110 protein-coding genes and 1 tRNA gene are annotated in these 112,161 nt (G+C 67.2%); 38 read left to right on the top strand and 73 right to left on the bottom strand.

Annotated features, from left to right (window positions below; translation table 11 throughout):
• The first annotated feature begins 42 nt into the window (after nt 1-42).
• A complete protein-coding gene (locus tag SAOR_RS02985; RefSeq protein ID WP_123591586.1) occupies nt 43-1,833 on the top strand; it encodes an ABCB family ABC transporter ATP-binding protein/permease in 1,791 nt (596 codons plus the stop codon).
• 431 nt (nt 1,834-2,264) lie between these two features.
• Here SAOR_RS02985 and SAOR_RS02980 read toward each other — a convergent pair whose 3' ends face one another.
• The 10 genes from SAOR_RS02980 to SAOR_RS02935 form a co-directional block, all read right to left on the bottom strand.
• On the bottom strand, nt 2,265-3,458 hold the full coding sequence (locus SAOR_RS02980; RefSeq protein ID WP_123630154.1) for an MFS transporter: 1,194 nt from the start codon (nt 3,456-3,458) through the stop codon (nt 2,265-2,267).
• A gap of 169 nt (nt 3,459-3,627) precedes the next feature.
• Complete coding sequence (locus SAOR_RS02975) at nt 3,628-4,509, bottom strand: glycine betaine ABC transporter substrate-binding protein (RefSeq protein WP_123630153.1); 882 nt, start codon at nt 4,507-4,509, stop codon at nt 3,628-3,630.
• Nucleotides 4,510-4,573: 64 nt separating this feature from the next.
• Nucleotides 4,574-5,416: an ABC transporter permease gene (locus SAOR_RS02970; RefSeq protein WP_425472091.1), complete on the bottom strand. Its 843-nt coding sequence runs from the start codon at nt 5,414-5,416 to the stop codon at nt 4,574-4,576.
• A gap of 101 nt (nt 5,417-5,517) precedes the next feature.
• Nucleotides 5,518-6,732 carry a glycine betaine/L-proline ABC transporter ATP-binding protein ProV gene (proV, locus tag SAOR_RS02965; protein ID WP_123630151.1) on the bottom strand — a complete coding sequence of 405 codons (1,215 nt, stop codon included), beginning with the start codon at nt 6,730-6,732 and terminating at the stop codon, nt 5,518-5,520.
• 109 nt (nt 6,733-6,841) lie between these two features.
• Nucleotides 6,842-7,438, bottom strand: a complete 597-nt coding sequence (locus tag SAOR_RS02960) for a GNAT family N-acetyltransferase (protein ID WP_123630150.1) — start codon at nt 7,436-7,438, stop codon at nt 6,842-6,844.
• Nucleotides 7,439-7,814: 376 nt separating this feature from the next.
• Nucleotides 7,815-7,890 (bottom strand) — tRNA-Phe (locus tag SAOR_RS02955).
• 80 nt (nt 7,891-7,970) lie between these two features.
• On the bottom strand, nt 7,971-8,243 hold the full coding sequence (locus tag SAOR_RS02950) for an oxidative damage protection protein (protein WP_123591592.1): 273 nt from the start codon (nt 8,241-8,243) through the stop codon (nt 7,971-7,973).
• Nucleotides 8,240-9,298, bottom strand: a complete 1,059-nt coding sequence (mutY, locus tag SAOR_RS02945; protein WP_123630149.1) for an A/G-specific adenine glycosylase — start codon at nt 9,296-9,298, stop codon at nt 8,240-8,242. Before mutY ends, SAOR_RS02950 begins: the two co-directional genes overlap by 4 nt.
• Nucleotides 9,291-9,776, bottom strand: coding sequence for an SRPBCC family protein (locus SAOR_RS02940; RefSeq protein WP_123630148.1), 486 nt, complete (start codon nt 9,774-9,776; stop codon nt 9,291-9,293). Before SAOR_RS02940 ends, mutY begins: the two co-directional genes overlap by 8 nt.
• 91 nt (nt 9,777-9,867) lie before the next feature.
• Complete coding sequence (locus SAOR_RS02935) at nt 9,868-12,099, bottom strand: AsmA family protein (protein WP_185015527.1); 2,232 nt, start codon at nt 12,097-12,099, stop codon at nt 9,868-9,870.
• 197 nt (nt 12,100-12,296) lie between these two features.
• On the opposite strand from SAOR_RS02935, the gene thiS reads away from it, so the two are divergent.
• From thiS to SAOR_RS02915, 4 genes are all read left to right on the top strand, one after another.
• Nucleotides 12,297-13,295, top strand: coding sequence for a sulfur carrier protein ThiS (gene thiS, locus SAOR_RS02930; RefSeq protein WP_123630146.1), 999 nt, complete (start codon nt 12,297-12,299; stop codon nt 13,293-13,295).
• 46 nt (nt 13,296-13,341) lie between these two features.
• Nucleotides 13,342-14,025, top strand: coding sequence for a tRNA (guanosine(46)-N7)-methyltransferase TrmB (trmB, locus tag SAOR_RS02925; protein WP_123630145.1), 684 nt, complete (start codon nt 13,342-13,344; stop codon nt 14,023-14,025).
• Nucleotides 14,026-14,388: 363 nt separating this feature from the next.
• Nucleotides 14,389-15,093, top strand: a complete 705-nt coding sequence (locus SAOR_RS02920) for a TRAP transporter small permease (protein ID WP_123630144.1) — start codon at nt 14,389-14,391, stop codon at nt 15,091-15,093.
• A 49-nt stretch (nt 15,094-15,142) separates the two neighbouring features.
• Nucleotides 15,143-16,426 (top strand): TRAP transporter large permease, encoded by a 1,284-nt coding sequence (locus SAOR_RS02915; protein WP_123630143.1) that lies wholly within the window; start codon nt 15,143-15,145, stop codon nt 16,424-16,426.
• A 714-nt stretch (nt 16,427-17,140) separates the two neighbouring features.
• On the opposite strand, the gene dctP is transcribed toward SAOR_RS02915, so the two are convergent.
• Nucleotides 17,141-18,163, bottom strand: a complete 1,023-nt coding sequence (dctP, locus tag SAOR_RS02910) for a TRAP transporter substrate-binding protein DctP (protein ID WP_123630142.1) — start codon at nt 18,161-18,163, stop codon at nt 17,141-17,143.
• Between the two features lie 270 nt (nt 18,164-18,433).
• On the opposite strand from dctP, the gene SAOR_RS02905 reads away from it, so the two are divergent.
• Both SAOR_RS02905 and SAOR_RS02900 read left to right on the top strand, forming a co-directional pair.
• A complete protein-coding gene (locus SAOR_RS02905) occupies nt 18,434-19,342 on the top strand; it encodes a phosphoribulokinase (protein ID WP_123592358.1) in 909 nt (302 codons plus the stop codon).
• A gap of 5 nt (nt 19,343-19,347) precedes the next feature.
• Nucleotides 19,348-20,388 (top strand): NADP(H)-dependent aldo-keto reductase, encoded by a 1,041-nt coding sequence (locus SAOR_RS02900; RefSeq protein ID WP_123630141.1) that lies wholly within the window; start codon nt 19,348-19,350, stop codon nt 20,386-20,388.
• A gap of 505 nt (nt 20,389-20,893) precedes the next feature.
• On the opposite strand, the gene SAOR_RS02895 is transcribed toward SAOR_RS02900, so the two are convergent.
• Nucleotides 20,894-22,363, bottom strand: a complete 1,470-nt coding sequence (locus tag SAOR_RS02895; RefSeq protein ID WP_123630140.1) for a hydroxymethylglutaryl-CoA synthase family protein — start codon at nt 22,361-22,363, stop codon at nt 20,894-20,896.
• Nucleotides 22,364-22,524: 161 nt separating this feature from the next.
• On the opposite strand from SAOR_RS02895, the gene mvaD reads away from it, so the two are divergent.
• From mvaD to idi, 4 genes are read left to right on the top strand one after another with little or no spacing between them, the layout of a single operon-like run.
• Nucleotides 22,525-23,511, top strand: a complete 987-nt coding sequence (gene mvaD / locus SAOR_RS02890) for a diphosphomevalonate decarboxylase (RefSeq protein ID WP_123630139.1) — start codon at nt 22,525-22,527, stop codon at nt 23,509-23,511.
• Complete coding sequence (locus SAOR_RS02885; RefSeq protein ID WP_123630138.1) at nt 23,504-24,547, top strand: mevalonate kinase family protein; 1,044 nt, start codon at nt 23,504-23,506, stop codon at nt 24,545-24,547. The genes mvaD and SAOR_RS02885 overlap by 8 nt, the downstream gene beginning before the upstream one ends.
• A 23-nt stretch (nt 24,548-24,570) precedes the next feature.
• Nucleotides 24,571-26,844, top strand: a complete 2,274-nt coding sequence (locus tag SAOR_RS02880) for a hydroxymethylglutaryl-CoA reductase, degradative (protein WP_123630137.1) — start codon at nt 24,571-24,573, stop codon at nt 26,842-26,844.
• A gap of 9 nt (nt 26,845-26,853) precedes the next feature.
• On the top strand, nt 26,854-27,444 hold the full coding sequence (idi, locus tag SAOR_RS02875) for an isopentenyl-diphosphate Delta-isomerase (RefSeq protein ID WP_123630136.1): 591 nt from the start codon (nt 26,854-26,856) through the stop codon (nt 27,442-27,444).
• Between the two features lie 425 nt (nt 27,445-27,869).
• Here the strand turns inward: idi and SAOR_RS02870 are convergent, their stop codons facing one another.
• The 3 genes from SAOR_RS02870 to SAOR_RS02860 form a co-directional block, all read right to left on the bottom strand.
• Nucleotides 27,870-28,496 (bottom strand): ABC transporter substrate-binding protein, encoded by a 627-nt coding sequence (locus tag SAOR_RS02870; protein ID WP_123630135.1) that lies wholly within the window; start codon nt 28,494-28,496, stop codon nt 27,870-27,872.
• A gap of 530 nt (nt 28,497-29,026) precedes the next feature.
• Nucleotides 29,027-30,172 carry a thiamine pyrophosphate-binding protein gene (locus SAOR_RS02865; protein ID WP_123630134.1) on the bottom strand — a complete coding sequence of 382 codons (1,146 nt, stop codon included), beginning with the start codon at nt 30,170-30,172 and terminating at the stop codon, nt 29,027-29,029.
• 276 nt (nt 30,173-30,448) lie between these two features.
• Nucleotides 30,449-31,210: a phosphorylase family protein gene (locus tag SAOR_RS02860; protein ID WP_123630133.1), complete on the bottom strand. Its 762-nt coding sequence runs from the start codon at nt 31,208-31,210 to the stop codon at nt 30,449-30,451.
• Nucleotides 31,211-31,674: 464 nt separating this feature from the next.
• Here SAOR_RS02860 and SAOR_RS02855 point away from each other — a divergent pair, with 464 nt between their 5' ends.
• Nucleotides 31,675-32,562, top strand: coding sequence for a polyprenyl synthetase family protein (locus SAOR_RS02855; protein WP_123630132.1), 888 nt, complete (start codon nt 31,675-31,677; stop codon nt 32,560-32,562).
• A gap of 538 nt (nt 32,563-33,100) precedes the next feature.
• Here SAOR_RS02855 and SAOR_RS02850 read toward each other — a convergent pair.
• The 3 genes from SAOR_RS02850 to SAOR_RS02840 are packed head-to-tail and all read right to left on the bottom strand — an operon-like array spanning nt 33,101 to nt 36,637.
• The gene (locus tag SAOR_RS02850) at nt 33,101-34,486 is read right to left on the bottom strand and encodes a DUF4139 domain-containing protein (protein ID WP_123630131.1); all 1,386 of its coding nucleotides are present in this window, start codon (nt 34,484-34,486) and stop codon (nt 33,101-33,103) included.
• Nucleotides 34,483-35,874, bottom strand: coding sequence for an AmpG family muropeptide MFS transporter (locus SAOR_RS02845; protein ID WP_123630130.1), 1,392 nt, complete (start codon nt 35,872-35,874; stop codon nt 34,483-34,485). Before SAOR_RS02845 ends, SAOR_RS02850 begins: the two co-directional genes overlap by 4 nt.
• Nucleotides 35,858-36,637: an exodeoxyribonuclease III gene (locus SAOR_RS02840; RefSeq protein WP_123630129.1), complete on the bottom strand. Its 780-nt coding sequence runs from the start codon at nt 36,635-36,637 to the stop codon at nt 35,858-35,860. The genes SAOR_RS02845 and SAOR_RS02840 overlap by 17 nt, the downstream gene beginning before the upstream one ends.
• A 116-nt stretch (nt 36,638-36,753) precedes the next feature.
• Between SAOR_RS02840 and pyrE the strand changes: the two genes are divergently transcribed.
• Nucleotides 36,754-37,404 (top strand): orotate phosphoribosyltransferase, encoded by a 651-nt coding sequence (pyrE, locus tag SAOR_RS02835; RefSeq protein ID WP_123630128.1) that lies wholly within the window; start codon nt 36,754-36,756, stop codon nt 37,402-37,404.
• Nucleotides 37,405-37,640: 236 nt separating this feature from the next.
• On the opposite strand, the gene SAOR_RS02830 is transcribed toward pyrE, so the two are convergent.
• From SAOR_RS02830 to coaBC, 14 genes are all read right to left on the bottom strand, one after another.
• The gene (locus tag SAOR_RS02830; RefSeq protein ID WP_123630127.1) at nt 37,641-38,369 is read right to left on the bottom strand and encodes a M48 family metallopeptidase; all 729 of its coding nucleotides are present in this window, start codon (nt 38,367-38,369) and stop codon (nt 37,641-37,643) included.
• Nucleotides 38,359-41,466, bottom strand: a complete 3,108-nt coding sequence (locus tag SAOR_RS02825) for a type I restriction endonuclease subunit R (RefSeq protein WP_123630126.1) — start codon at nt 41,464-41,466, stop codon at nt 38,359-38,361. Before SAOR_RS02825 ends, SAOR_RS02830 begins: the two co-directional genes overlap by 11 nt.
• A 279-nt stretch (nt 41,467-41,745) precedes the next feature.
• Nucleotides 41,746-42,372: a Fic/DOC family protein gene (locus SAOR_RS02820; protein WP_123630125.1), complete on the bottom strand. Its 627-nt coding sequence runs from the start codon at nt 42,370-42,372 to the stop codon at nt 41,746-41,748.
• Nucleotides 42,373-42,422: 50 nt separating this feature from the next.
• Nucleotides 42,423-43,307, bottom strand: a complete 885-nt coding sequence (locus SAOR_RS02815; RefSeq protein WP_123630124.1) for a Kiwa anti-phage protein KwaB-like domain-containing protein — start codon at nt 43,305-43,307, stop codon at nt 42,423-42,425.
• 1 nt (nt 43,308) lies between these two features.
• The gene (locus SAOR_RS02810; protein WP_123630123.1) at nt 43,309-43,836 is read right to left on the bottom strand and encodes a hypothetical protein; all 528 of its coding nucleotides are present in this window, start codon (nt 43,834-43,836) and stop codon (nt 43,309-43,311) included.
• Nucleotides 43,837-43,951: 115 nt separating this feature from the next.
• Nucleotides 43,952-45,277, bottom strand: a complete 1,326-nt coding sequence (locus SAOR_RS02805) for a restriction endonuclease subunit S (RefSeq protein ID WP_123630122.1) — start codon at nt 45,275-45,277, stop codon at nt 43,952-43,954.
• Nucleotides 45,270-47,717 (bottom strand): type I restriction-modification system subunit M, encoded by a 2,448-nt coding sequence (locus SAOR_RS02800; protein ID WP_123630121.1) that lies wholly within the window; start codon nt 47,715-47,717, stop codon nt 45,270-45,272. The genes SAOR_RS02805 and SAOR_RS02800 overlap by 8 nt, the downstream gene beginning before the upstream one ends.
• 231 nt (nt 47,718-47,948) lie before the next feature.
• The gene (locus SAOR_RS02795; protein ID WP_123630120.1) at nt 47,949-48,260 is read right to left on the bottom strand and encodes an addiction module antidote protein; all 312 of its coding nucleotides are present in this window, start codon (nt 48,258-48,260) and stop codon (nt 47,949-47,951) included.
• Nucleotides 48,250-48,567 (bottom strand): type II toxin-antitoxin system RelE/ParE family toxin, encoded by a 318-nt coding sequence (locus tag SAOR_RS02790; RefSeq protein ID WP_221179854.1) that lies wholly within the window; start codon nt 48,565-48,567, stop codon nt 48,250-48,252. Before SAOR_RS02790 ends, SAOR_RS02795 begins: the two co-directional genes overlap by 11 nt.
• Before the next feature lie 523 nt (nt 48,568-49,090).
• Nucleotides 49,091-52,624, bottom strand: a complete 3,534-nt coding sequence (locus SAOR_RS02785) for a DEAD/DEAH box helicase (RefSeq protein ID WP_123630118.1) — start codon at nt 52,622-52,624, stop codon at nt 49,091-49,093.
• Between the two features lie 62 nt (nt 52,625-52,686).
• On the bottom strand, nt 52,687-53,004 hold the full coding sequence (locus tag SAOR_RS02780) for a hypothetical protein (RefSeq protein ID WP_123630117.1): 318 nt from the start codon (nt 53,002-53,004) through the stop codon (nt 52,687-52,689).
• A 43-nt stretch (nt 53,005-53,047) separates the two neighbouring features.
• Complete coding sequence (argB, locus tag SAOR_RS02775; protein ID WP_123630172.1) at nt 53,048-53,956, bottom strand: acetylglutamate kinase; 909 nt, start codon at nt 53,954-53,956, stop codon at nt 53,048-53,050.
• Between the two features lie 26 nt (nt 53,957-53,982).
• Nucleotides 53,983-54,453, bottom strand: coding sequence for a dUTP diphosphatase (gene dut / locus SAOR_RS02770; RefSeq protein WP_425472090.1), 471 nt, complete (start codon nt 54,451-54,453; stop codon nt 53,983-53,985).
• Nucleotide 54,454: 1 nt separating this feature from the next.
• Nucleotides 54,455-55,681, bottom strand: coding sequence for a bifunctional phosphopantothenoylcysteine decarboxylase/phosphopantothenate--cysteine ligase CoaBC (coaBC, locus tag SAOR_RS02765; RefSeq protein WP_123630115.1), 1,227 nt, complete (start codon nt 55,679-55,681; stop codon nt 54,455-54,457).
• A gap of 80 nt (nt 55,682-55,761) precedes the next feature.
• On the opposite strand from coaBC, the gene radC reads away from it, so the two are divergent.
• From radC to SAOR_RS02735, 6 genes are all read left to right on the top strand, one after another.
• Nucleotides 55,762-56,436, top strand: coding sequence for a RadC family protein (gene radC, locus SAOR_RS02760; protein WP_123630114.1), 675 nt, complete (start codon nt 55,762-55,764; stop codon nt 56,434-56,436).
• A gap of 126 nt (nt 56,437-56,562) precedes the next feature.
• Nucleotides 56,563-57,225 (top strand): outer membrane beta-barrel protein, encoded by a 663-nt coding sequence (locus tag SAOR_RS02755; protein ID WP_123630113.1) that lies wholly within the window; start codon nt 56,563-56,565, stop codon nt 57,223-57,225.
• A 193-nt stretch (nt 57,226-57,418) separates the two neighbouring features.
• The gene (gene rpmB, locus SAOR_RS02750; protein ID WP_123591871.1) at nt 57,419-57,655 is read left to right on the top strand and encodes a 50S ribosomal protein L28; all 237 of its coding nucleotides are present in this window, start codon (nt 57,419-57,421) and stop codon (nt 57,653-57,655) included.
• Nucleotides 57,655-57,810 carry a 50S ribosomal protein L33 gene (gene rpmG, locus SAOR_RS02745; protein WP_006912359.1) on the top strand — a complete coding sequence of 52 codons (156 nt, stop codon included), beginning with the start codon at nt 57,655-57,657 and terminating at the stop codon, nt 57,808-57,810. Before rpmB ends, rpmG begins: the two co-directional genes overlap by 1 nt.
• A gap of 214 nt (nt 57,811-58,024) precedes the next feature.
• Nucleotides 58,025-58,690, top strand: a complete 666-nt coding sequence (locus tag SAOR_RS02740) for an outer membrane beta-barrel protein (protein ID WP_123630112.1) — start codon at nt 58,025-58,027, stop codon at nt 58,688-58,690.
• 674 nt (nt 58,691-59,364) lie between these two features.
• Nucleotides 59,365-59,583: a hypothetical protein gene (locus SAOR_RS02735; protein WP_123630111.1), complete on the top strand. Its 219-nt coding sequence runs from the start codon at nt 59,365-59,367 to the stop codon at nt 59,581-59,583.
• 21 nt (nt 59,584-59,604) lie between these two features.
• Here the strand turns inward: SAOR_RS02735 and SAOR_RS02730 are convergent, their stop codons facing one another.
• Complete coding sequence (locus SAOR_RS02730) at nt 59,605-61,620, bottom strand: hydantoinase/oxoprolinase family protein (RefSeq protein ID WP_123630110.1); 2,016 nt, start codon at nt 61,618-61,620, stop codon at nt 59,605-59,607.
• 71 nt (nt 61,621-61,691) lie between these two features.
• Between SAOR_RS02730 and SAOR_RS02725 the strand changes: the two genes are divergently transcribed.
• The 10 genes from SAOR_RS02725 to SAOR_RS02680 all read left to right on the top strand — a co-directional run bounded on the left by SAOR_RS02725 (nt 61,692) and on the right by SAOR_RS02680 (nt 70,580).
• Nucleotides 61,692-62,630, top strand: a complete 939-nt coding sequence (locus SAOR_RS02725) for an ABC transporter ATP-binding protein (RefSeq protein ID WP_123630109.1) — start codon at nt 61,692-61,694, stop codon at nt 62,628-62,630.
• Entirely contained in the window at nt 62,627-63,397 is a 771-nt protein-coding gene (locus SAOR_RS02720; RefSeq protein ID WP_123630108.1) for an ABC transporter permease, read from the top strand. The genes SAOR_RS02725 and SAOR_RS02720 overlap by 4 nt, the downstream gene beginning before the upstream one ends.
• Nucleotides 63,398-63,420: 23 nt before the next feature.
• On the top strand, nt 63,421-64,722 hold the full coding sequence (locus SAOR_RS02715; RefSeq protein ID WP_185015525.1) for a GldG family protein: 1,302 nt from the start codon (nt 63,421-63,423) through the stop codon (nt 64,720-64,722).
• Entirely contained in the window at nt 64,722-65,642 is a 921-nt protein-coding gene (locus SAOR_RS02710) for a DUF4340 domain-containing protein (RefSeq protein WP_148077367.1), read from the top strand. Before SAOR_RS02715 ends, SAOR_RS02710 begins: the two co-directional genes overlap by 1 nt.
• Nucleotides 65,643-65,654: 12 nt before the next feature.
• Nucleotides 65,655-66,470 (top strand): bifunctional DNA-formamidopyrimidine glycosylase/DNA-(apurinic or apyrimidinic site) lyase, encoded by an 816-nt coding sequence (mutM, locus tag SAOR_RS02705; protein WP_123592161.1) that lies wholly within the window; start codon nt 65,655-65,657, stop codon nt 66,468-66,470.
• A gap of 34 nt (nt 66,471-66,504) precedes the next feature.
• A complete protein-coding gene (locus SAOR_RS02700; protein WP_123630105.1) occupies nt 66,505-68,094 on the top strand; it encodes an FMN-binding glutamate synthase family protein in 1,590 nt (529 codons plus the stop codon).
• A 32-nt stretch (nt 68,095-68,126) separates the two neighbouring features.
• Nucleotides 68,127-68,549 carry a YkvA family protein gene (locus tag SAOR_RS02695; protein ID WP_123630104.1) on the top strand — a complete coding sequence of 141 codons (423 nt, stop codon included), beginning with the start codon at nt 68,127-68,129 and terminating at the stop codon, nt 68,547-68,549.
• A gap of 1 nt (nt 68,550) precedes the next feature.
• Nucleotides 68,551-69,372: an SDR family NAD(P)-dependent oxidoreductase gene (locus SAOR_RS02690; RefSeq protein WP_123630103.1), complete on the top strand. Its 822-nt coding sequence runs from the start codon at nt 68,551-68,553 to the stop codon at nt 69,370-69,372.
• A 69-nt stretch (nt 69,373-69,441) separates the two neighbouring features.
• Nucleotides 69,442-69,693 (top strand): GlsB/YeaQ/YmgE family stress response membrane protein, encoded by a 252-nt coding sequence (locus SAOR_RS02685; protein ID WP_123630102.1) that lies wholly within the window; start codon nt 69,442-69,444, stop codon nt 69,691-69,693.
• 233 nt (nt 69,694-69,926) lie between these two features.
• Complete coding sequence (locus tag SAOR_RS02680; RefSeq protein ID WP_123630101.1) at nt 69,927-70,580, top strand: cation/multidrug efflux pump; 654 nt, start codon at nt 69,927-69,929, stop codon at nt 70,578-70,580.
• Here SAOR_RS02680 and SAOR_RS02675 read toward each other — a convergent pair.
• The 3 genes from SAOR_RS02675 to SAOR_RS02665 all read right to left on the bottom strand — a co-directional run bounded on the left by SAOR_RS02675 (nt 70,543) and on the right by SAOR_RS02665 (nt 74,106).
• Nucleotides 70,543-70,995, bottom strand: coding sequence for a PaaI family thioesterase (locus SAOR_RS02675; RefSeq protein ID WP_123592166.1), 453 nt, complete (start codon nt 70,993-70,995; stop codon nt 70,543-70,545). The two genes, SAOR_RS02680 and SAOR_RS02675, sit on opposite strands and share 38 nt — an antisense overlap.
• A gap of 157 nt (nt 70,996-71,152) precedes the next feature.
• The gene (locus tag SAOR_RS02670; protein ID WP_123630100.1) at nt 71,153-71,884 is read right to left on the bottom strand and encodes a sulfite exporter TauE/SafE family protein; all 732 of its coding nucleotides are present in this window, start codon (nt 71,882-71,884) and stop codon (nt 71,153-71,155) included.
• Between the two features lie 65 nt (nt 71,885-71,949).
• Nucleotides 71,950-74,106: an FAD-dependent oxidoreductase gene (locus SAOR_RS02665; RefSeq protein WP_123630099.1), complete on the bottom strand. Its 2,157-nt coding sequence runs from the start codon at nt 74,104-74,106 to the stop codon at nt 71,950-71,952.
• A gap of 163 nt (nt 74,107-74,269) precedes the next feature.
• On the opposite strand from SAOR_RS02665, the gene SAOR_RS02660 reads away from it, so the two are divergent.
• Complete coding sequence (locus SAOR_RS02660; protein WP_123630098.1) at nt 74,270-75,340, top strand: 3-deoxy-7-phosphoheptulonate synthase; 1,071 nt, start codon at nt 74,270-74,272, stop codon at nt 75,338-75,340.
• Nucleotides 75,341-75,421: 81 nt separating this feature from the next.
• Here the strand turns inward: SAOR_RS02660 and SAOR_RS02655 are convergent, their stop codons facing one another.
• On the bottom strand, nt 75,422-77,434 hold the full coding sequence (locus SAOR_RS02655; RefSeq protein WP_123630097.1) for an SDR family oxidoreductase: 2,013 nt from the start codon (nt 77,432-77,434) through the stop codon (nt 75,422-75,424).
• A gap of 166 nt (nt 77,435-77,600) precedes the next feature.
• Here SAOR_RS02655 and SAOR_RS02650 point away from each other — a divergent pair, with 166 nt between their 5' ends.
• On the top strand, nt 77,601-77,942 hold the full coding sequence (locus tag SAOR_RS02650; RefSeq protein WP_123630096.1) for a histidine triad nucleotide-binding protein: 342 nt from the start codon (nt 77,601-77,603) through the stop codon (nt 77,940-77,942).
• A gap of 133 nt (nt 77,943-78,075) precedes the next feature.
• Nucleotides 78,076-78,939, top strand: coding sequence for a GTP cyclohydrolase FolE2 (gene folE2, locus SAOR_RS02645; RefSeq protein WP_123592172.1), 864 nt, complete (start codon nt 78,076-78,078; stop codon nt 78,937-78,939).
• Nucleotides 78,940-79,544: 605 nt separating this feature from the next.
• Here folE2 and SAOR_RS02640 read toward each other — a convergent pair.
• Nucleotides 79,545-80,276, bottom strand: coding sequence for a hypothetical protein (locus SAOR_RS02640; protein WP_123630095.1), 732 nt, complete (start codon nt 80,274-80,276; stop codon nt 79,545-79,547).
• 145 nt (nt 80,277-80,421) lie between these two features.
• On the opposite strand from SAOR_RS02640, the gene lexA reads away from it, so the two are divergent.
• Entirely contained in the window at nt 80,422-81,042 is a 621-nt protein-coding gene (lexA, locus tag SAOR_RS02635) for a transcriptional repressor LexA (RefSeq protein WP_221179852.1), read from the top strand.
• Nucleotides 81,043-81,492: 450 nt separating this feature from the next.
• On the opposite strand, the gene SAOR_RS02630 is transcribed toward lexA, so the two are convergent.
• The 4 genes from SAOR_RS02630 to SAOR_RS02615 form a co-directional block, all read right to left on the bottom strand.
• Nucleotides 81,493-82,497, bottom strand: a complete 1,005-nt coding sequence (locus SAOR_RS02630) for an OmpA family protein (protein ID WP_123630093.1) — start codon at nt 82,495-82,497, stop codon at nt 81,493-81,495.
• Nucleotides 82,494-82,919, bottom strand: a complete 426-nt coding sequence (locus SAOR_RS02625) for a DUF4398 domain-containing protein (protein WP_123592308.1) — start codon at nt 82,917-82,919, stop codon at nt 82,494-82,496. Before SAOR_RS02625 ends, SAOR_RS02630 begins: the two co-directional genes overlap by 4 nt.
• A 122-nt stretch (nt 82,920-83,041) precedes the next feature.
• Nucleotides 83,042-83,704, bottom strand: a complete 663-nt coding sequence (murU, locus tag SAOR_RS02620) for an N-acetylmuramate alpha-1-phosphate uridylyltransferase MurU (RefSeq protein ID WP_123630091.1) — start codon at nt 83,702-83,704, stop codon at nt 83,042-83,044.
• Complete coding sequence (locus SAOR_RS02615) at nt 83,701-84,693, bottom strand: aminoglycoside phosphotransferase family protein (RefSeq protein WP_123592310.1); 993 nt, start codon at nt 84,691-84,693, stop codon at nt 83,701-83,703. The genes murU and SAOR_RS02615 overlap by 4 nt, the downstream gene beginning before the upstream one ends.
• A 170-nt stretch (nt 84,694-84,863) precedes the next feature.
• On the opposite strand from SAOR_RS02615, the gene SAOR_RS02610 reads away from it, so the two are divergent.
• From SAOR_RS02610 to rsmA, 4 genes are read left to right on the top strand one after another with little or no spacing between them, the layout of a single operon-like run.
• Entirely contained in the window at nt 84,864-87,236 is a 2,373-nt protein-coding gene (locus SAOR_RS02610; RefSeq protein WP_123630090.1) for an LPS-assembly protein LptD, read from the top strand.
• The gene (locus SAOR_RS02605; protein ID WP_123630089.1) at nt 87,233-88,654 is read left to right on the top strand and encodes a peptidylprolyl isomerase; all 1,422 of its coding nucleotides are present in this window, start codon (nt 87,233-87,235) and stop codon (nt 88,652-88,654) included. Before SAOR_RS02610 ends, SAOR_RS02605 begins: the two co-directional genes overlap by 4 nt.
• Nucleotides 88,655-88,673: 19 nt before the next feature.
• A complete protein-coding gene (gene pdxA / locus SAOR_RS02600; RefSeq protein ID WP_123630088.1) occupies nt 88,674-89,675 on the top strand; it encodes a 4-hydroxythreonine-4-phosphate dehydrogenase PdxA in 1,002 nt (333 codons plus the stop codon).
• Nucleotides 89,665-90,441 carry a 16S rRNA (adenine(1518)-N(6)/adenine(1519)-N(6))-dimethyltransferase RsmA gene (gene rsmA, locus SAOR_RS02595; protein WP_123630087.1) on the top strand — a complete coding sequence of 259 codons (777 nt, stop codon included), beginning with the start codon at nt 89,665-89,667 and terminating at the stop codon, nt 90,439-90,441. The genes pdxA and rsmA overlap by 11 nt, the downstream gene beginning before the upstream one ends.
• A 762-nt stretch (nt 90,442-91,203) precedes the next feature.
• Here the strand turns inward: rsmA and SAOR_RS02590 are convergent.
• The 3 genes from SAOR_RS02590 to SAOR_RS02580 all read right to left on the bottom strand — a co-directional run bounded on the left by SAOR_RS02590 (nt 91,204) and on the right by SAOR_RS02580 (nt 96,391).
• Complete coding sequence (locus tag SAOR_RS02590; RefSeq protein ID WP_123630086.1) at nt 91,204-92,154, bottom strand: IS481 family transposase; 951 nt, start codon at nt 92,152-92,154, stop codon at nt 91,204-91,206.
• 97 nt (nt 92,155-92,251) lie between these two features.
• Nucleotides 92,252-93,973, bottom strand: coding sequence for an EAL domain-containing protein (locus SAOR_RS02585; RefSeq protein ID WP_123630085.1), 1,722 nt, complete (start codon nt 93,971-93,973; stop codon nt 92,252-92,254).
• A 1,365-nt stretch (nt 93,974-95,338) separates the two neighbouring features.
• Nucleotides 95,339-96,391 carry a GGDEF domain-containing protein gene (locus tag SAOR_RS02580; RefSeq protein WP_185015524.1) on the bottom strand — a complete coding sequence of 351 codons (1,053 nt, stop codon included), beginning with the start codon at nt 96,389-96,391 and terminating at the stop codon, nt 95,339-95,341.
• Between the two features lie 296 nt (nt 96,392-96,687).
• On the opposite strand from SAOR_RS02580, the gene SAOR_RS02575 reads away from it, so the two are divergent.
• Nucleotides 96,688-97,521, top strand: a complete 834-nt coding sequence (locus SAOR_RS02575; RefSeq protein WP_123630083.1) for a symmetrical bis(5'-nucleosyl)-tetraphosphatase — start codon at nt 96,688-96,690, stop codon at nt 97,519-97,521.
• A 686-nt stretch (nt 97,522-98,207) separates the two neighbouring features.
• On the opposite strand, the gene rplQ is transcribed toward SAOR_RS02575, so the two are convergent.
• The 28 genes from rplQ to rpsJ all read right to left on the bottom strand — a co-directional run bounded on the left by rplQ (nt 98,208) and on the right by rpsJ (nt 112,153).
• Nucleotides 98,208-98,600: a 50S ribosomal protein L17 gene (rplQ, locus tag SAOR_RS02570; protein ID WP_123591798.1), complete on the bottom strand. Its 393-nt coding sequence runs from the start codon at nt 98,598-98,600 to the stop codon at nt 98,208-98,210.
• A 32-nt stretch (nt 98,601-98,632) separates the two neighbouring features.
• Nucleotides 98,633-99,619 (bottom strand): DNA-directed RNA polymerase subunit alpha, encoded by a 987-nt coding sequence (locus SAOR_RS02565; protein WP_123630082.1) that lies wholly within the window; start codon nt 99,617-99,619, stop codon nt 98,633-98,635.
• Between the two features lie 36 nt (nt 99,620-99,655).
• Nucleotides 99,656-100,279, bottom strand: a complete 624-nt coding sequence (gene rpsD, locus SAOR_RS02560) for a 30S ribosomal protein S4 (protein ID WP_123630081.1) — start codon at nt 100,277-100,279, stop codon at nt 99,656-99,658.
• A gap of 30 nt (nt 100,280-100,309) precedes the next feature.
• A complete protein-coding gene (gene rpsK, locus SAOR_RS02555; protein ID WP_123591801.1) occupies nt 100,310-100,714 on the bottom strand; it encodes a 30S ribosomal protein S11 in 405 nt (134 codons plus the stop codon).
• 36 nt (nt 100,715-100,750) lie between these two features.
• Nucleotides 100,751-101,107: a 30S ribosomal protein S13 gene (rpsM, locus tag SAOR_RS02550; RefSeq protein WP_123591802.1), complete on the bottom strand. Its 357-nt coding sequence runs from the start codon at nt 101,105-101,107 to the stop codon at nt 100,751-100,753.
• A 119-nt stretch (nt 101,108-101,226) separates the two neighbouring features.
• A complete protein-coding gene (rpmJ, locus tag SAOR_RS02545) occupies nt 101,227-101,343 on the bottom strand; it encodes a 50S ribosomal protein L36 (protein WP_006913650.1) in 117 nt (38 codons plus the stop codon).
• Nucleotides 101,344-101,416: 73 nt separating this feature from the next.
• Entirely contained in the window at nt 101,417-102,769 is a 1,353-nt protein-coding gene (secY, locus tag SAOR_RS02540; protein WP_123591803.1) for a preprotein translocase subunit SecY, read from the bottom strand.
• A 3-nt stretch (nt 102,770-102,772) separates the two neighbouring features.
• Entirely contained in the window at nt 102,773-103,201 is a 429-nt protein-coding gene (rplO, locus tag SAOR_RS02535) for a 50S ribosomal protein L15 (RefSeq protein ID WP_123630080.1), read from the bottom strand.
• A 2-nt stretch (nt 103,202-103,203) separates the two neighbouring features.
• Nucleotides 103,204-103,389: a 50S ribosomal protein L30 gene (gene rpmD / locus SAOR_RS02530; protein WP_123591805.1), complete on the bottom strand. Its 186-nt coding sequence runs from the start codon at nt 103,387-103,389 to the stop codon at nt 103,204-103,206.
• A gap of 10 nt (nt 103,390-103,399) precedes the next feature.
• Nucleotides 103,400-103,909, bottom strand: a complete 510-nt coding sequence (gene rpsE, locus SAOR_RS02525) for a 30S ribosomal protein S5 (RefSeq protein ID WP_123591806.1) — start codon at nt 103,907-103,909, stop codon at nt 103,400-103,402.
• A 13-nt stretch (nt 103,910-103,922) separates the two neighbouring features.
• A complete protein-coding gene (rplR, locus tag SAOR_RS02520; protein ID WP_123591807.1) occupies nt 103,923-104,279 on the bottom strand; it encodes a 50S ribosomal protein L18 in 357 nt (118 codons plus the stop codon).
• A gap of 36 nt (nt 104,280-104,315) precedes the next feature.
• On the bottom strand, nt 104,316-104,846 hold the full coding sequence (gene rplF, locus SAOR_RS02515; RefSeq protein ID WP_123630079.1) for a 50S ribosomal protein L6: 531 nt from the start codon (nt 104,844-104,846) through the stop codon (nt 104,316-104,318).
• A gap of 28 nt (nt 104,847-104,874) precedes the next feature.
• Nucleotides 104,875-105,270, bottom strand: a complete 396-nt coding sequence (gene rpsH / locus SAOR_RS02510; RefSeq protein WP_123630078.1) for a 30S ribosomal protein S8 — start codon at nt 105,268-105,270, stop codon at nt 104,875-104,877.
• Between the two features lie 24 nt (nt 105,271-105,294).
• Nucleotides 105,295-105,600, bottom strand: a complete 306-nt coding sequence (gene rpsN, locus SAOR_RS02505) for a 30S ribosomal protein S14 (protein ID WP_123630077.1) — start codon at nt 105,598-105,600, stop codon at nt 105,295-105,297.
• A gap of 19 nt (nt 105,601-105,619) precedes the next feature.
• Nucleotides 105,620-106,180 (bottom strand): 50S ribosomal protein L5, encoded by a 561-nt coding sequence (gene rplE / locus SAOR_RS02500; RefSeq protein WP_342782270.1) that lies wholly within the window; start codon nt 106,178-106,180, stop codon nt 105,620-105,622.
• Nucleotides 106,181-106,189: 9 nt separating this feature from the next.
• Entirely contained in the window at nt 106,190-106,519 is a 330-nt protein-coding gene (rplX, locus tag SAOR_RS02495; protein ID WP_123591811.1) for a 50S ribosomal protein L24, read from the bottom strand.
• Nucleotides 106,516-106,881: a 50S ribosomal protein L14 gene (gene rplN / locus SAOR_RS02490; RefSeq protein ID WP_123591812.1), complete on the bottom strand. Its 366-nt coding sequence runs from the start codon at nt 106,879-106,881 to the stop codon at nt 106,516-106,518. The genes rplX and rplN overlap by 4 nt, the downstream gene beginning before the upstream one ends.
• 9 nt (nt 106,882-106,890) lie before the next feature.
• Nucleotides 106,891-107,199 (bottom strand): 30S ribosomal protein S17, encoded by a 309-nt coding sequence (rpsQ, locus tag SAOR_RS02485; protein WP_123630076.1) that lies wholly within the window; start codon nt 107,197-107,199, stop codon nt 106,891-106,893.
• Nucleotides 107,200-107,204: 5 nt separating this feature from the next.
• Nucleotides 107,205-107,399, bottom strand: a complete 195-nt coding sequence (rpmC, locus tag SAOR_RS02480; protein WP_123591814.1) for a 50S ribosomal protein L29 — start codon at nt 107,397-107,399, stop codon at nt 107,205-107,207.
• 8 nt (nt 107,400-107,407) lie between these two features.
• Nucleotides 107,408-107,821: a 50S ribosomal protein L16 gene (gene rplP, locus SAOR_RS02475; protein WP_123591815.1), complete on the bottom strand. Its 414-nt coding sequence runs from the start codon at nt 107,819-107,821 to the stop codon at nt 107,408-107,410.
• 6 nt (nt 107,822-107,827) lie between these two features.
• The gene (gene rpsC / locus SAOR_RS02470; RefSeq protein WP_123591816.1) at nt 107,828-108,508 is read right to left on the bottom strand and encodes a 30S ribosomal protein S3; all 681 of its coding nucleotides are present in this window, start codon (nt 108,506-108,508) and stop codon (nt 107,828-107,830) included.
• Nucleotides 108,509-108,532: 24 nt separating this feature from the next.
• The gene (gene rplV / locus SAOR_RS02465; RefSeq protein ID WP_123591817.1) at nt 108,533-108,865 is read right to left on the bottom strand and encodes a 50S ribosomal protein L22; all 333 of its coding nucleotides are present in this window, start codon (nt 108,863-108,865) and stop codon (nt 108,533-108,535) included.
• 16 nt (nt 108,866-108,881) lie between these two features.
• Complete coding sequence (gene rpsS, locus SAOR_RS02460) at nt 108,882-109,151, bottom strand: 30S ribosomal protein S19 (RefSeq protein ID WP_123591818.1); 270 nt, start codon at nt 109,149-109,151, stop codon at nt 108,882-108,884.
• Between the two features lie 27 nt (nt 109,152-109,178).
• On the bottom strand, nt 109,179-110,015 hold the full coding sequence (rplB, locus tag SAOR_RS02455; protein WP_123591819.1) for a 50S ribosomal protein L2: 837 nt from the start codon (nt 110,013-110,015) through the stop codon (nt 109,179-109,181).
• A gap of 27 nt (nt 110,016-110,042) precedes the next feature.
• On the bottom strand, nt 110,043-110,345 hold the full coding sequence (gene rplW, locus SAOR_RS02450) for a 50S ribosomal protein L23 (protein ID WP_123630075.1): 303 nt from the start codon (nt 110,343-110,345) through the stop codon (nt 110,043-110,045).
• A complete protein-coding gene (gene rplD / locus SAOR_RS02445) occupies nt 110,342-110,950 on the bottom strand; it encodes a 50S ribosomal protein L4 (protein ID WP_123591821.1) in 609 nt (202 codons plus the stop codon). The genes rplW and rplD overlap by 4 nt, the downstream gene beginning before the upstream one ends.
• A gap of 30 nt (nt 110,951-110,980) precedes the next feature.
• Nucleotides 110,981-111,688, bottom strand: coding sequence for a 50S ribosomal protein L3 (gene rplC / locus SAOR_RS02440; protein ID WP_123591822.1), 708 nt, complete (start codon nt 111,686-111,688; stop codon nt 110,981-110,983).
• Between the two features lie 150 nt (nt 111,689-111,838).
• Complete coding sequence (rpsJ, locus tag SAOR_RS02435; RefSeq protein WP_006913628.1) at nt 111,839-112,153, bottom strand: 30S ribosomal protein S10; 315 nt, start codon at nt 112,151-112,153, stop codon at nt 111,839-111,841.
• Between the last annotated feature and the right edge of the window lie 8 nt (nt 112,154-112,161).

Here is a 112,161-nt window from a genome sequence, read left to right as displayed (position 1 = left end):
GCGGCATCGCGCCGACATCCAAGCGTCGATGCCCGCACGCTCTTGAGCGCGCCGGACGCCGGCGAGTCCCCCCGTGACGAGTGGCGGCGGCTGAACGGCCTCTGGCCCCACCTCTGGGCACACCGGCGCCGGGTCGCGGTCGCACTCGCCCTGCTGATCGCGGCCAAGGGGGCGACGGTTCTGCTGCCGATCGTGCTCAAGCACATCGTCGACGGGCTGGACGCCGACAACCGCACCGCCCTGGTTCTGCCCGTAGGTCTGCTGCTGGCCTACGGCGGGCTGCGACTGGCATCGGTGCTGTTCGGCCAGCTGCGCGATCTCGTGTTCGGCCGCGTCAACGAGCGCACCATGCGCCGGATCGCGCTGCAGGTCTTCGAGCACCTGCACGCGCTCGATCTGGATTTTCATCTGTCGCGGCGCACCGGCGGCCTGTCCCGCGACATCGAACGCGGTCTCGGCGGCATCAGCTTTCTGCTGCGCTTCATGCTGTTCAACATCATCCCCACCCTGCTCGAGATCTCGATGGTGGCCGGCATACTGCTGTTCTACTACAGCTACTGGTTCGCCGTGATCGTGCTGGCGAGCGTGGCGCTCTACGTTGCGCTGACCGCGGCGCTGACGGAGTGGCGCACCCGCCACGTGCGCGAATCCAACCGCTTGAATTCCCGGGCCAACACCCGCGCCGTGGACAGCCTGCTGAATCACGAGACGGTCAAGTACTTCGGCAACGAGCGCTACGAGGCCGACCACTACGATCGCGAACTGGCGGCCTGGGAGTATGCACTGGCCCGCTCGCGCCAGTCGCTGGGCGTGCTCAACACCGCGCAGGCGCTCGTCATCGCGACCGCCGTGACCGCCATGATGCTGCTGGCCGGACAGCGGGTGGTGGCCGGAGCAATGACGGTCGGCGATCTGGTCATGGTCAACGCCTACATGCTCCAGCTGTTCATACCGCTGAACTTCCTCGGTTTCGTCTACCGCGAGCTGAAAAAATCGCTGGCCGACACCGCCCGCATGTTCCGGCTCCTCGACGCCCGCCCGGCGATTCATGACGCGCCCGACGCCCGGCCGCTGGCCGCGACACGCCCGCGCGTGGCCTTCGAGCACGTCGCCTTCGGCTACGACGGCGCACGCCGCATCCTCGACGACGTCAACCTGACCATCGAACCGGGACGGAAACTCGCCGTGGTGGGCGCCTCGGGGGCCGGCAAATCGACCCTGGCGCGGCTGCTGTTCCGTTTCTACGACGTCGACGCCGGCCGGATCACGGTCGACGGTATCGACATACGCGAACTCACGCTCGACAGCCTGCGCGACGCGATCGGCGTGGTCCCTCAGGACACGGTGCTGTTCAACGACACCATCGAATACAACATCGCCTACGGCGACCCCGAGGCCGACGCCGACGCGGTCGCCCGCGCCGCGAGCCTCGCGCATCTCGACGACCTGATCGGCCGGCTGCCCGACGGCCTGGCCACCCAGGTCGGCGAACGCGGCCTGAAGCTATCCGGCGGCGAGAAACAGCGCATCGCCATCGCCCGCGCCATGCTCAAGAACCCAGCGATCCTGGTGTTCGACGAGGCCACCGCCTCGCTCGACAGCCATGCCGAGGGCGCGATCACCGGGGCGCTGGCCGAGCTCGCCGCCGATCACACGACGCTCGTGATCGCGCACCGTCTGTCCACCGTCGTCGATGCCGACGAGATCCTGGTACTCGATGAGGGCCGGGTGATCGAGCGCGGCACGCACGCCGGCTTGCTCGCGGCCGACGGCGCCTACGCCGCCATGTGGCGGCTCCAGCAGCGCCGCGGCGCCGTGACCACGGCAAGCTAGGGCCTGTTATTAACCCGGCGCCAAGACAGCTGAATCATCGGTTGTTCTCAACGCGCTTGAAAATAGAGACCGGCGCATCTCCGCTCTCTATTTTCAAGCACTTCGCGGCCGATGGCCGCGGCGAGCACGCTAGCGCATGCTCGCTTTATCAACCCGGCATGAACGTATTTCCATGCCGGGTTGATAGCACTTCATGCGAGCCCACGCCAAGCGCTTCCTGAAAATTGATTAGGGGCGGCAAGACGAGGCGTGTCGTACGCGCCGCGCAGTCAGTGTGCGACAACGCTGGATTGCCGCACGACAGCGCTTGTCCCGAAGGGTTGGGCCTCCCATGAAAATCGACCAGGGGCGCGCCACGATCCGCGAGTCGCGCCTTGCAGAACACGATCTTAGGTCTCCAACGCGGTCTTCGCATGACGTGTTAACAAGCCCTATACCGCGGGCCCCGCCGCGCGGGCGCGCCGCGACAGGCTCACGAGCGCGGCCAGGGCCAGCAGCGCCACGCCGATCGAGAACGCCACGCCGGCGGCAGGCAGACCGAAGACATCCGCGGCCAGACCGACCCCCACCACCGGGATCGAGATCGCGACATAGGCGACGACGAAGAACGTCGAGGCCACCTCGCCGCGACGCTCCGCCGGGCTGGCCGCGGTGACCGCCCCCAGGCCGGCCCGGAACGCGACGCCCTGACCGACGCCGGCGATCAGCGCACCGGCAATCATGAGCGCCAGCGATGCCGCCAGGATGGCGGCCGCCACGAGCACGATGCCCGCCATCAACAGCCCGCAGCCCAGCGGCAGGCGCCGGCTCTCGGGCAGCCGCGACTGCCCGGCCTGGCCCACCGTGGACGCGACGAACAGCAGAAAGACAACGGCACCGGTCAGGGCCCGATTGTGGTGGCCGAGGACCTCGCCCATGAACGCCGGCGCCACCGCCGTGAACAGCCCCAGCACAGCGAAACCCGCAAAGCCGGCGATGGCCGCCGGCACGAACACCGGCCGCACCGACGCCGGCACCCGCAGCGGCTGCAGCCGAAGTCGCGGCCGGGCCGGACGCTGCACGCGCTCGGGCGCACACCAGACCGCGAACGCGGCCAGCGCGATGAGCACCAGATCCAGCACGAAGCACAGATGCGCCGGCCACGGCAGATACTCGGCAAGGGCACCGGCGACCAACGGTCCGAGGCCGAGCCCACCCATGTTTGCGGCGGTCGCCACCAGGGTCGCCGCCGCCGCCCAGGCCGGCGGCGCCAGTTCGACCACGGCGGCGGTCGCCGTGCCGGTGAAGATGCCCGCCGACACCCCGGACAGCACGCGCCCCAGAAGCAGCAGACCGAGATCGTCGCCGATCAGGAATATGCAGGCGCTCGCCGCGGAGAATCCGAGGCCCGCAAACAGCATCGGCCGGCGGCCGAGCTGGTCCGACCAGCTGCCACCGATCACCAGTGCCGCGATCACGCCGACCGCATAGGCGGCGAAGATGACGGTGATCGTCAGCTGGGAGAAGCCCAGCCGTTCCTGCCAGATCGGGTAGAGGGGCGTGGGCAGCGTGGTGCCCATCATGTTGATCGCGAACGCCGCCGCAACGGCGACGCACATCAGCAGGGTACGATTCGACTCCGACATGCAGATCCACGGTGAAGACCCGGCGCATGGCGACGGCGCACGCCGGCGGGGGACACGAAACCAGCGCAGCCTAACACCGTTTCATCATGCACATGAACCGCTGTCCCGCCCACGAAAAAGGCCCGGCATAAGCCGGGCCCGTTCGCTGCTTCGAGTCGCGAGGCGCGGATCAGCTGTCGGCGAACCACTCGTCGATCATGTCCTGATTGTCCTCGACGAACTTGTCGATGGCCTCCTCGTAGCTCGTCTCCTGGGCGTCGTACATCGCCGCCTGCAGGTCCTCGAGCGGAATGTCCATGTTCTCGAGGAACGACGCGACTTCCGGATAGTCGTCGGCGAAGCCCTTACGCACGATCGCGTCGATGTGCTCCTTGCCACCGAGGGTGCCTTCCGGATCGTCCAGGAAGCGCAGGTCCCAGCGGCCGAACATCCAGTGCGGCGTCCAGCCCGTGACCACGATCCACTCCTCGTTCTCGACGGCGCGCTCGAGTGCGGCGGTCATCGCCGCGCCGCTGGCCGAGACCAGGTTGTAGTCGTCGTTGAGGCCGTAGCCTTCCATCGTATCCTCGGAGGCCTGCATCAGGCCGGCACCCGGATCGATGCCCTGGATCTTGCCGCCGAGCTTGTCGATGACCTCTTCGTCCTTGAGGTCCTCGATCGAGGAGAGCTTGTCCTCGGGCACGTAATCCGGCACGACCCAACCCAGCTGGGCCCCCTCGTACAGCGGCCCCAGGTTCTCGACGTCGTCCTTGAAACGCTCCCAGTAGTCGGCGTGCGTCTTGGGCAGCCACGCCATGAGCATGCCGTCGAGGTCGCCGTTGGCCACGCCCTGGTACTGGACGCCGATGGCGGCCATCTTGAGCTCGATCGTGTAATCGGTGCGCTCCTCGATGACCTGCTTGGCGAGCTTGGTCACGAACTCGGCGTCGGACCACGCAGTCCAGCCGAATTCGATGGTGTCGTCGGCGGCCTGGGCGGTGCCCAGCGAACCGAAGGCCAGGCCGACCGCCATCGCGGCGGTGCCGGCCCAGTGCGTCATGCGATGTTTCATGGTGAGTCCCTCTTCGAATGTACCTCGGGATGTCACGGCCGGCCGCGCTCGCGGCCGGCGCGGACTAGGTCGCGTCGGCCTTGCCGTTCCGCGAGAAAAACGTCTTGAGCCGCGTCAGAAGACCGGCGCCGCGCTTGTTGCGCTGGCCGAAACTCTGGGTCAGGCGATCAAGGATGATCGCCAGGATGACCACACCGAGCCCGCCTTCGAAGCCGATGCCCAGACGCAGCTGCTGAATGCCGGCCAGCACAGGATCGCCCAGTCCGCCGGCCCCGATCATCGAGGCGATGACCACCATGGACAGCGCCAGCATGATGGTTTGGTTGATCCCGGCCATGATCGAGGGCAGCGCCAGCGGCAGCTCAACCTTGAACAGCAGCTGGGCACCGTTGCAACCGAACGCGCGGCCGGCCTCGACGTTCTCGACCGGAACCTGACGAATGCCCAGATTCATCAGCCGGACGCACGGCGGCATGGCGAAGACCACGGTCGCGATCGTGCCCGGCACGCGCCCGGTGCCGAAAAAGATCACGGCCGGAATGAGATAGACGAAAGCCGGCAGCGTCTGCATGAAGTCGAGCACGGGGCGCACGATCGCCTGCAGCATATCGCTCTTGGCCATTGCGATGCCGGTCGGCAGGCCGACGCCGAGTGCGGCGAGCGTGGCCGCGATCACCAGGCCGAGCGTGTCCATGGACTCCGGCCAGAGCCCCATGCTCATGACCACATAGAGCGCGACCAGCACGAACAGCGCGAACCGCCAGCCGACGCGCCAGAGCGCGAGTACGGCCAACAGCCCGAAAACGAGCGGTGCGGGCAGGAAATTGAAGAATATGGTCAGGTTATCGGCGACGAAGCTGATCGTCGCCGCGATGGCGTCGAACAGCAGACCGAAATGCTCGCGCATGAAGTCGACGAGCGCTGTGAAGCCCTCGCCGATCTTCAGGTCGATCACGAATCGTTCCTGCAGCGACTGCCAGAAGGACGCGGTATCCGCGGAGAATCCGATCATGCCGCGCTCGCCTCCGTGCGATTCAGGGTATGGAGCAGGGTTGCGCGCGAGATCGTGCCGCGATAACGGCCGTGTTCATCGACCACCGGCACCGGCCAGGGGCATTCGGCGACCTGCGTCATGATCTCGGTCAGCGGTCTGTCGGCGGCCACGGGCTCGACGCCGGGCACGAACGCCTCCTCAATGGCGCCCTCTTCGCGCCGCCCGAGCGCGTCGATGCGCTCGGTGAGCGACTCCACGCTCACCATGCCCTGGTAGCGGCGCTCACGATCATGGACGACCGCGACCGGGCGATCGTGTTCCTGCAGCCGCGACAGGGCGGCACGCAGGCTCACGCCGACGCGCTCGATGACCGTGATCTGGTCGCGTCGAGCGATGTCGGCTGCGGTGAAGACATGAGTGACGTCGACGCCGCGGAAGAACGACCGCACGTAGTCGTTGGCCGGCTCGCGCACGATTTCCTCGGGCGTGCCCACCTGCACCACTTCGCCGGCCTCCATGATCGCGATGCGATCGCCCACGCGCATGGCCTCGTCGAGATCATGGGTGATGAAGACCACCGTGCGCGACTGCTCGGCCTGCAGCCGCAGCAGCTCGTCCTGCATCTCGGTGCGGATGAGCGGATCGAGTGCGGAAAACGCCTCGTCCATGAGCAGGATGCCGGGGTCGACGGCCAGCGCCCGGGCGAGCCCGACGCGCTGTTTCATGCCGCCGGAGAGCTCGTCCGGGAAACTGTCGGCGTTGGCCTTGAGCCCGACCGCATCCAGCGCGTCGAGCGCCCGCTTCTCGCGCTCGCTGCTCGAGGTGCCGGCCACGTTGAGCCCGAAGGCGGTGTTCTCGAGCACGGTCTGATGCGGCATCAGCGCGAACGACTGGAAGACCATGCTGATTTCGCGGCGGCGCAGCTCGATCAGCTCACGACGGGTCATCCGCGTGATGTCGCGGCCGTCGATGCGGATCGCGCCAGCGGTGGGCTCGATCAGCCGGTTGAGCATGCGGACCAGCGTCGACTTGCCGGATCCGGACAGCCCCATGACGACGAAGATCTCGCCCTCCTGGACCTCGAAACTGGCATCGGAGACACCGACCGTCATGCCGGTCTCGGCAAAGATCGCGTCCTTGCCTTCACCGCGTTCGATGCGCTCCAACGCGCGCTTGGGATGCGCGCCGAAGACCTTGTATACGTGCTCGACCGAAAGTTTGGTGCTCAACCGGGCCCCCCGTGACGCCGGACGCGAAAACTGCCTCTACCCTAACGCAGGTTTCATGCCGATGTCGCATCCCGGTCCCGCGAGGGCCGCGCGATGCGCACCGATCCGCTCAATCGAGCGCGCGCACCCAGAACGTCAGCCGTTTCTCGGTCTCCGCCGCACAATCCACGTCCTGCCAGCGATACACCGCGGTGATGTCATCGCGCCGGGTGTAGCCACGCCGACGCCAGAAGGGATCCAGCGGCTGATAGTCGGTCGGCCGCAGCGGGTGATCGACCGGGCGCTGAACTGCGCAGAAACAGGCATGATCGAAGCCGCCGACGGTTCGGGCCCAGGCCTCGCGCTCGTCGAAGAAGCGATGCCCGAGTCCCCGTCCGCGATACCCCGACAGCAGCAGGGACTCGCCGAAATAGAACACTCGGGCCACGTCAAAGCCGGCATCGGCCAGCGGCTGCCGGAACGCCGGTTCCTCGTCGGCCAGCGGCAGCGCGGTCGTGGCCCCGACGAGGGCGGCGCCGTCATAGACCATGAACGCGAGCGAACGCGGCGCGTTCACATAGGTCGCCAGATAGTCCCGTTCGTAACCCACATCGCCGTCGTAGAGATAAGGGAAATCGCGGAACACGCGAATTCGAAGCGCGGCCAGATCATCGACATACGGCGCGATCTCGTCGCCCGACCGCCGCAGAAACTCCAATGCCGCCATGCGCCCTCCGTTCGTGCATCGACCGCGCCCATTAGAGCGTTCGCACGGCCCGCTCGGCAAGCGACCGTTCCGGGCGCCGACGGCCGGCCGCGCCGTCGCCCGCCACGAATTGCGAATCTGCACACCCGCCCCAGAGACAATGCGCCGCGATGGTGCAACACGCGCCGGCGCACGGCAGATGACGCCCCGGCGACGGCATGTTTCAGCCGGTCGGCTGCAGGCAAAGCCGAGGCGACCGACGGCAGTCCGACACCTGGCGCCAAGAGCGGCGACGGCCTGGGCAGGAGGTCTCGGAAGAATCGACACCGCCGATCGCAGCACGAGACCAACCGGCCTCCGGCGCTTGCGGAGCCGATCCGCTACGGGCGGGAAAGAATGGTGGCCGGAGGTGGAATCGAACCACCGACACTACGATTTTCAGTCGTATGCTCTACCAACTGAGCTATCCGGCCGGATCGAGACATCGATCGCGAGGAGCGCGTATTAAACCGGGCGCGGCCGGCGGCGTCAACCGCCGGCCCCGGCGCCAGGCCTACTGTTCCGGCGGCACGTAGTGCGTCTCTGCGGTCTGACCGCTGCCGAAGAAGTATTCCTCGGTCTGCTCGGTGAGGAATTCGCGCGCCTTGGGGTCGGCCAGATGCAGGCCGTATTCGTTGATCAGGCGTGTCTGCTCGGCCAGCCACTGCTGCCAGGCCTCCATCGAGACATTGTCGTAGATGCGCTGGCCGAGATCGCCCGGCAGCGGCGGCCGCGGCAGGCCTTCGGCTTCCTTGTCGAGTTTGACGCAGTGGACGGTGTGGCTCATAGATTCAGTGTCTGTTGGGGCGCATCGAGGAGACGCGCGACCGGAGCCGGCAGCCCCGGTCGCGCATCGCGCGCAAACCATTCGAATTCGCCTTCCATGATACGGGCCGTGCCCCGCAGCTGCACACGCCGCGCGTGGATGAGCAGTTCGAAATGCGTGAAGGCGTGTCGCATCGGCTCGAGCGCCCCGGCGTCGCGGACTTCGATACCGAAGCGCTCGCGGCAGAACGCGTGGAGATCCCGCTCGGCGGGCTTTTCCGGCAGGCTCCAGAGGCCGCCCCAGATGCCGGCCGGCGGGCGTTTCTCCAGCAGGACGCGGCCCGCCTCGTCGGCCACGACCAGCATCGTCGTCTCGCGCTGGGCCCGGGCGCTGCGTCGGCGCGGCGCCGGGATGCGATGCTGCAGGCTGCGTCGGTACGACAGACAGCGATCGGCCAGCGGGCAGGCCGCGCACTGGGGATTGCGCCGGGTGCACAGCGTCGCCCCCAGATCCATGATGGCCTGGGTGTAGTCGGTGATCCGCGTCTCCGGCGTATAGCGCTCGGCCAGGCGCCACAACGGCTTGTCGTAGGCGGCCGTGCCGGGTGTGGCCTCGATGGCGGCCAGACGCGCGATCACCCGCTTGGCGTTGCCGTCGAGGATGGGCGCCCAGACGCCGAACGCCTGGGCGACGATGGCCCCGGCAGTGGAGCGGCCGATGCCGGGCAGCGCCATGAGCGATTCGACGCTGCGCGGAAAACGACCGTCGTACTCGGCCACGAGACGACGCGCCGCCGCATGCAGATTGCGCGCCCGGGCGTAGTAACCGAGCCCGGCCCAGTGGGCCATGACGTCGTCGGCCTCCGCGGCCGCCAGCGCGTGGACGTCTGGAAACCGGGCCATGAAGGCGTTGAAGTAGTCGATGACGGTGGCGACCTGGGTCTGCTGCAGCATGATCTCGGCCACCCACACCCGATAGGCCGTGCGCGGATGCTGCCAGGGCAGATCGTGCCGCCCGTGCCGGTCGAACCAGGCCAGGAGTTCGTCGGCGATGTGCTCCGGCGCGTCGTCAGTCATCGCCGGCCCCGGCCTGGTAATCGGCGCCCAGCCGCTCGATGGCCTCGGCCGTCGTCCGCGCCTGGGCACGAAGTTCGCGTGAGATCAGATACGGCCCGATCACCGGCGGCACCCAGAAGGCGGGCTCGATCTCGGCCCGGAACGCCATCCACGTGCCCGCCTCGGCGGCCTCGAACCGCCAGGCGGCGTGTCCGGTCTCGAGATCGCCCGCATCGGGCACCACCTGCATGTCGATGCGCGTCGGCGCGCGCTCCCGATAGGTCATCACCTGCTCGATCGTCCGGCAGAAGAACGCCACGCACAAGCGCACGTCGGAACGCAGGCGATCGTCGCCGAGGCGCTCGCTGCGCTCGATGCTGGGGTTGAATTCAGGCAGGCGCTCGTAGTCGGTCGCGGCCCGGAACGCGATCCCCGGCGGGACATTCAGCATGATCACGGCATCGACCGCGTAGCGGCCGGCATCGCGCGTCACGTCCATGCGCTGCACGCTCGCGGCGACCGCGGACGGCGCCAGGCACCACAGCGCGATCGCCGCAGCCGCCCCGGCGACGCCGCGCGCGTATCCGCCGCTAGCGCGACTCGTCCTGCGAATCGTCGCCCTCCCGTTCGTCCCCGCCGCCGAACAGGCTTTCGATGCCGCGCTGCAGGCGGCCGCCGAGCTCCTCGTCGCCACCGGTGCGTTCCTCGATCTTTTCGCGCACCTTGTCGGCGAGTTTCGACTTCTCCTCGCTCAGCCGCTTTTCGGCCACGCCCTTGAGCGCACCGGCCACATCGAGACGATAATCCGGCGACAGCAGATTGCCGCTCAGCCGGATCGGCACGGTCACGCCCGCGAGCCGCTCGAGCGTGCCGTCGGCGTCTTCCGGGACCCGGGCGTTGACCGTGTAGTCCAGGGCGTTGTCGGCCAGATCGTAGCTGCCCGCACCGGTGGCGTTGAGGAGGCGGGTGGTCAGATTCAGGTCCTTGCCCGCCAGCACCCCGTCGGTGACGTTGAACTGGCCCGCGAAACGACTGAACGGCGTGCGCTTGTCGTCGCCGAGTGCCGTAGAAGCCTCGCCGGCATCGTCGCCGCCGAGGCGACTGCGCGCCGCGGCGATCAGATCGGCGAGGTTGAAGCCGTTGAAGGCGCCGTCGCGCAGATCGAAGCCGAGACTGCCGTCGAGCGCCCGCTTCATCGCGGCGACCTGGCGGCCGGACGTGGTCAGATCGAGGCTCATGTTCGCGAGCGCGTCGACCCGCTCGGTACCCGCGACGTCGGCGAGCAGCGGCGCGAATCGCAGCCCGTTGAGGTTGCCGGCCAGGCTGTAGCGCGGCGTCTCGCGCGAGGCGTCGACCGTGGCAGTCACGCGGACATTGCCCTCGTAGAGCTCGGCCGTGAGCGGCTCGATGGTGAGCACGCCGTCACGGGCGCGCACCGCCAGATCGGCGTTGGTGACGTGAATATTGGCCGCGGTCAGCGAATCGGCGGACAGTTTGCCGTCCAGGCGCAGATCCTCCAGCATCGACAGGTCAATCTCGGCGGCCTTCTGCTCCGCGCCGCCGCCGGTCTCGGCCGGCGCCTCGTTCTTGGCCTGCTCGGCGCTGCCGGGCGGCAGATAGTCGTCCACGTTGAGCTCGTCGAGACTCAGATCGAAGCCGATCGCCGGCTGCGCGAAGTCCTCGACCCGGGCCGAGCCCTTCACCGAGCTGTCGTCCAGCGTGGCGAGGATCTGCTTGAACTGCACGTGGTCATTGCCGGCATCGAACTGCGCGTCGAAACCGGCCGTTGACAGCGCCGCGTCGCGCTGCGTGGCCGGCGGCTCGATCTCGAGCTCGCGCATGACGGCGCGCGGGTTGAACTCCTTGACCGTGACTCGGCCCGAGTAGGCGGCTGCATCGGTGCCCAGATCGCTGCCGTCGGCGTTCGCGTTGACGTTCAGCCCCGCGGCCTGCAGGGCCATGTTCGACAGCTTGAAGCGTCCGGCGTCCAGGTCGAACTCGCCGGCGCCGGTGAGGCTGGCCTGCTGGCGGCCGGCCGGCACCGCCTCGCCGGAGGCGATCACGTTCAGACTCAGATCGGAAAACCGGTAGAACTGGTCCACGATGCTGGGCTCGACCTGGGCGACCAGGTTGACTTCGCCGGCAAGGGCGGCCTCCGGCGCCTCGAAATCGCCGCCGAATTCCAGCCGCACCGGCTCGCCGTCGGTCAGGCGGCCGGTCACGAGCTTGACGCCCGAGGCGCGGTAATCGGTCCCGGTCGTGGCGTCGCGCCAGGAGACCGCGGCATCGCGGATGTCGATGGCGCCGATCTGCAGCGACGATAGCGAGAAACCGCCGTCGTCCGGCGCGGGATCGTTCTTCGGCTCGCTTTCGGCCGGCGATTCGCCGTTGCCCGATTCGGCCTGATTCCGCGTCAGATGCTCGCTGATGCTGGCCCAGTTGGTGCGGCCGTCGGCGTTGCGCGCCAGCCGCAGATTCAGCCCCTGCAGGCCAACGGTGCCCACCTCGATCTCGCGCGACAGCAGGGGCAGCAGTTTGACGCTGATCTCGGCGGCTTCCATCGTCGCCATCGGCTCGTCGCCAAACCCGTCGGCGTTGGCCACGGAAACGCGCCCGAGCTCGACTCCCAGCCACGGAAACACCGACAGACCGATATCGCCGCTGATGTCGACCTCGCGGCCGATCTGATCCTCGATCGCGGCATTGATCTGCGGTTTGTAGTCGTTCGGGTCGACGAGCAGGGGCAACGCGATGGCCGCGGCCACGATCAGCAGGATCAGTACGCCGAGGACACCGAGCAGGATTTTGGCAACACGTTTCATGTGCGGGACATCGTGGACGGTGTGGAGGCGGGCTGCGGCCATGCCGCACCCGGACGAGAAGACAACCACGGCCGCTGCGGGTTCCATCGCGCGACCGGCCGGCGCGGGCGTTCTTGTACGCGCCTGGCCGACGCGCGTTATTCTAGCCCGCTTATCCCCACAGCCAAGTCGGTCCGCACTCGGCCCGACCCAACGCCATGCAGATCGAAGTCAACGGCGAATCGCAAGCGTGCGACAAGGGCACGACGATCGAACAGCTGCTCGATACGCTGGGCTACGGCGCGCGCCGCGTCGCGGTCGAGCGCAACGGCGACATCGTCCCGCGCCAGGAATACCCGCAGACCGTGGTCGACCCGGGCGACCGCCTCGAGATCGTGCACGCCATCGGCGGCGGCCAGGCGATGTCGGAGGCCGACAGCCTGACGATCGCCGGGCGCCGGTTCGAATCGCGGCTGCTGGTCGGCACCGGCAAGTACGCTGATCTCGATCAGGCCGAAGCCGCGATCACCGCCTCCGGCGCGGAGATCGTCACGCTGGCGATCCGGCGCACGCCCGCGCTGTCCGATCCGGAGGCCGCGGCAAAGCGCAATCTGCTGGACGTGATCCCGCCGGAGAAGTACACGCTGCTGCCCAATACCGCCGGCTGCTACAGCGCCGACGAGGCGGTGCGCACCTGCCGCATGGCGCGCGAGCTGCTCGACGGCCACAACCTCGTCAAACTCGAGGTGCTGGGCGACGAGAAGACGCTCTATCCGGACATGCCGGAGACACTGACCGCCGCGCGGCAGTTGGTCGAGGACGGCTTCGAGGTCATGGTATATACCAGCGACGACCCGATCGCGGCCCGCCGGCTGGAGGATATCGGCTGTGTGGCGATCATGCCGCTGGCCGGGCCGATCGGCTCGGGGCTGGGCATCCAGAACCGCTACAACGTCATCGAGATCGTGGAGAACGCCAACGTGCCGGTGCTCGTCGATGCCGGCGTGGGCACGGCCTCGGACGCGTCCATCGCCATGGAGATGGGCTGCGACGGCGTGCTCATGAACTCGGCCATCGCGCATGCGAACAAGCCGATCCTGATGGCCCAGGCCATGCGCCACGCCGTGATCGCCGGCCGCCAGGCCTTCCTGGCCGGGCGCATGCCGCGGCGCCGCTATGCCTCGGCCTCCTCGCCGATGTCCGACCTGCCCTTCTGAGCGCCCCGCGGCGCACGCGCCGCCACCGCGTCACGGGAACCAGCACGTGAACACGACGCCGCATCGCCGTATCCGCAGCTTCGTCCGTCGCGAGGGGCGCCTGACCCCCGGACAGCAGCGCAACCTCGACGCCCTGTGGCCACACTACGGGCTCGCGCTGCCGGCCGCACCGCTCGACTGGGACGCCGTGTTCGGCCGGTCGGCGACGCGCACACTGGAGATCGGCTTCGGTGCCGGCGAGGTGCTCGCCGCTCTGGCGATCGCACGCCCCGACGAAGACTTCATCGGCGTCGAGGTCTATCTGACCGGCGTCGGCCGGCTGCTCGGCGCGCTCGACGCCGCGGGCGCGACCAACGCCCGCGTGTTCGCGGCCGATGCCGTCGATGTCCTCGCCGCCGCCTTCGGCCCGGCCAGCCTGGATCACGTGCTGCTCTATTTCCCCGACCCTTGGCCCAAGAAGCGCCACCACAAGCGCCGCATCGTCCAGCCCGGATTCGCGGACGAGGTCGCGCGGGTGCTGCGTCCCGGCGGCCTCTGGCGCCTGGCGACCGACTGGCACGACTACGCCGAACACATGCGCGACGTTCTCGATGCGCACCCGTCGTTCTCGAACGCGGGCGACGCCGACGGCTACGTCAGCGCGCCACCGCGCACCGGCACGCGGTTCGAATCCCGCGGCCGCCGCAAGGGCCACGCCGTCTTCGACATGGCCTATCGTCGCCGGGAATAGGACCGACGACGAGCGCTCGTCGCGCACGTCCGGCACACAAGTCGTCATCGCCGATACCCGGCCGGCCGGTGCCGCCGCGGCAACGCGCCTGATCCTTCGCCACGCCCACCGCCATACCGGGTCGCGTCTGCGGCTCACGCGCCGACCGGCTGGCACCGCTCTTGCAGGACACGCCTCGGCTTCCGATTTCACGGCGTCGGGCACCACGGCATGCGGCGCGCAGCCGCGCCTAAAGGCGAGTGGCAAGGCCGATGCAATGGATGTACCGTCGGAAAGAGTCGGTCGAGGGACAACGGAACGGGGATGACGCGCGATCGGCGAACACGATCGGCGATCGCCGCCATCGCACGAGGCGAACGACACATGGCAGAAACGGACAATGCGGATTCGGCGACTTCAGGCGAGGCCGCGGACGGGCACGGCCCCGTCCTGTCGGTACTCAACGCCGTCGACAGAGCACTCGACTGGCTCGAACGCATCGTAGTCGCCGGCAGCGTGCTGGCGATGGCGCTGCTGATGAGCCTGCACGTGGTGAGCAACCTCCTGTCCACAGGACTGACCGAGATCGAGGCCTACCCCGGCCTGGGCTGGCTGACACACGTCAATGCGATGATTCCGAGCGGCATTCCCGGCACCTACGAGGTGACGGAAATGCTGATCGTGGTGATGACCTTCGTAGGCGTGGGCTATGCCGCCCGCTGTGCCCGCCATATCAGCATGTCGGCCATCTACGATCAGCTCAGCGGCGGACTCCGCAAGGCCCTGCTGGTCGTCATCAGCCTCGGCACGGCGGCGCTGATGTTCTATTTCGCGTTCAAGTCCAGCGAATACGTCATGACGCTGTATGACCGCGGTCGCACCAGCGCCGCGCTGGGCATACCGTACTGGACCGTCAATATGGCCCTGCCGATCGGCTTCAGCCTGGCCGGCATCCAATACGTACTGACGACGATACGCAATCTGGTCAGCGACGATATCTATCGTTCGTTCACCGAGAAGGAGACGTACTCGGACGTGCCGCTCGACGACAGCGGCCGTCCGGCTGCGGGCGACCAGTCGAACGGATGAAGCCACTCATGCCGGAAAACGAGACCATGGCGCACAACGGGAGACGGGGATGCTGATCGGATTGGGGCTGGTCATGCTGGTGCTGCTGCTGCTCGGGTTCCCGATGATGGTGCCGCTGGCCGTCGGCGCGCTCTACATGATGTTCACCGGCATGACCTTCTTCGGCCCCGACCAGGCGGTGAGCTGGATGATCAGCGGCGTGGGCAGCTGGGTGCTGGCTGCGGTGCCGATGTTCATATTCGCCGCCGACATCCTCACCAAGGGCCACACCGCCAACCGACTGCTGGATCTGGTGGACGCCTTCACGCGCCACATGCGCGGCGGCCTGCCGATAACCACCGCGGCCTCCTGCGCGCTGTTCGGCGCGGTCTCGGGCTCGACCCAGGCCACCGTGGTCGCCATGGGCGGGCCGATGCGGCCGCGCCTGCTCGCCAAGGGGTATCCCGACAGCTTCGCGCTGGCGCTGATCATCAACGCCTCCGACATCGCCCTGCTGATTCCGCCCAGCATCGGCTTCATCGTCTACGGCGTGGTCATGAAGACCTCGATCGGCGATCTGTTTCTCGCCGGCATACTGCCCGGCCTGCTGATCCTGCTGATGTTCGCGCTCTACTGTTATATCGGCGCGCGCATCAAGGGTATCGAACCGGAACAGCCCGCGAGCTGGAGCGAGCGGCTGACGGCCTTTCGCAAGACCATTCTGCCGTTGGGCTTTCCGGTTCTGGTGGTCGGCGGCATCTACGGCGGCTACTTCAGCGCGGTCGAGGCTTCCGCGGTCGCCGTGGCCTATGCGCTGCTCCTCGAGGTCGTGATCTACCGACAGGTCCGGGTCCGCGATCTCGGTCCGCTCGCGCTGTCGACGGGCATGATCACCGCGGTCGTGTTCATCCTGGTCGCGGTCGGCGCGGCGTTTTCACAGGCGCTTGGAACCGCGGGCGTACCCGACCAGATCCTCGGCCCGGCGATCGAGCACATCGGCGACAATCAGATCCTCGCCCTGCTTCTGATTGCGGCGGCATTCTTCGTCGGCTGCATGTTCGTCGACCCGATCGTGGTCATCCTCATTCTCGTGCCGATCTTCAAGCCGCTGGTCCAGTCCGCGGGTCTGGATCCGGTCCATGTCGGCGTGATCGTGACGCTGCAGGCAGCGATCGGCTCGGCGACACCGCCGTTCGGCTGTGACATCTTCACCGCCATCGCGGTGTTCCGACGCCCCTACATGGACGTCATTCGCGGCACCCCGCCGTTCATCGCCATTCTGCTGCTGGCGACGTTCATCCTGATCCTGTTCCCGCAGATCTCGCTGTTCCTGCCATCCCTCGGCGGGCAATAGCAGCAAGGGGGAAATCGCGGGCCAGCGGGGGGCCGAGAGCGCGCGGCTGATGCATCCGACGAGATGCAGTGGAAGGGGGGGGGGCATCGACGATGCATCGGCCGACTCGCTGCGACAGCCCTGGCGGGCGGTCCTGGTCATGGCCACCGCGACGGCCGCTCACGGAGCGTCCGGCTCCGGCGCCTTCGTAGGCCGACCGGCGCAGCGGCGGGCAAGGCACGACGACCCCTACCCCAGTCCGAGGACCGCACGGCCGGCCAAGACGAAGACCGGGCCACATTGCTAGGCCTGTTAACACTTCATGCGAGCCCGTACCAACCGCTGTTGTGCGGCAAGACGAGGCGTAGTACGCGCCGTGCACTCATTCTGCACCAGCGTGCGACAACGCTGGATTGCCGCACAACAGCGCTTGGCCCGAAGATTGGGGCCACCCGTGAAAGATCGACTATAGGCGTCCAGCGGCGTTGCGAGCCTCGGTCGTGGCACGCCCAGAGCCGGCGGCGCGCGCCTTGCCGGACACGATGTGCGGTCTCCAACGCGGCGTTCGCAGGAAATGTTGACAAGCCCTGGCCGGGACGCCCGCGCAGGGCCCCGGCTCCGGACACAAAAAAGCCCGGGGTGCGGCAAAACTCTCCGCCACGCCCCCGGGCCTGCGGCCGGGCGGATGGATCGCATCCGCCCGGCCGGTCGTCACCGTTCGAGTCGGAACGGCTCCTAGTCGGCGTCGCCCGACTTGCCGGTCTGCTCGAGCACGATATCGAGCGCCTTCTTGCCGCGTTCGCCGACATCGTCGATGAACGTCTGGCGGACCGGCTTGGCCAGCTCACGGAACTTGGCGCGCTCGTCCTCGCTGAGTTCGATGATCTGGATGTCGCCCTTCTCCTTGATGGTGTCCAGGCGCTCGTCGTTGAACTTGGTCTGGATGTCGTGACCGACCTGAACCAGTTCGTCGGTCGTGTCCTTGACCATCTGCTTCTGCTCGTCGGACAGACCCTTGTACCAGTCGAGGTTACCCATGAAATTCGCCACGAACTGCGACTGCTTGGCGAAGATCATGTAGTCCTGGACCTCGTAGAAGCCCATTTCCTCGTGCGCGAACACCGGCTGGATGTTGCCTTCGGCCTGACCCTGCTGCAGGGCGCTGTAGAGCTCGCCGTAGGCAATGGTGATCGGCGACGCGCCGTAGGCCTGATAGGTCGAACGCAGCAGACTGTTGTCCATGACCCGGATCTTGAGCCCTTCCATGTCCTCGGGGGTGCGGATCTCGCGGTTGGCGGTCCACACCTGATACCCCTCGGGCAGGGCCGAAAGCGGCACGAGATTGCGCTCGCGGAACGACTGCTGCCAGGCATCGCTCTGCATGAAGGCATCGGAATTGAGCATTTGGGCGGTCTCGAGCTGATCCGCCGGCATGACGAAGTTCAGACTCATCAGCTGGCTTTCCGGCACGGTGCCACCGAGAAAGCCGGAGCCGAAGCCGAGCTGCAGCGCGCCGCCCTGGACCGCGTCGTAGAGCGAGGAATAGCTCGAACCCCATTCGCCGTAGGGCAGCAGCTGCACGGTGATGTCACCGTCGCTCTGCTCCTCGATACGCTCCTTGAACGCCTTGGCGTATTCGTACTGGACGCTGCCCTCGATCTCCTCGAGGCCGACGCGCCAGGTCTCGGCGCTGGCGACGGTGGTCGCCGCGGCCAGCCCGAGCGCGAGGCCTGCGCCTAAAAAGGTACGGAAGTTCATATGGTCCCCCTGATGTGGAAGCCGATAAATGTGCCTTGTCACTACATGGCATCGGGCAGACCCTGTCAAGCTGGCCGCACACGCCAGCCGCTCGCGCGTGCCCCGTCCCACGGCGCGAGCCGGCATCTTCGGCTCCGGCCAAACAGCGCGCGTCGACGCCTGCCCGTCACGGCCCGGTGCGGCGGCCTTTAGACGCCATCTCGCGGCCGATCCGATCGGGCGGTCCGGGCGCCTTGCGCTGCGTGCACGATGCAGTCACAGTTGGCGGTCATGTCCATTCGACATCCCATCATCGCGGTCACCGGCTCCTCCGGGGCCGGTACGTCGACCGCGCGTGTCGCCTTCGAGCACATCTTTCATCGGCTCCGGATGAAGGCCGCCTTCGTCGACGGTGATGCCTTCCACGCCTACGAACGCGGCGAGATGGCCCGGGCCGTCGAGCGGGCGACGATCCGCGGCGAGAATTTCAGCCATTTCGGCCCCGGCGCGAACCGCTTCGACCGACTCGAGACGCTGTTCGCCGAGTACGCCGCCAGCGGCGGCGGCCAGAGCCGACGCTATCTGCACGACGAGATCGAGGCGGCCGAGTTCGACCGGGAGCCCGGCACCTTCACCGACTGGGCGCCCGTTCCCGAGGACAGCGACGTGCTGTTCTACGAGGGCCTGCATGGCGGCGTGGTCACCGACCAGCACGACGTGGCCCGGCATGTGGATTTCATGGTGGGTATGGTCCCGACCATCAATCTGGAATGGATCCAGAAAATCCGGCGCGACACCGACCAGCGCGGCTACGCGCCCGAGGACGTGGCCAAGGTCATCCTGCGTCGGATGCCGGACTATGTCCGCTACATCACGCCGCAGTTCTCGCGCACCGACATCAATTTCCAGCGGGTGCCGCTGGTCGACACCTCCAACCCCTTCATCGCACGCGACATCCCGAACGACGACGAGTCGATGGTGGTGATCCGCTTTCGCGATCCGAAGCGATGGGCGGTTGATTTTCCGTATCTGCTGACCATGATCCAGGATTCGTTCATGTCCCGGCCGAACACGCTGGTGGTGCCGGGCACGAAGATGCGCATGGCCGCCGAGATCATCATCGGCCCCATAGTGGAACACCTGCTCGAACGGCGGCGCGCCGCCACCGCCGATCATCTCGGGCAACGCGGAGACCCCTGAACCCAATGCAGTATCGCAAACTCGGACGCAGCGACATCGACGTCAGCCGCATCGCGCTCGGCACCATGACCTTCGGCGAACAGAACACCGAGGACGAGGCCCACGCGCAGATCGACTATGCGCTGGATCACGGCGTGAACTTCATCGACGCCGCCGAGATGTATCCGGTGCCGCCGAAGGCCGACACCCAGGGCCGGACCGAGGAGTACATCGGTTCGTGGCTGGCCGCGACCGGCAAGCGCGACAGCGTGGTGCTGGCCAGCAAGGTCACCGGTCGTTCGCAGATGGACTGGATCCGCGACGGCTTCGAGACCCGGCTGACCCCGAGCCAGATCCGTTCGGCGCTGGAAGCCAGCCTCGAGCGTCTGCACACGGACTATATCGATCTCTATCAGGTGCACTGGCCGGACCGCGCCACCAACACCTTCGGCCGGCTGGGCTACAGCCACCGGCCCGACGACGACGCGGTGCCGATCGAGGACACCCTGGGCGAGCTGGGCCGCCTGGTCGACGAGGGCAAGATCCGCTGCGTGGGCCTTTCGAACGAGACGCCCTGGGGCCTGATGCGCTATCTGCGCGCCGCCGAGAGCGAGAACCTGCCGCGGGTGGTTTCGATCCAGAACCCCTACTCGCTGCTCAACCGCAGCTTCGAGATCGGGCTGGCCGAATGCGCCGAGCGCGAGGACGCCGGCCTGCTGGCCTACTCGCCGCTGGCCTTCGGCATGCTCACCGGCAAGTATCTGGACGGCGCCGCCCCGGAAGGCGCCCGGCTGACGCGCTGGGAGCGCTTCTCGCGCTACACAAACGCCCGCGGCAAGCAGGCGACGGCCGACTATGTCGCCCTCGCACGGCGGCACGGCATCGATCCCGCGCAGATGGCGCTGGCGTACGTGAACAGCCGCAGTTTCCTGACCTCGAACATCATCGGGGCCACCACCATGGACCAGCTCGCGACCAACATCGCCAGTGCCGACATCGAACTGTCGGACGAACTGGTCGAGGCCATCGAGGCGATCCACGCCGCCAATCCCAACCCCTGCCCCTGAGAGCCTGCGCCCGAGCGGGTATTCACGGGATCGAGCGCCACCCGGTGCAGGACCCATCGCACGCGTTGATGGGTCAGGTGCATGCACCGTGTCCGACGACAGCGGGCGATCGCACCGATGGGCCGCGTGTCGGATGAGGCGCGTCGCGTTGATCCGAACTGCGCTCGACAGTGTGGTTACGCCGAAAACGAATTGTGCTTGTTGCGCAGATACCCTCTGAGGACCTGCTGCCGTTTTCACTCCGGCCCCTGACCAGGCGCCGTTCCGGCGCAAGACGAGGCGAAGCGAACGCCGGGGCCTCATCCCGGCTGACTGCACTTCAACGCCCGGTCACGATGGATCCGCACCGGGCCACGGGCTGCGCCGCGATTCACGCCCCGCGGCGTGGCACATTCCGGTTGGGGCCTGTCGCGGCCGGCGGCTAGCCGTCGGTCCAACGCGATCTCGTCCGGATATCAGCACAGCGCTCGGATGACACATCAACGGCCCACAGAGCCCACGGCGCTCAACCGCCGGCGACGTAGCGGTAGTACTCGATGCCGGTATCACGAAAGCCCGGCTCGTCGATCGTGCCGATATGGTCGACCACGAACTCGTCGCGGGCGGGCACCGGCTCGAAGTCCACCGGCGCGCCGTCGTGGAGGACCGCGTACTGATCGGCGTCCAGATCCATCGGCGCACCCAGCGCAGCGACGAAATTGATCCGGTCGGCGGCCTCGGCCCAGCCCTCGACCACATGCATCGGCAGCGCCTCGGCGGCGTCACCGCTGCCGTAGCCGAGCGCCAGCCAGTGCTGGCCGGCCAGATCGAGGTCGTCGGCGCGCGCCTGCACGAACCCGGCCGCCAGCCAGGCCGGCAGCGCGGCGGTATAGAGATTGCCCAGGTCGCGCATCATCTCGCTGCCGAGGGAAAGCTTGTCCTCGACCAGCCGCTGCCAGAGCGGCGTGCTCCGCAGATGCCGCAGCAGCGTGGTGGACAGCGGAAAGGCGTCCTCGCCGCTCTGGCCGGTCGCCACGCGATCGCGCATGTCCGGCGCCGCGCCGGCGATCTCGGCGAACAGCGCATCGGCATCCACGCCGGCGTCCGCGCAGTAGCCGGCGAGCTCGGCGCGGGCGCGGGCGTCGCCGTCGGCGAGCGCGAACAGATAGGCCATCGCCCAGCCCGAGGCCGGCATCTTGTGATACGGCCGGTGCATGAACACGGCGTCGACCGAATGGAAATAGTCCGGGTGGCGCGTCGACTGGCGCGCCAGCAGCGCGTTCATCGCATGGCGCGTGGCGTCGATGTAGCAGCTGGTGGAGTAGCGGCCGTTGAACACCGGCAGATCCTGCATCTGGCCGTCGGCGCGGCTCGGCTGATCGCGGAAACGGGCGAAGGGCTTGCGGAAATCGACCATGCGATAGTCCGAGGCGCTGCCGCTGCCGGCCAGATCGATCGCCAGCAGCCGCGGCTCGGACTCCAGCAGCATCGCCACCGCGCCCGCGCCCTGGGTGGGCTCGCCGGAGGAACCGCGCTCGTATTCGGCGATGTCCGAGCACACCACGATCGCCTTGCGGCCGGCCCCGTCGGTGGCTAGATAGCGCAGCGCCCCCTTGATGCCGTAGACGCCGCCCAGACAGGCGTGCTTGTACTCCGGCACCTCGCATTCGCGCGAGACCGCGGGCCGGCCGTGCGCGGCCAGCGCGTCCTCGAGCATGCCCTTGACGATCACCGCACCGGCGGAATTGTCGCTGCTGGATTCGGTGCCCAGGGCCAGATAGCCGATCTCCCGCGGGTCGATGTCGTAGGCCTGGATCAGGCGCCAGACGGCGTTCGCCGCCAGCGTGTAGACGCTCTGTTCCGGACCGCGCATGCGAAAGCTGCGGCCGACGACGTTGCGCACCTTGTCCCAGGGCTGGCCGTTCCAGTCACACCAGTCGGCGAGCTGCACGCGATACGGCGGCAGATAGAGTGCCAGTCCACTGATTCCAGGCATCGACATACTCACGGTTTCGGCCGGCACACAGCGGACACCGGCAGCGCAGTTCAGGCGGGCATGCTAGCAAATGCTGCACCCTGTAACGCGATCCGCCCCTGCCGTCATGGCGGGGTTTGTCGTATGCTGCACGGCCTGCGACCGAGCCCCCACACGCGTCGATGAGCCATCCGAACGCCGCCGGCGTCACCGCCCGCGCCCACAGCAACATCGCCCTGATCAAGTACTGGGGCAAGCGCGATGCGCGTCTCAACCTCCCGGCGGTGGGCTCGATCTCGATCACGCTGGACGCGCTCTACACCGATACCCGCGTGGCCTTCCTGCCCGGTCTGGAGGCGGATCGCGTCGATATCGGCGGGCGGCGCGCCGACACCACCCGCTTTTCGCGCTTTCTCGACCTCGTGCGCGCCGAGGCCGGCATCGACACCCGCGCGCGCATCGAGTCGTGGAACAACTTCCCCACCGGCGCGGGGCTGGCCTCCTCGGCCTCGGGCTTCGCCGCCCTCGCCGTCGCGGCGACCCGGGCGGCCGGACTGACGCTCGAGCCGCGGGCGCTGTCGGTGCTCGCCCGCCAGGGCTCCGGCTCGGCGGCGCGCTCGATCTTCGGCGGCTTCGTCGAGATGCGGCGCGGCGCGCGCGACGACGGCCTCGACGCCGCCGCCAGTCCGCTTCTCGACGCTGCGGACTGGCCGCTGACGGTGATCGTGGCGATCACCGAACACGGCGCCAAGGCGCTGGATTCGACCGCCGGCATGACCGGAAGCGCAGACACGTCTGATTTCTATCAGGCCTGGGTGGATCACGCCGAGCCCGACCTCGCGGCCATGCGCGAAGCGATCGCGGCGCGGGATTTCCAGGCCATGGGCGAACTGGCCGAACACAGCTGCCTGAAACTGCACGGCCTGATGCTGTCCACCCGTCCGGGCCAGATCTACTGGAACGCGGCCACCGTGGCGGCCATGCACGCCGTCCGCGCGCTGCGCGCCGACGGCGTGCCCGTCTACTTCACGATCGACGCCGGGCCGCAGGTCAAAGCACTCTGCCCGCCGGCGCACGCCGAGACGGTCGCCGCCGCGCTCGAGCGTGTGCCGGGCGTTCTGGAGACGCGTCGCAGCGCGCTCGGCCCCGACGCCCGCTGCCATGACTGACGCGCCGCTGACGGTCTCGGCGCCGGGCAAGCTGTTCCTGATTGGCGAGTACGCGGTCCTCGACGGCGCGCCGGCCCTGCTGACCGCCGTCGACCGGCGCGTACGGGTCACCCTCGCGCCGAGCGCGCGGTGGCGGATCAGCGCCCCCAACCTCGGCCTAGAGGGGATCACGCTCGCGGCCGATGCCTGCCTGCCGGCGGACATCGACGACCGCACCCGGACCCGGCTGGCCGTGTTCGACGCCGTGCGCGCCCACATCGCCGAGCACATCGGCCTGCCCGGCCCGCAGGCGGTCACCATCGACAGCCACGATTTCGCCCGCGACGGCCACAAGCTGGGCCTGGGCTCGAGCGCTGCGGTCGCGGCCGCGCTCACCCGCGCACTGGCCCACGCCGCGGGCGCAGCGCTCCCGACCGACGCGCTCGCGCGGCTGGCGATCGACGCGCACCGGCGCGCCCAGAACGGCGCCGGCAGCGGCGGCGACGTCGCCGCCGCCGTGTACGGCGGCCTGATCAGCTACACCCGCGACCGCCCGCCCACACCCCTGAGCTGGCCGGCCTCGCTCGTGCTGCGGATCGTGATCACCGGCACCGGCGCACGCACCGCCGATCTGGTTGCACGGGTGCGCGCCTACGCGCAGCACGACCCCGACGCCCACGCCGCGGCCATCGCGCGGCTGTCGGCGCTGGCCGACGAGGCGCAGCATGCGCTGGCCGAGGACGCGCGCTTCCTGCGTCTGGCCGAGGCCTATCATCAGGCACTGCGGGCACTCGACCACGGCGCGGACGCGGGCATCGTCGAACCGCACCACGAGACACTCCACACGCTCGCGGCGCGCTACAATGCCGTGTTCAAGACCTCCGGCGCGGGCGGTGGCGACGTCGGGCTGGTGTTCGTGCACCGCGGCGAGGACGACCGGCGTGTGTGCGAGGCATTCGCCGAGACCGGCGCGCAGATCGTGCCGATGGCCTTCGGTGCACCCGGGGTGCGCATCGAGAGCGCCACCGCAGACGCCCGCGCTAGACTACTGTATTGAGCAACGACCACGACAGCCGCGTCATGAGCCATTCCCGGATTCCGGCGTTCTACAAGTTCTCGGTGGCCAATCGGCTGCGGGTGCTGCTCGAGCGCGAGGTGATCAGCGAAACGGAATACGACATGCTCATGGACGGCACCCACCTGCTGGATGCCGACAAGGCCGATCGCCTGATCGAGAACGTCATCGGCGCCTTCGGCCTGCCGATGGGTCTGGGGCTGAACTTCCGGGTCAACGGCCGCGACTATCTCGTGCCCATGGTGGTCGAGGAACCCTCGATCATCGCCGCGGTCAGCTCCGCGGCCAAGCTGGTGCGCGCGGCGGGCGGTTTCGAGAGCGTCGCCGACCGGCCGCTGCTGATCGGCCAGATCCAGATCGTGAACGTGCCGCATGCCGCCCACGCCCGCCAGGCCCTGCTGCAGGCGCGCGAGGAGATCCTCAACCTCGCCAACAGCCTGCATCCGAACATGGTCGCCCGCGGCGGCGGCGCCTGCGACATCGAGGTGCTCACCCACGGCAGCACCGCGAACCACGGCGAGATGCTGGTGGTGCATCTGCTGGTCGACACCCGCGATGCCATGGGCGCGAACCTCGTCAACACGATGTGCGAGGGCGCGGCCCCGCTGGTCGAGAAGATCTCCGGCGGGCGGGTCTTCCTGCGCATCCTGTCGAACCTGACCGACCGCGCGCTGGTGCGCGCCCGGGCCACCATTCCCACACGCCAGCTCGCCGCGGGCGACTATTCCGGCGAGCAGGTGCGCGACGGCATCATCCTCGCCAACGAATTCGCCGAGGTCGACCCGTACCGCGCGACCACGCACAACAAGGGCATCATGAACGGCATCGACGCCGTGGCGATCGCGACCGGCAACGACTGGCGCGCGATCGAGGCCGCCGCCCATGCCTATGCCGCGCGCACCGGGCGCTACAGCTCGCTGACCCGCTGGTACGCCAACGTCGACGGCGACCTGGTCGGCGAGCTCGACGTGCCGCTCAAGATCGGCACCGTCGGCGGCCAGGTCGAGTCCAACCAGGCGGTGCGCATCGCGCATCGCGTGCTCGGCGTGTACTCGGCGGCCGAACTCGCCGAAGTCATGGGCGCGGTCGGGCTCGCCCAGAACCTGGCCGCGATCAAGGCGCTGTCGACGCACGGCATCCAGCGCGGCCACATGACCCTGCACGCCCGCAGCGTGGCGATGGCCGCGGGCGCGAGCGAGGCCCGCTTCGAGGACGTGGTCGACCGCCTGATCGCCGGCGGCGACATCAAGGTCTGGCGGGCGCGCGAGATCATCGCCGAACTCGAGGCCGGCGCCCCGGCCGCGACGCCCGCCACCGACGGCGGCGAGACCGTGGCGCACGGCGAATCCGCCGGCGACATCGGCTACGGCAAGATCATCCTGCTCGGCGAGCATTCGGTGGTCTACGGCCGGCATGCGATCGCGGCCCCCATCCCGCTGGACATCCGCGCCGAGGTCAAACCCCAGCGGGACCACATCGACCTGATGATCCCGCGCTGGGGCGTGGAGATGCGCCTGTCCGAACCGGAGCCGGCGATCAGCTCCCTGCACGCCTCGATCTCGCTGATCGCCGAACGCCTCGGCGTGGCCGACCGGGCGATGCGCATCGAGGTCTTCCCGCGGGTGCCGCGCGCGAACGGGCTGGGCGCCTCGGCCGCGCTCGCCGTGGCCGTGATCCGGGCGATGGCGCGCTGCTTCGCGGTCGAGATCAGCGAACGCGAGATCTCCAATCTCGCTTTCGACTGCGAGAAGATCGCCCACGGCACGCCCTCGGGCATCGACAACACACTGGCCACCTTCGGCCGCCCGATCCTGTTCCGCAAGGACAGCGCCCGGGCCCGGCCCGACATCCGCGATCTCGCCACGCCGCGGCCGGTGCCCATCGTCATCGGTCTGTCCGGCGTGGCCACGCTGACGATGCAGACGGTGGGCCACGTGCGCACGGCCTGGCAGAACAACCCGCAGCGCTACGAAAGCATTTTCTCGCAGATCGACGAACTCGCCCTGGCCGGGGTCGAGGCGTTGCGCAAGGGCGATCTCGCCGAACTCGGCGAGCTCATGAACATCGACCAGGGCCTGCTCAACGCCCTCCAGGTCTCGTCGCGCGAGATCGAGGATCTGGTCCAGATCGCGCGTCGTAACGGCGCGCTGGGCGCCAAGCTCACCGGCGGCGGCGGTGGCGGCGCCATGATCGCGGTCGCCGAGGCCGACCGCACCGAGTCCATCGCCTCGGCCATGCGCGCGGCCGGCTACAATACCTTCATCACCGAGATTCGCTAGGCTGCCGCCATGAGACCGGAAATCGACGCCAGCGCCGCGGCCCCGGTCGTCTCCTTCGACGACGAGCCGCTCATCGTGGTCGACTCCGACGACAATGTCCTCGGCCACATGCCCAAGGCCGAGGCCCACATCGGCGAAGGCGTGCTGCACCGCGCGTTCTCGATCTTCCTGTTCGACGGTAACGGCAACACGCTGCTGCAGCGGCGCGCGGACGGCAAGCAACTCTGGGGCGGCTACTGGTCCAACAGCTGCTGCAGCCATCCGCGCCGCGGCGAGAGCGTGGACATGGCGGCCGTGCGCCGCCTGCGCGAGGAGCTGGGCGTGGACGCCCGGCTGAGCTTTCTCTATCGCTTCGAGTATCACGCCCGCTTCGGCGAGGCCGGCTCCGAGCACGAGATGTGTTCGGTCTACGCCGCGCGCTCGGACGCGCCGGTCTCGGTCAATCCCAACGAGATCTCGGCCTGCCGTCCGGTCGCACCCGACACGCTCGACGCCGAACTGGCCGCGCACCCGGAACGCTACACCCCCTGGCTCAAGATGGAATGGCCGCGCATCCGGGCCGCGCACTGGGACACCGTCGAGGCGCTCGCCGCGCGCTGATCGCGGCTGCCACGCCCCGTTCACCGAGCGGGCGTCACCCGCGGCGAGCGACATGTCCGGCCCTGGGCCGGCCACGATGCACCGCATCGCCGGTCGATGCACCCGCGGCACGATCGCGCGACGCCCATTCCCGACCTGCGGCGGATGCCCGCTCCGCCGATGGTCTTTCAGCACGCTTCGACGTCGTCGCCGGGCCCGGGCGATCAATCCTCCGACCCGGCACACGCCGCGACACGCCCTCACGGCGTCGCCAGCACTGAATGGCGCCTCGCTATTGAACACAATCATCCGACGAGAGGGTGCTCCACCCCGTGCGGACGCTCACGGCCGCGCAGCCGTGATCTGTCGGCAGCCGGTCTCACATCGCCTTGCGACGCGCCGGGCGCCAGGCCAGCCGCACGATTCCCGCAGGCCCAGCGGCCCGCCTAGGCCTGCGGCAGTTCCGGGCCGGCCTCGAGGCGTCGCTCGAAACGATCGAGAAACGCCGCGGCGCCGTGTTCGCGCACGGCGGCGGCCCGGCGATCCGAATCGAGACCCAGCGTCTCGGCGAAGCGGCCGGTGATATCGACGATCCGCCAGTCCCCGCCCCGGTTGGCCAGCACATAGCGGATGGGCGTGCGTTCGCCGTCATCGCCGACGAGTGCGACCTCGACCTGGCGACGGCCGCGATCGACGTCGCGTGCGCCAGTGATCTCGAAGTGCCGGCCGCCGTCGCGGTCGAAACGCTGGGCGTAGGCGCGGATGAGATACCTGCCGAACTGGTCCACCCAGGTGGCCTGCTGCGCGGCATCGAGGGCAGGCCACTGCTTGCCCAGCGTGCGGCGGGCGAGGCGCTCGATATCGAAGTGGTCCTCGATGGTCGAGGCCAGCTCGCGGTAGCGGCCGGCAAAACCCAGTTCCTCGGCCTGCTTCATCACGATCAGGACACGACTGTTGACGCGCTCGACCGTCGCCCGCGCGGGTTCGGCCGCGGCCACCGTCCAGACGCCGATGCAGGCGCAGATCACCAGGGTCGCCACCACACAGATCACGGTCTGCTTGAGTCCTTGCATCGTTTCGCTCTCCGCCAGGAATGCCAGCTCGCTGAAGTCGGACCACGGCGGCGGCCCGACAGTTCGGCGGCCGCGCGATCGTTCATCGAATCGTCATCGGCCGCCGCGCTCGCCGGACCTCGCAAAACCGGATCGGCATCCGTCGAGGCGGGTCACGACACGAACGATCATCGCGTCCGGGCGGCGGCGCGTCGGATCAGCGCCGGGCAACGTCGCTAGAAGACCGGTTCGCGGCATCCGGAGGCCGGACAACCAACACGATCAGCGGCCTGAACAGCGCCGCCAATGGGCGAAGCACCGGCGTGGCCATCCGGGCCGATGCCCGCTACCCGCAGGCTGTCGCGACCGAGCTGACGGTCATACCCAGGACGCCCCGGATACGCGGTTCGCGCCCAGCCGGCCACCGACAGCCACGGCCGCGCGGGCCCGAGGGGGACCATCGCCGGATAGGGACTGTGCGACCCGACCGGTCGCACGGCTCACCCGGACCAGGGCGCGATCGCCGGCCCGGGCCGGGTTGTAAAACCGGCTCAGCCGAGCGCGCCGATATGACGCATGAAACGGGCGCGCAGGTCGCTCGGTGCCAGCGGCGGTCGCGGGAGCGCGCCGGTCTCGCCGTCGGCCACGATATGCAGGTGGGAGAACGCCGGCCCGCGCGAACTGCCCTCGAGCACGCGGTCGACGAGATTGATGTCGTGGCCCTCGTAGGTCGTGCGATAACCGGTGGCCGCGGCGATCGCGGCGAACGACAGACCGGCGGAGACCGTGGCCTGACCGCCGGCGGATTCGTAGCAACCGTTGTCCAGCAGCAGCTGGCAGAGATTGCTCGGTCCGTAGGCACCCAGCGTCGCCATCGCACCCATGTAGGTGAGCGCGCCGCCGTCCCCCTCGATCACGATCACGGTCAGATCGGGCCGCGCCAGCGCCAGCCCGAGACCCAGCATGGACGGCCGGGCCGCGGCATCGGGCAGATAGAAATGGTTGGGCCGATCCGCCAGGGCGTGCAGATCGCGGCCCGCATGATCGCTGCCGGTGATGATCACGTCGGTCGTCTCGTCGGTGCGCCCGACCAGCCGCCGCAGCGCGTCGCGCCGGGTCACCCGCGGCGTGCGCCGGGGCGCGGGCCGGAACGTGATGGCGCCGCGGCTCTGACTCGGCGCCTGCGCCTGGCCGGCCTCGGCCGGCGTGAAGGTTCGCCCGCCCGCGATCAGCGCGTAGGGCCGCCCGGTCTCGGCCATATGCGCCTCGGCGCGCGTGAGCACGGCTTCCAGATCCCCGGCGTCCTCCGGCAGACGCTCCCAGGCGATCTCCAGCCTGTCGAGCAGATCGGGCGTGATACGGCCCAGCAACGCCGGCTGCGGCTCGTCGCCGTCGGCGCCCTGCCACGACACCACCAGCAGCATCGGCAGGCCGAACGCCCAGGTCAGCGCGGCAAGCGGTGACACCGCATTGCCCAGGCCCGCATCCGACATCAGCGCCACGGCGCGGCGGCCGGCCAGCGCGTGGCCGGCCGCCGCCGCGACCGCGTCGCCCTCGTTGGCGACCGCGAGGTAATCGAGCCCCGGAGCGTCGATCACGGTATCGACCAACGGCGTGAAGGACGCGCACGGGCCGGCGGCGAAAAAGTCATAGCCGTGGGCGCCGATACGGTCGATGAAGTCGCTTGCCTGGATCATGTGACACCTGCTTTCTGGACAATCGGAAGGCGTATCGCAGCACTCGTGGGCGGCGTCCGCCCGCGCTCGACGGGCGATGCGTGCCGTGCCGGCCCCACCGGCGAGCTCAGGCCGGCGCCGGGCGGGCACGGCGCTCGCCCGGTCCTTTGGGAAGGTGCCGCGCCGGCCGCCGCTTTCGTTGCTGCTGCATCCTGCATGACGCGCCAACGATACCCGCGGCGAACGACAGCGCAAGCCGGGGCGGCTCCGTCACGGCGCCATTCCTGAGACGCGGCCTCACGTATCGCCGTCTGGTTCCGTGTCGAGCAGCAGGGGAGCGACCGCATCGAGCGTGCGCTGGGCGGTGCGAAAGGCCACGGCCAGCTGCTTGATCGCGCGCAGCTCGGCATGACGCCCCGCCGGCGGGCGGACCAGCCGCCGCAGCACCCGCAGCGGGCGCAGTGCGCCGTCGTCGTCGAGCGCCGCCCGCGCGACCGGCGGCACCGTCATCACGGCATCGTCGGCGACCGCACGCACGACGATGAACGGCAGCCCGAATTCGACGGCCACCGCCGCGATCGCCGCGCTTTCCCGGTCGGCCGCGATCGCCGTGGACAGCGCGTGCAGTGCCTGCTTGTTCGCCGCGTTGCCGAGCACGCCGCGGGTCTCGGCGAGCGCGCCGTGACGCAGCCGGGCGCCACCGCCGATCCGGTCGGTCAGGCGCGCATGCCATTCGGCATCGACGGCCAGCCGCGGGCCGGCCGCGGTCACGATCTCGCGCGGCAGCAGCAGGTCGCCGACGGCGAGGGCCGGCACGAGCGCGCTGGCACAGCCCCAGCTGACCAGCCCGTCCACCCCGTCGGCGACCAGCGCGCGCGCCGCGGTCTCGGCGCGCGCCGCCCCCAGCCCCGACAGCGCGAGCCGCGCGCCGCCGGTCAGGCTCGCCCGGCCCTGCGCCCGCAGCCGCGCCATCGCCCGGACCTCGCCCGGCAGCGCCGCGACGATGCCGGGCCGGCTCACCTGCGCGCGCGCCGGTACGCACAGACTGCCGGCGCTCATGGAAGGGATCCTCGGCCGCGAGCGCCACGCCCGAAACGCGCCCCACGGCGGCCGCAACAGGCCACCCCGGCGTCGAGCCCTGGGCGGCCGCTGCAGCGGCGGGCTCGCGGGCGCCGATCGGCTCGCCTGGACCGCGCACCCTCACATCGCCTTGCGCCGGCTCGCGCTGGCACGCCGCGCCCGAGCACCCGCCGGCACGGCCGCCCGTCAGCGCGCCAAAGGGCGGGCAACGATGACGGCCGTCGGATCGACACGGGCGTCCGGCTGTCGGTCGGCACGGCGATGCGGGGCATGGCGAACGCGGATCCTCTCTGACGGCTGAACGGTGCACCGGCGTCGCGGCGGGCCGAAACTACACCATCGCACCGGGCCGAGGTAAAGCCGGTTGACGCCACCGGACCATCGGTGGCTTGCTTACGCCGCCGCGCCGCATCTGCCGGCCTCCGCCACCGACACCGCCCGCCATGACCCGCAGTGCCCCATCCGATCAGACCGCGCGTATCGACGACGCGCTCGAGCGTCTTCTGCCGTCCTCCGACACCGCGCCGGAACGCCTGCACGCGGCGATGCGCTACAGCGTGCTCAGCGGCGGCAAACGCATCCGGCCGCGGCTGGTCTACGCGACGGGCGCGGTCCTGGGTCTCGATCCGGCCGCCCTGGACGCCCCCGCGGTCGCCGTCGAGTGCATCCATGCCTATTCCCTGATCCACGACGACCTGCCCGCGATGGATGACGACGCGCTGCGGCGCGGGCGCGCGACCACCCACATCGCCTACGACGAGGCGACCGCGATCCTCGCCGGCGACGCGCTGCAGGCGCTGGCCTTCGAAGTGCTGGCCACCGACCCGGGGCTCGACGCGCGGCCGGCTGTCCGTGCCGCCCTGCTGGCCACGCTCGCCCGGGCGGTCGGTTCGCGCGGCATGGTGGGCGGCCAGGTCCTGGACATGCTCAGCGAGGGCCGGGCCATCGACCGCGACGCGCTGGAACACGTGCATGCGCTCAAGACCGGGGCCCTGCTGCGCGCCTGCGTGCTGATGGCGGCCGACAGCCACCCCGATCTCGACCCCGCGCAACGGGCGGCGCTGGATCGCTTCGCCACTCGCATCGGGCTGGCCTTCCAGGTTCGCGACGACGTGCTCGACATCGACTCCAGCACGGCCGTGCTCGGCAAGACCCAGGGTGCGGACGCGGCCCACGACAAGGCGACCTACCCCGCCCTGCTCGGCCTGGAGGCCGCACGCGCCTACGCCGACCGACTGCACGCCGAGGCGATCGAAGCGCTCGCCGTATTCGGCGCGGCCGGCGCCCCCCTGCTTACGATCGCCGACGAGATCGTCAGGCGCGACCACTGAGCGCCGTCGAAACCTGCCGCACCGGAGTTAGCGACCTCGAAACGTCGCCCGGGCAAGCCCGTACGGCGCCCGCAATGCCGGCATCGGGCGGCTCCAGGCCACGGACGTTTCGACCCGCGACTCTGGAACAAGCGACCGCGCGGCGGTCCATAGTTCGCCTCCACGACGTCCGCAAGCTCTGAACGGGCCGCCCGCGCGCCGGGCGCCGTCATGCCGGTTCACGGCCCCGGCCCGCAGGAGTGCCAACCGTTGCGGCCAGCCGTCGCCCCGAGTGGAAGATGTCGACATTGCGGGCCCGTCGACCCCGGCCACGCCGGACGACGACCGACTGTCGTGAAGCCGCAGGCGTTATAGCGGCCCCCGCGAGCTGGCGCGTCCTCGTGCCCGACGCATCGCCGGCTGAGCGGTTCAGCCGGCGCGCGGCGATGGCGGCGCAGCGCCGTACACGGTCGTCGCGCCGGCTCTGTCCGGCCGCGTCGTGCGTCTCGGCCGCGCCTCGCCCCGGCCGTGCCCCGGCCCCGGCTCGCGGGCGCTGGGCCTACTCCGTCCAGGTGGCGGTGTAACGCAGCCGCTTGTCACCGCCGGCCGGCACGTCGAGCGCCCACTGCGCGCTGTTGGCCGGGCCGTCGTCGACACGCGTTTCGGAGGCGGACTCGATCTCGGCGGTGTCCGGCAGGCGTTCGACGACATCGACCGTCGCCGCCGCGTCGCCGGCATTGTGCAGCGTGATTTCGACGGTCCGGCTGCGCTGGCCGCCTTCGGCGCGCGAATCGTCCACGAGACGGCGCTCGGCGGTGATATCGAAGGCGGCGCCCAGCGTGAGGTTCACCGGCGCGCCCGTCGGCGTGTCGCCGATGGTGGCCTCGCCCATCAGGCCCGCCGCATGCTGGCCGTCGTAGACGCGCAGCGGACCCGCGGGCAGCGGCACTTCGGCCGTATTGTCGAAGCGCAGCCGCACCGCGGCGTGACTGCGCTCGGTCTCGCGCGTGACCGAATACAGGCTGTTCTCGAGGTGGTAGCGGCGACTGGCCTCGAAGGTATGCGGCGCCATGATCGCCACCGCGCGCGTCGCCCCGGCGGGCACGTCGATGCCGCCGTCGAGCGCATAGCGATAGGTGTCGCCGGTCGACTGCGGCCCGGAGGCGGCGTCAGCCTTGGCTTCGCTGCGGGCCATCATCACCGGCTGCGGCCCGCCGTTGCCCGCGCGGCTGACCTCGCCGGCGACCAGCCATGCCCGGTCGGCGCTCAGGCGCGCGCCGCCGCCGTTGTCGATCACCGCCATCGTGGTCAGCGAGAGTTCGCCGGTCTCGGCGTCGAAACGGCCGGTGTGGCTGGCCTGCCAGCGCGGGCCGTCGATCTGGTAGGTGGCGGTCAGGGCCCGCGTGCCGGCGGCCTCGGCCTCGACGTCGAGCTGCACACCGCCGGGGTCGGAACCGGTATCCGCGGGCCAGGCGATACGCCAGGGCGAGCCGTCCGTCAGCCGCTCGATACGGCCGTCGACCTGCACGAGCACCGCCTCGCCCTGAACGCCGACCAGTCGGCCCTCGCGGCTGTCGCCGGCCGCGTCGCCGGCGCCCCGTAAAAGCGTGACCGAACGGCCGACACGGGCGGCCAGACGCCCGCTGCCCTCGTCGTCGGGCCGGGCCGCGCTCAATCCGGTCAGCGAGACGCCCGGCGCCGACAGCCAGAAGGTCTCCGGCCGCAGGCGCCCCGACAGCGGCCAGTCCAGCGTCTGGGCGCCGGCGGCGAGCTCGACCTCCCGGCTGTTCTCGATCACGGCCGCACCGGTGTTGTAGAGGGCGGCGGCATCGACTGTCGCCTCCGCGGGCGCGGGATCGCCGGTCTGCGCGCCGGCGCTCCAGGACAGTGCGAGACCGAGGGCCGCGGCAGCCGTCAGAGCGGGCCGAATGCTGAGATGTGTCATGAGGATGTCTCCATGGGGTCGGGATCGCGCCGCGCGCGGTCGTGGCGGATGAGCCAGATCAGCAGCAGCACCGCCGGCAGGCCGGCGATGGCGGTGTAGCTGAAGAACGGTCCGTAGCCGAACTGGTCCACGACCCACCCGGAAAAGCCGCCGATGAACTTGCCCGGCAGCGTCATGAGCGACGAGAACAGCGCGTACTGCGTCGCCGTGTAGGCCGTGTTGGTGAGGCTGGACAGATAGGCGATGAACGCCGAGCCGGCCATGCCGCCGGACAGGTTGTCCGCCGAGACGGTCACCGCAAGCGCGGCCATGCCCGGATCGTCGAGTGTGGCCAGCCAGGCGAACACCAGGTTGGTGACCGCGGTGAGCACGGCGCCGGCCAGCAGCGGCCGGAGGATGCCGTAGCGCACCACCAGCACGCCGCCCAGGCCGGCGCCGCCGAGCGTCATGATCAGGCCGAAGATCTTGGAGACGCTGGCGATCTCGGCCTCGCTATAGCCGGTATCGAGATAGAACGGATTCGCCATCACCCCGAGGGTGATGTCGGCCACGCGGAACAGGCTCACCAGCAGCAGAATGGTGATCGCGAGCCGGCCGTAGCGGGCGAAGAAATCCACGAAGGGACAGACCACCGCGCCGACGACCCAGGTCTGGATGGCGCGCAGCCAGCCGGGTCGGTGCGAACGCGCCGCGAGCCAGTCCAGGGCCCACTGCTCGCGCACCGACGTATCGCGGGAGACCGAGGCCTCCGGCTCGCCGAGCAGCAGCACGGTCACCATGCCCACACCCACCAGCGCGGCCATGACGGTGTAGGCCGTCGGCCACGAACTGACCGCGGCGATGTAGAACGAGCCCGCGCCGGCCGTGAGCATCGCGAGCCGGTAGCCGGCCTGGTACGTGGCCGCCATCGCGCCCTGCATCTCGTCGGCGACCGCCTCGATACGCCAGGCGTCGACGGTGACGTCCTGGGTGGCCGAGGCGAAGGCCACCAGTAGGCCGAACCAGGCCAGCTGCTCCAGATCCGCACTCGGATCCGTGCTCGCCATCCCGAACAGCCCGGCCATGAGCCCGCACTGGGCCAGCAGCATCCAGCCGCGCCGTCGGCCGAGCAGCCAGCCGAGCACCGGCAGCGGCAGGCGATCGATCACCGGCGCCCAGAAGAACTTGATCGAGTAGGTGATGCCGATCCACGAAAAGAAGCCGATGGTCGTGCGCGACACGTCGGCCGTGGTCAGCCACGCCGACAGCGTCGAAAAGACCAGCAGAAAGGGCAGCCCCGACGAGAAGCCGAGAAAACCCATGCCGATGACGCGCGGCTGCAGATAGATCGCGAGCGCATCGCGCCAGGACCGGCGCGCCGGCGCCGCGTCTTCAGAGGGTGCGGTCATAATCGATGGTCAGCGGCGCATGATCGGACAACCGTTCGGCCCGATAGACCGATTCGGCCGTGGCCGTCGCGGCGAGGCCCGGCGTGGCCACGTGGTAGTCGATACGCCATCCCACGTTGTTGTCCCAGGCCCGGCCGCGCTGCGACCACCAGGTGAACTGATCCTCGTGCGGGTTGATCTCGCGAAAGACATCGACCAGCCCGACCTCGCCGAACAGGCGGTCCATCCACTCGCGCTCGTGCGGAAGGAAACCGGAGTTCTTCTTGTTGTTCTTCCAGTTCTTCAGGTCGATCTCCTTGTGCGCGATGTTCCAGTCGCCGCAGATCAGATACTCGCCGGGGGCGGCGGCCTGGGCGCGCAGGAAATCCAGGAAATAGACCAGATACCGCTCCTTCGAATCCTGACGGTGATCGCCCGAGGAGCCGGACGGCGCGTACAGGCTCGCGATGCGCAGGGCGCCGAAGCGGGCCTCGATGTAACGCCCCTCGGCGTCGAACTCGTCGTGGCCCATGCCGCGCACGATCTCGTCCGGCTCGCGCCGGGCGTAGATCGCCACCCCCGAATAGCCCTTGCGGTTGGTCGCCTCTTCGTAGAAGCAGTGATAGCCCTCCGGCCAGAACGCCGCCACGCCCTCGAGCTGCTGCTGCTGGGCCTTGAGCTCCTGGATGCAGACCACATCCGGAGCCTGCGCGGCCATCCACTCGAAAAACCCCTTGCGCTGGGCCGCGCGGATACCGTTGGCGTTGAAGGACATGACCCGCATGCACGCGCTTCCTGTCGTCGATGAACCCCAGGCGGCGCAATTCGCCGCCCGCCCGATCAGCGCTTATCATACGGAACCAGCGACGATTTTCGACAACGCCGGAGGACCGCGCCCCGATGCCCGCCGCCACCGACACGAGCCAGGACTTCCTGGCCCTGGCCGACGAATACAGCGCGCTGAAATTCGGCGAATTCACGCTCAAATCCGGCCGGGTCTCGCCGTATTTCTTCAACATGGGCGAGATCGCCTCGGGCGCCGGCATGAAGCGTCTGGCCGCCGGCTACGCCGCGGCACTCGCCGCCTCCGGCATCGCATACGACAGCCTGTTCGGTCCGGCCTACAAGGGCATCCCGCTGGTGGCCACGGTGGCCTGCGCCCTGGCCGATCATGGCCGCGACGTGCCCTTCACCTACAACCGCAAGGAAGCCAAGGACCACGGCGAAGGCGGTACGCTCGTCGGCGCGCCGCTGGGCAGACGCGTGGTGATCGTGGACGACGTGATCACCGCCGGCACGGCCGTGCGCGAGGCAATCGATCTGATCCGCGCCGCGGGTTCCGAGGTCGCCGGTGTGCTGATCGCCCTCGATCGCCGGGAGCGCGGCAGCGATGATCGCTCGCCGCTGGCCGCACTGGCCGAGGACGAAGGCATCCCCACCACGGCCGTCGCCACGCTGGATGACGTGATCATCTACGCCGAGCGGGCCGGGCTCGATATCGACACACGTCTCGCCGTCCAGGCCTATCGGGACGCCTACGGCGTACGCTGAGCCATGCCGCGGGCGGGCGCCGTCGGCGCCCGCCGCGACGCCACCTCGCCCGGTCCCGGCCTAGGCCGATGCGGGCGGCGGGGCCGCGGACGGCGCGCCCGAGTCGCCGATCAGCGTGCCCACGCCGGCATCGGTGAACAGCTCCAGCAGCACGGTCGTGAGCACAGTAGACCGCAAACAACTTATTTCATTAACAGCTGCAGTGCAGCTTTTGGACACACCGTCAGCAATTCCGCTCAATAGCCCCAATTCTCACGCGCCAATGGCGCCTTATTCAACTCATCCCGGCGCAGCCGCCAGTCCGGCATGAACTCATCCATCAGCCGGCGAAAGCGTTCGGTGTGGCGGCGTTCGAGCAAGTGCACCATCTCGTGTACGACGATGTATTCGAGACAAGGCGCGGGCTTACGGATCAATTCCAGATTCAGCCAGATTCGCCGTGCGGCGATATTGCAGGAACCCCAAAGGGTCTTCATGCGCTTGATGCGCCATTGCGCAACCGTGACGCCTACCACCGGCGCCCAGGACTCGATCAACGCCGGAACCTCTTCGCGTAATTTCCGCCGATACCAGCGATCCAGAATCCCGCGGCGGACCTCGGTATTCGTGCCGGGCGATACCCGCAGCTCGAGAATACGGTTTCCGACCAAACGAACCCGGGGCTGACCCACTCGCTCGATCACGTCGAGGAGATAGCGCCGACCGCGAAAATAGTGGCTTTCACCGGTCACCATCTCGCGCGCCGACTCACGTTCCTGTTCGGCAAACACGCGCTGCTGTCGGCGTATCCAGCTCAACCTGGACACAATGGCCAGTCGGACTGCCTCATCATCCAACCGTGTGGGGACCGCCACCCGCACACGACCATCCGGCGGATAGACCCCGACATGCAGATTCTTGATGGGCTTGCGGTCGATAGCCACCGCGATTCCGCTCACCTCGATGCAGCGATGCTCAGTACGCATGCTGTGCCTTCACCAGCTCCAGAACGGCATCCGCGTCATATCCGCCTTGTTCTCGAACCTGGCTCTGCAATATTGAACGGATGGCATTGCGTACTTCGCGCTCCTTGAACGGATTGCCGCGCCAGTCGGCTTTCTTCACCGAACGAATCTTCTCGTCGAGCCGCAAAGCCAGCGTACTGTCCTGCCCCAGATTGTCGTAAAGAGCCTGGCGCGCCGGGGTATCGATACCGGTGGGATAGGCACTCCGCTCCTCCGGCCTGGCTGCGCGGCGGGTTAACTCGACGATGCGGCGCAAGTATTCCTTATACTCCATTGCCTGTTTGCGGCGCTCTTCGATCAGAGCGTCCAGCAGATCGGACATCTTCTCGTAATACTTCGGGTTGACCGCCATTTCGTCGATGATCAGCCGTCGCACGTTATTTTCGATCGTCTCGGCCATCGCGTCCTGATCGCCCGCCATGGAGGACGGCAGGCTCTCCACCGCGTCCTCACCTCGCTCGAGCACCAGTTCCACCAGCGTCATGTCGTCGAACGCGGACAGCTTCTCTGTCTCGTCGGCACGTATATAAGAATCCAGCAGATGTCGCATGGCCGGCTCGTAGAGCTTCATGTCGACGTAATCGCCGCTGGCCAGCTTCACCTCTTCGCGTACGCGCTCGTAATGTTCGACTTCGCCCTTGATCCGGGCCGCCTCTTCGACGGTGTAACCGGCCTGCTGCATTTCGTTGGCCAGGTCGGCATAGGCGCGCAGAAAGGCGCCGACGTGTTTATACAGCGCCACACGCTTGGGTTCGTTGTCTTGCTGCAATTGGGGCGCGTCGCTCGGCCCCACGAAATAGCGACGATAGGCGGGGCTATCCCGGGGCGGCTCGACCGGCTCGCAGAGCGCCTTGACCGCCTCGCGAGTCTCCTCGAGGCGCTCCCGCGCCTTGGTCAGACGATTTTCCAGCAGCCCTTCTACATCTTCGGCATCGAAGGCATCAAAAGCGCCGCCCGTATAGTCCTGGATGGACTGCTCCAGCGATTTGAACAGGTCCTTGTAGTCGACGATGTAACCGACTTCCTTATCCTCGGTATGCAGACGATTGACGCGACAAATGGCTTGGAACAGCCCGTGATCGCGCATCTGTTTGTCGATATAGAGATAAGTCGCCGGCGGCGCATCGAAGCCGGTCAAGAGCTTGTCCACCACGATCAGCAGCTTCATCTGGCCCGGCTCGTCGATGAAGCGCTTCTTCACTTCCTTTTCGAAGGTTTCCACCTTATGCACGGCCGTGTCTTCCGGCTCGTCGAAGTGCTCGGCCAGCATGCGACGATAGATTTCATACTGGTGCAGTTTTTCCGTTTCGCTCTCGCCCGTGGCTTCGCCCTTGATATCCGCGGTGGACGGCACGTAAGAGGTCACGATGGCGCACTTGCCCTTCAGCTCGGTGGCCTGAAACATCTCGAACAGCCGGCAGGCCGAATAGATGCTGCCGGCGACCAACATGGCGTTGCCGTGGCCGCTCATCAGCCGATCGCGGGTGGCCATGTCCCAGAGGATGTCGGAGACGATCTTTTCCAACCGGTCCCGGGAGCTCAGTACTTTCTGCAACGTGCCCCAGCGCTTTTTGAGCTGGGCGCGGGCATAGTCGTTCAAGCCCCGGGTCTTCAGTTCGAACCACTGATCGATCTTCTCTTGCGAGATGATGTGCTGGTCGATATCCCGCGCTTCGTAGCGTAGATCCAGTACCACGCCGTCGTGCACCGCTTCGTCGTACTTGTAGGTGTGAATATACGGACCGAAGATCTCGATGCTCTTGCGCTTGTCCTGCTTGAGCAGCGGCGTGCCCGTGAAGCCGATCAGCATGGCCTCTGGCAGCAGGGCTTTCATTGCCTCGTGCAGCTTGCCGGACTGGGTGCGATGGCATTCATCCACGAACACGAAGAGGTTGCCCTTGGCCCGAAAGCCTTTCGGCAGGTGGCTCTCCATATCCTGGATGAAGGCATCGACATCGCCTTCTTCAGAAGCCCCGAACTTGTGCATCAACGAAGCAATCAGCCACTCTTCGTTGGTGTTGAGCACCTGGATCAGGTCCGCGCCGCTTCGGGTGCGGTAAATCTGCTCATCCACGCCTTTGAAGACTTTCTCGATCTGCTCGTCCAACTCGGTGCGATCCGTGATGACCAGCACGCGTGCATCGGTCACGTGTTCGCGGATCCACTTGGCGAGCCACACCATGGTCAGCGATTTACCGCTGCCCTGGGTATGCCAGATGACGCCGCCCTGGCGCCGACGCACATGATCCTGAGCCGCGCGCACGCCAAAGTATTGATTGTGCCGACACGTCTTCTTGGTTCCGGCGTCGAAGACCATGAAGTCGTGGACGATTTCCAGCAGCCGCTCCTTGCGGCAAAGCTGGAACAACCCCCGCTCCAATGGGTTCTCGATCTCGGCGGGCTCCTTCCATTCCAGCCAATATTTTTCCGGCGTGTCGATCACGCCATAGCGCAGCCCCTCGGTGGAATTGCCGGCCATGAGTAGCTGCACCGTGGCGAAGAACGGCCGAATGAACTCGCGCTTCTGATTATCCAGGCTCTGGCGAATACCCTCGGCAAGCGCAACGGTGGAGCGCTTGAGCTCCAGCACGCCCAAAGCAATACCGTTCACGTAGAACACCACGTCCGGCCGTTTGGTATTCGCCCCCGCGACCGTAACCTCCTCGGCCACTGCGAAATTGTTGTTTTCCGGATTGTTCCAGTCGATCAGCCAGACGGTGATCGTCTGTTCCTCCACGGAGGGCCGCACATGCACCCCGTAACGCAGCTTCTCGTAGACGGCCCGGTTGGCATCGTAGAGCGTCTTGCTTCCGGAGATCGCCGCCGCCTGATCCAGCTCGCGCAACGCGCGGTTGATGACACGCTCCTCGTGGCCCTGGCGTCCGAGCCAATAGCGTAGCTGCGCCTCCTCGACATTGCGGTTGCCGTCACGAGCCTTCCAGTTGCCCAAATAGTCGTAACCCAGCTCCTCCTCACAGAACCGCAGCACCTGTTGCTGAGTGACCATCTCACGTTGGCCCACACGGGCCGCGTCCGGATTAGAAGTTGCTCCGGTCATTAATCCCCCTCAGCCATTACATGAGTCTATGGCCACTATCGCCGAGACTATTTATTACGAGTACAATCTATAGAAACAATTGCCGCAATGGTTATTCCATGGCTGTCAAAACAACCCCGCGAACCACGCTCCGCAAGTTGCCCAACAAGCAAGCCATCCGTCGTGCGGTAGCCAGCTCAACCGCTATTGAGACCGGAAAAAGCATTCAGGCCACCGAGCGCAAGCTCCGGGCCCGGTCTGGTAAACACCGCCGCGTCTCTCTCGCCGAATAAGGCTACGTTAACGGACTTGGGCCGATAGAGCCTGCCGCACGTACGAGCGCATCGGCTCATAATTGCAAAGTACACCTTGCTGAATTGCGGCGAAGTAACCCTCTCGATTGGCTTTCCAACCGCTGTAATCCATAGGATTTCGGCCCGCTTGCACCGCCATCACATCGGCCAATAGACGCGAAAGTCGCCCGTTGCCCTCGCGGAACGGGTGAACTAGGATGAACTCCACGTGGGTAACGGCGATTGCCTCAACCAGCTCTTTATCGTCCAGCTCATTACAAGGGGTGTATCGGCTTAGGCATTCCCCTTCGAATTCGTCGAGTAGACGACTGATCTGCGTAGCAACCGCAAAGTGAAAATCGCCTTTGCTGAGATTGACGCTGCGTTCCTGGCCCGCCCAATCATAGACATTACCCAGCCATCGGCGATGCCAAGTTTTCAGATCAATTACGCACAATTTCCGATCCGGAAATTCGCTGCCTAGAACAGACTCGTAAAGGTCTTCCAGCAACTGCGACTCAAGATCTTCCATGTCATCCGGATGGATGATTCCAAGCTTGTTGGCCAGTACCTTACTATCCGAGCCGGGCTGGAACTGGCCCTCGATACCACTTGCCTGATAGCGGTCTCCCATTAGGTTTTCAGCCGATATGATCTAATCGCCGTAGCGGAAGATGATCGAATTCATCGATCAGCCTCCCGCTTCGAGTTCGTTTCGTACAGTCTTTCCGTGATGGCGCCACGAAATATTTCCTCGTTCAGAAACTGGAGCAAGTGCTTCGCCTCACGTTTATCGGACGGAAAAACAATCTTCTCGTCTTCAACTACCACCTCGACTTCGAAGCTAACCGAATGATTGTAAATTTGCTCCGCTGTATAATTATCGAGAATCTCGGAATCTCTCAACATCGCAAATCGCTTTCGAAACCACTGGTTAGAGTTTTCGGCCAGCGCATCTGTATCTTCGACTACAAGTAGATCGTGATCAAGGATCTCCCGAATCTCTTGCTCAGATGCCTCCTGATAAAATTCCGCAAGCGGAAGAAATGTATTGGTAACGCGAAAATTTTGGAAAACAAGAGCTTGATCTGCCTGCCTATAGATGCAGGCCAACTTCTTGTCCAATGTCAAACCGGGCGACTCGGCAGTGACATATGTATTGTTCTGAGAAAACAGAAAGCACCCGGGATGGATCACATGCGAGCGATTGAAGTTCTGGAACAGCAGTAACTCCTCGCCCTCATTGGTGCAGACGAAAGCCACGACGCCCTTGATTAAATCTAGCCGATCATCATTCCGCGTTAGAGAGTCTAGGCTATCCAAGGCCAGTCTGTTTTCGTTGGCAATACAATCCGGCAACTCGTAGTTGTCGATACAAAAACGCTCATGAGCCTCGGGCTGATAACCGGGGTTGAACTCAATCTCTTCTGCGTCCGCTATGAACGCGCGGTACTGTTCTGTCCACTGCTCGGCCAAGCGGTTTTGTAGATCTTGGTGCAGTGGAATACGCAGGAGTCGCGTCTGTTGCCGCTCAACAGCGATGGCCGCGAGCTGAAAGTCGTGGAGCATCCTAATCCCCCGTATGAAAATAGATATTGTGCGCCAACCTGACTGTCTCGATCTCGGTATTGGGTCGACGCAACTCGGCCCTACTTATCAACAGATGGGTTACACCGTCCTGATTTCGGACCGCATAGAAGTGATAACGCAACAGACCCATAACCGGGTTGAAATGGAACGCGCCCGCATGAGAAACGACTAGAAAAATAACGCCTAGTACATAGGCGCCCGTCAGCCATTGCCCGTTAAAGGTCATATTGTCGGCGGAAACAAATGGCAGCAGATAGGCTAGTAGGAACGCCAGCATTTCCCGGTCATTGCGCTCAAAAGCCTGAATACAGTAGCGCTGCTTCTGGATGTTCTCAGCCGCATAGCGGAGCATCGCCCAGCATAGAAATATCAACAGCAGGGCAACGACAAGCCATGCACCCCAATTTGTCCACGCCACACCCCTTGACCATTGGTTTACGGCTACCGCGCCCAGGACTGGCGACAAAGACGTGGATACCAGAAGGAACCTTGCGAGGGTGTTCAGCATGCTGGAGCGTCGCACTTATCCGCCAAGAAATGGAAGCGATGCGGCTTTACAATAAATTGGACCCTGGCGTCGATATCTATTCCCCCTTTTCCCACGCTAATAACGACGGCTTAATTTAAGCCGTTTCAGGCGCCACCAATCGTACCCGCCCGGTCAGCAACTGCTGCATCATGCCTTGCTTTACGCGGTGAGCTTTGTCGCGACGATTCTTTAGCGCCTCGATGTTGTCGTCCATATTAGATAAGACATTAGCAATAGCGGCTTGCTCTTCTCCACTTGGCAGCGAAACCTCAACTAGCTTCAGTGATTCGCTATTGAGCGTATAGCCTTTGACCGCTTGCTTGCCGTAAAGAGAAAAATCAGTTCTGTTCAATGCGTAATAGAGAAATTGCGCATCAACTCGCAGATTGGTAAAGCTGCATATTGCTTCGTTAGTGAACAAGTTGCAGCCAGAAAAACACAATCGTCCGATAGAAAGCTTAAAGCTCATCAGCAAGGTTCCCTTTGGGATCGGCGTCATACCTACGGCTGCGAGATCCGTGATCTTTTCTTTCGAATCACTTACGACCTTGCCTTGGAGGTCAGCAATGGATAGCCAAACATGACCACGCCCCCAAAATGCGCGGTTATTTCGACGTGGCGTTCTCCCCATCGCGATAGTTGAAATTTCACCCAACCGCTTCGTCTCCCAATTACCAGAAAACCCTGGCAGGCGGGTCTGGCCGGTGAGGAGTTGTTGCATGGCGGCCTGTTTGATGGCGCGCTTTTTGGCGATCAGGCGGTCAAGGGATTCGATTAGCGCGTCGGCATCCGACAGAGCGGTGGCGATGGCGCGTTGTTCGGCGATACGAGGGACAGGGACCAGCGTTCGATTGGCCCCCGAGATCGTATAGGTATCTACCGTGGTGCCTGTAGATGAATCGGCAACCTGATTGCGTATAAACTGCGTTTCGAATAACTGCTTTAGGTAGTCGGAGTCGAAGGATTGACGAGATTTTAGCCATATGATGCTCGCGTCCTTAAAATAAAATTTGCGATCATCTGGGACAACGTAAATCTTTCCTATAGTTCCAATGCCAGTAATCAGCGCATCACCGGGCTTAGGAACTCCGTACTTTTTTGCATAAGTGTAGTAAAGCTCCTCACTGATATAGAGCTCGTTGTCTACGCTTCCTTTACCTGCAAGCACTGCCACTTCACGGGTTCTATAGAACGGCACCCCATAGCGACGCCAGTCGCTTCGAAATACTCGCTTGCTAGACCCAATCTCATAAAATTCGCCCAAATGGCCGATTCCCCAATCCTCTGGAATCAGCCCCACTTCAGTCCGCTTATACCCCGGCGGTACTCCATCGAGCGTCAACTCCAAAGGCGCGACCCGGTAGGCCGACGCCACATCGCGCACAGCGTGCTGTTCAAGTGCCGCGTTGCGTTCAGACATCGGCGCGTATCCCCATCTTCTCCAGATGCCCTGCTACACGAGCGGTCAATTCTTCGACCTCCCGCTCGATGGCTGGCAACGGTTCGGCGTAGCGTTCTTCCAGCTCGCGCACACGACCCGCGAGCTGGTTGGTGATGCGTTCGACTTCCGATTCGACGGCGGCGCGGATATCGGCCAGCCATTTATCGTCCACTGCGAGCTTCTTGATCTCGTCTTCAGTTAATTCGCCGTAGCGGGCCAGCACGGCCTGGTCGAGTTCGGTCTGGGCGTCCTTGACGGTCTTCTTGGCGCTGGCTTCGGCGTCCATCAACTTCTTGCACCGCTTGAGCGCGGCGATTTCGTCGTCGGCTTCCGGTTCGCTCTTGAGGATCCTGAGGCGCTTGGGGATTTCGCTCTTGGTGACGTTGCCTTTGTCGTTCTTGACCTCGCTGAGCAGGTCTTCTTCGCCGTCCTGTGCCTCGATGAACTCTTCCAGCTCGCGGGTGGCCGTCTCGTGCTCGGCCTGTAGCGTTTCGAGCCGAGCCTGCTCGTCGGCGAAGTAGCGGGCGATGACCAGCTCGGGCGGGATCAGATCCAGCTTGTACTTCTTCGCCTTCTTGCCGCTGCCAATGGTCAGGTCCGGCTCCTCATTGATCTTGCGTTCCTTGTTTTCGATCACGCCGCGGGGCCGAGCTGCTTGCTGCCAGCCTTCGGCGGCAATGAGATAGACGTCGTCGGCCATGACCTCGGCCCAGTAATCCATCAATCGCTGGTAGATGGTATAGCGGTCCAGCAAAGGCACGTCGGCGAAACGCTGGAGCAGGTCTTCGGACAAAGCCTGGATTACGTCTCTCGGCTTGTTGCCCTGTTCCAGTGCGACCAAGGACGGACGATGGGCCGTCTGCCATGCCTCGATGACCCGGCTTACGGTGTCCGCAAAGGCTACGAACGCAGGATGTTCCAGCACGGTCGGTTTAACCTGCGCGGTTTCGACTCTGGCCTCCAGATAATCGGGCCGGCCGTTACCCCGGAACAGCGCATCGCGCAGGCCGGGCAATACCAACCAGTAAGCATCGAGCGCGTCCACGTCGCGCTTTGGGATGCCGCCGTTCAGATGGGCGTACAGATCATGCTGATCTTCCGGCTCGCTGGCGTCGATATAGCGCGGAATATTGAGATTGAACGCGTTGGCCTCGCTGGCGATCTCGGCCAATGGCACCCGGCGGGAGTAGCCAGGTATCTCACGTTGGTTGTTGAACACGTCCACGATCTTGTGGATATCGCGCGATCGCAGGCGATTCTTGTTGCCGTCCTTCATGTATCCGCGGCTGGCGTCGCACATGAAGATGCCGTCGCGAGAGCCGGCCTGTGCCTTGTCGATGACCAGAATACAGGCCGGGATACCAGTACCGTAGAACAGGTTCGGTGGCAGACCGATAACGCCCTTGATGAGCCCGCGCTGGACGAGATTGCGGCGGATATCGGCTTCCTTGTGGCCGCGAAACAGTACGCCGTGCGGGAGGATGATCGCACCCTTGCCGGTCGATTTGAGCGACTTGATCAGGTGCAGCAGGAAAGCATAGTCGCCATTCTTGGCCGGCGGGATGCCGTATTCGAAACGGTCGAACTCGTCGTTGGCCGCGTCCAGACCGTTGGTCCAGGATTTCGCGGAGAACGGCGGATTGGCGACGGCGAAGTCGAAGCTCTTGAGGCTGCCGTCCCGGTTCTTGAAATATGGCCGGGAGAGCGTGTTATCCCGCCAGAGCTCGGCCGTCGGATAGTCGTGCAGGATCATGTTCATCTTGGCCAGTGACCAGGTGGCGTTGTCGTTTTCTTGGCCGTAAATGCTGACGCCTTGCGGCGCCTCGTAGGCGGCGCGCAGAAGCAGGGATCCGGAGCCACAGGTCAGGTCATACAGGGTCTGATCCTGGCGTGTTTCCGGGCCGATCCCCACCACTTGGGCCATGATGCGCGAGACCTCGGCCGGGGTATAGAACTGCCCCTTGCTCTTGCCGGATTCGGTGGCGAAGTGGCGCATCAGGTATTCGTAGGCATCGCCCAGCAAGTCATCGCCATCGGCGCGATTGGCGCCCAGATCGAGCTGGTCGAAAATGCCGACCAGCTTGGATAGGCGGTCCTGCATGTCCTTGCCGGAGCCGAGCTTGGTCTCGTCGTTGAAATCGGCCTGGTCGATGACACCCTTTAGCTGGTTCGCTTCAGCGAGCCGGCCGATGATCTTGTTGATCTTGTCGCCGATCTCCTTGTCGCCTTTCAGCGCGACCATGTCGGCGAAGCTGCCGCCCTCCGGCACCTCGATCAACGAATCCTTCTTGTCGCTGACGTACTTCATGAACAGCAGCGTCAGCACATAGTCCTTGTACTGCGAGGCGTCCATGCCGCCGCGCAGCTCGTCGCAGGACTGCCAGAGCGAGCTGTAGAGCTGGGATTTCTTCAGTGCCATTGATTACCGTGCGTTCAGTTCTGATTTTGGTCTGTCGTCAACCGACAGGATTCCGTTTTGTGCATGCTTTTTCCGAGCACTACGACCGTGCGCGCAGACATCGACACGAACGATAGACGGGCACGTCATGGCACAAACCGAGTTGATGAGGCTAATAGGCGATCTCGGTTTCAACGGCCAGAGCCCCGTGACATGGTTTATCGAACAAGTCCTTCGAACGAGCACGTCTGCTTAAGTCGTAGTCCGCGTTTCAGGGGCCTCGCGCTCCTTTACGGCCAATCGCAGGCCCAGGGCATCGAATATCTTGATCAGCGTCGCCAGGTTCGGGTTGCCCTGGTCCGATAGGGCGCGATAGAGCGACTCACGCGACAAACCGGTCTCGCGCGCCAGATCGCTCATACCTCGCGACCGCGCGATATCGCCCAACGCCTGAGAAAGCAGGCGGCCGTCGTTGTATTCGAGGACCATGTCGAGATACATCGCCATGTCGGCTGACGTGTCGAGATGCCGGGACGGGTCGAATGGAACGGTCTCAGTAATCATCGGTTTCACCCAGATTTGCAGCGAACCGCCGCGCTTTCGCGATATCGGCCTGCTGTTTCGCTTTGCTGGCCTTGTCACCACCGCATAGCAGGATCACCAGTTCGCCATGGCGCTTGGTGTAGTACACCCGGTAAGCCTGACCTTCGCGAATCTTCAATTCGCTGATGCCGCCTTTGAGATCGCGGTGTTCACCCGGATTGCCATTGGCCAACCGGAGGATACGGATATCAATGCGCAGTTGGGCTCGTTTGTCTTTCAGGCCATCAAGCCAGTCGGCAAACTCGGCTGTCTGCTTGATATCCACCAATCAACTGTAGCTTTAAAGCTACGATATCACAACCAATCGGAACAGCGCGCTCAACAGGCACTATCCTGACCTAAATGATGTATACATCTCATCTGGAGGCGACATGCAATATTGCCCGGTGCGTTGTCGCTTCTGGAAGCAACCAGTCGGGCCAGGGTTTCGCGCTGATGCGCGAGTCACATTTCTTGCTTGCCCAAGGTAACCGAAAGAAAGGCACCCGACACAGCGCCGGTTACGCCGGTTCACTCCGACGCGCAGTGCCGACGGGATGCGGCCAGAACTCGGGCCGCTTTGGCGGCCCTCAAACAGGCTGGCCGCACCGGCGCAATGCGCCGGACACCCGTCGTCACTACGCATCTCCGTCACCGCGTAAACGGGACTTGAATACAAACGCAATGCACAACCCGCCCGGCTAGTCCGGCTAAGTGTCGTGCATAATCGGGCGCCTGAACACCCAAACATCTCATCATTAAGATTAAGCGTGATAAACCGGCAAAATCGCCCATTGCTCGGCAAACCGGAATCACAGACTCACCAGATCCCGCAATTCGGCATCGGACAGGTCGGTGATCCACTGTTCGCCGCTAGCCACGGTGAGATCGGCCAGTTCTTTTTTCGACTGGATCATGGCGTCGATCTTTTCTTCGAAGGTGTTTTCGGTGATCAGGCGGTGGACGGTGACGTTGCGGTTTTGTCCGATGCGATAGGCGCGATCGGTGGCCTGGGCCTCGACCGCCGGATTCCACCACAGGTCGTAGTGGATGACCTGGCTGGCGGCGGTGAGGTTCAGGCCGGTGCCGCCAGCCTTGAGCGAGACGATCAGGGCGCGCGGGCCGCCCTCGCCCTGGAAGGAATCCACCATATGGTCGCGCTGCTTGCGGGTGAGGCCGCCATGCAGGAACGGGGCATCGATGCCGAGCTCGTCGCGCAGGGCCGTGGCGAGCAGTTCGCCCATGGTGGTGTACTGGGTGAAGATCAGGGCTTTTTCATCCGCGGCATCGATCTCGCGCATGATGCCGGCGAAAGCGGCGAGCTTGCCGGACGCTTCGATATCCGCGGTGTCGCGGCCGGCGAACTGGGCCGGGCTGTTGCAGATCTGCTTCAAGGCATTGAGCAGTTTGAAGATGATGCCGCGCCGCTCGACGCCCTCGTCGGTGTCGGCCAGCTCCTCCATGATGGTGTCCACGCTGTTCTGGTACAGCGAGGCCTGTTCGGCAGTCAGCGTGCAATAGCGGTTGGCCTCGATCTTGTCCGGCAGGTCGGCGATGATCGAACGGTCGGTCTTGAGCCGGCGCAGGATGAAGGGCGCGGTGATGGCGCGGAATTTGTCCAGCGCGGCCTGGTCGCGGTCGCGCTCGATCGGCTGCGCGAAAGCTTCGGTGAAGCGCTTCTGGCTGCGCAGGTATTTCGGGTTGATGAAATCGAACACCGACCAGTATTCGCGCAGCCGATTTTCCACCGGCGTGCCGGACAGCGCGATCTTGATGTCGGCCTTGAGGCGCTTGACCGCCTTACTCTGGGCCGCCGCCGGATTCTTGATGTTCTGGGCTTCGTCGATGGCGACCAGCGTCCAGCGCGGTTTGGCCAGCGTCCTGGCATCCGAACGCGCCAGGCCGTAGCTGGTCAGCACCACGTCGTGCTCGCCCTGTTCCAGTTGCCGGCCCGGCCCGTGATAGACGTGGACGGCCAGATCCGGCGCGAAGCGCTCGATTTCGTGGCGCCAGTTGGTCAACAGAGGCGTGGGCACGACAATCAGCGCACCCTGATCCAGCCGCTGGGTGGCCTTCAGATGCGCCAGCAGCGCGATCACTTGCAACGTCTTGCCCAGGCCCATGTCGTCGGCCAGCAGCGAACCGAAGCCCAGCCGGGCGTTTTCGGCCAGCCATTCGAAACCGCGCTGTTGATAGGGCCGCAGCCGGGCGTTGAGTGTGGCTGGCACTGACGGCGGCGATTGCGGGGCAATGAGTTGGTCGAACAACGCCCGGGCGTCTTCGTCCGGCGCCACTTCGGCACCGTCGAGCTCGCCGGACAGGCCGGCCTGCAGCAACTCGGCGCGCGACAGTTCTTCCGGCGGCGTATCCAGTTTGTCGAGCAACTGGCGGGCCTCGCCCTCGTCGATCATCACGTACTGATCCATGATCCGCACCAGGCCGGAGGCATCGGCCATCAGCCGACGGAATTCATCGACCGAGACGCGTCGGTCACCGATCGCCACCTGCCAATCGAACGCCAGCAGTTGATCCAGATTGAGATAGCTCACCGCGGTTTCGCCGCTATCCGAGCTCGACAGTGACAGACTCGCCTGGGGCCGAGCCAGGTTGCGTAGCGCCTTGGGCAGAATCACGCCGATGCCCAGCATGCGCAACGCCGGCAAGACCTCGCGAAAGATGGGCGTGAAGGCATCCAGACTGTAAACCAGCGACTCGTCGGCGGCGCCCGGCTCGTCTCCGGCCGCGTACAGGGTCTCGACGTCCGGGAAATAATCCGCCAGCACCGCCAGATCGGCCAGCACATCGGCCTTGGCCGCACCGCCCGCCGTTTCGGCCAGCCAGTTCGCAATCGGCTGGAAGCCGTCGTCGCGCTCGACGGTCAGGGTCACGGCCAGCGCCGCCTCATCGACCTCGTCGACCATCAGATGCAGCCGGTGTGCGCGCTCGCCCAACGTCAGGCGGCGCAGCCAGTGGGCGATGAGCTGCGGCGTCCGGCGCGTTTCGAAGGACTCGAAGCGCACCGGCTGGCCACTGAAAAACACCCGCTTGATCGCATCGTCGGCGCGGGATTCGGCCGTGCTCTCGAAACCAGCGCGAACGAAGAAACCGAACAATGTGCTCAATGCGGCCGCGATCTGCGTCGGCGCATCGGCGTAGGCGTGAGCAACTCCCCGCACGCGCTTGGTTTCGAGTTGCACGAAATCCGGCGGGCAAAGCGCACACAAGCGCTCGAACAGATCGTCGACCGGGTCGGACAGCCGCGCGGGGTGCCACTGCATCATCGTCGCGCCCCGGCTGTCGCCCCAGACGACGGGCACGAATGCGCCCTGTTCGATTAATTTGAGCGCAAAACGCAGCAACATGCGCCATAGCGCCACGCGATGATTGAGCCGGCCCTCACGCTCGGCGGGCAGCGCGTGCAGGCCAGCCAGAAAGTTTTCGAAGGGGTCCGGCGCGCGTTTTCTGTGGGTGGCCTTGAAGAGCCGCCGGTTATCGCCGCGCATCTCGATCAAACCGCTGGCGTTGTCGATGATCGCGGTCAGGCCTGTGATTCGCTCGACCTCGAACCATGGCGTATCGGCTTCCCGATCGAAGGCACGGCCCGCCCGGCGCGCGCGTTTGTAATGGGTCGCCAGGATCTGGCGGAAATCCTTGGCATGGAATAACGGCTTGGCCGAGAGGATCGTGAAAATCCGCGACTCGAGCGCCGGGATTCGGGACAGATCGATCTCGGCGAAGGCGTCGGCCGATGGCGGCTCGAAATTATCCACGACCGGCGCTTGGGCCCAGTCGTCCGAAAATACCGGCAATGTCGTCAACGCTTCGGGGGCCAACCCGGTTTGCGTCTGCAGCGCCTTGGCCAGATCCAGACCGTGCAGGGCGAATACGACGAACGGGTCTTTGTCGATTTCACTGGCAATCAGATAGACCACCGCCGCAATATGTTTGCAGGGCAGCGCGTCGTCGGGGCAGGAACAGTGTGCCGTCAGATCCCGCCAGGACCGCGGGAACAGCCGAACGCCCCTGGCTTCGACGCGAGTGAGTACATGCGCCGGCAACTGGCGGTTGAGCAGACGCGAGAGCAGTACCGGGTCGGCTTGCACCGCCTCCAGAACCCCCTGTCGCTCAGTTTTGGAAAACGCCGGCAGCGCGATGCGAACCTGATACGGCGTGGGTCGTGTACCCAGTACGCGCGCGGTGGCCGCACCACCCGCGATATCGACCGCGCGTACCGAGCCATTGTTCGCGTAGCGCCGGCCGCGCGGCAGCCGGTTGGCTTCGTCGATGCCATCGAAAGCGGTCAGCCATTGCCGGCCCCACCAAGTGCGCCCGAAATCCGAAGCCATGGCCGGTCAGCCCACGCCCCGCGCCAACCGCATCCGCGCAGCCCATTGGCGCTGCCGGGTGGTCATGCCCGTCGTTCGAGGCGGATGGCCGAGTCGTCGCCGAGATGGATGAACAGCCGGCCTTCGGCCGTGTCAGTACCGGTCAGCATCAGCCAGCCGCGACCGTTGACGACATCGCCTTCATCCATCCCGTCCCAGGAAAAATCCACGCGCCGCTTGTCTTCGCCATAACGCGCATCGAGCGCTGCCGTCATGGCGCCGAATGCAAATTCGCCGCTATCGCCGTCGAACCGAAAATAGCCGGGCTGGACGAGATCTACGAAATCCTCGTCCCACTCCTGCATCCAGACGATGCGCCACCGGCCGTCAAATCCGGCCATAGGATTACCTCCGAGAACACCAAACCTACAATCTTGTGGGAGCCTAGACCGCCGGATCGTCGTCGCCGGGCACGGCATCGGCCTCGCGCCGGATCAGCGTGCCCACGCCGGCATCGGTGAACAGCTCCAGCAGGACGGCGTTCTCGACACGACCGTCCACGATATGGGCCGCCTTCACGCCCGAGGCCACCGCGTCCAGCGCACACTCGATCTTGGGCAGCATGCCGCCATGGATCACCTCGGACTCGATCAGTTCCCGTACCTGATCCGGCGACAGCCCGGTCAGCAGGTGGCCCTCGCCGTCGAGCACGCCGGGCGTGTTGGTCAGAAGCATGAGCTTTTCGGCTTCCAGCACCGACGCGATCTTGCCGGCGACCAGATCGGCGTTGATGTTGTAGCTGCGCCCGTCCGCGCCCACGCCGATCGGCGCGATCACCGGGATGAAGTCGTCCGCCTCGAGGCGACGCACGATATGCGGGTCGATATGCGAAACCTCGCCGACGAAACCGAGATCGGTATCGTCGTCGACGAGTGCGAGCTTGCGGGCGTGAATCAGCCCGCCGTCCTTGCCGGTCAACCCGACCGCGCGACCGCCGTGCTGGTTGATCAGGTTGACGATCTCCTTGTTGACCAGCCCGCCGAGGACCATTTCGACCACGTCCATGGTCTCCTCGTCGGTCACCCGCATGCCCTTGATGAACTGGGTCTGCTTGCCGACCCGCTCGAGCAGCTTGCCGATCTGCGGGCCGCCGCCGTGCACCACCACCGGGTTGAAGCCGACCAGCTTCATCAGCGCGATATCGCGCGCGAAGCCGGACTTGAGCTCGGGGTCGGTCATGGCGTTGCCGCCGTACTTGATCACCACCGTCTTGCCGGCGAAGCGGCGGATGTAGGGCAGCGCCTCGCCGAGCACGCGGGCGACGCGCGCGGCCTGTTCGGGATCGAGCGACATGCGTTTCTGTTCCTCGAGTGGGGTCATCAGCGGGTTCCGGTGGAGCCGAAGCCGCCGACGCCGCGTTCGCTGTCGTCGAATGCCTCGACCACCTCCAGCTCGGCGGCGACCACCGGCACCAGCACGAACTGGGCGATGCGCTCGCCCGGCTCGACGGTGAAAGCCTGCGTGCCGCGGTTCCAGGCCGAGACCATGAGCGGGCCCTGATAGTCGGAATCGATTAGCCCGACCAGGTTGCCGAGCACGATGCCGTGCTTATGCCCGAGCCCGGAGCGCGGCAGGATCATGCCGGCGAGATTCGGATCGGCGATATAAATGGACAGCCCGGTGGGCAGCAGTTCGCAGTCGCCCGGCGCGAGCGTGATCGGCGCGTCGACCATGGCGCGCAAGTCGATACCGGCGGAGCCGGCGGTCGCGCGCTGCGGCATGTCGAACTGGCTGCCGAGGCGCGAATCGAGCACCTTGACCTGAAGTTTGGGCATCGCGATGTCCTTAATTCTAGCGTTCGGATGTTGCGTCGATGGGCCGTACGCCCTCGGCGACCAGCGCGACGAGTTGCTCGGCCAAGGCGGCCTTGCTCGCCTGGGCCAGCGACCGCTCGCCTCCGTCCCAGACCACGAACAGCGCGTTGTCTTCGCGGCCGAAGGCGTGTTCGGGCCCGACCACGTTGCCGGCGATCATCGACAGACCCTTGCGCTCGCGCTTGGCACGGGTGCTGGCTTCCATGTCGGTGGTTTCGGCGGCAAAGCCGAGCGTGAACACCCGCGGATGGTCGCGCGCGACGTCAGCGATGATGTCACGCGTGCGCGTGAGCGCCAGCTGGCTGTCGCCGTCGGCTTTCTTGATCTTGTCGGCGGCGGTCGTGGCCGGGCGGTAGTCGGCCACCGCGGCCGCGCCGATGAAGATGTCGGCCTGCCCGATCACCTCCATGACCGCCGCGTGCATGTCGGCCGCCGACTGCACGTCGATCCGCTCGACCCCGGGCGGCGCTTCGAGCGTGGTCGGCCCGGAAACGAGCGTGACCCGTGCACCCGCGCCGGCACAGGCCGCGGCCAGCGCGTAGCCCATGCGCCCGGAGGAGTGATTGGTAATGAAACGCACCGGGTCGAGCGCTTCGCGCGTGGGCCCGGCGGTGATCACGACCTGGCGCCCGGCGAGCACGCCGTCGGCCGGCACGTCCTCGAAATAGGCCACGACCGCATCGCGGATCGCCTCCGGCTCGACCATGCGCCCGGCGCCGGTCTCGCGCTCGGCGAGTTCGCCCTCGGCCGGCCCGACGAAGCGCACGCCGCGCGCGCCCAGCGTCTCGACGTTGGCGCGCGTGGCGGGGTGGGCCCACATGACATGATTCATCGCCGGCGCGGCCAGCACGTCGGCATGGCTTGCCAGGCACAGCGTGGCCAGCAGGTCGTCCGCGCGGCCCGCCGCCAGGCGCGCGAGCGTGTCGGCGGTGGCCGGCGCGATCACGATCAGATCCGCCCAGCGCGCCAGCTCGATATGGCCCATGGCCAGCTCGGCGGCTTCGTCCCACAGGCTGTCGCGCACGGGGTGGCCCGACAGCGCGGCGAGCGTCATCGGCGTGATGAAGCGCCTGGCGGCGTCGGTCATCACGACCTGCACGTTCGCGCCCGCCTCTACCAGCCGTCGCGTGAGCACGGCGGCCTTGTAGGCGGCGATGCTGCCGGTCACGCCCAGTACGATGTTGCGGTTGGCCAGTGCCTCCATGACGTCATTGTAGCGTCTGCGCACGACAGCCCGCGCGCAGGCTGCCGATAACGACGACACCGCCCTTACCGAGTGTCGTCATGCGAATCTCCGACTGGCCCGCTTCCGAACGTCCGCGCGAGAAACTGCTGGAACGCGGCGCCGACGCCCTGTCCGACGCCGAGCTGCTGGCGATCTTCCTGCGCACCGGGGTCGCCGGCCAGAGCGCGGTCGATCTGGCCCGGCATCTGCTGGTCGACTACGGCAGCCTCTCCGCCCTGCTGGGCGCCGACCGCGAGACCTTCTGCGCCGCGCGCGGGCTCGGGCTGGCCAAGTTCGTGCAGCTCCAGGCCGTGCTCGAAATGGCCCGCCGGCATGCGGGCGAATCGTTTATCGCCAGCGATGCGTTAAGCGATCCGCAAGCCACGCGCCGCTATCTTGCGCTCAAACTCTCCGACGTCCCGCACGAAGTCTTCGCCTGCGTGTTTCTCGACAACCGCAACCGCGTGCTCGCCTTCGAGGAACTGTTCCGCGGCACCATCGACGGCGCCGCCGTCTACCCGCGCGAGGTGGTCAAGGCCGCCCTGCGCCACAACGCCGCCAGCGTGATCCTGGCGCACAACCATCCCTCCGGCGTCGCCGAACCCAGCCGCGCGGACCGCGACATCACCCGCCGGCTGGTCGACGCACTGGCGCTGGTCGACATCCGCGTGCTCGATCACATCGTCCTCGGCCGCCAGACGAACGTGTCGCTCGCCGAACGCGGACTGATGTAATATGCACCTTTATTATAAGAAATAATTAATACGTTATTAACGTTTTATTGACAAGTTTCACGCGGCTCACTATATTCATGGCCAGTCGGAACTCCCCCTATCCGATTGATAAGACTGGAGAACATCATGAAAAGAGTCGCGATTGTCCTTAGTGCCGGCCTGCTTCCGTTCGCCGCCTTCGCGGCGCCGAGCGGCGCCGGTCATGCCCCGGATTACAGCTATGTTCAGGGTGATTACATCCCGACCGGCAACCTGCACGGCACCGGCAACGACTACAACGGCTTCGGTCTGGAAGGCTCCGCCGCGATCACGCCGAACGTGTTCCTGAACGGTCGCTACGACCGGCTGGACGTCGACAACAGCGATACCGACGTCAACCGCGGCCGTCTCGGCGTCGGCGCGAACGGTTTCTACGACTACGGCGGCGCCGACGGCACCGGCATCGGCTACTACGGCACCGTCTCCTACGAGCGTCTGGAACTGCGCGACATTGGCGGCTCGGCGGACGCCACCGGCACCGGCTACGGCATCGACGCCGGCCTGCGCTGGATGGTCGACCCGGCGGTCGAGATCAATCCGAGCGTCGGCTGGGCCGACTACGGCAGCATCTCGGGCGACGGCGTCGACCTGGGCGATGCCGAGGGCTTTCGCTACGGCGTGCGCACCCTGGGTCACCTGAGCGACAGCGTCGCGGTCTCGGCCGAGTACCGCCGGACCAACTACGACTTGGGCGGCCCGGATCTGGACTTCGACAACGAGGTTCGCGTCGGCGCGCGCTACACCTTCTAGACCGTCCCGGCACAGGCGGTCGCGCGGGTGCGCGGCCGCGGTCCCGCACCCCGCTCCGGCGGGGTGTTTTCGTTGGCGTGCAGGAAACCGGCCGCGCCTCTGCGTACCGGCGACATCGACGGTTGTGTCGGCTGTCGTTTGATGGTTAAATACGCGGCTCGCTGACGCGGCAGCGCGCGACCCAGGAGTAGTAATGTCCCAGATTTGTCAGGTCACCGGCAAGAAGCCGGTCACCGGTTACAACGTATCGCACGCCCATAACAAGACGAAGCGCCGCTTCGTGCCCAACCTGCACCGGCACCGCTTCTGGGTGGAATCCGAGAAGCGCTTCGTGCGGCTTCGGGTGTCTGCCAAGGGCTTGCGGATCATCGATCGTCAAGGTATCGACAACGTGCTCGCCGACATGCGCAAGCGCGGGGAGAAAGTCTGATGCGCGAAAAGGTACGCATGGTCTCGACCGCGGATACCGGGTTCTTCTACACCACGTACAAGAACAAGCGGAACACGCCCGACAAGCTCGAGATGAAGAAATACGATCCTAAGGCGCGCAAGCACGTGGTCTTCAAGGAAGCGAAGATCAAGTAAAGCGACGCCAGCTCGGATTGCGAAAGCCGGCCCCGGGCCGGCTTTTTTGTGGGCGCGATCCGCGTGCGCCCCTGATCCGATCGCATCGCGCCCCGCTCGTGAGCATCCCGCGGAACCGCGGCTCTCCGTAGAAACACGTTTTGACCGGTGACCGAGCGGCCACTAGCCTGCGGCTCGCAAATCGCTTTCAAACCGATAACTTACGGGATTTCCAATGAACAAGACCGTGCTCGCCGTCAGCGCCGCCGTACTCCCCTTCGCCGCGACCGCCGCTCCCAACGATCAGCCCGGCGCCCCCGGCTATACCTATATCCAGGGCGACTACATCATCGACGGCGAGACCGGCGGCGTGGATGCCGACTACGACGGCTACGGCCTCGAGGGGTCGCTGACGATCACACGGCACGTCTTCATCAACGCCCGCTACGACTGGGTGGACACCGACAACCGCTCCCTGGACGGCAATCGCGGCAGCGTCGGCGTCGGCGTCAACGACTTCTTCGACTACGGCGGTGCCGACGGCACCGGCCTCGGCTACTACGGCCAGGTCTCCTACGAACGGCTCGCGCTGGAGGACGTCACCGGCACCGGTGAGGGCGACGCCAACGCGAACGGCTACGGCGCGGACGCCGGCCTGCGCTGGCGCGTGCACCCGCGCCTGGAGATCAACCCGCACATCGGCTGGGTCGACTACGGCGACGTCGACGACGACATCGATCTCGGCGACGCCGACGGGATGCGCTACGGCGTACGCGCCATCGGCCGGGTCAGCGACAACTTCGCCGTCACCGCCGCCTATGAGAGCAGCGACGTGGAGACAAGCCGCCGCGATATCGGCTTCGACGACGAGTTCCGCGTCGGCGCGCGCCTGAACTTCTAGGCCACCACGGAAAGACCGGCGGCAGGACGCCCCGCCACGGCGGAGCGTCCTGTTCCGACCCGCCTCAACCCTCATCCTTCAGCTTCCCGGGACCGGCTCGTGGCCGCTCTCGGTGGTGCCATCGATGCGCCGCCGCTCCGTGACGGACGACCGGCTGGACGCGAGCCACCGGGCACCCCACCCGACCAAGACCATCTCGACCGCCTCGCGCCAATCGCGACGCGCAGCAATGACACCCGGCAGGATTCGCCCTATTCCTAGCCAGACGGGCCTATACCCGTACCAGAAGTTCGACACCCGCGACGGGAATGCGGCCGGCCTCAACGTCGATGCCGCTTGGCACGTCGTCGATCAGGCCCATGTCCTCGGCCGCGGCGATTGCTCCGATCTCGACGATGGCACCGACTACACCGCCTGCACGCTCAGGCTCGGCCTGCGCGGATCACTCGGCGATACCCGATTCGATCACGCCGGCGCCGGCCGGATGGACCTGTATCTGGAACTGGGCTACGAGGATATCGAGCTGAGCGCCCGCGAGCGGATCGGCGACGAACTTGTGAAGGACCGGCTCGAGGGCGAAGGCTATGGCGCGAGCCTTGGCCTGAGCTGTATGGCCACCGCCAGTCTCGAGATCAATCCCTATGCGGGCTACGTGAACTACGGCGCCCCGGACGTTGCGCTGCGCGCCGGCAGCGACCGGCTCGCCGGCCTCGGCCGAAGAGGATCTCGACGGCCTCCGCTACGGTCTGCGCGGCATGCTCGATGTGAACCATTCGCTGGCCGCCACGGCGGCGTTCGAGCGCACCGAGCTCGACATCCACGATATCGACGCGAACACCGTGCGCGTCGGCCTGCGCTGGTATTTTCCGTCCCGCGGATTCGCCGCCCGCTAGCGGATAAGCGGGCCGGCGGCCTCAGGCTTCCAGCAGGAGATTGCCGACCGCATCCACCCGCACCGACCAGCCGGGGGCGATCCAGGTCGTGGTCACGGCCTCGCGCACGATCGCGGGGCCCTCGAAATGCTGGCCGGCGCCGAACCCGTCCCGGTCGTGAATCGGTACGGGCTCGGCGATGCCGTGCACCGGCGTCGTCGCGGCCGGCTCGGGCCGGCCCTGACCGGACGCGATCGCCGGCAGCTCGACGTCCGGCACCGGACCGGCCAGGTGCAGCCGCAGATTGACCAGCTCGACGGCGAGATCGAAACGGTGCCCGTAGCGGGCGGCGTGGGCCTCGTGAAAGGCCGCGACCAGTTCCGCCGGCGCGCGCCAGTCGAGATTCAGCGACGCACTCTGTCCGGCATAGCGCAGATCCGCGCTCACACGCTCCCGGATGGCGTCGGCCGTCACGCCCTCGTCCGCCAGCTCTGCGACCGCGGCCTCGCGCAGCGGCGCCAGCCGGCGTTCGACGTCGGCCGCGTCGATGTCCTGGAGCGTCTCCAGCACGCTGATCGAGCGCTCGCGCGAGCGCTGGGCGACCAGCATGCCGAGCGCCGAGAGCACGCCCGCGAACACCGGGATCAGCACCCGCCGCATGCCCATGCCCTCGGCCAGGGCACAGGCGTGCAGCGGGCCGGCGCCCCCGAAGCACAACAGGCTGTCGTCGGCCACGGATTCGCCGCGAGCCACCGAGATCACGCGCAGGGCGGCGGTCATGGCTTCGTCGGCCACGCGCAGAATGCCGGCCGCCGCGGCTTCCACGGACAGCCCCATCGGCTCGGCGATGCGCGCGACCGCGGCACGCGCGGCCGCCGTGTCCAGGCCCATGTCGCCGCCGAGACGCGTCGAGGCCGGCAGCCGGCCGAGCACCACGTGGGCGTCGGTCACCGTCGGCTCGGTACCGCCCCTGCCGTAGCAGGCCGGGCCGGGATCCGCGCCCGCCGACGCCGGGCCCACCTGCAGCAGACCGCCGCCGTCCAGCCAGGCGATGGAGCCCCCGCCGGCGCCGATGGTGTGCATGTCGACCATGGGCACGGCGACCGGATAATCGGCGATGCAGGTCTTGCTGGTCAGCGCCAGTTCGCGGCCGATCAGCGCCACGTCGCTGCTGGTGCCGCCCATGTCCAGCGTCAGCACGCGTTCGAGCCCGGCCGAGCGGGCCACGAACCGGGCCCCGAGCAGACCGCCGGCCGGCCCGGAGAGCAGCAGGTTCACGGCATTGTCGGCGGCCTGATCGATGGCCACGGTACCGGCGGCGCCGTGCATGATCGCAACCCGTTCGAGCGCGGCCTCAAGCCGTCGCAGGTAGCCGCCGACGGTCGGGCCCAGGGCGGCGTTGAGCCAGGTGGCGATGCCGCGCTCATACTCGCCGTATTCCGGCAGCACGCGGCTGCCGCGGGCGATCGTCAGCCCCGGGTCGGCGGCCCGCAGGGCGGCCTCGATGGCCTGTTCGGCGTCCGCGTCAAGAAAGGCGAACAACAGATTGATGGCGACGGCCTCGACCCCGGCTTCGCGTACCCGCTCGACCAGCACCCGCAGCATGGCCTCGTCGACCGCCGCCAGCGCGCTACCGTCGGCGGCGGTGCGGGCATCGACCTCGAAACACAGCTCGGGTGCGACCGGCACCGGCGCCGCCGCGGGCTCCAGTGCATAGAGTTCGCGCCGCGCCTGGCGGCCTATGGTCAGCACATCAGCGAAGCCGGCGTTGGCGACGTAGGCCGTACGCGCGAGATGATTCTCCAGCAACGCGTTGGTCGCCACGGTCGAACCGTGGACGATGCGCCAGTCGGACGCGGCGTCACCGGCGAAACGACGCACGCCGGCGATCACGGCCTCGTCGGGGGCGGCCGGGGTGGACGGCAGCTTGTAGACCGACAGCGCCCCGTCGACGCGGCAGATCACGTCGGTGAACGTGCCGCCGGTATCCACACCGAGCTCGCCGGCATGCGGGGCAATCGGTGGCTTTGCCGAACCTTCGTCGTGCTTTACGGTCATTGGCCTGTCAGCGGAAGATGCGGAACTTACGGCCTGGTCGCCAGGCGGCATCCCGCGTTGTCGAGAGGCTCATGGAAAGCGATTTCAAGCTCCGGGCGCAAGGGCTCACGCGCGATTACGCCGGCACGCGCGCCGTCGACGGCGTGGACATCGCCCTCGCGCCGGGCGAGATTCTGGGGCTGCTCGGGCCCAACGGGGCCGGCAAGACGACCACCCTGCGCATGCTCGCCGGCACTCTGGCCGTCACCGCGGGTACGGTGACGCTCGCCGGCCACGACCTCGCGGGCGAACCGCAGCGCGCCAAGCAGCATCTGGGCTATCTGCCGGAACGTCCGCCGGTCCACCCGGAGCTGACCGTGGACGAATATCTGGGTTTCTGCGCGCGGCTGCACGCCGTGCCGCGGCGCCAGCGGCGCGAGGCGATCGCCGCCGCCCGGGCCGACTGCGGCCTCGAGGATACCGGCCGCCGCCTGATCGGCCACCTGTCGAAGGGGTACCAGCAGCGCGTCGGCATCGCCCAGGCGATCGTGCACCGCCCGGATGTGGTCATCCTCGACGAACCCACCGCGGGCCTGGATCCGAACCAGCTGCGCGGCATCCGCGAGCTCATCGCGCGCCTGTCGCGCGCCCACAGCGTGATCATCTCCAGCCACATCCTCTCCGAGATTCAGGCCACGGCGGCGCGGGTCGTGATCATGCACCAGGGCCGGATCGTGATGGACGAGCCGCTGGGCGAGACGGCGGCACCGGTGGTCGAGATCGCGCTCCGTGAGGCGGTGACGGCCGACAGTCTCACGGGCCTCGACGGCGTGGCGCACGCGACGGCCCTCGATGACCATCGCTGGCAACTCACGCCCGCGCCCGGCTGCGACATCCGCGCGATGATCGCCGAGACCGCGGCCGGCCGCGGCTGGGGTCTGCTGGAACTGGGTGCGGCGCGCTACAGCCTCGAGGAGCGCTTCGCCGCGCTGACCAGCCGCGACGCGCCGCCGCGCGAGGCCGCCGCATGAGCGTCATGCTCGCCATCGCCCGCCATGAATGGTCGCGGCTGTTCGTCTCGCCGCTGGCCTGGATGCTGCTCGCGATCACCCAGCTGCTGACGGGGCTGCTGTTCGCACTGTCGCTCACCGATCTCAGCCTCAACCCGCAACGTATCGGCGAGTACGACGGCGTGTCCGAACTGGTCGGCGCGGGCCTGTTTCGTTTCGCCACCGTGGTGCTGCTGCTGGTCGTGCCGCTGCTGACGATGCGCGCCTTCGCCGAAGAGCGCAAAAGCGGCAGTCTGGAACTGATGCTCGCAGCACCCGTGTCGCCGCTCGCGCTGGTGCTCGGCAAATTCGCCGGGACCATGGGCTATCTGACCGTGATGTGGGCGCTGATCGGGCTCATGCCGCTGAGCCTGCTCACGGCCACGCCGCTGGATGTCGGCCTGCTCGCGGCCGGGCTCCTGGGGCTCTGGCTGGTGATGGCGGCCTTCACGGCGGTCGGTGTGTTCATATCCGCGCTGACGCGCGAACCCACGCTCGCGGCCATCGGCACGCTGGGCGCACTGCTGCTTTTGTGGCTGATCTACGCGCTGTCGACGATGGACTGGCAGCCGGTCGTGCTCGGCACCACGCTGCCGCTGGCGGACGCCGCCGAGGCGCTGTCGCTGATCGGGCACCATGACGCCCTGCTGCGCGGGATCTTCGCCAGCGCCGACCTCCTCTACTTCGTGATCTTCACGGCCTGCTTTCTGGCGCTGGCGGCCGTGCGCATCGACATGGAACGTCACTGATGCGGGCCTCGCACGCGCTGTCGATGCTTCTGATCGTCGTCGTGGCGGTGCTCGCGGGCCTGCTCAGCCAGCGCTTTTCGGCGAGCTGGGACTGGACCCACGGCAACCGCAACACGCTGACCGCGGCCAGCCAGCGCGTGGTCGATGCGCTCGACGAGGAGGCCATCAGCTTCACCGCCTACATCTATCCGGGCCCGCGGCGCGATCGGGTGCGCACGCGGCTGGCGCGCTACACCCGCGCCTCGGACAACGTCGAACTGACCTTCGCCGATCCGGCGCGCCATCCCGAGCAGGTGCGCGCGCTGGGCATCGGCGACGACGGCGCGGTGCAGATCAGCTATCGGGGCCGTCACGAGACGATCACCGCATTCGACGAGGCGAACGTGACCGCCGCCCTCCAGCGCCTGTCCGCCAGCGGCGATCAGTGGATCGTGTTTCTCGGCGGACACGGCGAACGGGCGCCGGACGACGAGACCAACGGCGGCTACAGTGAGCTGGCCGCGGCCCTCGACGGCCAGGGCATGACCACGCGAACGCTCCGACTCGCCGACGCCGCGGCGATACCCGACAACACCGCCGTGCTCGTCATCGCCAGCCCGCAGCAGTCGCTGCTGCCCGGCGAGGTGGACATGATCCGCGACTACGTCGCCGGCGGCGGCGCCGTGCTCTGGGCCGACGACCCGGGCGAGCGCTACGGTCTGTCGCCGCTGGCCACGGAGTTGGGCGTGCGCTGGGCCGAGGGCACGCTGATCTACCCCGACTATCGCAAGCTCGGCACCGGCCATCCGGCCATCGCCCTGGTGGCCAACTACCCCGACACGCCGATCACCGAGCGGCTGAACCGGCTCAGCGTGTTTCCCTTCGCCGGCGCCCTCGCCCCGCGCGAGGACAGCGGCTGGCGACAGGCCGCCTTTCTACGATCGAGCACGCGCAGCTGGCTGGAGACCGGCCCCATCGAGGGCGACAGCCTCACCTTCGAGCCCGATGCCGGCGATCGCCGCGGCCCGCAGACGCTGGGGCTGGCACTGATGCGCGAGCGCGCGGGCCGCGATACGCCGCAGCGCGCCGCGGTGGTCGCCGACAGCGACTTCATGGCCAACGGCCATATCGACACGCTGGGCAACCGGACGCTCGCGCTGTCGCTGTTCCAGTGGCTCGCCGGCCGCGACGCCCAGATCGCCGTCGACGTCGCCCGCGCGCCGGACGCCTCGCTGCAGATGACGCCCGCGCACATCCGGTGGCTCTGGTGGCTGTTCGTGGTCGTTGCCCCCCTGGCCCTGGTGGCGCTCGGCACGATCCGCTGGTGGCTGCGCCGACGCCGGTGATGCGCGCCCGCCTCCTGTTCAATCTGGCGCTGATCGCCGGCGTGATCGCGCTCGCCGGCCTCTGGTGGGCCACGCGTCCGGTGCCGGCACCCGCGCCCGACACCGTGAGCGCGATTCCGGCCGACGCCATCCGGCGCCTGGAGGTGCATGCGGGCGATGACGTCATCGTGCTCGAGCGCGGCGACGCCGGCCGCTGGCGCCTCGTCGAGCCGGTCGCCGCGCGGGCCGATCCGGCCCGTGTCGCCGCCCTGCTGCAGCTGGCTGCCGCCGAGCCCGAGCGCCATCTGGAGCGCGACGCCGTCGACCCGGCCACCACCGGCATGGACGATCCGCCGATCACGGTTCGCTTCAACGACGAGGCTCCGATCGCCGTCGGCGGCCGGGGCCCGTCGTCCGGCAGCCGCTACGTGCGCACCGCGCACGCACTGCTGCTGGTCCGGCTGCCCGATCTGGCGGGCCGGTCCCTGGACTGGGCGAGCTGGATCGATCCTGCCGTGCTCGCCGACGACGCACGGCCGACCCGGCTGACGCTGCCGACGCTGACGCTGGACCGGGCCGCGACCGGCGGCTGGCGGGTGCAGCCGGCGGCCGCCGACCGCGGCGCCGACTACGCTCAGGCCACGGTCGAAGCCTGGCGCCACGCCCGCGCCCTGGCCATCGAGCCCGCCGATGCCTCGCGCGAGCGCACCGCCCGCGTGACCCTGCATTTCGCCGACCGCTCCGAACGCCATCTGGACGTCATCCAGCGCACCCCGGAGCTCGTGCTGCGCGACCCGCAGCGCGGCATCGATTATCACTTGGCGGCCAACCAGGCCGAGCCGCTGCTGGAGATGCGTCACCCCGACACGCTCGGCCGCTCCCGCGCCGGGGCGCTGCAGCCCTCGGCGATCCCGCTGAATCCCGATGCGAACGGGCAATGACATAATAGGGCGATGCCCGAACTTCCCGAGGTCGAGACCACGCGGGCCGGCATCGAGCCCCATGTGCGCGGCGCCCGCGTGCGCACGGTCGTCGTGCGCCAGCCGCAGCTGCGCTGGCCGGTCTCGCCCGAACTGACCGCCGAACTGCCCGGCCAGCGGATCGAGGCCGTCCGGCGGCGCGCCAAGTATCTCTTGTTCGCGGCCGAGCGCGGCCACGTCTGCCTGCATCTGGGAATGTCGGGACGGCTGCGGGTGGTCCCCGCGGACACGCCGCCCGGCGCCCACGACCACGTCGACATCACGCTCGACACCGGCCAGGCGATACGCTTCAACGATGCACGCCGGTTCGGCTCGGTGTTCTGGCTGCGCGGCGACCCCGAGGCCTTCAGCCTGCTCGCGAAGCTGGGGCCGGAGCCGCTGTCGGAGGCCTTCGACGGCGACGGGCTGCATGCCCGCTCGCGCGGGCGCCGGGCGCCGGTCAAGGCGTTCATCATGGACAGCGCGACCGTGGTGGGCGTGGGCAACATCTACGCGAGCGAGGCGCTGCACGCGGCCGGCATTCATCCGCGCCGCGCCGCCGGACGCATCGGCCTCGGCCGCTACCGACGCCTGGCCGAGGCGATCCGGACGGTGCTGGCCGGGGCGATCGCGGTCGGCGGCACGACCCTGCGCGACTATATCGGCGTGGACGGCGACACCGGCTATTTCCAGTTGCGGCTGGCGGTCTATGACAAGGCCGGCCAGGCCTGCCCGCGCGGCTGCGGGCCGATACGCCGCGAAATCATCGGCCAGCGCGCGACCTTCTTCTGTCCGGTCTGCCAGCGGTGAAACCGAAACCGCCCGAATCCCCTATCATGGGGCCATGCGTTACTCGGCTCTCATCGCAGTACTGGTGGCCACGGCCGGCTTCGGCTATCTGACCCTCGGCCTGCCGCGCTACTTCGGGCTGTTTTTCATCATCAGCGCGATCTTTGCGGTCATCGGCCTGCGTGACCTGTTCCAGTCCAACCACGCCCTGCTTCGCAACTACCCGCTGCTGGCGCATTTTCGCTGGGCGATCGAATCGATCCGTCCGGAGATTCGCCAGTATCTGCTGGAATCGGACACCGAGGCCGCGCCGTTCTCGCGCGAACAGCGTTCACAGGTCTACCAGCGGGCCAAGAACGTCAACGACGCGGACCCGTTCGGCACCGAGCAGAACGTCTACGCCGAGGGCTACGAGTGGCTGGTGCATTCGATCGCCGCCAAACAGCCGAGCGAGACCCCGCCGCGGGTGCGCGTCGGCGGCCCCGACTGTACCCAGCCCTACGAAGCCTCGCTGCTCAACATCTCCGCGATGAGCTTCGGCTCGCTGTCGGCCAACGCGATCCAGGCGCTCAACGGCGGCGCCGCGCGGGGCGGCTTCGCCCACGACACCGGCGAAGGCTCGATCTCGCGTCACCACAAGGAATTCGGCGGCGACCTGATCTGGGAGATCGGCAGCGGCTACTTCGGCTGCCGGCGCGAGGACGGCGGTTTCGACCGCGAGCAGTTCGTCGAGCGCGCCGCCGACGATCAGGTGAAGATGATCGAGCTCAAGCTCTCCCAGGGCGCCAAGCCCGGGCACGGCGGCGTGCTGCCGGGCAACAAGGTCACCCCCGAGATCGCCGAGGCCCGCGGCATCGCGGTGGGCCAGACCTGCGTCTCGCCGGCGGCGCACAGCGCCTTCTCCACCCCGGTGGAGATGATGGAATTCATCGCCGATCTGCGCGAGGGCGCGGGCGGCAAGCCGGTGGGCTTCAAGCTGTGCATCGGCCACGGCTGGCAGTTCATGTCGCTGGCCAAGGCCATGCTCAAGACCGGCATCACGCCCGATTTCATCGTCATCGACGGCGCCGAGGGCGGCACCGGGGCCGCGCCGCTGGAACTAGTCGACAACGTCGGCACACCGCTGCGCGAGGGCCTGGTCTGGGCCCACAACACACTGGTCGGCGCGGGGCTGCGCGAGCACATCCGGCTCGGCGCCTCCGGCAAGATCACCTCCGGTTTCAAGATGGCCGCCAACATGGCCCTGGGCGCGGACTGGTGCAACTCGGCGCGCGGCTTCATGTTCGCGGTCGGCTGCGTGCAGTCCGAGTCCTGCCACACCGACCGCTGCCCCACCGGCGTGGCCACGCAGAACAAGTGGCGCCAGCGCGCCGTGGTGGTGCCGGACAAGGCCGAACGGGTCTATCATTTCCACAAGCGCACGGTCGCGGCCATGCAGGAAGTGGTCGCCACCGTCGGTCTGGATCATCCCGGCCAGCTGCGTCCCGAGCATCTGTGCCGGCGCACCAGCGACCGCGAGATCCAGAACGCCGACCAGGTCTATCGCTTTCTGCACACCGGCGCGCTGCTCAACGCCACCGGCCACGGCCGCTACGAACAGGCCTGGCAGATGGCCCAGTCCGGCAGTTTCCTGCCCAAGCGCTAGATGCCATCTAGCCCGGCCCACGGAGACACGAGATGAAGTTCCGCCTGCCCCGCCGCCCGCCGGCGGCTCCTGAAACCACCGCGGACATGCGCGGCTACGCCAACCAGTACTCGAACACGCGGTTCTGGACGAAGCTGTCCAACGTCGCCCGCCGTGCCGGCTACGAGGTGTTGGAAAAGGCCCTGTGGCTGCACTACGCCGCCCAGCGCCCGGACACCCCGGCCTGGGCGCGCACCACCGCCTACGGCGCCCTCGGCTATTTCATCCTGCCGTTCGACGCCATTCCCGACTGGCTGTTCGGCATCGGCCTGACCGACGACCTGGGCGCGCTCACGCTGGCCGTGGCCGCGCTCGCCCAGTACATCGACGCCGACGTGCGCCGGCGCACCACGCGCAAGCTGGACGCCTGGTTCGGACGCCCGGACCACCGCCAGCCGCTGCGGCCGGTCGAGTAGATTGAGCACGCCGGATTTCTCCGGGCGAACGGTCCTGGTCACCGGCGCCTCCGCCGGCGTCGGCCGGGCGAGCGCGCGCGCCTTCGCAGCGGCGGGCGCACACGTGGTCTGCGCCGCCCGCGGGCGCGAGCGGCTGGCCGCCGTCGCGGCCGAAGTGGGCGGCACCGCGATCGTGGCGGACGTATCGCACCCCGAGGACTGTCGACGCCTGGTCGAAGAGACCCTGGCCGCCGGCGGCGGGCTCGATGTGCTCGTCAACAACGCCGGCTGCCACCACCGCGGACCCGTCGCACAGCGCAGCGCCGAGGAACTGGGTGCGATGGTCGATGCCAACCTGCGGGCGCCGATCGTGCTCACGCGCCTCGCGCTCGACGCGCTGCGGGCCTCGCCGGCCGGCGCGGTGGTCAACGTCGTCTCCATCGCCGGCCAGATGCCGCTGGCCGGCAGTGCGACCTATTCCGCGACCAAGTTCGGCCTGCGGGCGTTCACCCGCGCCCTGGCCGAAGAGCTCGCCGACACCGGCGTGCACGTCAGCGCAGTCTCGCCGGGGCCGATCGCCACCGATTTCATCCTCGCCGACATCGACGCGGTCTCGGACATCACCTTCTCGCAGACGATGAGCACGCCCGAGCAGATCGCCGATCTCATCCTGGCCTGTGCCGCCGACGGCCGGGTCGAACGCAGCCGGCCCGTCTCGGGGCGCGTGATGGCGACCGCCGGCTATCTGTTCCCGGCGCTGCCGCGACTGCTGCGCCCGCTGCTCGCCGCACGCGGGCGGCGTGCGAAGGCGCGCTACCGGCGCGCCGGCTCGGAGCCTCGGTAAAAACACTGACTTGCGCGCGTCACCGACCGCGCGCAGAGTGGCCGGCCAACTCCAACGACAAGGAATCGCATGGGTATCATCGCGTGGATCATCTTCGGGCTGATCGCCGGCGCCGTGGCCAAGCTGCTGATGCCGGGCGACGATCCGGGCGGCATCATCGTCACCATCGTCATCGGCATCCTCGGTGCCGTGGTGGGCGGTTTCATCGCCACCGCGCTGGGTTTCGGTGCGGTATCCGGGTTCAATCTGGGCAGTTTCGTGGTCGCCGTGCTCGGCGCCATCCTGCTGCTATGGCTGTATCGCGTGGCCAAGTCGCGCTGATCGCCCCCGGATCGAGCGCACGCGGGCCGGCGTACACTGTACGTCGGCCTTTTTCATGGGCGGCATCAGACCGCCGCACGAATGCGCTGTACCTTCGAGCCGCCGCCCGCCGCGAACCGTATCACCCGCTCCGAGCCGCGGGGCAACGCGCCCGGACCGGGGCCTGAGCGCGAACGCACATATCGGCCCCGGGCGGACACGCCGCCGCAGCAGACGGCCATGCGGCGCTGACCATGAATCTCGTCTGGCTGACTCTAGCGCTGATCGGGCTGACCGGCATCGCGCTGCTCGGCCGCTGCGGGCTGCGTCTGAGACAGCGCCGCCGGCTGGCCGCCGCCCGCTCAGGCCTGGGCGGCGGATGCTGCCTGGCGCTGGCCGGATTGGCTATGGCCGTCGGCGCCAATCTCTACACCTATCAACGACTCAGCCACGAGCGTCCGGTGGCCCGCCTCCACTTCACCCAGCTGGAGACCCAGCGCTTTCGCGTACGCATCGAGCCCGCGAGCGGGCCATCCCGCCGCTTCGAACTCGCCGGCGATCAATGGCAGCTGGATGCCCGTGTGCTGAAATGGCGGCCGTTGGCGAATCTGCTCGGCTTCGACGCACTCTATCGGCTCGAGCGCCTGTCCGGCCGCTATGCGCGGGCCGCCGCGGAGGCCGAGGCGCCGCGCACGGTCCATGCGCTCGCGGACCGCGGGCCCGGCCTCGACGTGGCCGCACTCGCGCGCCGGCTGCCGCGCTGGGCCGGTCTGGCCGACGCCGCCTACGGCAGTGCCACCTATCTGCCGATGGCCGACGGCGCGACCTACGCCGTGACGCTCACCCAGAGCGGACTCGTGGCGCGCCCGGTCAACCCGGCGGCGAAGCGGGCGACGCGCCACTGGTAGCGCTGGCCATGCGCGCGTAGGCGCCGGTGACGTGGGCCACGAGGGTGTCGAAGTCACCCGAGAACAGCTCCACCCGGCAGTTCACGCTGCGCCGACCGCAGCGCAGGATATGCGCCCGCGCCAGAATGTCCGCGGCCCGCGGCCGGCGCAGGAAATCGATCTGGAAATGGCTCGTCACCGCGTATTCGCCTTCGGGCACGTGCGCAAGGATGACCGCATACATCGCCGCATCCGCGGCCGTCATCAGCACCGGCCCGGAAACGGTGTCGCCCAGCCGGGTCATGCCCTCGGCGTAGGGCAGGCGGACATCGACGTGGTGGGCACCGACGGCGTCCACCTCGAAGTGCGGCTGGGTGGCCACGCCGACATTGCGGCGGATGATGGCCTGTACCTCGGCGGCGCTGTGCAGCGTCATGTGTCGTCCCCGTGTCGACGCGATCCGTTCGGCACCGATTCTAGAGCCTGTCGACGACAAGGGAAGGCGTGCCGGCCTCGCACGCCGGCCCGCCGCGGTTCGGCACGGGCGTCGTTCCGGGCGCGTCCGATCGGCCCATCGAGACGCGAGCCGGGCGCTAGCCGAGCAGGCCGGCCAACCCGTCCCAGGCGAGCTTGAGCGCCAGCACGACCAGAATCGCGCGGCAGAGCTGGCGGAAACGACGCTCCGAGACGTATCGCACGAGCCGGCGTCCGATCACCGCGCCGAGCGCCGCGGCCACCACCATCGGCACCAGCAGATCGAGCCGCGCGAGCACGTTGAAGCCGTTGGCCGAGAAGGCGGCGATCTTGAGCGCGTGCCCCAGCATCTGCGCCACGGCCATCGTGGCGATGATCTCCTCCCGGCGCCAGTCGTCGCGCAGAAAGAACGGCGCCACCAGAACGCCCACGCCGCCGACCACCGGCCCGCTCACTCCCGCGATCGCGCCGGCGACCAGTAGCCCGACCCGGCCGTGCATGCGCAGATGCGCCGCCCAGCCCGGCCAGCTCGTGGCGAGAATGAACAGGCCGAGCAGCAGCCGGATCCAGTCGGGATCCGCCGCCACCACCCAGGGCGCCACCAGGAAGGGGCCGGGCGCGGCGGTGAGCATGAACAGCCCCAGCGCCGACCAGCGGATGTGGCGGCCGTAGACGAGACTGCGCGAGGCGTTCGACGACAGCTGCACCCCGGCGTGCAGCGGCAGTGCCAGCGCCGGCGCCATGCCGGTGGCGAACAGCAGGCCGATGAGAATGGCGCCCCCACCCATGCCGGCCATGCCCGAGAGCACGGCAGTGGCCAGCGCGGCGATGGTGAGCAGGAGGACGGCCACGGCACCCCGGCATGCGGCCGACGCGTCGCTGCCGGCCAAAACGCCATTGTTTCACGCCGCCGCGATCAGCGCTGCCAGGCGTGATAACGCGCCAGCCACGGAAACACCCACGCCGGCGCGTGCGCCTTCTTCCATTCGCTGGCGGCGAAGCGGTTGGCCTCGGCCAGCGTCGGATAGGGATGGATGGTCGCCAGCATCTTGTTCAGGCCGATGCCGTGTTTCATCGCGGCGACGAACTCGATGATCAGCTCGCCTGCCGCCTCGCCGACGATGGTCGCCCCCAGGATGCGGTCCTTGCCGGGCACGGTGAGGACCTTGACCACCCCGTGCGCGGCGGATTCGGCGATCGCGCGGTCGAGTTCGCCCATGTCGTAGCGGGTGACTTCGTAGTCGATCGACGCGCGCCGCGCGCTGTCCTCGTTGTGGCCGACATGCGCGACCTGCGGGTCCGTGAAGGTGCACCAGGGCAGCGTGCTGTAATCCACCGCGAAACGCTTGAAGCGCCCGAACAGCGCGTTGACGGTGGCGTGCCAGGCCTCGTGCGAGGCCGCATGGGTGAGCTGGTAGCCGCCGATGGCATCGCCGCAGGCATAGACCGTGGGCAACGCGGTCTGCAGGCGCGCGTCGACGGGGATGCGGCCGTCGCGGGCGATGCCGAGCGCTTCCAGGCCCATGCCTTCGGTGCGCGCGCGCCGGCCCACCGCCACCAGCACCCTATCGCAGGCGACCACGGCCTCGCCGGCAGCCGTGCGACAGGTCAGCCGCACGCCGTCGGCGCCCGCCGCCACGTCGATGACCTCATGGCCCGCGCAGATCGTGACCCCTTCCGCGGCGAGTATCTCGTCGAGCGTCGCCGCGATATCGGCGTCTTCCACGGAGAGGATGCGCGCGCCCTGCTCGATCAGGGTGACCTCGCTGCCCAGGCGGGCGAAGGCCTGGGCCATTTCGCAGCCGATCGGCCCCGCGCCCAGCACGGCCAGACGCGGCGGCAGCTCGTCGAGGTCCCAGAGATTGTCGGAGGTGAGATAGTCGATCGCCGCCAGCCCCGGGATCGGCGGCACGAAGGGCACCGCGCCGGTGGCGAGCACGATATGGCGTGCGCTCAGGCGCGAGCCGTCGTCGGTTTCCACCGTCCACGGATCGACCAGGCGCGCACCGGACTGGATACAGTCCACGCCCAGCGACTCGTAGCGCTCGACCGAATCGTGCGGGGCGATGGTCGCGATCACCGACTTCACCCGCGCCATCACGTCGGCAAAGGAGAATTCCGCGCTCGCCGTGTGGATGCCGTAGCGCGCGCTGTGGCGGATTTCGTGCATGAGCCGCGCGGTGCGGATGAGCGCCTTGGAGGGCACGCAGCCGGTGTTCAGGCAGTCGCCGCCCATGCGATTGCGTTCGATGAGCGTGACGCGCGCCTTGACCGTGGCCGCGATCAGCGCCGCCACCAGACCGGCCGAGCCCGCGCCGATGACGATCAGGTTGCGGTCGAAATGCTTCGGGCGCCGGTGCCCGCGCAGCGCCTTGCGCGCGGCGATCATGTCCAGGACCTTGCGCGCGAGCAGCGGAAACACGCCGAGCAGCACGAAGGAGGCGATCAACCCCGGCGAGAGCACACCCGAAAGCGACTCGAGCTGGCCGAGCTGGGTGCCGGCGTTCACGTACACCAGCGTCCCGGGCAGCATGCCGGCCTGGCTGACCAGATAGAAGGTGCGCACCGTCATCGGCGTGAGCGCCATCGCCAGGTTGATGACGAAGAAGGGAAACACCGGCACCAGCCGCAGCGCGAACAGATAGAAGGCGCCGTCGCGTTCCACGCCGCGATTGATCGTCTCCAGCCGGCGTCCGAAGCGTCGCTGCACCGGCGTCCGCAGCACGAAGCGGGCGATGACGAAGGCCAGACTCGCGCCGATCGCCGAGGCGAACGAGACCAGCAGGGTGCCCTCGGCCAGTCCGAACAGCGCCCCGCCGGCCAGCGTCATCACGGCCGCCCCGGGTATGGACAAAGCGGTTACGGCGACATAGACGCCGAAGAAGCCGCCCGCCGCCAGCCAGGGATGGGCCGCGACCCAGTCCTCCACCGCGCCGCGCTGGGCCTCGAAGCAGGCCAGACGCAGGAGTCCGTCGCTGCAGGCACCGCCGATGTAGCGGCCCGGCTCGAAGACGAAGTAGCCGATGACGAGCGCGACGCCCGCCAGCGCGACCAGACAACGGGTTGCATTCATCGGCCCGGCCTCCCGAATCGGGGCTGATGTCGAGTCTTCGCGTGCCCGACTGCGGAGTCTACGCCGCCGTGCGGCCCGCGGTTGCATCGTCGGCGCGGCTCGGGCCTTCTGTTAGAATCCGGCCTCCTTTTACCGCGCGCCCGCGCGCCATTCCGGCCTCGCCATGATGTACGAAACCGACAATCTCCGTATTACGGGCACCCAGAAGATGGTCTCCTCGCAGGATCTGCAGCAGGAGTATCCCGTGACCGAGACCGCCTCGGAGACCGTGCACGATTCGCGCGAGGCGATCCAGAACATTCTGCACGGCCGGGACGACCGCCTGCTGGTCGTGGTCGGCCCCTGCTCGATCCACGACGTCGACGCCGCGCTCGAGTACGCGCGTCGGCTGGCCGGCGCGCGCGAGCGCTTCGGCAACGAGCTGATGATCGTGATGCGGGTCTACTTCGAGAAGCCGCGAACCACGGTCGGCTGGAAGGGCCTGATCAACGACCCGGATCTAGACGATTCCTACAAGATCAACAAGGGCATCCGTCAGGCGCGCGAGCTGCTGTGGCGCCTGGCCGAGGACGGCGTGCCGGCCGGGGTGGAATTCCTCGATCTGACCACGCCGCAGTATCTGGCGGATCTGGTGTCCTGGGGCGCGATCGGCGCACGCACCACCGAATCGCAGGGCCACCGTGAGCTGGCTTCCGGCCTGTCCTGCCCGGTCGGCTTCAAGAACGGCACCGGCGGCGCGATCAAGATCGCGGTCGATGCGGTGGGCGCGGCCCATCATCCGCACCATTTCCTGTCGCTGACCAAGCCGGGCGAATGGGCGATCTTCGCTACCGAGGGCAACCGCGACACCCACATCATCCTGCGGGGCGGCACGAACGGTCCCAACTACGACGCGGACTCGGTCGCCGCCGCGGTGGCGCTGCTGGAGCAGGCCCAGCTGCCCGGCCGGCTGATGATCGATTTCTCGCACGCCAACAGCCGCAAGCAGCACAAGAAGCAGCTCGAGGTCGGTGACGACGTGGCCGGCCAGATTTCGGCCGGCAGCCGCGCCATCTTCGGCGTGATGATCGAATCCCACCTGAAGGAGGGCAACCAGAAGCTGGTGCCGGGCGTGACGCCCGAATACGGCGTTTCCATAACCGATGCCTGCCTGCACTGGGAGGACACCGAGAAGCTGCTGGCCCAGCTCGCCGACGCGGTGGCCGAACGCCGCGACCTGAAAAGCGACGACTGACCGCGGCGCTCGACGAGCCGCCGAAAAAGGACCATCGAAAAAGCCGCCCACGGGCGGCTTTTTCGATGGCGTCGCCGCTGGCTACCAGTACGGCCCCGGCAGCAGAGCCGCCAGCACCCGACCCGGTATGTTGGGCTTCTCGTCGGCCTCGCGGCGCGCCGCGTAGCCGCGGGAGGCCTTCGACGACGGGAACATGTGAAACGCCTTGTGCAGCACGAAGTCGTTGACCTTCGGCCAGAGCGCATAGCTGACCTGGGCGGTGGTCCCCAGCGGCGAGGCGATGCGCTTGGGCTTTTCCAGCACCGCGGACACCACCATGTCGCCCGCCTGTTCCGGCGTCAGGGTGGGCACGTAGTCGTAAAGCTTGGTCGGCGCGATCATGGGCGTGCGCACCAGCGGCATGTAGATGGTGGTGAGATCGATGTTGCGCGAACCCACCTCCGGCGAAAGACAGCGCGAGAAGGCGTCCAGCGCCGACTTCGAGGCGACGTAGGCCGAGAACCGCGGCACGTTGGTCAGACAGCCGATCGACGAGATGTTGATGATGTGGCCGCTGCGGCGCTTGGCCATCGACGGCAGGAAATTGAAGATCATCCGGATCGCGCCGAAGTAGTTCAGCTGCATCGTGCGTTCGTAGTCGTGGAACCGGTTGAGCGACTCGAACACCGAGCGACGGATGGAATGGCCCGCGTTGTTGATCAGGATATCGACGTGATGGTGGTCGGCCAGAATCTGCTTCGTGCACGCATCGATCGCCTCCATCTTGTTGAGATCGCAGGGGTAGGCGTAGGCCTCGCCGCCGATGCGCTCGACGATGGCGCGGGTCTCCTCCAGCTTGCTCGGCGTGCGGGCGACCATGCACACCTTGGCGCCGGCGCGCGCGAGCTTCTTAGAGGTCATGAAGCCGATGCCGCTGGAGGCTCCGGTGATCACGACCACCTTGCCGCGGATGCGCCGGGTCAGCTCCTCGGGGACGTCGATGTCGCAGTCCATATGCAGCTCCCAGTAACGCCAGAGCGTCTCGGCGTAGTCCTCGAGCCGCGGACAGTGGATGCCGCTGCCGGCCAGGGCGGCGCGCGTGTTGACGTCGTCGAACACCGCCCGATTGTTGACGTAGCCCAGGATCGAGAGCGGCACGCCCAGCGCCTTCGAGACGCGCCGCTCCAGCCAGCCGGCCATCGGCAGCCGGGAGGCCAGCCGCTTGACCTGGTGCTCGATCGAGGCCGGCCACTCGTGCGTGGGCAGATTGCGCACGATGTCCGGCCCGTGGGCGGCGCGCAGGAAGATGCGCAGCATCTCGCCCGCGGTCGGCGGATCGTCCTGGATCAAAAAGAAGGCGCGATTGTCCTGATTGCGCTTGTGCGCGATGTGCACCATCGCATCGACGACATAGTCGACCGGCGCCACCGGCATCTGCCCGCCCTCGATGCCGAGCAGCGGCAGCCACTTCGGCACGTGGTCGCGCACCCGCTTGATGGTGCGGAAGAAATAGTAGGGCCCGTCGACCTTGTCCATCGCCCCGGTCTCGGAATGGCCCACGACCATCCCGGGCCGGTAGATCCGCCACGGCACCGCCGCCTGCTCGCGCACCACGGCTTCGGACTGGAACTTGGTGCGGTAGTAGGGATGCGTGACCGTCTGGCCCTCGTCGAACATTCGATCCGAGAACACGCCCTCGTAGTCGGCACCGGCGACCGCCACCGACGAGACGTGATGAAAGCACGGTTTGCGCCCCGATTCGTTCGCCAACGTGTTCGCCAGCGCCACGATGTGCGCCGTGCCTTGGTTGTTCACGCGGTCGGCCTGGGCGTCCGACATGTCCATGTCGTAGACCGCCGCGAGATGGAATACATGGTCGATCTGGCCGGCCAGATGCGCGCGTGCCGCGTCGTCGATCACGCCCTCCCGGGTGATGTCGCCCCAGACCGGCGCCAGGCGCTCCTCGCTGACGTTCATGCGTTGCTGCAGCGCCGCGAAGCGATCCGCGCTGGTGCGCCGCATGAGCACGTAGACGGTCGCATTGCGGCGCTCGAGCAGCCTCTCGATGAGAAAACGCCCGATGAAGCCGGTCGCGCCGGTGACCAGATATTTCATTGAGTCCGTGCCCTGTCCGTTCCGAATATCCGGGGCGGAGACCGACCCCGCCGTATCGCACGCCAGACGTTAAACCCTGCGGTGGCAGACGCGCCACTGCCGTGACCGTTAGGATAACGCCTGAACGTCACCATCATGCGCCGTACGCGGCCATTCGGGGAGCCCCATGAGCGACACCATATTCTCGAAGATCATCAACCGCGAGATCGATGCGGACATCGTCCACGAGGACGACCAGTGCCTGGCCTTTCGGGACGTCAATCCGCAGGCGCCGATGCACATCCTGGTGATCCCGAAAAAGCCCATCGACATGCTCGCCAACGCCGAGGACGGCGATCAGGCGCTGCTCGGCCATCTGATGCTCACGGCTCGCCGCATCGCCGCCGACGAAGGCTACGGCGACGCCTTCCGGCTGGTGATGAACAACGGTGAGGCGGTCGGCCAGAGCGTCTTCCATCTGCATCTGCACGTCCTCGGCGGTCGCGATTTCGCCTGGCCGCCCGGCTGAATCGCGGCCCTTGCCGCAGCCTCATCCGCCCCCATCGTCTACCATGCAGCCTGGCTTGGGGCGCCGGCACGCGCTATGATGCCCGGCTGTTCCGGCGCGTCGCGCCGTATCGTTTCGACCGGACAAGCATTTCATGAGCACCGTTGCCAAGAGCCAGAGCGCCGATGGCCGTTCCGCTGCCACCCGCAGCGGCCGCGCCGCCGGCCCGCAGATCGAGGATGTCCAGGGCCGGGCCGACGCCCGCAGACTGGCGATCAACAAGGTCGGCATCTGCGACATTCGGCATCCGGTCTCGATCGCCCAGCGCGTGGGCGGGCATCAGAGCACGGTCGCCACCTTCGGCATGTACGTGAACCTGCCCCACCACTTCAAGGGCACGCACATGTCGCGCTTCGTGCAGATTCTGAACGCGCACGAGCACCAGATCACGGTGGACTCGTTCAAGTGCATGCTCGGCGAGATGACCGAACGGCTCGAGGCCGACAACGGCCACATCGAGATGTCGTTCCCCTACTTCATCGACAAGTTCGCGCCGGTCACGGGTGAAAAGGGCGTGATGGACTACGAGGTCACCTTCCTCGGCGACCAGCGCGGCGACAAGATCGACCTCTACGTCGAAGTCGCGGTCCCGGTGACCACCCTGTGCCCCTGCTCCAAGGACATCTCCGACTACGGCGCCCACAACCAGCGCTCGCTGGTCACCCTGCGCGTGCGCGCCGAGAAGTTCTTCTGGCTGGAAGAGCTCATCGACATCGCCGAATCGGAGGCCTCCTCCGAGCTCTACGGCATCCTCAAGCGCGTGGACGAAAAGGCCGTCACCGAGCGCGCCTACGAGAATCCGAAGTTCGTCGAGGACGTGGTGCGCGACATCGCCACCCGCCTGAACGCCGACGAGCGCTTCCGGCACTATCGGGTGGCTTCGGAGAACTTTGAATCGATCCACAACCATTCGGCCTACGCACTCATCGAACACGACAAGGACGCGCCTGCCGAGTGACGCCGACGGCCGGATTCAAAGTTCGGCGCGATCCAGCGAACGCATCCCGCGGCACAGCCGCGGGAACCCTGCTCGGAGTCGCTGGACACGCCGACTTCTCATCGTTCCACAACCACTCGGCCTACGCGCTCCTCGAGCACGACACAGACGCACCCGCCGAGTGACGCCGCCGGCCGGATTCAAAGTCCGGCGCGATCCAGCGAACGCATCCCGCGGCACAACCGTATGCCACCGGCTCGGGTCATGCGGCAGCCGAGGCGTCGGCCTTGCCGATTCTCCACCGAGCACTCGCCGGCCTCTTGCAGACACGCCACCGTCTGAACGCGTGGTGATTGGGTCGGACACGCCGGCCCCACCTGAGCGAAAGTCACCCTGGGAGAGACGCCCGGACTCACCCGCCCGCCCTGTGGGCGCCGGCGGCGGGCCTGCCGCCGGTAGTCCGCAGCCCGCCTGAAGGCACAAATCCCCGGATTCTCGAGCGGATACCGGACGAATAGCGGTCGTTCGGCTGTCTCGACTCAATGCTGCGCTCTGTACGAAGCGACAAAAAAACCCGCCCTTCCGTCACCGGAAGAGCGGGTCGATTCGGAATCAGTCCGACGGCGTCAGGCGCTGCTGCTGCCGCTGTCAGCGCTGTTGGCGGCACTCGTGCCGGCGCTGGTGGAGGCGGAACTACCGGTCTTGCGGGTCGTGCGCTTGCGCGCCGTACTGCCGCTGCCGGATTTGGACGAGGACGCAGTCGTCTTCGTCGTGCCCGACGCCTTGGCCGAAGAACCGGCCGACTTGGTCGTGCCGGACTTGCGCGTCGCCGCCATCTTGCGCGAGCCACTGGTCGAGCCGGCCTGCTTGGCCGTGCCCGTCGAGGTGGTCGACTTGCTGCTCGAGGCGCTGCTCGTGCCACTGCGCTTGGCCGTGGTCTTGCGGCTGGTACCGGCGGCCTTCTTCTTCGGCGCCGGCTTGCCCGACAGGCGGCCGAGCACGCTCTTGTAGCCGGTGCTGACGACGTCGGTCAGCTCGTTGCCGGTCCGTACCAGCAGGTCGATCGTGTCCTTGTAGGCCGACACGATCTGGTCCCGCCCGTTGGGCACATAGGCTTGGGGATTGTTGGCCACCTTGCGCATGCCGTCGCCACGCGCCTTGTCGAAGCTCGCCCGCGCCGCGGCGAAGACGTTCTTGGCCGCACCGATCTCGGTGTTGGCCAGCGTCTGCCCGTTGTTCACGACCACGCCGAACGCCTTGCGCTGCGCGTCCATGTACGCCTTGAAGGCGCCCTGATAGTTCTTGCCGGCCGTTTCGACCCGGCTGCGAACGTCCGAAACGATTTCCTGAATCTTCATGCTAGCCCTCTCACCACATCGGGTAGTTGTTCTTTGCTGCACCGCAGCAATAGCGATAATCTAGGACACGGTCGCGCCCATGTCAAACGCTTTCGGCCCTGTCAACCGCGTTGCTTCATCGCCAAAGACTGGATATATTTACAGCGTGTCCGAGCTGACCGACAAACAGCAGCGTGTGTTCGCGTTCATCCGCGACACCATCGCCGCGCGCCAGACGCCGCCGACGCGCGCCGAGATCGCGAGCGCGCTGGGGTTCGCCTCGGCCAACGCCGCCCAGAGCCACCTGCGCACACTCGAACGCAAGGGCGTGATCGAGCTCAACGCCGGGCGCAGCCGTGGCATTCGGGTGGTCGCACCCGCCGAGACAGCCGCGCCCGGCGTGTCGCTGGCGGTGATCGGCCGCGTGGCGGCCGGGGCGCCGCTGCTGGCCGTCGAACACGTCGAACGCCACTGCCGCGTCGATCCGGCGCTGTTCAGCGCCGCGCCGGACTATCTGCTGCGCGTGCAGGGCGACAGCATGACCGGCGCCGGCATTCTCGACGGCGACCTGCTGGCCGTGCAGGCCGGGGCCGAAGTCCGTCCGGGCCGCATTGGCGTCTTCCGCCGCGACGACGAGGTCACCGTCAAGCGCTTCGAACGCGACGGCACGGTCGCGCGTCTGGTGGCGGCGAATCCCGCGTACGAGGAGATCCGGGTGGATACCACGCGCGAAGCCCTGGCCTGCGAGGGCCTGGCGGTCGGCGTGATCCGCGCACTGGGCGGCTGACACTCGGCACCACAGACGTCGAGCCACCGGCGTGCGCCGGATATCGAAGCGACAGTGCCCGTGGGTAAGACTACGCTTCGTAAGGCGCGGCTCCGTCGAAAGGCGAATCGGGAGAATCCAGTCGTCGCCCGCGTCACGCGAGCGGTGAAAGCGACGGGCCGGGCAACACATCTACCGCACGGTAGGCAGGCCCACCCGGGCGGCACGCGATGTTCCCGGAAGCTACGGTCCAACGTGTGAAACGGCCATGGCGGCGGCGGCCCAGGCGGGGTCGCCCGCGTGACCGACAATCGCGTGAGCGGGCGCTCGCGTACCGGCGCGCTCCGAACACGGAACGGCCTGTCGCGCAAGACCGCCGCGCGCCGCGCGGCTCCACAATCAGTACGTCGATGGACGCTGCCACGCGAATAGCGCGCGTGTCTGCGCCCCGGCCGGCGGCCTGACGTCGGCCTATGAACCCGAGCGGGCGGCGCCGCCCGGCTGGGCCGCGCGCTGTTGCTGGCGACGCCCCGCCTCCGTGTCCGGGCCGGGCACGATCACGGCCTCGATGCGCCGGTTGGCCGCTCGCCCTTCGGCGGTGTCGTTCGAGGCGACCGGGCGCGTGTCGCCGAACCCGCGGGCGCCGATACGCCGCGCGGGTACGCCGTTGTCGACCAGGGCCCGGGCCACGGCCCGCGCACGCGCGGCCGAAAGCGCCAGATTGAAGGCACGGACCTTCTCCCCGCGTGTCGGCGCCTGTTCCTCGAGTTCCTCGTTGGCGCTCACGAACGCCTGCAGCGTACTGTCTGCCGGCGCCACGTTGTCGGTATGGCCGAAGACGGCGACGCCGTAGGATTCGTTGTCGCGCACGAGATCGGCGAGGCGGCGGACCACCTCGCGCGCGCCATCGGTCATGCGTGCGGTGCCGGTCTCGAAGGAGATACCGCCGAGCCGGTCCGGGACCACGCGCTGGCCGATCAGGCTGTCGCCGCTGCCGTCGACCGGCGCCGACTCGCGCTGACGCTGCTGCAGCCGATCCTCGACCTCGACGAGTTGTTCGAGATTGATCTCGCGAACGGCGGTGAAGCGCGCGATCTCGGCCAGACGCTGCGCGCGATGGGCCGCATTGGCGACCGCTGCGAGCGCGTCGGGGTCGCGCCTGCGCACGTCGGCGATCTCGTTCCAGCCGGATTCGGCCTCCGACAGCGCGGTCTCGGCCTGCGCCAGCGGCTCGCCGCCGTGGGTCTCGACCTGCGGCTGCTCGCGCGCCGCCTCGACCGCGTCGCGGGCTTCCGTCAGCGGCGTGAACGTCGGCGCGCCGCCGTCCGGGCTTCGCTCGACCGCGTCGGCCCAGGCGGCGTCCTGGCCCTGGACGCCGACGAGGGTGGACGCCGGGGGCACCGGATCGGTCCGGAACAGCGAACAGCCGGCCAGCAGCGGCAGGGCGGTGAGACCGGCGATCAACAGGCGATTCATGGCGCATCCTCCGGCCCGGTGCTGCGGTCCCCGGTGGCCGTCGCGCCCCCGAGATCCGCCCTGAGTTCGTCGAGCTTGGCCTGCACGGCCCGAGCCTGGGTCTGGGCGAGCGCCGAGCGTGCGTCCAGCGTTGCCGCATCAACCAGCTGCTCGACGCGAGCCCGTTCGGTGTCGTTGAGCGGGCGATCGTCACGAGCCGCGGTGAACAGAATGTCCCGGGCGGTGGCGATCCGTCGCCGCGAGGCATCCACGACCCGCGGCGCGAAGGTATCGGCCTCGGCGTCGCGCGCTTCGGCCAGAGCCTGCTCGGCGGGCGCCAGCACGCTCTCATCCGGCGCGCTCGGCATCGTGGCGCCGCCGCCCCGGCTCGCACACCCCGCGATCACCAGCAGCGCGACCAGCGCCACGACCAGACGGATCAAGCGACAACTCGAACTCGGACGACTCGCCTGCATGCGGCCTCTCCGTTGAATACAGCCCGCGGCCGCGAAGGGCGCGCCCGCAAAAGCCGGCAGTCTAACAGCGCCTCAGCGCCGACGAACAATCAGTCACCCGCGGCCTCGCGGGCGGCCACCAGCGCGCTCGGCCGGCCGACGTCGATCCAGCGCCCGGCGTGATACTGGCCGCTGGCCGTGCCGGCGGCCAGCGCCTGTCGTATGACCCGCACCAGCGGAAAACGTTGCGCCTCGACGGCGCGAAACAGCGCGGGCGCGTAGACGCCGATGCCGGCGTAGGTCCGTCGCGGCGGCGCATCCACCAGACGGCCGTGGGCATCCAGACCGAAATCGCCGTCGACGTGATGGGCGGGGTTGTCGACCAGCACGACATGCGCGCCCTCGCCCGCCACGCCGACGAGCCGGGCGTAATCGAAGTCGGTGAACACGTCGGCGCTGATCAGGGCGAACGGCGCCTCGCCGAGCATCGCCAGGGCGTTGCGCACGCCGCCGCCGGTGTCCAGCGCCCCGGGCTGCTCGACGCTGTAGCGGATGGGCAGGCCCTGGGCACGGCCGTCGCCGAGGGCGGCCCTGATCTGGTCGCCGCGGTAGGCGACGTTGATCACGACCTCGTCGAAGCCCGCCGCGGCGAGCGCGGCCAGATGGTGGCCGATCAGCGGCCGGCCGCCCACGGGCAGCAGCGGTTTGGGCGTATGATCGGTGAGCGGACGCAGACGCTCGCCGCGGCCGGCGGCCAGGATCATCGCCTTCATGCGTCCACCTTCCGCGCCAGCAGCGGCGCCAGCGGGGCGAGGGCCTCGAAGCGCTCGACCACCGGCATCAGATAGTCGACGAAGCGCGGCGTGTCGGCGAGATAACGCGGCTTGCCGTCGCGGTGGGCGATGCGCGCGAAGATACCGAGCACCTTGAGATGACGCTGGGCCCCCATCAGCGCCAGATCCCGCCGGAACGCCTCCCAGTCGTCGCCGACCGGCAGCCCGCGCCCGCGGGCGGCATCCCAGTAATGGCGCACCCAGCCGTCGATGCGCGCCTCTGGCCAGCTCACGAAGGCATCCCGGAACAGGCTGGCGACGTCGTAGGTGATCGGGCCGTGGCGGGCGTCCTGGAAATCCAGTATGCCGGGCAGCGGATGGCTGACCATGAGGTTGCGCGGCATGTAGTCCCGGTGCACGAACACGCGCGGCTGGGCGCAGACGTTGTCGAGGATGGCGCTGAAGGCGGCATCGATGTCGGCGTGCTCGACCGCGCTCGGCTCGTAGCGCAGATGACGCGCCAGATACCAGTCCCGGAACAGCTCCAGCTCCGCGGCGAGGGTGGCGCGGTCGTATTCCGGCAGCACCTCCGGCCGGCTGGCGACCTGCCAGTCGATGAGCGCGCCGATGGCCGCACCGAAGAGGGCATCCGCGGTGTCCTCGTCGAGCACGTCCAGAAAGGTCCGGTCGCCGAGATCGGTGAGCAGAAGGAAACCGCGCGCCGCGTCGTGGGCGAGCACGCGCGGCACGTTCAGGCCGGCTTCGGCCATCAGCCCGGCCACGTGCACGAAGGCGGCGTTGTCCTCGCGCTCCGGCGGCGCATCCATGGCGATGATCGTGGCCGGCTCGCCGTCGTCGGCGGCCACGCCGCGGAAATAGCGCCGGAAGCTCGCGTCGGCGGAGGCCACGCGCCATTCCAGAGTGCGGCCCAGCACCTCGCCGGCCCAGGCCTCGAGCGCGCGTCGGCGTGCGTCGTCAGGCCCGCTCATGCGCTAACACGGCGCGGCGCCGGGCTTTTGTACGTTGCCTCGCGATCCGCCCCGTGCGCATAATCGGTGCGGATATCGGGGGTTCGCTCGCGAACACAACCGCCGATCGCGGCGTGATGATGCGCGCGTGGCGTCCTGAGTCGTGCATTCAACTGGTTAGACATCCCGCCGTGATTCGTATCGATACTGGCTATTTCCGGCAGCCGCGGGTGTGGAGCACCCGCCTCGCCGTCGGCGCCTCGCTGGTCTGCACGGGCGCGCTGGCGCCACAGCCTAGCATCGCCGCGACGATGGGCTGCCCGGTGGCGCCGCCGCCGCTCGCCCTGCCGCAGCCGAGCGAGGATTCCACCCTCACCGCGGACCGGGCCAGTCTCGAGGAAGGCGTGGCCGAGGCCCGCGGCGAAGCCCGCCTGACGCGCAACGGCCAGGCGCTGGAAGCGCCCTACATGCGCTACGACCGCGACGCCGCGAACGCGATCGCGCGCGACGGGCTGCGCTACTACCGGCCCGGCTTCTATCTCACCGCCGACAGCGGCAACGTGCAGATTGACGACGAAACCGGCGAATTCAATCAGGCCACCTATGCCGTGATCGCCAACGGCGGCCGCGGCAGCGCGACCCGCGTGGAATCCCTCGGCGGTGGCAGCTACGAGCTGACCGACGCCGACTACACCACCTGCGCCGGCGAAACCAAAGCCTGGCAGCTCAGCGCGGAACGCATCGCGCTCGACCGCGCCAGCGGCCGCGGCGAGGCGTTCAATTCGGTGATGCGGATCTACGGCGTGCCCGTGCTCTACACGCCGTACCTGAACTTTCCGATCGACGACAAGCGCCACTCCGGCGTACTGCCGCCGACGATCGGCTCGTCGAGCGATTCCGGCTTCGAGCTGGCGGTGCCCTACTACTTCAACCTCGCGCCCAACTACGACGCGACACTGGTCCCGCGCGTGCTCGGCGATCGCGGCCTGCAACTCGGCGGCCAGCTCCGCTATCTGCACGAACACCACCGCGGCGAGTTCGCCGGCGAATACCTGCCCAGCGACAGCGAATACGGCGACGACCGCAGCCTGTTCCACTACGAGCACATCGGCCGCTTCAACGAACACTTCGGCATCGACGCCAACTACACCCGGGTCAGCGACGACCAGTACTTCGACGACCTGAGCAACGACCTCGCGGGCACCTCGACCTCGCAGCTCGAACGCGCGGTGCGGCTCACCTTCGCCGACACCGGGGTGCGCTTCAGTCTGCTGGCGCAGGACTTCCAGACCCTGGACGACATCAACGAGGACGAGGACGACTTCGATCGCGCCTTCGCCAACGACCCCTACACGCGCCTGCCCCAGGCCCGCCTGGAGATGCTCACGCCCACGGCCCCGTTCCGGGTCGGCTTCAACGGCGAATTCTCCAATTTCAAGCGCGACGACGACATCGACGCGCTGCGCACCGACGCCGAACCCCGGCTGCTGTGGGGCGTGGATCGCGGCGGCTGGTACGCCAACAGCGAGCTGTCGTACCGGATCACGCGCTACGACCTGCGCGGCTTCGACGACGCGCCGACGGTCGACGCCGCCGCCTACGAGGACGACGTCATCACCCGCGACATCCCCCAACTCCAGGCCGAATCGGGCCTGCGCCTGTCGCGGACCTTCGGCGACGGCTGGGTACAGACGCTCGAACCGCGGGCGCAGTATCTCTACACCGGCTACGAGGACCAGTCCGAGATTCCCGTGTTCGACTCGGGCATCGCGGACCTGCACTTCGACCGCCTGTTCGCCGACAACCGCTTCGTCGGCTCGGACCGTATCGGCGACGCCAACCAGCTCACACTCGGCGTGAGTTCGCGCTTCATCTCGCCGGAGGACGGCCGTACCGTGGCCAAGCTCGACTTCGGCCGCGTCACCGGTTTTCGCGATCTCGAGGTCAACATGCCCAGCAGCGGCGAGATCGGCTACGGCGACCGCGGCTCGGACTACGTCGCCGGCGTGGAACTGCGGCCGACGCGCAATCTGCGCGCCCAGACCACCGTCCAGTACGACCCGGACGACAGCCGCATCAACCGCGCCATCGCCTCGGCCAGCCTGTCGACGGACAGCGGCTATCAGCTGGACCTCGCCTACCGGCGCTATCGCGACTACCGCCCGCTGCGCGAAGTCAGCGGCAGCAACGGCCGCGAGGTCAACATCGTCCCCGGCCGCTACGAAAGCCTGGAACAGACCGCGGTCGGCCTGCGCGCGCCGGTCACCGACAACCTCGATGTGCTCGGGCGCTGGAACTATTCGCTCGAGCGCAGTCAGAACGTGGAGACGCTGGCGGGCTTCGAGTACCGGCCGTCCTGCTGCTGGGCCGGGCGCGTGGCCTGGCGGCGCTACGTCTCGGACGACGACGGCAGCTACGATTCGGCCATCATGTTCCAGTTCGTGCTCAACGGGCTGGGTCAGTTCGGCGACACGGTGCAGTCCTTCGTCGACGACGACGTCTACGCCGACGACGACACCGGCCGTCGCTCCAGCAGCAGTTTTGATACGATCCGCTTCCCATGAGATACCGCGCCACGCCCCACCGCACCCTGCTTGCGGCCTGCCTCGCCGTCGCCGCGACCACCGCCGGCGCACAGGGCGGCCCCTCGCTCGACGACTTCTCGCTATCACCGGGCCTGTCGTCCCCGTCGACGGGCGGCCGCACGGGGGGCGCGCAGACGCTCGACGAGATCGTCGCGGTCGTCGGTGACGGCGTCGTGCTCGAAAGCGAGCTCGACAACGCGGTCGCCCAGATCCGCGCCCGCGCCGGGCAGCGGGTCAATCAGGCGCCACCCAACGTCCTGCGCTCGCAAGTGCTCGATCGCATCATCCTGCAGCGCCTGCAGATGCAGCGCGCCGAACAGCGCGGCATTCAGGTCAGCGACGAGGAGATCGATCAGGGCATCGCCCGCATCGCACGGCAGAACAACATGGACATGGCGCAGTTCACGCGCGCGGTCGCCGGCGACGGCATGTCCATGCAACAGCTGCGTGAACAGGTCCGCAACGAGCTGATGATCTCCAAGCTGCGGCGCCAGGAAGTGATGTCGCAGGTCGTGGTCACCGACGCCGACGTCGATCGGTATCTGGAGAACCAGTCGCTGCGCGAGGCCGAGAATCGCAGCTATCGGCTGCGCCGCCTGCTGATCTCCGTCGCGCCGGACGCCGACGACGCAGCGCTGTCCGCAGCCCGCGAACGCATCGATCGCCTGCGCACGCGCATCGTCGACGAGGGCGCGGACTTCGCCAGCGTCGCGGCCAGCCAGTCGCAGGGCGAGTACGCCGCCGATGGCGGCGACATGGGCTGGATTGCCGGCGATGCCCTGCCCGAGGCGCTCACCGATGTCGTGCCCGGCCTGCAGCGAGGTGAGATCAGCGACGTGTTCCGCGGTCCGGACGGCTTTCAGATCGTACGGCTGGAGGCGCGTCGCGGCGGCGCCAGCGCACCCGCCGAGCAGCGGGTCATGGTCGACGAGGTCAAGGCCCGCCACATCCTGCTCCGGCCCAACGAGATCCGCGACGACGAGCGCACCCGCGAACTCGCACGCCAGCTGCGCGAGCGCCTTGAGGCCGGCGCCGACTTCGCCGCGCTCGCCCGCGACTACTCCGACGACAGCGCCACCGCCAGCCAGGGCGGCGACATGGGCTGGGTGCAGCCGCAGCGTCTGCCGGGCGCGAGCCGCGCGCAGCTGGCCGACCTGGAGGCCGGCGAAGTCAGCCGCATCTTCCAGACCGGCAACGGCTACGAGATCGTGAAGGTCGAGGACCGCCGCCAGCGCGACCAGACCCGCGAGGCCGTCCGCGCGGAGGCCCGGCAGGCGCTCGGCGAACAGAAGTCGGAAGAGGAAGGCCAGCTCTGGCTGCGCAAGCTGCGCGACGAGGCCTACGTCGACATCCGCATGCCGGGCTATCAATCGACGCCGACCGCCGGCGGCGGCTAGAACGGCGACGGGAGCGGCCATGGGCGCGCTGCGCCTCGCACTGACCCCGGGCGAGCCGGCGGGCATCGGCCCGGATCTGGCCGTGCGCCTCGCGCAGACGCGCCAGGCCTGCGAACTCGTCGCCGTGGGCGATCCGGAGATGCTCGCCGCACGCGCCCGCCTGCTCGACCTGCCGCTGACGCTCGAGCCCGTCGACTACGCTCGAGCGCCCTTGCCGGCACCGGCCGGCGTCCTGCGCGTCGACGCCGTGGCCTGCCCGGCCGCACCGACGCCCGGCCGCACCGATCCCGCCAACGCCCGCTACGTGCTCGACACGCTCGACCGCGCCGTGGAGCGCTGCCGCGACGGCCAGTGCGCCGCACTCGTGACCGGACCGGTGCACAAGGCGGTGATCAACGCCGCCGGCATCGACTTTTCCGGCCACACCGGCTATCTGGCCGAGCGCTGCGGCGCCGACGAGCCGGTGATGATGCTCGCCACCGACGACGGCGCCCTGCGCGTCGCGCTGGTCACGGTCCACATCCCGCTGTCCGCCGTGCCGGCGGCCGTGACCGCGGAACGCCTCGGCCACGTGCTGCGGGTCACCGCGCAGGAACTGACCACCCGCTTCGGCATCGCCCGGCCCCGGCTGCTGGTCGCCGGCCTGAACCCGCATGCGGGCGAGGACGGCTATCTCGGGCGCGAGGAGATCGACACCATCGCGCCGGTCATCGCCGCCGAGCGCGCGCGCGGGCTGGACCTCGTCGGCCCGCTGCCGGCGGATACGCTGTTCACGCCGCATCGGCTGGCCGACGCGGACGCGGTAGTGGCGCTGTATCACGACCAGGGCCTGCCGGTGATCAAGCATCTGGGCTTCGGCCGCACCGTCAACATCAGCCTCGGCCTGCCGATCGTGCGCACCTCGGTCGACCACGGCACCGCGCTCGATCTCGCGGGAACGGGCGCCGTCGACACCGGCAGCCTGCGGGCGGCCATTGCCACCGCCCTGCACATGGCCCGCGCGGGCAGCCATGGCCCGTAAGCGCTTCGGCCAGCATTTCCTGCACGAACGCGGGGTGATCGAGCGCATCGTCCGCCTGCTCGACCCCGCCGCCGACGACCGGCTGGTCGAGATCGGCCCCGGTGAAGGCGCCCTCACCCGGCCGCTGCTCGAACGCGTGAACGCCCTGAGCGTGATCGAGATCGACCGCGAACTGGCCGCCGGCTGGCGCGAGACCGCTGCCGGCGACCCGCGCCTGAACGTGATCGAGGCCGACGCCCTGAGCGTGGACTACGCCGCGCTCGCGGCCCGGCGCGGCGGCGCGCTGCGGCTGGTGGGCAACCTGCCCTACAACATCTCCTCGCCGCTGCTGTTCGCGCTGCTGGGCGGCGACGCGCCGATCGTCGACATGCACTTCATGCTGCAGAAGGAGGTCGTCGACCGCATGGTCGCCGCCCCCGGCAGCCGCGATTACGGCCGCCTGAGCGTCACCCTGGCCGCCCGCGCCCGTGCCGAGCATCTGTTCGATGTCGGTCCGGGGGCCTTCCGACCGCCGCCGAAGGTGATGTCGGCCGTGGTCCGGATCACCCCGCGCAGCCCCGATTTCACAATCGACGACCCGGCCCGCTTCGACCGCGTGGTCACCGCGGCCTTCGGCCAGCGCCGCAAGACGCTGCGCAATGCGCTGCGCGGCGAGCTCGAGGCCGAGACGATCGCCGCCTGCGGCATCGACCCGGCCGAACGAGCCGAGCGTCTCTCAGCGGCGGACTTCGCCGCGCTCGCCCGGGCTGCGGCCGAGCGCTACTGACGCCGCGCCCGGACCGTCGCCGTCACGGGTCGGCGACGCATGCGCACGTCCGCAGGCCACGCGCCCGCCGCTCGCTCGATCGGGCCGCTGAGGCCCCGCCGCAGGGCTCGGCGGTGTCACCGGCATCGAACCGCCCAAGCGCCCGCGCATCGGACTACCAAAACCGATCGGCCGCACCGGCTGATCACCGCAGGCGATGCAGCGGACGACCGACCTGGATTGCCGCGCCCGCCGCGCGCACGCGGCTTCGGGATTGACGGGCACGGCGTGCGGGCACGACACGGGCGACGCGCCGCCGTGAACGCGGTGCACGGCAACCCGCCAAAAGCGTGGGCTGGCCCGGGCCGCGGCCATCGTCCGCCTCGGGGCCAACCTGTGACCGGCGCGGGACGCGCCACGCTGATCCCGGCGCCGCCGGCCAACACCTCATGCAAGCCCGCGCCCAGCGCTGTTCCTCGGCAACACGAGGCTCGGCGCGAGCGGCACCGTGCACTACCTAAGCGTGCTCCCATGCCGGATCGCCTCACCCGGCCCATGTCACGGGCACCTGGCCCGTGACCCCCATGAGCAACTCACCATGACCGCGCAGCGGCGTTGCACGTCCGGCTCACGGCTCACGGCTCACGGCTCACGGCTCGTGGCTCGTGGCTCGTAGCTCGTGGCTCGTGGCTCGTGGCTCGTGGCTCGTGGCTCGTCAAAGACGATGTGCGGTCTTCAGCGCAAAACTGGTCCGACCTCGTGCCAGCCAGGCTGCGAATGGCCCTAGATGTGTAAACCCACCACATTGTTCACGGATAGCTGCAATCGGCTGATCGGTGGTTTGTGCTTGATGCTGGCATGGGGTCGATGCCAGTTGTAGTCGTGGAGCCAGTACGGCAGATAGGCCGCGCGCTCGTCGGCGTTCTGATACACATGGGCATACGCCCACTCATGTAGCGCCGTCTGGATCCACCGCTCGGCCTTGCCGTTGGTGCGTGGCCGGTACGGCCATGTGCGCTTGTGCTTGAGCCCGAGTCGACGACAGGCCTTGGCAAAGCGCCAGGATCGATAACAGGCCCCATTGTCGGTCAGCACCGCCTTAAAGCGCACGCCCAGTTGCCGGTAGTAACGTAACGCGGCCATCAGCGCCCGAACCGCGCTGGCGCCGGTCTCGTCCGGCCAGATCGTGGCATGGGCCACCCGGCTGTGGTCATCGATGGCCATATGGACATAGTCCCACCCAGCGCCACGCGATTTATGACGCCGATCGCCCGTCACGCGGTGGCCGGGGCGCACGAAGCGATTCACTGCCTTGATATCCAGGTGCAGCAGGTCGCCCGGGGCCGCGTGCTCATATCGTCGTACCGGCCGTGACGGCTCAAGCGCCGACAACCGATTCAAGCCGGCGCGTTGGAGCACCCGCGCAACGGTCGCGCGCGGCACGCCGGTCTGGCGTACGATCGCACGATAAATCAGACGTTGTCGGCGCAAACGGATCACGCGCGCTCGCTGCGCGGTTGAGATCTGGTGCGGACATCGATGGGGCCGACAACTTCGATCCGACAAGCCGGCCCAGCCTTCGCTTTGATAGCGATTCAGCCATTTGTAGACGGTGCGCGGGCTCACCGCCATGGCCTGGGCGACATCGATGGGCCTTTGCCCTTGTTCGATGACACGACGAACCAACACCTGTCGACTGTGAACGGTGAGTCGCGCATTCTTGTGCGTGTTCATCCGGGTCGCTCCTTCGTCTGACGGATTTCAGCACCCATCAGCTTCAGGGCACGCGGCTCGGATGAACAATCTACTGAGAGGTCATACCTAGATGCCCCTAGATCGGCCGGACCGCCTGACGGGCGAGCAGCCGGCCGAAAGAGCGCGGCGAGTGGAGCGCATCCGCGCTGTCGCGATACCAGCAGGCGCCGGCCTCGATGAGATCCGACCATTCCTCCGGGTCGGCGATCGGCCCCAGCAGTACGGGGCGGTCGAGCCCGGCCATGACGTCGCGCCAGGATACCTGCGCGCCGTCGACATCGTCCGCATCGAGACACAGCAGATCGCACTGATCGGCGATATCCGCCTCTGGCGAGTCGAGCGTCAGCGCGCGCCGCACCGGCAGCCCTGAAGACGACGCTTTGGCGTCCTCGGGGGCGACGCGCAGAATCAGGTCGTCCGGGTCGCGGTCGGTCCGACGCAGGGCCTCGCGCCAGATCGATTCCGCGTCGGCGAAGGCCAGCAGCGCGCTGGGCACCTGCAGCAGGATGGGCACGGTCGCCAGTTCCAGCGTGCGCCAGTTGCCGTGCAGCAGGGAAAAGCGGCGGGCGATCCACTGTGTGAAGGCGCGCAGCGCATTCTCGTGCTCGGCCAGCTGCGTCAGCGTCGCCGGATCCACCAGATGTGCCTCACCCGAGCGCCAGGCGAGCATGGCCTGCGCAGCGGCCAGACGGCGCTGCGGCCCGCTGCCCTGCCAGACCGGGTAGAGCTTCAGGTCGAGTGTATCGTCGCCCAGCTGCGGCACGGCATCGAGCGAGGGCGCGTGCAGGCTGCCCTCCGGCGCATATGCCGCGCCGGGCACCGGCGCTGTCATCGACGACCCGGCCGAGGACGAAGCGGGCTGCAAGGCCGGCACCGCAGGCGATCCCAGATCGGATTCGGCTGGCGGCGCCTCTGTCGATGCAGGCCGGCCGGCGTCCGACGTCGGAGATATCCATGCGTCGGCGGCTGCCGGTGACCCGGTCGACGGCGCGGGGTGCGCCAGCGCGTCCTCCGACTGCTCGGCGCCTGCCGCTGCGGACAACCCCGAGGGCGCGCCGGTGCGCCCGCTGTCGCCGACGAGCGTGTCGTACGACTGTCGGGGCTTGGCGGCGATCGGCGCGAAATCGTTGGCGGTCTCGCGCCGACGCGAGATCAGCCGCGACAGCGGCGCCCTTGCGGATCGTCCCCTGTCCGCCCCTGCCGTTGAGGCGATCGCGGCCCCGCTGGGCCGGCTCGCGGATGCGTCGGCGGTCCGGCGACGGGATGTATCACGGCCGAACAGGCCGAAGAGGAAACCGATCACGCCAAGCGCGGCCAACCCGGCCCACATGAAGAAGCCGGCGCCGGCACGCCCTACGACGTGCAGCCAGCCGACCCCGTAGCGAGCGTCACCGACACGGCGCTCATCGCGCATCACGGCGCGATTGTCCTCGGCGGCGCCCACACGATAGAGCCAGCCGCGCCAGGCGCGCGCCAGGTCGGTGGGCAGCCAACCGAACGTATCGCCCAGATGGCCGCGCGAGACCAGCGTCACATTATCGGCGTTGCGCAGGGTGAGATAGTCGATGTGCAGATCGTCGCCGCCGACCAGCGCTTCCACCGCCACGATCAGGCGATCGGAGATGCGCCGCTGCTCGATCAACGGTGCGGTGGCCTGCGCGATGGCCCGTTCGGCGTCGTGCAGCGCCCCGCTTCGGGCCTCGATGAGGACACCGGCGGCCCGCATGCCGGCCCAGCCGGCCAGCAGAAGGCCGACCACCGCCAGTCCGTAGCGCAGGGCGCGCGCGTTCGCGCTCATCCACGAATCTCCGCAACCATCCGCAGGGACCCGTGCCCACGCCCACCGGAGACGCTAGCCATGCCGGCGCTAACCACCATTGTCGGACGGCACCAAACCGTCGCGCACGGTGGCGCGACATCGTTCGCCTCGGCATCGGCATCGCCGAACTGCCAATGGATGTCTCGCCCGGCACAGAGGTCGTTATCTCTCCGGTCATGCATTGCCGAGATCAATTGCCAAGCCGATGTCCGGCGTTGGACAACTCGGCGACTTTCGTTCGCCGCTGCGGCGATCATCACTAGTCTCTTTTGCATCCGGCTGGAACCGCCCCTGATCGACGACAGGGGCCGCATGGGCATCGACGCGGGATGCGCGCCCCGCCGCACGATCTCGGCCAGCGCGCCTGGAGCTGCGGCACCGGATCGACCATTCATCAGTGCCGACCGGGGCATTGCGCGTGGATTCCGCCGTGCATGGATGACGACCCGGCCGAGCCAGCGGGCGGCCCGGCGTACGTTACCCGCATCGGGCATACCGAAGCGTTCCGCGGTTGTCTCGGACCACATAAGCGGATGCCGATAACAAGCGTGTTGTCCCGCGGGCTGGCCGACACGCGTGACGCCGATGAAACCGACATCGCATTGATGGCTTTCGCGGATTCGATCCCGGGGCGGCCAACACGACGCACGACCCGATGGATCTCATAGCCCGCGCCTTGATAAAGAAGACTGGCCGTGCACACAGGCGGCCGCGAACGGAACGCAAACGCCATTCGACGTTCTTCTCGAAACCGCTGGCAGCCAGCGTTTTTCGCAGGCTCGGATATTCCGAAGCCGTCGCATTGATTATCGAGAATGGATTGATGCACTCGCACCTTCGACAAACGATAGGGCATCACCGAAAACTCTCTGATCCTGCAGCCTATTTCCACTCACCGACTCCCAAGACCACAGCGATCTCCATGCCCACGACACGCCACACGCTTATCACGCGACATCACAGGGCCACTGCCTCGCCGCGAACGGCCTTCGGCGGCCATCGGACGGCGCGGAATCTCCGACCTGAAGGCCAGCGTTGTTCCGAGGGATCACGACCAATAGTTGACTGGGTTCAGCTTTCCAGTCCCGATTTCGTTATCGACCGAGCGCGACCATCCTGAACAGTTGATTGAACGCCGTACCGGATTCATTGAGACCAAGAACGCCAACGCCATGGCCATGCACGGATAGGCGCCGGGCCACCGGCTACGGGTGCTGCCTCTCGCGCAAGTGCTCGGGGACCGGGCGGCGGTGTGACAACGCGCGCACAACCGGTTTGGCGCCATCCGCTACGTCGCCACCTGTGCCGGCGTACCGCGTTGAGCCGAGAGACCGCCCGAGACGATTAGCCCGGGACCGCGGCGCTACACACCCTGTTTCGACCGCTGTTCTTGGCATCGTAAAGGGCCGCGTCAGCCTCGTGCAGAAGGGCGTCGACGGTGGCGGACGGGCTGCGGGGACTTACCGCAATGCCCACGGAGACGGTGATGCCGAAGCGCTCGCCGGCATCGTTGGCGAACTCAAGGTCGGCCAGCTCACGGCGCAGGCGCTCGGCGACATCCCGGGCGGCGGGCGCACCAGTGGCGGGCAGCACGAGCACGAATTCCTCGCCGCCGTAGCGCCCGAACGTATCGATGTCACGGATGCGGCTCTCGACGTGATGCGCGCAGCGACGCAGAACCTCATCCGCCACGAGATGGCCGTGACGGTCGTTGACCTGCTTGAACAGATCGAGGTCCATGAGACAGACCGAGAACACCGCATCGCCGCGGGCGGCGCGCGACACCTCCCTGCGCAGGACATCGACGAGGTGATGGCGGTTGTAGACACCGGTGAGTTCGTCGTGCACGGCCATGTCGGCAATCCGGGTCAGGGCCTCGCCGAGTTCACGGTTCTTGCGGCGTAGCACGTCTCCCAATTCGCTGACGAAGCCGCCGATCAGGCCGAGCTGGACCATGAGCGCGGCCAAGGCGATGAGCATAATCCACTCGTCGGGATCCTGCAGCAGTTCGGGCTGGTGCCAGGCAAGCACGGCGAACAGCGCGCAGTAAGCCACAAAATAGACCGCCGTAACACCCAGAAAGCGGCGCATGCCGAAGTCCAGCAGGCCGTAGAACAATGGCACGATGACGGTGAGCAGCATGGCCGCCCGGGCTTCATGGGATCCGACGTGATACATGAGATACAGCCCGGGCGGCAGCGGTGCCATGACCTGGGCGGTGGTCAACCCGGGCTCGGCGAAACGCAGGTTCGCCCCGGTTCGGAACACAACGTAGAAAGCCACCAACAGTGCAGTAACAGTCAGTAGATAGTTCAGCAGTGGCGTCCAGCCGAGCTCGCCTGCCATCGCCGCGGCGAAGGCGATCGAGGCGGGCATGGAGTAGGAGGCGCCGGCCATGCCAAGGCGCCGCATACGGTTGGCCTGATGCCGTCGAACTCGGTCTTCGGGGGCTTCATGCGCAGTGTCTGTCATAACGCATCACCGGCCATGGATAAAAATGGACTGTACGCTCCGTTGGCGCGCGTCTCGAAAGCGCGTGGCGGCCGCCAATCGGGGCGAAACGCTATCGCACCGTCCTCGTGCCTCGCAACCATCGGCCCAACACGGGCGACCCCGACTAAACCGTGGCGATCGCAGTCATGCACCGACCATGCCGCGGGCGTCACATGGCCGATCGACGTTACACTACGGCCATGCGCACTTATGCAATCGGCGATATTCACGGCGCCGCGGAACCGCTCGAACGGCTGCTGGACCGGCTCGATGCGGATCACAACGACGTCCGGCTGTGGTTTGTGGGCGACCTGGTCAACCGCGGCCCGGATTCGGCGGAGGTGATCCGCCGGGTACGCGGGCTGGGCGAGCGCGCGATCACGATTCTGGGCAACCACGACCTGAGCCTTCTGACACTGGCCCAGAAAGACGATGCGACGGACCGGGCCAACGCTTCGCTGCAGGGCCTGCTGCAAGCGGCTGACCGCGATGTGCTGCTCGACTGGCTGCGGCATCGGCCGCTGATGCATCGGGACGCCACGCTCGACTGGACCATGGTCCACGCTGGGCTCCCGGCCGAGTGGTCGGTGGCCGAGGCCCAGACCGAGGCACGGGCGCTGGAAGCCGCGCTTCAGGGGCCCGATCATCTGGCCTTCCTCGACGCGTTGTTCGGCAACACGCCGGCCCGCTGGGCGCCGGACCTCGCCGGTATCGAGCGCCTGCGCTATACCGCGAACGCACTGACGCGCCAGCGCTTCGTCCATCCGGACGGACGGTTGGAGATGGACTACAAGAAGACGCTGGCCGATGCCCCGCCGGCGCTGATCCCCTGGTTCGCGATGCCGGAGCGCGCCAGCGCGCGGCAGCGCATCGTCTTCGGGCACTGGTCGGCGCTGGAGCATGTAGCCTGGCCGGAACACAACGTCTGGGGCATCGACACCGGCGCCGCCTGGGGCGGGCAACTCAGCGCCCTGCGCCTGGACACGCCCGAGCCGGAACTGATCCAGGTCGAAGCCGCCAGCGCGAGCGCCTAGGTGTGCCACCTTCACGCACCGACGCCTTCGATCGTCCGCGGGCCGGCCTCGCGGCTGGTCGCGGCGCCTCGCACCGGCGCGGCCTCTGAGCCGGCTGCGCGGTCACGGCCGCCGCCATAACCCACTCGACGGTAGCTACCCGTTGGGCGCCACCCGCACACCGAGTTCTCTGCGCGCCCGACGATACCGCGGGCCGCGGCGCAGCCCAAAGCCGGGCCGCCCCATCGCCGCGCGCGCAGGGCGCCCCAGCGCGTCTCTCTAAGCTTCACACCAACGCCCGTCGGCGACGGCCGCGCGCGCGGGCCGCATCCCCGTCGGTCGATCGTCTAATGCGCGTGTTCGCCACGCTCGATCAGCCCCGATGAGGCTTCGCGCGAGCCACAGCGGCAGGCGTACCGCTGGCCCCTGATTGCGATTCACCGCGACGGTCTTCTCGTCCGAGCCGGGTCGCCGCGACCGCTTCGTACTACGCGCGGCCGCGCCCAGGCCGATACAGCCGGGGCGGCCGAACCTGCGTTTTCCGACCGAACCGGCCGCCATCGCGCCGCAACTCCGCGGCGCCGCCGAGTTGCGGACCGCGCGGGGCCCCAACGGTTCGAGCCCGATGAAAAATCGCGCCCACGAAAAAGCCGGTACCCATCCGGGCACCGGCTTCGTGGCTGACGCGCCGCGCGTTCGTGACGCGCCTACGCCGCCTCGTCCTCGTCGTCCTCATCGGCCATGGGCCGATCGACCAGCTCGACATACGCCATCGGCGCACAGTCGCCCGGGCGATAGCCGCACTTCAGGATCCGCAGATAGCCGCCGGGCCGCTGCGCATAGCGCTCGCCCAACACGCCGAAGAGCTTGCCGACCGCTTCCTTGTCCCGCAGGCGCGAGAACGCCAGCCGGCGATTGGCGACGCTGTCGGTCTTGCCGAGCGTGATCAGGGGCTCGGCGACGCGCCGCAGCTCCTTGGCCTTGGGCAGCGTCGTGCGGATCAGCTCCTGCTTGATCAGCGAAGCCGACATGTTCTTCATCATGGCGGCGCGGTGCGAGGACTCGCGCCCGAGATTGGTACCGCTCTTGCGATGACGCATAGCTGAAATTCCCTGTGTCTGGCTGGAAAGGCCTAGGCTTTTTCCAGTTCGGCCGGCGGCCAGTTCTCGACCGTCATGCCCAGTTTGAGTCCGTGCTCGGCCAGCACTTCGCTGATCTCGGTCAGCGACTTCTTGCCGAGATTCGGCGTACGCATGAGCTCGGTCTCCGTACGCTGCACGAGATCGCCCACGTAGTGGATGTCCTCGGCCTTGAGGCAGTTCGTCGAGCGCACGGTCAGCTCGAGATCCTCGATCGGCTTGAGCAGCGCCGGGTCGACCTGACCCGAATCGCCCTTACGACCGGCCTCCTCGCGGGCCTCGAGATCCACGAACACCGACAGCTGGTCGTAGAGCGTGGCGGCGGCGGTACGGACCGCATCCTCCGGCTCGACGCTGCCGTTGGTCTCGATGTCGAGCACCAGCTTGTCGAGGTCGGTGCGCTGTTCGACACGCGCCCGCTCGACCGCGTAGCTCACCCGACGAATGGGGCTGAACGAGGCATCCAGACGCAGTGCGCCGACTTCGACGCCGCCGCCTTCCTCGTCGTTGGCCTCTTCGTTGCCCTGGGCCGGCTGATAACCGCGACCGCGGCGCACCTTCATGCTCATCCGCAGCTCGCCGCTGGTCAGATGCGCGATGACGAGGTCCGGGTTCACAATCTCGACGTCGTGATCGGTGGTGATGTCGCCCGCCGTCACGACGCCTTCGCCACTCTTGTGGAGATGAAGCTCGGCCTCTTCCCGCGAGTGCATGCGCACCGCCACGTTCTTGAGGTTGAGCAGCACGTCGATGACGTCCTCCTGCATGCCCTCGACCGTGGTGTACTCGTGCAGCACGCCGTCGATCGTGACCTCGGTGATGGCCGCGCCCGGGATCGACGACAGCAGGATCCGCCGCATCGCATTGCCGAGGGTGTGGCCGTAACCGCGCTCAAGCGGCTCGAGGGCGATCTTCGCGCGCCGCTCGCTCGGCCGCTCGACCTCGACCAGGCGTGGTTTCAGCAATTCACTGGACTGCATATTGCAAATACCTCTGGCTGTCCGCGACAGCGACTTTTACTTCGAGTACAGCTCGACGACCAGATTCTCGTTGATGTCGGGCAGCACCTGATCGCGGTCCGGAATCGACTTGTAGGTGCCCTTGAGCCCCTTCTCGTCGACTTCAACCCATTCGGCGAGCCCGATCTGCGAGGCCACCTGGATGGCGTCGAGGATGCGCGTCTGGTTCTTCGCCTTGTTGCGGATCGCCACCACATCGCCCGGGCCCACCTGGTAGGAGGGCACGTTGACGGGGTAGTCGTTGACCGCGACCGCCTTGTGGTTCACCAGCTGGCGCGCCTCGGCGCGCGTGGCGGCGAAACCCATGCGGTAGACCACGTTGTCGAGGCGCGACTCCAGCAGCTGCAGCAACAACACACCCGTGGCGCCCTTCTGCGACGCCGCCTTCTTGTAGTAATTGCGGAACTGGTTCTCCAGCACGCCGTACATATGCCGCAACTTCTGCTTCTCGCGCAGCTGCAGGGCATAGTCCGACAGACGCTGGCGGCGCTGGGCCCCCTGGGCGCCCGGCGGCGTGTCGATCTTGCACTTGCCTTCCAGCGAGCGTCCGCGCCCTTTGAGCAGCAGGTCAGTACCTGCGCGGCGCGACAGCTTGCATTTGGGACCGGTATATTTAGCCATTCCTGATCTACCTGTTGGCTGGCAACGCGATTAAACGCGGCGCTTCTTCGGCGGCCGGCAGCCGTTATGCGGGATCGGGGTCACGTCGATGATGCTGCTGACCTTGAACCCGGCACCGTTGAGCGAACGAACCGCCGCCTCACGACCGGGGCCCGGGCCCTTCACCCGTACCTCGAGATTCTTGACGCCGTACTGGCCCGCACCCTCGCCGGCGCGCTCGGCCGCGACCTGCGCGGCGAACGGCGTGCTCTTGCGCGAGCCCTTGAATCCGCACGTTCCCGAAGTGCACCACGAGAGCACGTTGCCTTGACGATCGGCGATCGTGATGATGGTGTTGTTGAACGTCGCATACACGAAGGCGATGCCATCGGTGACGTTGCGACGCGCACGCGCCTTGCGCGTACGAGTGTTGGAACTGGACGTGCCTGTCGCCATAGAGCGTTACCTGTAAATTCCCGAGCCGAAGCGAAATTAACGGCGGATGGGTCGACGCGGACCCTTGCGCGTCCGCGAATTGGTCTTGGTGCGCTGGCCCCGGACGGGCAGCCCGCGCCGATGACGCAGCCCGCGGTAGCAGCCGAGGTCCATCAGCCGCTTGATGTTCATGGACACCTCGCGCCGAAGATCGCCCTCGATCGTGTATTCCTGAACCTGCGCCCGAAGCGACTCGACCTCACCCTCGGTGAGATCCTTGACCTTCGTATCGACCGCGACATTCGCGGATTCGCAGATCTGGCGAGCACGCGTGTGCCCGACACCATAGAGCGACGTGAGCGCCACGGCCGCATGTTTGTTGATCGGGAGGTTGACTCCAGCGATTCGCGCCATTCGATTGATCTCCCAGCTACCGGGGACGAGAACGTGTTCCGTGCGCCATCTTGCGCCTAGCGACTCCGGAAAAGCCCGCCAATATAGCCTCTTTATTCAGTGTTTACAAGCCCCGCCGTTCAACCCTGGCGCTGCTTGTGCCGTGGGTCCGTCGAGCAGATCACCATGACCGCACCGTTGCGGCGGATGACCTTGCAGTTACGGCAGATTTTCTTGACCGAAGCTCTGACTTTCATGTCCTACCTCTGACATTGCGCGGCCGCCTCGCGGCCGGCGTTTCATTCCTGGAGAACAACCCGTCCGCGAAGGCTACCGAAGCACGCCGGCGCGGCCCTGGGACTTGAGATTGTTCTTCTTCATCAACCCGTCGTACTGATGCGACATCAGATGGGCCTGCAACTGGGCCATGAAGTCCATGACCACGACCACGATGATCAACAGCGACGTGCCGCCGAAATAGAACGGCACGTTGTACTGCAGGATCAGCAGTTCCGGCAGCAGGCAGACCAACGTGACATAGACCGCACCGGCCACCGTGAGGCGGGTCAGTACCGTGTCGATGTAGTTGGCCGTCTGAATGCCCGGGCGCACACCCGGAATGAAGGCACCCGACTTCTTGAGATTCTCCGCTGTCTCCCGCGAATCGAAGACGAGCGCGGTATAGAAGAAGCAGAAGAAGATGATCATCGTCGAGTAGAACAGCACATACAGCGGCTGTCCCGGCGCGATCGCATTGGACACCCAATTCGCGATCGTTCCGCCCTCACCCAGGAACCGCACGATCGTCGCCGGGAACAGTATGATGCTCGAGGCGAAGATCGGCGGAATCACGCCGGCCATGTTCAGCTTCAACGGCAGGTGCTGGGTCTGCGCGGCGTACATGCGTCGCCCGCGCTGGCGCTGGGCATGATGCACCGGAATCCGTCGCTGCGCGCGCTCCACGAAGACAACGAAGCCGAGCACCGCCAGTGCGCCGACGAACAGCGCGATCACGAAGAAGATACTGAGCTCGCCGGTACGCACCAGGTCCAGCGTGCCGCCGATCGCCGATGGCAGGCCGGAGACGATGGCGGCGAAGATCAGCATCGAAATGCCGTTGCCGATGCCGCGCTCGGTCACCTGTTCGCCGAGCCACATCAGGAACAACGCGCCCGTGGTCAGGCAGACCGCGGTCGTGAATATGAACGCATATTCGCTGATCCCGGACTGGGCGATCCCCTGGTTCCACAGCGCCACGCCGGTGCCGATCGACTGGAACAATGCCAGCCCGACCGTGCCGTAACGCGTGTATTGCGTGATCTTGCGGCGCCCGGCCTCGCCTTCCTTCTTGAGCTCTTTCAGGCTCGGAATCGTTGCCGTCATCAGCTGCATGATGATCGACGCGGAGATATACGGCATGACACCGAGCGCGAAGATCGACAGGCGCTTGAGCGCGCCACCGGTGAACATCACGCCGACATCGAGAATCGTGCCGGACTGGTTCTCGAACAGCTGCGCGAGCTGCGCCGGGTCGATGCCCGGCACCGGGATGAACGTACCGATACGGAAGACGACGAGCGCCCCGACGAGAAACAGCAGTCGTTGCCGGATCTCCGTCAGGTTGCCTGCATCGGGTAGCTTCCCGCCGCCACCGGCCGCCTGATTGTTGGGGCGCTTTGCCATGATTTACTCGGCTACGCTGCCGCCGGCCGACTCGATCGCCTTGGCGGCTCCCGCCGTCGCGGCCACGCCCTTGAGCGTGATCGCCTTGTTCAGAGCACCCGTGGCGATAACCTTGGCCCGATGCGCGTCACGCGGGACCACACCGGCGGTCTTGAGTGCCGCGAGGTCCACCTCGCCGTCGAGCCGGTTGAGGCTGTCGAGGCGGACCTCGGCGGGGCCGTCCATCGGGCTGCGGAAGCCGCGCTTGGGCACGCGCCGCTGCAGCGGCATCTGGCCGCCCTCGAAACCGGCGTTGATGCTGCCGCCGGTACGCGCCTTCTGGCCCTTATGGCCGCGGCCCGCGGTCTTGCCGAGCCCGGAACCCGGGCCGCGGCCGACGCGCTTGGCCGACTGCCGGGCGCCTTCGCCCGGCTGGAGATCGTTGAGCTTCATGCCTAGGCCTCCTCGATCGCGAGCATGTCGGCGACCTTGTTGATCATGCCGCGGTTCTCCGGCGTGTCCGCCACCGTCACCTCGTGGTGCATGCGGCGCAGCCCCAGGCCGCGCACGCAGTCCCGATGGCGCTTGACGCGCCCGATGGTGCTCTTCACGAGCTTGATCCTGATCTGATTGCTGGCCATCACGCGCTCCTTAAGCCGTAATCTCTTCGACAGTCTTGCCGCGCTTGGCCGCGATGAACTCCGGATCGTGCAGGTCGCGCAGGCCGTTGATGGTGGCGCGCACGATGTTGATCGGGTTGCGCGAGCCGTAGCTCTTGACCAGCACGTTCTGCACGCCGGCAACCTCGAAGACCGCGCGTGCGCCGCCGCCGGCGATCACACCGGTACCCTCGGAGGCCGGGCGCATGATCACCTTGGTGGCACCGTGATGGCCGTTGATCGCGTGCTGCAGCGTCGAGCCGTCCTTGATCTGAACGCGGATCATGTTCTTGCGCGCGGCGTCCATGGCCTTGGCGATGGCCAGCGGCACTTCCCGCGCCTTGCCATAGCCGAAACCGACGCGGCCTTCACCGTCGCCGACCACGGTCAGCGCCGTGAAGCCGAACTGCCGGCCGCCCTTCACCACCTTCGCCACGCGATTGACGGTGATCAGCTTCTCGAGCAGGTCGCCTTCGGTGCGTTGTTCGTTACGTGTTGCCATTGGAAAATCCTGCTTAGAACTTCAGGCCGCCTTCACGCGCGGCATCCGCCAGCGCCTTCACCCGGCCGTGATACGCGAAACCGGAGCGGTCGAACGCCACCGATTCCACACCGGCCGCCTTCGCCCGCTCGGCGATCGTGCGCCCAACCAGCCGTGCGGCGTCACAGTTGCCCGTGGTGCCGCACTCCTCGCGCAGCGCCTTCTCGTTGGTCGAGGCGCACACGAGGGTCTGCGACCCGTCCGGAGCGAACAGCTGCGCATAGATATGCTGCGGCGTGCGATGCACCGACAGCCGATGAACGCCGAGGTTGCGCATGTGCATGCGCGCGCGGCGGGCACGGCGCAAACGCGAGATCGTCTTGTTGTGCATGACCTTGACTTACCGTTTGATGCGTGTGACGACGCGCTATTTCTTCTTCGCGTCCTTGCGGACGACGCGCTCGTCGGAATATCGGATGCCCTTGCCCTTGTAAGGCTCGGGCGGACGATAGTTCCGAATCTCCGCGGCGACCTGACCGACGACCTGCTTGTCGGCCCCGGTGATGATGACTTCCGTCGGCGAAGGCGTCTGCACGCTCACGCTCTCGGGCATCTGGTGCGCCACCGGATGCGACAGCCCGAGCGCCAGGTTGAGCGTGTTGCCCTGCGCCTGCGCGCGATAGCCGACGCCGACCAGTTCGAGGCGACGTTCGAAGCCCTCGCTCACGCCGTGGACCATATTGGCCACGATCGCGCGGACCGTGCCGGCCATCGCCAGGTTGACCTGACGGCCGCTGGGACGCGCCCGCGCCTGACCCTCTTCGACATCGAGATCGACGCCGGGCGGCAGCGTGAACAGGAGCTCGCCGTTCTTGCCCTTCACCTTGACCTCGCGGCCGGAGACGTTGCACTCCACACCGCTGGGCAGGGCGACGGGCGCTTTTGCTACTCGAGACATAATTGCGCTTCCTCGCGTTACCGCCGACCTACGACACCGTGCAGAGCAATTCGCCGCCGTGACCGGCTTCGCGCGCGGCCCGATCGGTCATCACGCCCTGCGACGTCGATACGATGCAGATGCCGAGACCGCCGACGACAGAGGGAATGTCCCCCTTGCTGCGGTACACCCGCAGGCCCGGTTTCGACACGCGCTCGATGTTTTCGATCACGCCGTGGCCCTGGAAATACTTGAGCCGGATCTTCAGGCGCGGCTTGCCGTCGAGCTCACCAGTCTCGTAACCGGCGATATAGCCCTCGGACTCGAGCACGCCGGCAATCGCCAGCTTCAGCTTCGACGAGGGCATCTCGACACTTTCCTTGTCTGCCGACTGCCCGTTACGGATACGGGTCAGCATGTCGGCAATGGGGTCAGTCATACTCATGCGTACCGATACCTATTCTGTGGCCTACCAGGAGGACAGGACGAGGCCGGGGACCTCGCCACGCATCGCGGCTTCGCGCAACTTGTTGCGCGACAACCCGAACTTGCGATAGACGCCCCGCGGGCGCCCGGTGGCGCGGCAGCGCCGCGTGACCCGCGTGGGACTCGCATCGCGCGGCAGCGCCTGAAGTTCCTGAGCCGCCGCGAAACGCTCTTCCGGCGTGGCCTCGGGATCGTTGATACGGGCCTTGATCGCTTCGCGCTTCGCGGCGTATTTCGCCACGATCTTTTCGCGCTTGCGGTCGCGGGCAATCATGCTTTTCTTCGCCATAGTTATCTCCGGGCCGAGCCTACTTCCGAAACGGGAAGTTGAAGCCGTCGAGCAGCGCTCGCCCTTCTTCGTCGTTTCGCGCGGACGTGGTGATGATGATGTCCATCCCGCGCAGCTTATCCACCTGGTCGTAGTCGACCTCGGGGAACACGATCTGCTCGCGCACACCCAGGCTGTAGTTGCCGCGACCGTCGAACGCCCGCGGATTGAGCCCGCGGAAATCGCGGATCCGCGGCAGTGCCACGTTGACCAGACGATCGAGGAACTCGTACATCCGCGTGCGCCGAAGCGTGACCTTGCAGCCGATCGGCCAGCCCTCGCGAATCTTGAACCCGGCGACCGACTTGCGTGCCCGGGTCATGATCGGCTGCTGGCCGGTGATCGTCGCCATGTCGGCCATCGCCGCCTCGATCACCTTGCGGTCGGATACCGCCTCGCCCACACCCATGTTGAGCGTGATCTTGGTGACCTGCGGCGCCGCCATCGGGCTGCTGTAGCCGAACCTTTTGATCAGGTCCGGCAGGATCTGGTCGGCATACACCGTTTTCAAGCGTGCCGGTTGTTCCATTGCCTGTTCCATGACGTTTGCCTACGCGTCCACGACTTCGCCGGACGATTTGAAGATGCGGACCTTGCGCCGATCCGATCCTTCGCCCAGCCATTTGAAACCGACCCGGTCGCCCTTGTCGGCGTCGGGGTTGTACAACATCACGTTCGAGACATGGAGCGGCATTTCCCGCTCCTCGATGCCGCCCTGGATGCCCTGGTTGGGGTCGGGACGGACATGCTTCTTGGCGATGTTGATGCCTTCGACGACGAGCTTGTCATCCAGGATACGGTTCACGGTGCCGCGACGGCCCCGATCCTTGCCCGAGATGACGACGACCTCGTCGCCGGTGCGAATCTTGTTGGAGCTCATAGAACCTCCGGCGCCAGCGAGATGATGCGCATGAAGCGGGCACGCAGCTCTCGCGTCACCGGACCGAAGATGCGCGTGCCGACGGGCTGGTCCGCATCATTGAGCAGCACCGCCGCATTCTTGTCGAAACGGATGAGCGAGCCGTCGACGCGACGCACGCCGTGCCGGGTGCGCACCACGACGGCGTTCATCACGTCGCCCTTCTTGACTCGACCGCGCGGAATCGCGTCCTTGACGGTGACCTTGATGATGTCACCGACGCGCGCATACCGGCGATGCGAGCCGCCCAGCACCTTGATGCACTGGACCCGGCGGGCGCCGCTGTTGTCAGCCGCATTGAGTACCGATTCTGTCTGGATCATGGCTTTGGTTTATCCCGCGGTATCGAATTCGCCGGCCTTCTCGACCACACGCCACAGCGCCCACGCCTTGCCGCGCGACTCCGGGCGACCCTCGACGATCTCCACGAGATCGCCGACCTGACACGTGTTCTCCGGATCGTGCGCTTTCAGGCGCGTGCTGCGCCGCATGTACTTGCCGTACAGCGGATGCTGCATCCGGCGCTCGATGTAGACGACGATCGTCTTGTCCATCGCGGCGCTGACGACCTTGCCGGCCACCACGCGACTGCGCGTCTGCTGCCCGGTCTTGCCATCCACCGCTTCGTTGTTCTCGCTCATGTCTTTCAACCCTGGTTGCGCGTTTCGCGCAGCACTGTCTTGATGCGCGCGATATCACGACGAATGGCGCCGAACTGATGCGTACCGGACAGCTGACCGGTCGCCTGCTGCATGCGCAGGTTGAACTGCTCACGACGCAGGGCCAGCAGCTCCTTATGCAGATCTTCCGGCGATTTCTCGCGCAGCTCTTTCGCTTTCATGACGACCTCTACAGGATCTTGCGTTCGACGAACGCAGTCTTGACGGGCAGCTTGGACGCGGCCAGCCGGAAGGCCTCCTGCGCCACCTCGCGGCTCACGCCTTCCATTTCGTACAACATCGAACCGGGCTGGACCTTGGCCACCCAGAACTCGACGTTGCCCTTGCCCTTGCCCATGCGGACCTCGATCGGCTTCTTTGTCACCGGCTTGTCCGGAAACACGCGGATCCAGGTCTTGCCGCCGCGGCGGATGTGGCGGGTCATCGCGCGACGACCGGCCTCGATCTGGCGCGCCGTGAGCCGCCCGCGGGTCACGGCCTTTAGGCCGTACTCACCGAAACTGACTTCGTTGCCGCGCTGGGCCAGGCCACGGTTGCGACCTTTCTGGACCTTGCGGAACTTGACTCGCTTGGGTTGCAACATGACTGATTACCCCGCTGCCGCGCCGCTTTCCGCGGGCGTTTCCTCGATCTTGGGATCGGCGTCGAACACTTCGCCCTTGAAGATCCACACCTTGACGCCGAGCACGCCGTAGGTGGTCTTGGCTTCCGCCAGGCCGTAGTCGATGTCCGCTCGCAGCGTGTGAAGCGGCACGCGGCCTTCGCGATACCACTCCGTGCGCGCGATCTCGGCGCCGTTGAGCCGTCCGGCCACGTTCACACGGATGCCGCCGGCGCCCAGGCGCATGGCGTTGCCGACCGCGCGCTTCATGGCACGCCGGAACATGATCCGACGTTCCAGCTGCTGCGCGATGTTCTGCGCGACGAGCAGCGCGTCCAGCTCGGGGCGACGAATCTCCTCGACCGACAGATGCACCGGCACGCCCATGCGCTCGGAGACCTCCATGCGCAGCTTGTCGATGTCCTCGCCCTTCTTGCCGATCACGATGCCCGGCCGCGCCGTGTGGAGCGTGATCCGCGCGGAACGGGCCGGACGATCGATCTGGATGCGGCTCACCGACGCGTGCGCCAGGCGCTCACGGATGAAATCCCGAATCTCGAGATCGGTATTGAGGGCGTCGCGATAGCCGGCACTCTCGGCGTACCAGCGCGAGCTCCACTCCGACGTGATCCCCAGCCGGAAGCCGATCGGATGTACTTTATGACCCATATCTAGTTCCGCTTGTTCTGCCGATTACTTGTCGGCGACACGAATCGTGATGTGACTCGTGCGCTTGAAAATCCGGTCCGCCCGGCCACGCGCCCGCGGTTTCATCCGCTTCATCGTCGGCCCTTCGTCGACCATCAGAGTCGAGATCCGGAGCTCGTCGATGTCCGCACCCTCGTTGTGCTCGGCGTTGGCCACGGCCGACTCGAGGACCTTGCGCATGATCTGCGCGGCCTTCTTGGTCGAGAACTGCAGAATCTCGAGCGCACGCTCGACCGGCATGCCCCGGACCTCGTCCGCGATCAGGCGCGCCTTCTGCGGCGAAATGCGCGCGAAGCGCAGTTTGGCGATCGATTCCATGACTAGTGTCCTCGCCTTAGCTCTTGCGGTCGCCGAGATGGCCCTTGAACGTACGCGTGGGCGCAAACTCACCGAGCTTGTGACCCACCATGTTTTCGGACACAAACACCGGCACGTGCTGACGGCCGTTGTGCACGGCGATCGTCAGACCGATCATGTCCGGCGTGACCATCGAGCGCCGCGACCAGGTCTTGATCGGACGCTTGGTCGTGCTGCCCGAAGCCGCCTCGACCTTCTTGGCCAGGTGCAGGTCCACGAAAGGACCCTTCTTGATAGAACGTGGCATAGCTGTTCCCGTGCCTGTTGACGCGGCTTACCGCTTCTTCCGTTTGACGCTGCGACGAACAATCATGCCGTCGGTGCGCTTGTTCGCACGCGTCTTGAAACCCTTCGTCTTCCAGCCCCAGGGACTGGTCGGATGGCGACCGCCACTGGTGCGACCCTCACCACCGCCGTGCGGGTGGTCGATCGGGTTCATGGCTACGCCACGCACCGTCGGCCGGCGGCCGCGCCAGCGCTTCGCGCCGGCCTTGCCGAGCTGGCGGAGGCTGTGCTCGTAGTTGCCGACCTCGCCCACCGTCGCCTTGCAGTTCACGTGCACGCGACGGGTCTCGCCCGACTTGAGCCGCAGCACCGCGTATTCCCCGGCGCGCGCGGCCAGCTGCACGGTGGCGCCGGCACTGCGCGCCAGCTGGGCACCCTTGCCCGGCCGCATCTCGACGCAGTGGATCGTGGTGCCCACCGGGATGCTGGCCAGCGGCATGGCGTTGCCCGGGCGGATCGGCGACTGCGGACCCGACATAATCGGCGTGCCGGCGTCGACACCGCGCGGCGCGATGATGTAACGACGCTCACCATCGGCGTACAGCACCAGCGCGATGTTCGCGCTGCGGTTCGGGTCATACTCCAAGCGCTCGACACGGCCGGGCACACCGTCCTTGTCGCGCTTGAAATCGATCAGCCGATAGTGCTGGCGATGGCCGCCGCCGCGATGCCGGACCGTGATCCGACCGTTGTTGTTCCGGCCGCCCTGCTTGTGCTTCTTGACGGTAAGCGCGTCGTGCGGCTTGCCGTTGTACAGCGCCTTGTTCTTGACGCTGACGACGAAGCGACGGCCTGCAGAGGTCGGATTGGCTTTCTTGAGTGCCATAACTGTTCTCGCTCTGTGCTCTGACGCCTAGCCGGCGGCGCCGTCGAGAAAATCGAGATCCTCGCCTTCGGCCAGCGTCACATAGGCCTTCTTCCAGCCCGACTGCATGCCAGGCCGACCCCGGAATCGCTTCTGCTTAGCGTGAACGTTCAGCGTCGTGACCTTGGTGACCTTGACGTCGAACAGCTGCGACACCGCTTTGGCGATCTCCGGCTTGCTCGCGTTTCTGGCGACCTCGAACACGACCTGATTGTGCGCTTCGCCCACCACGCTGCTCTTCTCGGAGACGTGCGGCGCGCGCAGGACCTGAAAAATTCGTTCCTGATTCATGCCAGCCAACCTTCAAGCGCACGCAGCGCTTCCTCTGTGATCAGCACCTTCTCGGCCCCGACGAGCACGACGGGGTCGACCCCGCCCGATTCGACCACGTCGAAACCCGGGATGTTGTTCGCCGAGTAGCCGACCTTGTCGTCCACCTCGGCCATGACCAGCAGTCCGCGCGCCTCGCAGCCCTGATCCGAGAGCGCCTTGATCAGCGCCTTGGTGCTGTGCGCCTCGAGCGACGGAGCCTCGACTACGGTGAGACGATCCTGGCGCAGAAGCTCCGAGACGATCGCACGCATACCGGCGCGATACATCTTGCGATTGACCTTCTGTGCGTGATTTCGCGGCACGGCCGCGAACGTCACGCCACCCCCGGCCCACAGCGGGCTGCGGATGGTGCCGGCACGGGCCCGGCCCGTGCCCTTCTGACGCCACGGCTTCTTGCCGCCGCCCCGCACCGCCGCGCGATTCTTCTGCGCCTTGGTGCCGGCACGCGCACCGGCGAGATGCGCGGTGACGATCTGGTGCACGAGATCGCGGTTGAAGGGCCGGCCGAACACGTCGTCCGACACCGATACCGATTTCCCGCCTGTCGCTAGATTCAATTCCATGACTTTCAGTGCCTATCCGAAATGTCGCGCCTACCCGGCCTTCTTGACCGCGGGCGACACGACCACGTCGCCGCCCTTGGCGCCCGGAACCCCGCCCTGGATCAGGAGCAGGTTGCGTTCCGCATCCACACGTACGACCTTGAGGTTCTGCACCGTGGTCCGGGCGTTGCCGAGCTGGCCCGCCATTTTCTTGCCTTTGAACACATGACCCGGCGACTGGTTCTGACCGATGGCACCCGGCGCGCGATGCGCCTTCGAGTTGCCGTGGCTGTTGCGCTGCGAGCGGAAATTGTGCCGCTTGATTACACCGCCATAGCCTTTACCGATCGACTGACCGACCACGTCCACGACCTGACCTTCGGCGAACAGCGACACCGTCAGCTCACCGCCGACCTCGATGTCCGTCTGCTCCGCCTCGGCGGCCTCGTCTTCGTCCTGATTGCCGGCGGGCGCTGCCAGCGGCACCGTCGGCCAATCACCTTCCACGCGGAACTCCCAGAGTCCGCGGCCGGCATCGACGCCGGCTTTCTTGAAATGCCCTGCGGCCGGCCGGGTCACGCGAGAAGCGCGCCGCGTCCCGGTCGTCACCTGCACGGCACGATAGCCGTCGGTGTCGACATCTTTTTTCTGGACGACGCGGTTCGGCTCGACCTCGACGACCGTGACAGGCACGGACACGCCGTTGTCGTCGAACACGCGCGTCATGCCGCGCTTGCGACCTACCAATCCAATAGCCATGTATGAAACACCTTCTCGCTTATCGCCACTCGCTAGAGGGGGCGACAGTTCAAGTATGGTTGTGTCCAGCGAACAAGGCCCGCGGAGCGCGGGCCTTGTCGACCAGGGGCGCGGACTATAACAGACCGAACCCGATTTGTAACGTCTTTTTTACTGAAGCTTGATCTGGACGTCGACGCCCGCCGCCAGATCCAGCTTCATGAGCGCATCGACCGTCTTCTCGGTCGGCTCCACGATATCCATCATCCGCTTGTGCGTCCGGATCTCGTACTGATCCCGCGCGTCCTTGTTGACGTGCGGCGAGATCAGGATCGTGTAGCGCTCCTTGCGCGTGGGGAGCGGAATCGGACCGTGCACCTGGGCACCGGTCCGCTTCGCGGTCTCCACGATCTCACGTGCCGACTTGTCGATCAAACGATGATCGAACGCCTTGAGCCGGATCCGAATGTTCTGACTGGCTGCCATGATCTTAT

This window comes from Salinisphaera orenii subsp. orenii MK-B5 (assembly GCF_003788635.1).
Taxonomy (GTDB): domain Bacteria; phylum Pseudomonadota; class Gammaproteobacteria; order Nevskiales; family Salinisphaeraceae; genus Salinisphaera; species Salinisphaera orenii.
This window is presented reverse-complemented; position numbering and strand designations above follow the sequence as displayed.

Excerpts from the sequence above, each read along its gene's own strand:
- SAOR_RS02885 (WP_123630138.1), top strand. The coding sequence starts at position 23,504 with ATGACTGACGCGCCGCTGACGGTCTCGGCGCCGGGCAAGCTGTTCCTG.
- rpsQ (WP_123630076.1), bottom strand. The coding sequence starts at position 107,199 with ATGAGCGAGAACAACGAAGCGGTGGATGGCAAGACCGGGCAGCAGACG.
- SAOR_RS02820 (WP_123630125.1), bottom strand. The coding sequence starts at position 42,372 with ATGGGAGACCGCTATCAGGCAAGTGGTATCGAGGGCCAGTTCCAGCCC.
- rplC (WP_123591822.1), bottom strand. The coding sequence starts at position 111,688 with ATGGCTATTGGATTGGTAGGTCGCAAGCGCGGCATGACGCGCGTGTTC.
- rplV (WP_123591817.1), bottom strand. The coding sequence starts at position 108,865 with ATGGAATCGATCGCCAAACTGCGCTTCGCGCGCATTTCGCCGCAGAAG.
- SAOR_RS02900 (WP_123630141.1), top strand. The coding sequence starts at position 19,348 with ATGCAGTATCGCAAACTCGGACGCAGCGACATCGACGTCAGCCGCATC.
- SAOR_RS02565 (WP_123630082.1), bottom strand. The coding sequence starts at position 99,619 with ATGCAGTCCAGTGAATTGCTGAAACCACGCCTGGTCGAGGTCGAGCGG.
- rpmD (WP_123591805.1), bottom strand. The coding sequence starts at position 103,389 with ATGGCCAGCAATCAGATCAGGATCAAGCTCGTGAAGAGCACCATCGGG.
- rpsJ (WP_006913628.1), bottom strand. The coding sequence starts at position 112,153 with ATGGCAGCCAGTCAGAACATTCGGATCCGGCTCAAGGCGTTCGATCAT.
- SAOR_RS02830 (WP_123630127.1), bottom strand. The coding sequence starts at position 38,369 with ATGCGTACTGAGCATCGCTGCATCGAGGTGAGCGGAATCGCGGTGGCT.
- SAOR_RS02870 (WP_123630135.1), bottom strand. The coding sequence starts at position 28,496 with ATGCAAGGACTCAAGCAGACCGTGATCTGTGTGGTGGCGACCCTGGTG.
- coaBC (WP_123630115.1), bottom strand. The coding sequence starts at position 55,681 with ATGGAGGCACTGGCCAACCGCAACATCGTACTGGGCGTGACCGGCAGC.
- SAOR_RS02855 (WP_123630132.1), top strand. The coding sequence starts at position 31,675 with ATGACCCGCAGTGCCCCATCCGATCAGACCGCGCGTATCGACGACGCG.
- SAOR_RS02825 (WP_123630126.1), bottom strand. The coding sequence starts at position 41,466 with ATGACCGGAGCAACTTCTAATCCGGACGCGGCCCGTGTGGGCCAACGT.
- mvaD (WP_123630139.1), top strand. The coding sequence starts at position 22,525 with ATGAGCCATCCGAACGCCGCCGGCGTCACCGCCCGCGCCCACAGCAAC.
- rplE (WP_342782270.1), bottom strand. The coding sequence starts at position 106,180 with ATGGAACAGGCAATGGAACAACCGGCACGCTTGAAAACGGTGTATGCC.
- rpsM (WP_123591802.1), bottom strand. The coding sequence starts at position 101,107 with ATGGCGCGAATCGCTGGAGTCAACCTCCCGATCAACAAACATGCGGCC.
- SAOR_RS02680 (WP_123630101.1), top strand. The coding sequence starts at position 69,927 with ATGAATCTCGTCTGGCTGACTCTAGCGCTGATCGGGCTGACCGGCATC.
- murU (WP_123630091.1), bottom strand. The coding sequence starts at position 83,704 with ATGAAGGCGATGATCCTGGCCGCCGGCCGCGGCGAGCGTCTGCGTCCG.
- thiS (WP_123630146.1), top strand. The coding sequence starts at position 12,297 with ATGCAGATCGAAGTCAACGGCGAATCGCAAGCGTGCGACAAGGGCACG.
- rpsD (WP_123630081.1), bottom strand. The coding sequence starts at position 100,279 with ATGGCTAAATATACCGGTCCCAAATGCAAGCTGTCGCGCCGCGCAGGT.
- SAOR_RS02920 (WP_123630144.1), top strand. The coding sequence starts at position 14,389 with ATGGCAGAAACGGACAATGCGGATTCGGCGACTTCAGGCGAGGCCGCG.
- radC (WP_123630114.1), top strand. The coding sequence starts at position 55,762 with ATGCGAATCTCCGACTGGCCCGCTTCCGAACGTCCGCGCGAGAAACTG.
- rpsH (WP_123630078.1), bottom strand. The coding sequence starts at position 105,270 with ATGAGTATGACTGACCCCATTGCCGACATGCTGACCCGTATCCGTAAC.
- SAOR_RS02880 (WP_123630137.1), top strand. The coding sequence starts at position 24,571 with ATGAGCCATTCCCGGATTCCGGCGTTCTACAAGTTCTCGGTGGCCAAT.
- rpmB (WP_123591871.1), top strand. The coding sequence starts at position 57,419 with ATGTCCCAGATTTGTCAGGTCACCGGCAAGAAGCCGGTCACCGGTTAC.
- SAOR_RS02700 (WP_123630105.1), top strand. The coding sequence starts at position 66,505 with ATGCGTTACTCGGCTCTCATCGCAGTACTGGTGGCCACGGCCGGCTTC.
- SAOR_RS02935 (WP_185015527.1), bottom strand. The coding sequence starts at position 12,099 with ATGAAACGTGTTGCCAAAATCCTGCTCGGTGTCCTCGGCGTACTGATC.
- SAOR_RS02805 (WP_123630122.1), bottom strand. The coding sequence starts at position 45,277 with ATGTCTGAACGCAACGCGGCACTTGAACAGCACGCTGTGCGCGATGTG.
- SAOR_RS02755 (WP_123630113.1), top strand. The coding sequence starts at position 56,563 with ATGAAAAGAGTCGCGATTGTCCTTAGTGCCGGCCTGCTTCCGTTCGCC.
- SAOR_RS02860 (WP_123630133.1), bottom strand. The coding sequence starts at position 31,210 with ATGAGCGCCGGCAGTCTGTGCGTACCGGCGCGCGCGCAGGTGAGCCGG.
- SAOR_RS02580 (WP_185015524.1), bottom strand. The coding sequence starts at position 96,391 with ATGGCCGGCGCCTCCTACTCCATGCCCGCCTCGATCGCCTTCGCCGCG.
- SAOR_RS02660 (WP_123630098.1), top strand. The coding sequence starts at position 74,270 with ATGATGTACGAAACCGACAATCTCCGTATTACGGGCACCCAGAAGATG.
- rplR (WP_123591807.1), bottom strand. The coding sequence starts at position 104,279 with ATGCACAACAAGACGATCTCGCGTTTGCGCCGTGCCCGCCGCGCGCGC.
- rpsC (WP_123591816.1), bottom strand. The coding sequence starts at position 108,508 with ATGGGTCATAAAGTACATCCGATCGGCTTCCGGCTGGGGATCACGTCG.
- rplX (WP_123591811.1), bottom strand. The coding sequence starts at position 106,519 with ATGAGCTCCAACAAGATTCGCACCGGCGACGAGGTCGTCGTCATCTCG.
- rplW (WP_123630075.1), bottom strand. The coding sequence starts at position 110,345 with ATGAATCAGGAACGAATTTTTCAGGTCCTGCGCGCGCCGCACGTCTCC.
- rpsN (WP_123630077.1), bottom strand. The coding sequence starts at position 105,600 with ATGGCGAAGAAAAGCATGATTGCCCGCGACCGCAAGCGCGAAAAGATC.
- SAOR_RS02915 (WP_123630143.1), top strand. The coding sequence starts at position 15,143 with ATGCTGATCGGATTGGGGCTGGTCATGCTGGTGCTGCTGCTGCTCGGG.
- SAOR_RS02655 (WP_123630097.1), bottom strand. The coding sequence starts at position 77,434 with ATGAAATATCTGGTCACCGGCGCGACCGGCTTCATCGGGCGTTTTCTC.
- SAOR_RS02780 (WP_123630117.1), bottom strand. The coding sequence starts at position 53,004 with ATGGCCGGATTTGACGGCCGGTGGCGCATCGTCTGGATGCAGGAGTGG.
- SAOR_RS02980 (WP_123630154.1), bottom strand. The coding sequence starts at position 3,458 with ATGTCGGAGTCGAATCGTACCCTGCTGATGTGCGTCGCCGTTGCGGCG.
- rplO (WP_123630080.1), bottom strand. The coding sequence starts at position 103,201 with ATGAAGCTCAACGATCTCCAGCCGGGCGAAGGCGCCCGGCAGTCGGCC.
- SAOR_RS02720 (WP_123630108.1), top strand. The coding sequence starts at position 62,627 with ATGAGCGTCATGCTCGCCATCGCCCGCCATGAATGGTCGCGGCTGTTC.
- rpmC (WP_123591814.1), bottom strand. The coding sequence starts at position 107,399 with ATGAAAGCGAAAGAGCTGCGCGAGAAATCGCCGGAAGATCTGCATAAG.
- SAOR_RS02960 (WP_123630150.1), bottom strand. The coding sequence starts at position 7,438 with ATGGCGGCATTGGAGTTTCTGCGGCGGTCGGGCGACGAGATCGCGCCG.
- SAOR_RS02615 (WP_123592310.1), bottom strand. The coding sequence starts at position 84,693 with ATGAGCGGGCCTGACGACGCACGCCGACGCGCGCTCGAGGCCTGGGCC.
- rplP (WP_123591815.1), bottom strand. The coding sequence starts at position 107,821 with ATGTTGCAACCCAAGCGAGTCAAGTTCCGCAAGGTCCAGAAAGGTCGC.
- SAOR_RS02865 (WP_123630134.1), bottom strand. The coding sequence starts at position 30,172 with ATGATCCAGGCAAGCGACTTCATCGACCGTATCGGCGCCCACGGCTAT.
- dctP (WP_123630142.1), bottom strand. The coding sequence starts at position 18,163 with ATGAACTTCCGTACCTTTTTAGGCGCAGGCCTCGCGCTCGGGCTGGCC.
- rplN (WP_123591812.1), bottom strand. The coding sequence starts at position 106,881 with ATGATCCAGACAGAATCGGTACTCAATGCGGCTGACAACAGCGGCGCC.
- rplQ (WP_123591798.1), bottom strand. The coding sequence starts at position 98,600 with ATGCGTCATCGCAAGAGCGGTACCAATCTCGGGCGCGAGTCCTCGCAC.
- argB (WP_123630172.1), bottom strand. The coding sequence starts at position 53,956 with ATGTCGCTCGATCCCGAACAGGCCGCGCGCGTCGCCCGCGTGCTCGGC.
- SAOR_RS02665 (WP_123630099.1), bottom strand. The coding sequence starts at position 74,106 with ATGAATGCAACCCGTTGTCTGGTCGCGCTGGCGGGCGTCGCGCTCGTC.
- SAOR_RS02730 (WP_123630110.1), bottom strand. The coding sequence starts at position 61,620 with ATGACCGTAAAGCACGACGAAGGTTCGGCAAAGCCACCGATTGCCCCG.
- rplB (WP_123591819.1), bottom strand. The coding sequence starts at position 110,015 with ATGGCACTCAAGAAAGCCAATCCGACCTCTGCAGGCCGTCGCTTCGTC.
- SAOR_RS02950 (WP_123591592.1), bottom strand. The coding sequence starts at position 8,243 with ATGAGCCACACCGTCCACTGCGTCAAACTCGACAAGGAAGCCGAAGGC.
- pyrE (WP_123630128.1), top strand. The coding sequence starts at position 36,754 with ATGCCCGCCGCCACCGACACGAGCCAGGACTTCCTGGCCCTGGCCGAC.
- rplD (WP_123591821.1), bottom strand. The coding sequence starts at position 110,950 with ATGGAATTGAATCTAGCGACAGGCGGGAAATCGGTATCGGTGTCGGAC.
- SAOR_RS02590 (WP_123630086.1), bottom strand. The coding sequence starts at position 92,154 with ATGAACACGCACAAGAATGCGCGACTCACCGTTCACAGTCGACAGGTG.
- SAOR_RS02895 (WP_123630140.1), bottom strand. The coding sequence starts at position 22,363 with ATGCCTGGAATCAGTGGACTGGCACTCTATCTGCCGCCGTATCGCGTG.
- SAOR_RS02630 (WP_123630093.1), bottom strand. The coding sequence starts at position 82,497 with ATGAATCGCCTGTTGATCGCCGGTCTCACCGCCCTGCCGCTGCTGGCC.
- SAOR_RS02585 (WP_123630085.1), bottom strand. The coding sequence starts at position 93,973 with ATGAGCGCGAACGCGCGCGCCCTGCGCTACGGACTGGCGGTGGTCGGC.
- folE2 (WP_123592172.1), top strand. The coding sequence starts at position 78,076 with ATGAGCACCGTTGCCAAGAGCCAGAGCGCCGATGGCCGTTCCGCTGCC.
- rplF (WP_123630079.1), bottom strand. The coding sequence starts at position 104,846 with ATGTCTCGAGTAGCAAAAGCGCCCGTCGCCCTGCCCAGCGGTGTGGAG.
- SAOR_RS02940 (WP_123630148.1), bottom strand. The coding sequence starts at position 9,776 with ATGGACGTGACGCGCGATGCCGGCCGCTACGCGGTCGATGCCGTGATC.
- SAOR_RS02725 (WP_123630109.1), top strand. The coding sequence starts at position 61,692 with ATGGAAAGCGATTTCAAGCTCCGGGCGCAAGGGCTCACGCGCGATTAC.
- SAOR_RS02905 (WP_123592358.1), top strand. The coding sequence starts at position 18,434 with ATGTCCATTCGACATCCCATCATCGCGGTCACCGGCTCCTCCGGGGCC.
- SAOR_RS02795 (WP_123630120.1), bottom strand. The coding sequence starts at position 48,260 with ATGATTACTGAGACCGTTCCATTCGACCCGTCCCGGCATCTCGACACG.
- secY (WP_123591803.1), bottom strand. The coding sequence starts at position 102,769 with ATGGCAAAGCGCCCCAACAATCAGGCGGCCGGTGGCGGCGGGAAGCTA.
- rpmG (WP_006912359.1), top strand. The coding sequence starts at position 57,655 with ATGCGCGAAAAGGTACGCATGGTCTCGACCGCGGATACCGGGTTCTTC.
- SAOR_RS02845 (WP_123630130.1), bottom strand. The coding sequence starts at position 35,874 with ATGACCGCACCCTCTGAAGACGCGGCGCCGGCGCGCCGGTCCTGGCGC.
- SAOR_RS02640 (WP_123630095.1), bottom strand. The coding sequence starts at position 80,276 with ATGAAGATTCAGGAAATCGTTTCGGACGTTCGCAGCCGGGTCGAAACG.
- SAOR_RS02785 (WP_123630118.1), bottom strand. The coding sequence starts at position 52,624 with ATGGCTTCGGATTTCGGGCGCACTTGGTGGGGCCGGCAATGGCTGACC.
- SAOR_RS02975 (WP_123630153.1), bottom strand. The coding sequence starts at position 4,509 with ATGAAACATCGCATGACGCACTGGGCCGGCACCGCCGCGATGGCGGTC.
- SAOR_RS02695 (WP_123630104.1), top strand. The coding sequence starts at position 68,127 with ATGAAGTTCCGCCTGCCCCGCCGCCCGCCGGCGGCTCCTGAAACCACC.
- SAOR_RS02970 (WP_425472091.1), bottom strand. The coding sequence starts at position 5,416 with ATGCGCGAGCATTTCGGTCTGCTGTTCGACGCCATCGCGGCGACGATC.
- SAOR_RS02815 (WP_123630124.1), bottom strand. The coding sequence starts at position 43,307 with ATGCTCCACGACTTTCAGCTCGCGGCCATCGCTGTTGAGCGGCAACAG.
- SAOR_RS02605 (WP_123630089.1), top strand. The coding sequence starts at position 87,233 with ATGAGATACCGCGCCACGCCCCACCGCACCCTGCTTGCGGCCTGCCTC.
- SAOR_RS02810 (WP_123630123.1), bottom strand. The coding sequence starts at position 43,836 with ATGCTGAACACCCTCGCAAGGTTCCTTCTGGTATCCACGTCTTTGTCG.
- pdxA (WP_123630088.1), top strand. The coding sequence starts at position 88,674 with ATGGGCGCGCTGCGCCTCGCACTGACCCCGGGCGAGCCGGCGGGCATC.
- idi (WP_123630136.1), top strand. The coding sequence starts at position 26,854 with ATGAGACCGGAAATCGACGCCAGCGCCGCGGCCCCGGTCGTCTCCTTC.
- SAOR_RS02800 (WP_123630121.1), bottom strand. The coding sequence starts at position 47,717 with ATGGCACTGAAGAAATCCCAGCTCTACAGCTCGCTCTGGCAGTCCTGC.
- SAOR_RS02650 (WP_123630096.1), top strand. The coding sequence starts at position 77,601 with ATGAGCGACACCATATTCTCGAAGATCATCAACCGCGAGATCGATGCG.
- SAOR_RS02715 (WP_185015525.1), top strand. The coding sequence starts at position 63,421 with ATGCTTCTGATCGTCGTCGTGGCGGTGCTCGCGGGCCTGCTCAGCCAG.
- SAOR_RS02675 (WP_123592166.1), bottom strand. The coding sequence starts at position 70,995 with ATGACGCTGCACAGCGCCGCCGAGGTACAGGCCATCATCCGCCGCAAT.
- rpsE (WP_123591806.1), bottom strand. The coding sequence starts at position 103,909 with ATGGCAACACGTAACGAACAACGCACCGAAGGCGACCTGCTCGAGAAG.
- rsmA (WP_123630087.1), top strand. The coding sequence starts at position 89,665 with ATGGCCCGTAAGCGCTTCGGCCAGCATTTCCTGCACGAACGCGGGGTG.
- SAOR_RS02575 (WP_123630083.1), top strand. The coding sequence starts at position 96,688 with ATGCGCACTTATGCAATCGGCGATATTCACGGCGCCGCGGAACCGCTC.
- rpsS (WP_123591818.1), bottom strand. The coding sequence starts at position 109,151 with ATGCCACGTTCTATCAAGAAGGGTCCTTTCGTGGACCTGCACCTGGCC.
- rpsK (WP_123591801.1), bottom strand. The coding sequence starts at position 100,714 with ATGGCGACAGGCACGTCCAGTTCCAACACTCGTACGCGCAAGGCGCGT.
- SAOR_RS02740 (WP_123630112.1), top strand. The coding sequence starts at position 58,025 with ATGAACAAGACCGTGCTCGCCGTCAGCGCCGCCGTACTCCCCTTCGCC.
- SAOR_RS02840 (WP_123630129.1), bottom strand. The coding sequence starts at position 36,637 with ATGCGGGTCATGTCCTTCAACGCCAACGGTATCCGCGCGGCCCAGCGC.
- SAOR_RS02710 (WP_148077367.1), top strand. The coding sequence starts at position 64,722 with ATGCGCGCCCGCCTCCTGTTCAATCTGGCGCTGATCGCCGGCGTGATC.
- mutM (WP_123592161.1), top strand. The coding sequence starts at position 65,655 with ATGCCCGAACTTCCCGAGGTCGAGACCACGCGGGCCGGCATCGAGCCC.
- SAOR_RS02685 (WP_123630102.1), top strand. The coding sequence starts at position 69,442 with ATGGGTATCATCGCGTGGATCATCTTCGGGCTGATCGCCGGCGCCGTG.
- SAOR_RS02850 (WP_123630131.1), bottom strand. The coding sequence starts at position 34,486 with ATGACACATCTCAGCATTCGGCCCGCTCTGACGGCTGCCGCGGCCCTC.
- mutY (WP_123630149.1), bottom strand. The coding sequence starts at position 9,298 with ATGACTGACGACGCGCCGGAGCACATCGCCGACGAACTCCTGGCCTGG.
- rpmJ (WP_006913650.1), bottom strand. The coding sequence starts at position 101,343 with ATGAAAGTCAGAGCTTCGGTCAAGAAAATCTGCCGTAACTGCAAGGTC.